109 protein-coding genes and 1 tRNA gene (1 of these 110 running past the window's edge) are annotated in these 113,681 nt (G+C 64.9%); 77 read left to right on the plus strand and 33 right to left on the minus strand.

Annotated features, from left to right (window positions below; all coding sequences use genetic code 11):
* The coding region (locus ACOOGG_RS02800; RefSeq protein ID WP_420432064.1) for an SDR family oxidoreductase at window positions 1-198 on the plus strand (198 nt) is incomplete at its 5' end.
* Between the two features lie 45 nt (window positions 199-243).
* Here ACOOGG_RS02800 and ACOOGG_RS02805 read toward each other — a convergent pair.
* Genes ACOOGG_RS02805 through ACOOGG_RS02815 form a run of 3 tightly spaced genes read right to left on the minus strand, consistent with a single transcriptional unit; the run spans window position 244 to window position 2,203 of the window.
* Entirely contained in the window at window positions 244-990 is a 747-nt protein-coding gene (locus ACOOGG_RS02805; protein ID WP_420432066.1) for an SDR family NAD(P)-dependent oxidoreductase, read from the minus strand.
* Entirely contained in the window at window positions 987-1,910 is a 924-nt protein-coding gene (locus tag ACOOGG_RS02810) for an acyltransferase domain-containing protein (RefSeq protein ID WP_420432068.1), read from the minus strand. Before ACOOGG_RS02810 ends, ACOOGG_RS02805 begins: the two co-directional genes overlap by 4 nt.
* Window positions 1,907-2,203: a DUF1330 domain-containing protein gene (locus tag ACOOGG_RS02815; protein WP_420432070.1), complete on the minus strand. Its 297-nt coding sequence runs from the start codon at window positions 2,201-2,203 to the stop codon at window positions 1,907-1,909. Before ACOOGG_RS02815 ends, ACOOGG_RS02810 begins: the two co-directional genes overlap by 4 nt.
* 137 nt (window positions 2,204-2,340) lie before the next feature.
* Here ACOOGG_RS02815 and ACOOGG_RS02820 point away from each other — a divergent pair, with 137 nt between their 5' ends.
* From ACOOGG_RS02820 to ACOOGG_RS02830, 3 genes are all read left to right on the plus strand, one after another.
* A complete protein-coding gene (locus ACOOGG_RS02820; RefSeq protein ID WP_420432072.1) occupies window positions 2,341-3,240 on the plus strand; it encodes an alpha/beta fold hydrolase in 900 nt (299 codons plus the stop codon).
* A 108-nt stretch (window positions 3,241-3,348) separates the two neighbouring features.
* On the plus strand, window positions 3,349-4,131 hold the full coding sequence (locus ACOOGG_RS02825; RefSeq protein ID WP_420432074.1) for an enoyl-CoA hydratase/isomerase family protein: 783 nt from the start codon (window positions 3,349-3,351) through the stop codon (window positions 4,129-4,131).
* 164 nt (window positions 4,132-4,295) lie between these two features.
* A complete protein-coding gene (locus ACOOGG_RS02830; protein WP_420432076.1) occupies window positions 4,296-4,766 on the plus strand; it encodes a DoxX family protein in 471 nt (156 codons plus the stop codon).
* A gap of 26 nt (window positions 4,767-4,792) precedes the next feature.
* Here ACOOGG_RS02830 and ACOOGG_RS02835 read toward each other — a convergent pair whose 3' ends face one another.
* From ACOOGG_RS02835 to ACOOGG_RS02845, 3 genes are all read right to left on the minus strand, one after another.
* On the minus strand, window positions 4,793-6,091 hold the full coding sequence (locus ACOOGG_RS02835; protein WP_420432078.1) for an 8-oxoguanine deaminase: 1,299 nt from the start codon (window positions 6,089-6,091) through the stop codon (window positions 4,793-4,795).
* Window positions 6,088-7,128, minus strand: coding sequence for a PLP-dependent lyase/thiolase (locus tag ACOOGG_RS02840; RefSeq protein ID WP_420432080.1), 1,041 nt, complete (start codon window positions 7,126-7,128; stop codon window positions 6,088-6,090). Before ACOOGG_RS02840 ends, ACOOGG_RS02835 begins: the two co-directional genes overlap by 4 nt.
* Before the next feature lie 158 nt (window positions 7,129-7,286).
* Window positions 7,287-8,783: a pyridoxal-phosphate dependent enzyme gene (locus ACOOGG_RS02845; protein ID WP_420432082.1), complete on the minus strand. Its 1,497-nt coding sequence runs from the start codon at window positions 8,781-8,783 to the stop codon at window positions 7,287-7,289.
* A gap of 118 nt (window positions 8,784-8,901) precedes the next feature.
* On the opposite strand from ACOOGG_RS02845, the gene ACOOGG_RS02850 reads away from it, so the two are divergent.
* The 5 genes from ACOOGG_RS02850 to ACOOGG_RS02870 are packed head-to-tail and all read left to right on the plus strand — an operon-like array spanning window position 8,902 to window position 14,991.
* A complete protein-coding gene (locus ACOOGG_RS02850) occupies window positions 8,902-10,095 on the plus strand; it encodes a BMP family ABC transporter substrate-binding protein (protein ID WP_420432084.1) in 1,194 nt (397 codons plus the stop codon).
* Window positions 10,096-10,124: 29 nt separating this feature from the next.
* Window positions 10,125-11,642, plus strand: a complete 1,518-nt coding sequence (locus ACOOGG_RS02855; protein ID WP_420432086.1) for an ABC transporter ATP-binding protein — start codon at window positions 10,125-10,127, stop codon at window positions 11,640-11,642.
* 46 nt (window positions 11,643-11,688) lie between these two features.
* The gene (locus tag ACOOGG_RS02860; protein ID WP_420432088.1) at window positions 11,689-12,801 is read left to right on the plus strand and encodes an ABC transporter permease; all 1,113 of its coding nucleotides are present in this window, start codon (window positions 11,689-11,691) and stop codon (window positions 12,799-12,801) included.
* Window positions 12,801-13,757: an ABC transporter permease gene (locus ACOOGG_RS02865; protein ID WP_420432090.1), complete on the plus strand. Its 957-nt coding sequence runs from the start codon at window positions 12,801-12,803 to the stop codon at window positions 13,755-13,757. Before ACOOGG_RS02860 ends, ACOOGG_RS02865 begins: the two co-directional genes overlap by 1 nt.
* Window positions 13,758-13,791: 34 nt before the next feature.
* A complete protein-coding gene (locus tag ACOOGG_RS02870; RefSeq protein WP_420432092.1) occupies window positions 13,792-14,991 on the plus strand; it encodes an MFS transporter in 1,200 nt (399 codons plus the stop codon).
* Here ACOOGG_RS02870 and ACOOGG_RS02875 read toward each other — a convergent pair.
* Genes ACOOGG_RS02875 through ACOOGG_RS02895 form a run of 5 tightly spaced genes read right to left on the minus strand, consistent with a single transcriptional unit; the run spans window position 14,988 to window position 21,219 of the window.
* Complete coding sequence (locus tag ACOOGG_RS02875; RefSeq protein ID WP_420432094.1) at window positions 14,988-16,007, minus strand: acyl-CoA dehydrogenase family protein; 1,020 nt, start codon at window positions 16,005-16,007, stop codon at window positions 14,988-14,990. The genes ACOOGG_RS02870 and ACOOGG_RS02875 overlap by 4 nt on opposite strands.
* A 7-nt stretch (window positions 16,008-16,014) precedes the next feature.
* Complete coding sequence (locus ACOOGG_RS02880) at window positions 16,015-18,024, minus strand: molybdopterin-containing oxidoreductase family protein (protein ID WP_420432096.1); 2,010 nt, start codon at window positions 18,022-18,024, stop codon at window positions 16,015-16,017.
* Window positions 18,005-18,841: an SDR family NAD(P)-dependent oxidoreductase gene (locus tag ACOOGG_RS02885; RefSeq protein ID WP_420432098.1), complete on the minus strand. Its 837-nt coding sequence runs from the start codon at window positions 18,839-18,841 to the stop codon at window positions 18,005-18,007. The genes ACOOGG_RS02880 and ACOOGG_RS02885 overlap by 20 nt, the downstream gene beginning before the upstream one ends.
* Window positions 18,838-19,983 carry a hypothetical protein gene (locus ACOOGG_RS02890; RefSeq protein ID WP_420432100.1) on the minus strand — a complete coding sequence of 382 codons (1,146 nt, stop codon included), beginning with the start codon at window positions 19,981-19,983 and terminating at the stop codon, window positions 18,838-18,840. The genes ACOOGG_RS02885 and ACOOGG_RS02890 overlap by 4 nt, the downstream gene beginning before the upstream one ends.
* A 33-nt stretch (window positions 19,984-20,016) precedes the next feature.
* Complete coding sequence (locus tag ACOOGG_RS02895; RefSeq protein WP_420432102.1) at window positions 20,017-21,219, minus strand: CaiB/BaiF CoA transferase family protein; 1,203 nt, start codon at window positions 21,217-21,219, stop codon at window positions 20,017-20,019.
* A gap of 57 nt (window positions 21,220-21,276) precedes the next feature.
* Between ACOOGG_RS02895 and ACOOGG_RS02900 the strand changes: the two genes are divergently transcribed.
* The 4 genes from ACOOGG_RS02900 to ACOOGG_RS02915 all read left to right on the plus strand — a co-directional run bounded on the left by ACOOGG_RS02900 (window position 21,277) and on the right by ACOOGG_RS02915 (window position 25,871).
* Window positions 21,277-21,804: a hypothetical protein gene (locus tag ACOOGG_RS02900; RefSeq protein WP_420432602.1), complete on the plus strand. Its 528-nt coding sequence runs from the start codon at window positions 21,277-21,279 to the stop codon at window positions 21,802-21,804.
* 105 nt (window positions 21,805-21,909) lie between these two features.
* The gene (locus ACOOGG_RS02905) at window positions 21,910-23,745 is read left to right on the plus strand and encodes an ABC transporter substrate-binding protein (RefSeq protein WP_420432104.1); all 1,836 of its coding nucleotides are present in this window, start codon (window positions 21,910-21,912) and stop codon (window positions 23,743-23,745) included.
* A 112-nt stretch (window positions 23,746-23,857) separates the two neighbouring features.
* Window positions 23,858-24,811: an ABC transporter permease gene (locus ACOOGG_RS02910; RefSeq protein ID WP_420432106.1), complete on the plus strand. Its 954-nt coding sequence runs from the start codon at window positions 23,858-23,860 to the stop codon at window positions 24,809-24,811.
* Window positions 24,804-25,871 (plus strand): ABC transporter permease, encoded by a 1,068-nt coding sequence (locus ACOOGG_RS02915; protein ID WP_420432108.1) that lies wholly within the window; start codon window positions 24,804-24,806, stop codon window positions 25,869-25,871. Before ACOOGG_RS02910 ends, ACOOGG_RS02915 begins: the two co-directional genes overlap by 8 nt.
* Here ACOOGG_RS02915 and ACOOGG_RS02920 read toward each other — a convergent pair.
* Window positions 25,868-26,260, minus strand: coding sequence for a type II toxin-antitoxin system VapC family toxin (locus ACOOGG_RS02920; RefSeq protein WP_420432110.1), 393 nt, complete (start codon window positions 26,258-26,260; stop codon window positions 25,868-25,870). The two genes, ACOOGG_RS02915 and ACOOGG_RS02920, sit on opposite strands and share 4 nt — an antisense overlap.
* The gene (locus ACOOGG_RS02925) at window positions 26,257-26,499 is read right to left on the minus strand and encodes a FitA-like ribbon-helix-helix domain-containing protein (protein WP_420432112.1); all 243 of its coding nucleotides are present in this window, start codon (window positions 26,497-26,499) and stop codon (window positions 26,257-26,259) included. Before ACOOGG_RS02925 ends, ACOOGG_RS02920 begins: the two co-directional genes overlap by 4 nt.
* 146 nt (window positions 26,500-26,645) lie before the next feature.
* On the opposite strand from ACOOGG_RS02925, the gene ACOOGG_RS02930 reads away from it, so the two are divergent.
* From ACOOGG_RS02930 to ACOOGG_RS02955, 6 genes are all read left to right on the plus strand, one after another.
* Window positions 26,646-28,418 carry a uracil-xanthine permease family protein gene (locus tag ACOOGG_RS02930; RefSeq protein WP_420432114.1) on the plus strand — a complete coding sequence of 591 codons (1,773 nt, stop codon included), beginning with the start codon at window positions 26,646-26,648 and terminating at the stop codon, window positions 28,416-28,418.
* A gap of 12 nt (window positions 28,419-28,430) precedes the next feature.
* A complete protein-coding gene (locus tag ACOOGG_RS02935) occupies window positions 28,431-30,158 on the plus strand; it encodes a solute carrier family 23 protein (RefSeq protein ID WP_420432116.1) in 1,728 nt (575 codons plus the stop codon).
* Between the two features lie 19 nt (window positions 30,159-30,177).
* Window positions 30,178-30,897: a 4'-phosphopantetheinyl transferase family protein gene (locus ACOOGG_RS02940; RefSeq protein WP_420432118.1), complete on the plus strand. Its 720-nt coding sequence runs from the start codon at window positions 30,178-30,180 to the stop codon at window positions 30,895-30,897.
* 95 nt (window positions 30,898-30,992) lie between these two features.
* Window positions 30,993-32,849 (plus strand): ABC transporter substrate-binding protein, encoded by a 1,857-nt coding sequence (locus tag ACOOGG_RS02945; RefSeq protein ID WP_420432120.1) that lies wholly within the window; start codon window positions 30,993-30,995, stop codon window positions 32,847-32,849.
* A 53-nt stretch (window positions 32,850-32,902) separates the two neighbouring features.
* Window positions 32,903-34,030 carry an ABC transporter permease gene (locus ACOOGG_RS02950; protein ID WP_420432122.1) on the plus strand — a complete coding sequence of 376 codons (1,128 nt, stop codon included), beginning with the start codon at window positions 32,903-32,905 and terminating at the stop codon, window positions 34,028-34,030.
* A complete protein-coding gene (locus ACOOGG_RS02955) occupies window positions 34,023-35,090 on the plus strand; it encodes an ABC transporter permease (RefSeq protein WP_420432124.1) in 1,068 nt (355 codons plus the stop codon). Before ACOOGG_RS02950 ends, ACOOGG_RS02955 begins: the two co-directional genes overlap by 8 nt.
* A 13-nt stretch (window positions 35,091-35,103) precedes the next feature.
* Here the strand turns inward: ACOOGG_RS02955 and ACOOGG_RS02960 are convergent, their stop codons facing one another.
* Entirely contained in the window at window positions 35,104-38,619 is a 3,516-nt protein-coding gene (locus ACOOGG_RS02960) for an indolepyruvate ferredoxin oxidoreductase family protein (protein WP_420432126.1), read from the minus strand.
* Window positions 38,620-38,683: 64 nt separating this feature from the next.
* Window positions 38,684-41,119 (minus strand): CaiB/BaiF CoA transferase family protein, encoded by a 2,436-nt coding sequence (locus ACOOGG_RS02965; protein ID WP_420432128.1) that lies wholly within the window; start codon window positions 41,117-41,119, stop codon window positions 38,684-38,686.
* Window positions 41,120-41,154: 35 nt separating this feature from the next.
* Between ACOOGG_RS02965 and folE the strand changes: the two genes are divergently transcribed.
* The 9 genes from folE to lysS are packed head-to-tail and all read left to right on the plus strand — an operon-like array spanning window position 41,155 to window position 47,944.
* On the plus strand, window positions 41,155-41,739 hold the full coding sequence (gene folE / locus ACOOGG_RS02970) for a GTP cyclohydrolase I FolE (RefSeq protein WP_420432130.1): 585 nt from the start codon (window positions 41,155-41,157) through the stop codon (window positions 41,737-41,739).
* 60 nt (window positions 41,740-41,799) lie between these two features.
* Window positions 41,800-42,597 carry a dihydropteroate synthase gene (gene folP, locus ACOOGG_RS02975; protein WP_420432132.1) on the plus strand — a complete coding sequence of 266 codons (798 nt, stop codon included), beginning with the start codon at window positions 41,800-41,802 and terminating at the stop codon, window positions 42,595-42,597.
* Complete coding sequence (locus ACOOGG_RS02980) at window positions 42,594-43,148, plus strand: hypothetical protein (RefSeq protein WP_420432134.1); 555 nt, start codon at window positions 42,594-42,596, stop codon at window positions 43,146-43,148. Before folP ends, ACOOGG_RS02980 begins: the two co-directional genes overlap by 4 nt.
* Window positions 43,141-43,509 (plus strand): dihydroneopterin aldolase, encoded by a 369-nt coding sequence (folB, locus tag ACOOGG_RS02985; protein WP_420432136.1) that lies wholly within the window; start codon window positions 43,141-43,143, stop codon window positions 43,507-43,509. Before ACOOGG_RS02980 ends, folB begins: the two co-directional genes overlap by 8 nt.
* Entirely contained in the window at window positions 43,506-43,976 is a 471-nt protein-coding gene (gene folK, locus ACOOGG_RS02990; protein ID WP_420432138.1) for a 2-amino-4-hydroxy-6-hydroxymethyldihydropteridine diphosphokinase, read from the plus strand. The genes folB and folK overlap by 4 nt, the downstream gene beginning before the upstream one ends.
* Window positions 43,976-44,848, plus strand: coding sequence for a pantoate--beta-alanine ligase (gene panC / locus ACOOGG_RS02995; protein ID WP_420432140.1), 873 nt, complete (start codon window positions 43,976-43,978; stop codon window positions 44,846-44,848). Before folK ends, panC begins: the two co-directional genes overlap by 1 nt.
* Window positions 44,835-45,710 (plus strand): carboxylating nicotinate-nucleotide diphosphorylase, encoded by an 876-nt coding sequence (gene nadC / locus ACOOGG_RS03000; RefSeq protein ID WP_420432142.1) that lies wholly within the window; start codon window positions 44,835-44,837, stop codon window positions 45,708-45,710. The genes panC and nadC overlap by 14 nt, the downstream gene beginning before the upstream one ends.
* 12 nt (window positions 45,711-45,722) lie before the next feature.
* Window positions 45,723-46,517: a type III pantothenate kinase gene (locus ACOOGG_RS03005; protein WP_420432144.1), complete on the plus strand. Its 795-nt coding sequence runs from the start codon at window positions 45,723-45,725 to the stop codon at window positions 46,515-46,517.
* The gene (lysS, locus tag ACOOGG_RS03010; protein ID WP_420432146.1) at window positions 46,490-47,944 is read left to right on the plus strand and encodes a lysine--tRNA ligase; all 1,455 of its coding nucleotides are present in this window, start codon (window positions 46,490-46,492) and stop codon (window positions 47,942-47,944) included. Before ACOOGG_RS03005 ends, lysS begins: the two co-directional genes overlap by 28 nt.
* A 61-nt stretch (window positions 47,945-48,005) precedes the next feature.
* Here the strand turns inward: lysS and ACOOGG_RS03015 are convergent, their stop codons facing one another.
* Window positions 48,006-49,001 carry a polyprenyl synthetase family protein gene (locus ACOOGG_RS03015; RefSeq protein ID WP_420432148.1) on the minus strand — a complete coding sequence of 332 codons (996 nt, stop codon included), beginning with the start codon at window positions 48,999-49,001 and terminating at the stop codon, window positions 48,006-48,008.
* Between the two features lie 157 nt (window positions 49,002-49,158).
* Between ACOOGG_RS03015 and ACOOGG_RS03020 the strand changes: the two genes are divergently transcribed.
* Together ACOOGG_RS03020 and ACOOGG_RS03025 are read left to right on the plus strand one after the other, a co-directional pair.
* Complete coding sequence (locus tag ACOOGG_RS03020) at window positions 49,159-51,675, plus strand: ATP-dependent Clp protease ATP-binding subunit (RefSeq protein ID WP_420432150.1); 2,517 nt, start codon at window positions 49,159-49,161, stop codon at window positions 51,673-51,675.
* A 34-nt stretch (window positions 51,676-51,709) separates the two neighbouring features.
* Window positions 51,710-53,152: a hypothetical protein gene (locus ACOOGG_RS03025; RefSeq protein WP_420432152.1), complete on the plus strand. Its 1,443-nt coding sequence runs from the start codon at window positions 51,710-51,712 to the stop codon at window positions 53,150-53,152.
* Here ACOOGG_RS03025 and hemB read toward each other — a convergent pair.
* Complete coding sequence (gene hemB, locus ACOOGG_RS03030) at window positions 53,149-54,135, minus strand: porphobilinogen synthase (protein ID WP_420432154.1); 987 nt, start codon at window positions 54,133-54,135, stop codon at window positions 53,149-53,151. The two genes, ACOOGG_RS03025 and hemB, sit on opposite strands and share 4 nt — an antisense overlap.
* A 58-nt stretch (window positions 54,136-54,193) precedes the next feature.
* Here hemB and ACOOGG_RS03035 point away from each other — a divergent pair, with 58 nt between their 5' ends.
* The 4 genes from ACOOGG_RS03035 to rlmB all read left to right on the plus strand — a co-directional run bounded on the left by ACOOGG_RS03035 (window position 54,194) and on the right by rlmB (window position 56,820).
* Window positions 54,194-54,844: a dienelactone hydrolase family protein gene (locus ACOOGG_RS03035; RefSeq protein ID WP_420432156.1), complete on the plus strand. Its 651-nt coding sequence runs from the start codon at window positions 54,194-54,196 to the stop codon at window positions 54,842-54,844.
* Between the two features lie 13 nt (window positions 54,845-54,857).
* Entirely contained in the window at window positions 54,858-55,496 is a 639-nt protein-coding gene (gene ispD / locus ACOOGG_RS03040; RefSeq protein ID WP_420432158.1) for a 2-C-methyl-D-erythritol 4-phosphate cytidylyltransferase, read from the plus strand.
* Window positions 55,493-55,975 carry a 2-C-methyl-D-erythritol 2,4-cyclodiphosphate synthase gene (gene ispF / locus ACOOGG_RS03045; protein WP_420432160.1) on the plus strand — a complete coding sequence of 161 codons (483 nt, stop codon included), beginning with the start codon at window positions 55,493-55,495 and terminating at the stop codon, window positions 55,973-55,975. The genes ispD and ispF overlap by 4 nt, the downstream gene beginning before the upstream one ends.
* A 101-nt stretch (window positions 55,976-56,076) precedes the next feature.
* Window positions 56,077-56,820 (plus strand): 23S rRNA (guanosine(2251)-2'-O)-methyltransferase RlmB, encoded by a 744-nt coding sequence (gene rlmB / locus ACOOGG_RS03050; RefSeq protein ID WP_420432162.1) that lies wholly within the window; start codon window positions 56,077-56,079, stop codon window positions 56,818-56,820.
* On the opposite strand, the gene ACOOGG_RS03055 is transcribed toward rlmB, so the two are convergent.
* Together ACOOGG_RS03055 and ACOOGG_RS03060 are read right to left on the minus strand one after the other, a co-directional pair.
* On the minus strand, window positions 56,817-57,956 hold the full coding sequence (locus ACOOGG_RS03055; protein ID WP_420432164.1) for a carboxylate-amine ligase: 1,140 nt from the start codon (window positions 57,954-57,956) through the stop codon (window positions 56,817-56,819). The genes rlmB and ACOOGG_RS03055 overlap by 4 nt on opposite strands.
* A 43-nt stretch (window positions 57,957-57,999) precedes the next feature.
* Window positions 58,000-58,072, minus strand: a tRNA-Thr gene (locus tag ACOOGG_RS03060).
* Window positions 58,073-58,181: 109 nt separating this feature from the next.
* Here ACOOGG_RS03060 and ACOOGG_RS03065 point away from each other — a divergent pair.
* From ACOOGG_RS03065 to ACOOGG_RS03075, 3 genes are all read left to right on the plus strand, one after another.
* On the plus strand, window positions 58,182-58,442 hold the full coding sequence (locus tag ACOOGG_RS03065; RefSeq protein WP_419845370.1) for a DUF3263 domain-containing protein: 261 nt from the start codon (window positions 58,182-58,184) through the stop codon (window positions 58,440-58,442).
* 51 nt (window positions 58,443-58,493) lie between these two features.
* Complete coding sequence (locus ACOOGG_RS03070) at window positions 58,494-59,090, plus strand: LytR C-terminal domain-containing protein (RefSeq protein WP_420432166.1); 597 nt, start codon at window positions 58,494-58,496, stop codon at window positions 59,088-59,090.
* A gap of 69 nt (window positions 59,091-59,159) precedes the next feature.
* Window positions 59,160-60,146, plus strand: coding sequence for a glycerate kinase (locus tag ACOOGG_RS03075; protein WP_420432168.1), 987 nt, complete (start codon window positions 59,160-59,162; stop codon window positions 60,144-60,146).
* A 13-nt stretch (window positions 60,147-60,159) separates the two neighbouring features.
* Here ACOOGG_RS03075 and ACOOGG_RS03080 read toward each other — a convergent pair whose 3' ends face one another.
* A complete protein-coding gene (locus tag ACOOGG_RS03080) occupies window positions 60,160-61,056 on the minus strand; it encodes a glucosyl-3-phosphoglycerate synthase (protein ID WP_420432170.1) in 897 nt (298 codons plus the stop codon).
* A gap of 57 nt (window positions 61,057-61,113) precedes the next feature.
* On the opposite strand from ACOOGG_RS03080, the gene ACOOGG_RS03085 reads away from it, so the two are divergent.
* The 10 genes from ACOOGG_RS03085 to ACOOGG_RS03130 all read left to right on the plus strand — a co-directional run bounded on the left by ACOOGG_RS03085 (window position 61,114) and on the right by ACOOGG_RS03130 (window position 71,059).
* Complete coding sequence (locus tag ACOOGG_RS03085; protein ID WP_420432172.1) at window positions 61,114-61,389, plus strand: MoaD/ThiS family protein; 276 nt, start codon at window positions 61,114-61,116, stop codon at window positions 61,387-61,389.
* A 137-nt stretch (window positions 61,390-61,526) separates the two neighbouring features.
* Window positions 61,527-63,152, plus strand: a complete 1,626-nt coding sequence (groL, locus tag ACOOGG_RS03090) for a chaperonin GroEL (protein ID WP_420432174.1) — start codon at window positions 61,527-61,529, stop codon at window positions 63,150-63,152.
* 104 nt (window positions 63,153-63,256) lie between these two features.
* Window positions 63,257-63,727: an FABP family protein gene (locus ACOOGG_RS03095; RefSeq protein WP_420432176.1), complete on the plus strand. Its 471-nt coding sequence runs from the start codon at window positions 63,257-63,259 to the stop codon at window positions 63,725-63,727.
* Window positions 63,724-64,518 (plus strand): formate dehydrogenase accessory sulfurtransferase FdhD, encoded by a 795-nt coding sequence (gene fdhD, locus ACOOGG_RS03100; protein WP_420432178.1) that lies wholly within the window; start codon window positions 63,724-63,726, stop codon window positions 64,516-64,518. The genes ACOOGG_RS03095 and fdhD overlap by 4 nt, the downstream gene beginning before the upstream one ends.
* An 11-nt stretch (window positions 64,519-64,529) precedes the next feature.
* Window positions 64,530-66,167, plus strand: a complete 1,638-nt coding sequence (locus tag ACOOGG_RS03105) for a thiolase C-terminal domain-containing protein (RefSeq protein ID WP_420432180.1) — start codon at window positions 64,530-64,532, stop codon at window positions 66,165-66,167.
* A gap of 46 nt (window positions 66,168-66,213) precedes the next feature.
* Window positions 66,214-66,513, plus strand: coding sequence for a DUF1330 domain-containing protein (locus ACOOGG_RS03110; RefSeq protein WP_420432182.1), 300 nt, complete (start codon window positions 66,214-66,216; stop codon window positions 66,511-66,513).
* 139 nt (window positions 66,514-66,652) lie between these two features.
* Window positions 66,653-67,798: an ABC transporter substrate-binding protein gene (locus ACOOGG_RS03115; RefSeq protein WP_420432184.1), complete on the plus strand. Its 1,146-nt coding sequence runs from the start codon at window positions 66,653-66,655 to the stop codon at window positions 67,796-67,798.
* A gap of 15 nt (window positions 67,799-67,813) precedes the next feature.
* Complete coding sequence (locus ACOOGG_RS03120; protein ID WP_420432186.1) at window positions 67,814-68,518, plus strand: chlorite dismutase family protein; 705 nt, start codon at window positions 67,814-67,816, stop codon at window positions 68,516-68,518.
* Between the two features lie 23 nt (window positions 68,519-68,541).
* Window positions 68,542-69,756, plus strand: coding sequence for an ABC transporter substrate-binding protein (locus ACOOGG_RS03125; protein ID WP_420432188.1), 1,215 nt, complete (start codon window positions 68,542-68,544; stop codon window positions 69,754-69,756).
* Between the two features lie 37 nt (window positions 69,757-69,793).
* Window positions 69,794-71,059: an ABC transporter substrate-binding protein gene (locus ACOOGG_RS03130; protein ID WP_420432190.1), complete on the plus strand. Its 1,266-nt coding sequence runs from the start codon at window positions 69,794-69,796 to the stop codon at window positions 71,057-71,059.
* Here the strand turns inward: ACOOGG_RS03130 and ACOOGG_RS03135 are convergent.
* From ACOOGG_RS03135 to larE, 3 genes are all read right to left on the minus strand, one after another.
* Window positions 71,056-72,252 (minus strand): ammonium transporter, encoded by a 1,197-nt coding sequence (locus tag ACOOGG_RS03135; protein ID WP_420432192.1) that lies wholly within the window; start codon window positions 72,250-72,252, stop codon window positions 71,056-71,058. The two genes, ACOOGG_RS03130 and ACOOGG_RS03135, sit on opposite strands and share 4 nt — an antisense overlap.
* Window positions 72,253-72,345: 93 nt before the next feature.
* Window positions 72,346-72,807: a hypothetical protein gene (locus ACOOGG_RS03140; protein ID WP_420432194.1), complete on the minus strand. Its 462-nt coding sequence runs from the start codon at window positions 72,805-72,807 to the stop codon at window positions 72,346-72,348.
* Window positions 72,804-73,616, minus strand: coding sequence for an ATP-dependent sacrificial sulfur transferase LarE (gene larE, locus ACOOGG_RS03145; protein ID WP_420432196.1), 813 nt, complete (start codon window positions 73,614-73,616; stop codon window positions 72,804-72,806). The genes ACOOGG_RS03140 and larE overlap by 4 nt, the downstream gene beginning before the upstream one ends.
* Window positions 73,617-73,653: 37 nt before the next feature.
* On the opposite strand from larE, the gene ACOOGG_RS03150 reads away from it, so the two are divergent.
* The 6 genes from ACOOGG_RS03150 to ACOOGG_RS03175 are packed head-to-tail and all read left to right on the plus strand — an operon-like array spanning window position 73,654 to window position 80,701.
* Window positions 73,654-74,937 (plus strand): branched-chain amino acid ABC transporter permease, encoded by a 1,284-nt coding sequence (locus tag ACOOGG_RS03150; RefSeq protein WP_420432198.1) that lies wholly within the window; start codon window positions 73,654-73,656, stop codon window positions 74,935-74,937.
* A gap of 36 nt (window positions 74,938-74,973) precedes the next feature.
* The gene (locus ACOOGG_RS03155) at window positions 74,974-75,981 is read left to right on the plus strand and encodes a branched-chain amino acid ABC transporter permease (protein WP_420432200.1); all 1,008 of its coding nucleotides are present in this window, start codon (window positions 74,974-74,976) and stop codon (window positions 75,979-75,981) included.
* Window positions 75,971-76,864 carry an ABC transporter ATP-binding protein gene (locus ACOOGG_RS03160; RefSeq protein WP_420432202.1) on the plus strand — a complete coding sequence of 298 codons (894 nt, stop codon included), beginning with the start codon at window positions 75,971-75,973 and terminating at the stop codon, window positions 76,862-76,864. The genes ACOOGG_RS03155 and ACOOGG_RS03160 overlap by 11 nt, the downstream gene beginning before the upstream one ends.
* Window positions 76,861-77,592: an ABC transporter ATP-binding protein gene (locus ACOOGG_RS03165; protein ID WP_420432204.1), complete on the plus strand. Its 732-nt coding sequence runs from the start codon at window positions 76,861-76,863 to the stop codon at window positions 77,590-77,592. Before ACOOGG_RS03160 ends, ACOOGG_RS03165 begins: the two co-directional genes overlap by 4 nt.
* A 45-nt stretch (window positions 77,593-77,637) precedes the next feature.
* The gene (locus ACOOGG_RS03170) at window positions 77,638-79,980 is read left to right on the plus strand and encodes a [protein-PII] uridylyltransferase (protein WP_420432206.1); all 2,343 of its coding nucleotides are present in this window, start codon (window positions 77,638-77,640) and stop codon (window positions 79,978-79,980) included.
* A gap of 25 nt (window positions 79,981-80,005) precedes the next feature.
* Window positions 80,006-80,701, plus strand: a complete 696-nt coding sequence (locus ACOOGG_RS03175; protein WP_420432208.1) for an NUDIX hydrolase N-terminal domain-containing protein — start codon at window positions 80,006-80,008, stop codon at window positions 80,699-80,701.
* A gap of 36 nt (window positions 80,702-80,737) precedes the next feature.
* Here ACOOGG_RS03175 and ACOOGG_RS03180 read toward each other — a convergent pair whose 3' ends face one another.
* A complete protein-coding gene (locus ACOOGG_RS03180) occupies window positions 80,738-81,622 on the minus strand; it encodes a PAC2 family protein (protein ID WP_420432604.1) in 885 nt (294 codons plus the stop codon).
* A 64-nt stretch (window positions 81,623-81,686) separates the two neighbouring features.
* On the opposite strand from ACOOGG_RS03180, the gene ACOOGG_RS03185 reads away from it, so the two are divergent.
* A complete protein-coding gene (locus ACOOGG_RS03185) occupies window positions 81,687-82,118 on the plus strand; it encodes a GNAT family N-acetyltransferase (RefSeq protein WP_420432210.1) in 432 nt (143 codons plus the stop codon).
* Between the two features lie 15 nt (window positions 82,119-82,133).
* On the opposite strand, the gene ACOOGG_RS03190 is transcribed toward ACOOGG_RS03185, so the two are convergent.
* The 4 genes from ACOOGG_RS03190 to ACOOGG_RS03205 form a co-directional block, all read right to left on the minus strand.
* Window positions 82,134-83,144, minus strand: coding sequence for an ABC transporter ATP-binding protein (locus ACOOGG_RS03190; RefSeq protein WP_420432212.1), 1,011 nt, complete (start codon window positions 83,142-83,144; stop codon window positions 82,134-82,136).
* A gap of 34 nt (window positions 83,145-83,178) precedes the next feature.
* Window positions 83,179-84,249 (minus strand): ABC transporter ATP-binding protein, encoded by a 1,071-nt coding sequence (locus ACOOGG_RS03195; RefSeq protein WP_420432214.1) that lies wholly within the window; start codon window positions 84,247-84,249, stop codon window positions 83,179-83,181.
* Between the two features lie 58 nt (window positions 84,250-84,307).
* Window positions 84,308-85,015 (minus strand): RDD family protein, encoded by a 708-nt coding sequence (locus tag ACOOGG_RS03200; protein ID WP_420432216.1) that lies wholly within the window; start codon window positions 85,013-85,015, stop codon window positions 84,308-84,310.
* A gap of 83 nt (window positions 85,016-85,098) precedes the next feature.
* Window positions 85,099-85,335 carry an arsenate reductase family protein gene (locus ACOOGG_RS03205; RefSeq protein ID WP_420432218.1) on the minus strand — a complete coding sequence of 79 codons (237 nt, stop codon included), beginning with the start codon at window positions 85,333-85,335 and terminating at the stop codon, window positions 85,099-85,101.
* Between the two features lie 212 nt (window positions 85,336-85,547).
* Here ACOOGG_RS03205 and ACOOGG_RS03210 point away from each other — a divergent pair, with 212 nt between their 5' ends.
* The 18 genes from ACOOGG_RS03210 (at window position 85,548) to ACOOGG_RS03295 (ending at window position 106,568) form a co-directional block, all read left to right on the plus strand.
* Window positions 85,548-87,281: an N-acyl-D-amino-acid deacylase family protein gene (locus tag ACOOGG_RS03210; protein WP_420432220.1), complete on the plus strand. Its 1,734-nt coding sequence runs from the start codon at window positions 85,548-85,550 to the stop codon at window positions 87,279-87,281.
* Window positions 87,282-87,315: 34 nt separating this feature from the next.
* Window positions 87,316-89,061 (plus strand): N-acyl-D-amino-acid deacylase family protein, encoded by a 1,746-nt coding sequence (locus ACOOGG_RS03215; protein ID WP_420432222.1) that lies wholly within the window; start codon window positions 87,316-87,318, stop codon window positions 89,059-89,061.
* A gap of 13 nt (window positions 89,062-89,074) precedes the next feature.
* Window positions 89,075-90,364 carry an aromatic ring-hydroxylating oxygenase subunit alpha gene (locus ACOOGG_RS03220; protein WP_420432224.1) on the plus strand — a complete coding sequence of 430 codons (1,290 nt, stop codon included), beginning with the start codon at window positions 89,075-89,077 and terminating at the stop codon, window positions 90,362-90,364.
* A 144-nt stretch (window positions 90,365-90,508) separates the two neighbouring features.
* Window positions 90,509-91,351 carry a nitrilase-related carbon-nitrogen hydrolase gene (locus tag ACOOGG_RS03225; protein WP_420432226.1) on the plus strand — a complete coding sequence of 281 codons (843 nt, stop codon included), beginning with the start codon at window positions 90,509-90,511 and terminating at the stop codon, window positions 91,349-91,351.
* A gap of 10 nt (window positions 91,352-91,361) precedes the next feature.
* The gene (locus tag ACOOGG_RS03230; protein WP_420432228.1) at window positions 91,362-92,660 is read left to right on the plus strand and encodes an aspartate aminotransferase family protein; all 1,299 of its coding nucleotides are present in this window, start codon (window positions 91,362-91,364) and stop codon (window positions 92,658-92,660) included.
* Window positions 92,661-92,664: 4 nt separating this feature from the next.
* Window positions 92,665-94,074, plus strand: coding sequence for a dihydropyrimidinase (gene hydA / locus ACOOGG_RS03235; protein ID WP_420432230.1), 1,410 nt, complete (start codon window positions 92,665-92,667; stop codon window positions 94,072-94,074).
* Between the two features lie 22 nt (window positions 94,075-94,096).
* Window positions 94,097-95,584, plus strand: coding sequence for a CoA-acylating methylmalonate-semialdehyde dehydrogenase (locus ACOOGG_RS03240; protein ID WP_420432232.1), 1,488 nt, complete (start codon window positions 94,097-94,099; stop codon window positions 95,582-95,584).
* Window positions 95,585-95,629: 45 nt separating this feature from the next.
* The gene (locus ACOOGG_RS03245) at window positions 95,630-96,631 is read left to right on the plus strand and encodes a TIGR03842 family LLM class F420-dependent oxidoreductase (protein WP_420432234.1); all 1,002 of its coding nucleotides are present in this window, start codon (window positions 95,630-95,632) and stop codon (window positions 96,629-96,631) included.
* A gap of 162 nt (window positions 96,632-96,793) precedes the next feature.
* Window positions 96,794-97,708 (plus strand): LLM class F420-dependent oxidoreductase, encoded by a 915-nt coding sequence (locus tag ACOOGG_RS03250; RefSeq protein WP_420432236.1) that lies wholly within the window; start codon window positions 96,794-96,796, stop codon window positions 97,706-97,708.
* A 4-nt stretch (window positions 97,709-97,712) separates the two neighbouring features.
* Complete coding sequence (locus ACOOGG_RS03255; RefSeq protein ID WP_420432238.1) at window positions 97,713-98,369, plus strand: GOLPH3/VPS74 family protein; 657 nt, start codon at window positions 97,713-97,715, stop codon at window positions 98,367-98,369.
* A gap of 9 nt (window positions 98,370-98,378) precedes the next feature.
* On the plus strand, window positions 98,379-99,200 hold the full coding sequence (locus ACOOGG_RS03260; RefSeq protein ID WP_420432240.1) for a TauD/TfdA dioxygenase family protein: 822 nt from the start codon (window positions 98,379-98,381) through the stop codon (window positions 99,198-99,200).
* A gap of 43 nt (window positions 99,201-99,243) precedes the next feature.
* On the plus strand, window positions 99,244-100,284 hold the full coding sequence (locus ACOOGG_RS03265) for a cyclase family protein (RefSeq protein ID WP_420432242.1): 1,041 nt from the start codon (window positions 99,244-99,246) through the stop codon (window positions 100,282-100,284).
* Window positions 100,281-101,135, plus strand: a complete 855-nt coding sequence (locus tag ACOOGG_RS03270; RefSeq protein WP_420432244.1) for an SDR family NAD(P)-dependent oxidoreductase — start codon at window positions 100,281-100,283, stop codon at window positions 101,133-101,135. The genes ACOOGG_RS03265 and ACOOGG_RS03270 overlap by 4 nt, the downstream gene beginning before the upstream one ends.
* Window positions 101,136-101,141: 6 nt before the next feature.
* Window positions 101,142-102,269 (plus strand): epoxide hydrolase family protein, encoded by a 1,128-nt coding sequence (locus tag ACOOGG_RS03275; RefSeq protein WP_420432246.1) that lies wholly within the window; start codon window positions 101,142-101,144, stop codon window positions 102,267-102,269.
* A 78-nt stretch (window positions 102,270-102,347) separates the two neighbouring features.
* Window positions 102,348-103,343: a Zn-ribbon domain-containing OB-fold protein gene (locus tag ACOOGG_RS03280; protein ID WP_420432248.1), complete on the plus strand. Its 996-nt coding sequence runs from the start codon at window positions 102,348-102,350 to the stop codon at window positions 103,341-103,343.
* 55 nt (window positions 103,344-103,398) lie between these two features.
* Window positions 103,399-104,463, plus strand: coding sequence for a lipid-transfer protein (locus ACOOGG_RS03285; RefSeq protein ID WP_420432250.1), 1,065 nt, complete (start codon window positions 103,399-103,401; stop codon window positions 104,461-104,463).
* Window positions 104,464-104,509: 46 nt separating this feature from the next.
* Complete coding sequence (locus ACOOGG_RS03290; protein WP_420432252.1) at window positions 104,510-105,667, plus strand: thiolase domain-containing protein; 1,158 nt, start codon at window positions 104,510-104,512, stop codon at window positions 105,665-105,667.
* A gap of 1 nt (window position 105,668) precedes the next feature.
* On the plus strand, window positions 105,669-106,568 hold the full coding sequence (locus ACOOGG_RS03295) for an SDR family oxidoreductase (protein WP_420432254.1): 900 nt from the start codon (window positions 105,669-105,671) through the stop codon (window positions 106,566-106,568).
* A gap of 3 nt (window positions 106,569-106,571) precedes the next feature.
* Here ACOOGG_RS03295 and ACOOGG_RS03300 read toward each other — a convergent pair whose 3' ends face one another.
* Window positions 106,572-107,795, minus strand: a complete 1,224-nt coding sequence (locus tag ACOOGG_RS03300) for an acyl-CoA dehydrogenase family protein (protein WP_420432256.1) — start codon at window positions 107,793-107,795, stop codon at window positions 106,572-106,574.
* A gap of 111 nt (window positions 107,796-107,906) precedes the next feature.
* Between ACOOGG_RS03300 and ACOOGG_RS03305 the strand changes: the two genes are divergently transcribed.
* The 4 genes from ACOOGG_RS03305 (at window position 107,907) to ACOOGG_RS03320 (ending at window position 110,318) form a co-directional block, all read left to right on the plus strand.
* Entirely contained in the window at window positions 107,907-109,046 is a 1,140-nt protein-coding gene (locus tag ACOOGG_RS03305; RefSeq protein ID WP_420432258.1) for an LLM class flavin-dependent oxidoreductase, read from the plus strand.
* A 62-nt stretch (window positions 109,047-109,108) separates the two neighbouring features.
* Window positions 109,109-109,642 carry a hypothetical protein gene (locus ACOOGG_RS03310; RefSeq protein WP_420432260.1) on the plus strand — a complete coding sequence of 178 codons (534 nt, stop codon included), beginning with the start codon at window positions 109,109-109,111 and terminating at the stop codon, window positions 109,640-109,642.
* A gap of 49 nt (window positions 109,643-109,691) precedes the next feature.
* Window positions 109,692-109,898, plus strand: a complete 207-nt coding sequence (locus ACOOGG_RS03315) for a type II toxin-antitoxin system VapB family antitoxin (protein WP_420432262.1) — start codon at window positions 109,692-109,694, stop codon at window positions 109,896-109,898.
* 15 nt (window positions 109,899-109,913) lie between these two features.
* Window positions 109,914-110,318 carry a PIN domain-containing protein gene (locus ACOOGG_RS03320; RefSeq protein WP_420432606.1) on the plus strand — a complete coding sequence of 135 codons (405 nt, stop codon included), beginning with the start codon at window positions 109,914-109,916 and terminating at the stop codon, window positions 110,316-110,318.
* A 108-nt stretch (window positions 110,319-110,426) separates the two neighbouring features.
* On the opposite strand, the gene ACOOGG_RS03325 is transcribed toward ACOOGG_RS03320, so the two are convergent.
* On the minus strand, window positions 110,427-110,762 hold the full coding sequence (locus tag ACOOGG_RS03325; protein WP_420432264.1) for a helix-turn-helix domain-containing protein: 336 nt from the start codon (window positions 110,760-110,762) through the stop codon (window positions 110,427-110,429).
* A gap of 141 nt (window positions 110,763-110,903) precedes the next feature.
* Window positions 110,904-111,170 carry a type II toxin-antitoxin system RelE/ParE family toxin gene (locus tag ACOOGG_RS03330; RefSeq protein ID WP_420432266.1) on the minus strand — a complete coding sequence of 89 codons (267 nt, stop codon included), beginning with the start codon at window positions 111,168-111,170 and terminating at the stop codon, window positions 110,904-110,906.
* Between the two features lie 539 nt (window positions 111,171-111,709).
* Between ACOOGG_RS03330 and ACOOGG_RS03335 the strand changes: the two genes are divergently transcribed.
* Window positions 111,710-112,933, plus strand: coding sequence for a DUF222 domain-containing protein (locus ACOOGG_RS03335; RefSeq protein ID WP_420432268.1), 1,224 nt, complete (start codon window positions 111,710-111,712; stop codon window positions 112,931-112,933).
* 21 nt (window positions 112,934-112,954) lie between these two features.
* Here ACOOGG_RS03335 and ACOOGG_RS03340 read toward each other — a convergent pair whose 3' ends face one another.
* Both ACOOGG_RS03340 and ACOOGG_RS03345 read right to left on the minus strand, forming a co-directional pair.
* Window positions 112,955-113,362, minus strand: a complete 408-nt coding sequence (locus tag ACOOGG_RS03340; RefSeq protein WP_420432270.1) for a PPOX class F420-dependent oxidoreductase — start codon at window positions 113,360-113,362, stop codon at window positions 112,955-112,957.
* Between the two features lie 31 nt (window positions 113,363-113,393).
* Window positions 113,394-113,681: the 3' portion of a nitroreductase family protein gene (locus ACOOGG_RS03345; RefSeq protein WP_420432272.1), read on the minus strand. Its footprint extends 369 nt past the window's final position; only the last 288 of its 657 coding nucleotides appear in the window; the start codon falls outside the window, past its right edge; it ends in the stop codon at window positions 113,394-113,396.

Below are 113,681 nucleotides of genomic sequence, written 5' to 3' on the forward strand. Positions count from 1 at the left end.
CCCATGACCGATGTACTGGCCCTGAGTTGGCAGGAATCCCTGAAAGAACGCAATCCCCTGGGTCGCATGGCCGACGCTGAGGAGGTGGCCGCGGTCATATGCTGGCTAGCAGGACCCGAAAGCTCATATGTGACCGGCACCATTGTGAACGTGGACTGCGGAGAATCGGCCGCAGTGCTCAAAGAACCGGTCGCATAGAGAGCCGGTCGCCCAAAATGCCGGTCGCATAGAGAGCCGGTTCGCTCAGGCGGTAAGGCCGCCGTCCACCCGCAGAACGTTGCCTGTCATGGCGCTGGGGCCGGGACCGCACAAGAATCGAACCGCCTCGGCCACCTCTGTTGCCTGGCCCACTCGGCGCAGCGCGATGCTGGCTGCGACCTTCTTGCTCCGCACCTCGGGGGTGAGGCCGTCGCGGTCTTCTTCGATGTATCCCGGGGCCACCGCGTTCACCAGAACATCGAAAGGGGCCAACTTCACGGCCAGAGACCTTGTCAACCCCTCCAGACCGGCGCTGGCGGCGCAGAACGCAGCCTGTTCGGGTCGGCCCACCAATGACGCCGCCGAGCCGACCAATACCACACGTCCGTATTCCCGCGACTGCATTTCGGGGGTGAACTGCTGAACCAGCCGGAAGGCCGCCGAGAGGCTGGCGTCCACCACCCGGTTCCAATCCGGCTCGCCGCCGTCATGGGCCGAGATGCCCGCGGGCGAGTTGGCCACAACACAAAGAGGCGGCCCGAAACGGCCCGTGCTCAGGTCTTTGAACCGGCCCATCGAACTCGAATCCAAAACGTTCAGCTCGAACGCCGCTACAAGGTGTCCGGCATCAGCCAACTCCTGTTCCATCTCGGCGCCGTCTCGGGTCTCCGGGTCGCATCCGAAAGAAACCGGGTGGCCCGCTTCGGCCAGAGATCGCACGATGGCGCTTCCCAGTGGGCTCGATCCGCTGGCCACGACCGCCGGCGCCTGTGCCGCCGGGAGGCTTCTCATGCGGCCTTGATGATTCTCCGGCGCGAAATCCCGGAGTAGCGGATCATGTTGAAGATTCCCGCATTGGGCAGCGACTCCACGAACAGCGCATCGTCGTCGAAGGATTGAACGGTGGCCATCAAGTCGAAGGGCTTCTCGATGTTCAGCGCCAACCGGTCCCTCAGGTCGTCAAGGCTCACCGGGCCGGGATCGCTTGTGAAGCAGTCGTAGAACTCGACTGCGCCCGTGTCGGCGCCGTCGATGATCTCGAGATCGCCCATGGCCTTTTTGAGCTCGTCGGCCACCCCGTCCATCAAAGGGCAATGGCTGGCGAAATCTATGGGCAGTCGCACGACGTTGGCATTCAGCTCGGCGGACAGAGCGCTCTCCACGTCTTCGCGGACCTCCAAGCGGCATCCCAGCGTCACCGAACTCCGTGTCATTACTCCCGATACCCAGCAGCCGTCTATCCCCTCCACAATTGCCGCGGTCTCGTCTGGGGACGGGCCCACCACCGACAGCATTCGCCCCTCGCCGTGGCGGGCGCTCGCCTCGGCAATCAGATCCCCGCGGATCATCAGCAAGTTGCAGGCATCTTCGATCCAGATGGCACCCATCAGCGCCGCGGCGGCCCAAACCCCGCTCGACTGGCCGATCACCGCCATTGGCCGGGCGCCGCCGTAGCGCTGGCGGGTGCAGGCGTAGGTCAAAGCCGCCACGCTGGCTTGGTATGGGCCGGGGTCCGATCCCACCTCGCCGTTGGCCAGTTTGGAGACGAAGTCGATGCCCAAATGGCCGCTCATGCGCCTCATGTAGCTGGTGTCGAGCAGGGGGGTCTCTCGCATGTTGTTCATGTCGATCCCGCCGCCGGGGAACATCACGACCTCTCGCGAGCTGGTTCGGTCCGATGCCGCCCCCTCGGGACGGGTGTCGGCGCTCATGTTCCCTCGACGATCATGGATCGCACCTGGCAGCATGTGCTTGCGAGGTCGGTGAACTGGGCGTATTCCGCCGATCGCATCCACGACCGGGCTTGGCTCACATGCTCGAACTCCAGAACCAGAATCCGGTCCGGCGGAGGCTCGCTCTGTGTCGCTTCGATGGTTCCGCCCTTGGCCAAGTACCGGCCTCCATGCTCGACTGCGCTGTCGGCCAATTCCATCAGGCGGTCGAGGCTGTTGGAGAACGCGTCTACATCGGTTGCCGTGAGGCTTACGTTGCCGATTATCGACATGGGCTGCTCCTCGCCGTAAACGTAATCCGAGAATATTAGTCGATTGCCTGAGTCGTACTCCCAGGGGGCTTTGCCTGTTCGAGTTCGCAGCGCGATTAGGCGATGGATCGGCAGGGGTATGGGTGTACAATGAAGCGGTGTCTAGCTGGAGGGTGCCGGAGCCGTCTGGAACCATAGATGCGGTCATGGCCGATGGTTCCGCCATCTCCGTGCGGAGGCACGGCAACCCCGACGGGCCAAGGCTGGTGCTGAGTCACGGATGCGGATTGGCCGCCGACCTCTACTACCCGTACTGGTCGCTACTGGCCGACCGTTTCGACATCTGCATCTTCGACCTGCGGAGCCACGGTTGGAATTCCGCCACCCCCATCGGCAGCTACAACATCCCGACCCTGGTGGGTGACAACCAGACCGTCATCGACGCCATCTCATCTTCTTGGGGGCCGAAGCCGTGTGTGGGCCTCTTCCATTCGGTGTCCACCGTCATTGCGGTGGCGCATCAGTACCAAAGGCCGGACTTCGCCGCCTTGGTGATGTTCGACCCGGTTTTCGAACTGCCCGGAGACAGCAGCAGGCACCTAGAAGAGGTGTGCCAGCGCCAAGCGAGGCGGGCCCGGCGCCGACAGAGCCATTTTGAGTCGTGCCAAGAACTTGCCGAGATGTTCGGTCAGGCACCGGCCTACTCCCTCATGTCGCCGGAAACCCGGGCGCTATTTTCTGAGACCACGCTCCAGCCCGCGGAAGGCGGCGGATACCAGCTTCGCTGCCCGCCCGAGCACGAGGCCCGGCTCTACGAGTGGTATTTCGGCTTTGCCATGCAGGTGGCCCGCTTTCTGGACAGCATCGACATCCCACTGAAAGCCATAGGCGCCGACCCCACGGTTCAGTACTCGTTCTTGCCCAGTTTGGATCTGAGTATTTTGGCTAAGCTCGACTACGACTTCTTGCCCGACAAAACGCATTTTCTCCAGCTTGAGGCCCCTGAGGATTGCGCCGACTTGACGGTGTGCTTCCTCGAGCGCCATGGCCTGGCCTGAGGCCCCGTCCCAGTCAAGAGCACCTTTCCCGATCGTTTGAACCATGACTGAGCAGGTTGGGCGTTCACTGAATACGGTGGCCTCCCAGCAGAAGGGAGCACTGCAAACATGGGTGAATTTGTCAGAGTTGAAACTGGCGAGGTCAAAGGAGTGGCAACTTTGCGACTGGACCGTCCCAAGGCCAATGCGCTGAACGCGCAGGTCTTGGCCGAGTTGCATCAAGCGGTCAACGAGCTGTCGGCCATGACTGATGTGCGAGCGGTGGTGATCTGGGGCGGGCCGCGGGTGTTCGCCGCCGGCGCCGACATCAGCGAGTTCACCGGAATGGGAGTAGAGGACGGCCGGGACCTGGCCCGAAGGTTCAATGCCGCGTTTCGGGCGGTGGAGATGCTTCCGCAGATAACAATTTGCGCGGTCAACGGCTATGCGCTGGGCGGGGGGTGTGAGCTGGCCATGGCAGCCGAGTTCCGACTGATCGGCGAGGGGGCGGTTCTGGGCCAGCCCGAGATCAACCTGGGGATAATCCCCGGCGGAGGCGGCACCCAGAGGCTCAGCCGCCTGGTGGGCATCACGAAGGCCAAAGAGCTGATCTACAGCGGGCGCAACGTTTGGGCCGACGAGGCGGTGTCCATCGGACTGGCCTCAGCCGCCTACCCCGATGATGAGGTTTACGACGAGGCGGTCAAGCTTGCCGCCCGGTACTGCTCCGCGCCGGCGGCGTTCACCATGGCCAAAAGAGCGATCCTCGAGGGATTCGCCCTGCCCCTGGATGAGGCTCTGAACGTGGAAATCGAGGAATTCGCCGCTTGTTTCGGCACCGACGACGCCCGCATCGGCGTGGCCAGTTTCCTGGAGAGCGGCCCTGGAAAGGCCACGTTCACCGGCAGATAGCGCTACTGGCTAGAATCCATTCGGGCAGCCACGCCTATCAGTACGGGAGAGAATTCCTTTCGTGTCAACACAAAGGGTCGCAACTAGGCATGTCTCGCACACAAAAGCAAGGGGAAAGCACCTCCGAAGGCTCACCTCGGGTAGGGCCGCGCATCGCTCGAAGCGTGTTCAGGTTCGGCAAAGGCTCTCCCCAAGACGGGTACCTGGGCCAGTTTTTCGGCGCTCACTTTGGGGAGTTGTATCTGTTCTTCCGCGTGGGCTTCGCTGTCATGACCGCGATGCACGGCATCCAGAAGACCTTCTTGTTGTGGAACTTTCCCGCCGAACAGGATCTGGACCCCTTGGTGGACATCGCCGGTTATGTCGAGTTGATCGCCGCCGTCATGATCGGTTTAGGCGTGATTACCCGGCTGGCTGCTGGGGCCATGATGGTTGTGACCGCGCTGTCTTTCTTCATGATTCACCTGGAGCGTGGGCTTTGGCCTCATTACTGGGATCCGGATCATGGATTCGACGCTCTCCACCACGGTGGAGAGGTGGCGATAATGCACTTCTTGGCGGCGTGGGCCATTGGGATCCTAGGCAGTGGCAAGTGGGGGTTGGAGCGTCTCAAGACCGGCAAGGAACTCTTCTAGCGCGCTTGCATAGAACGCTCACACCGCTAGGCCCAGAGGCGTCGGGCTCGTTTGGCTAGTTCGGCGTGGGCGGCGGCGAGGTCGCAGCCCAGGAGGCGGCCGTCTTGGGCGACAGGGTTGCCGGCGACGTAGAGGTGGCGCACTCGGCGGTCGGGGCCGAGCACCAGTCCGGCCAAAGGATCGACCACATCGGCAATGTCGTCGCCGGGCCACACGGCCAGGTCGGCGGCCATGCCGGGTTCGATGCTCCCGAGCCGGTCGGCTACTCCCAGACAGCTTGCTCCGCCGGTGGTGCCCAAACGCACGGCGTCGGCGGGCATGAAGGCGCTGGGGTCCATGGCCCGCAGCCGGGCGGCATAAAGCGATTGGCGCAGTTCGGGGAACAGGCCACCCACCTCGTTGGATGCCACCCCGTCCACCCCCAGCCCCACCGGCACACCGGCGGCCTCCAGATCGGTCACCCGGCAGGTGCCGGCGGCCAAGCGGGCGTTGGACGACGGGCAGTGGGCCACCCCCACGCCGGCTGAGCCCAGTCGGGTGATCTCCTCGTCGTTGATCCAGATGCCGTGGGCCAGCCACACGTCGTTTCCCACCCAGCCCCAATCGTCGAGCTGCTCCACCGGCCGACGGCCGAAACGCTCCAGGCAGTGCTCCTGCTCGTCGATGGTCTCGCACAGGTGAGTATGGAGCCGCAGGCCGTGCTGACGGGCCAGCGCAGCCGAAGCCTCCATCAGCTCAGAGCTGACCGAGAACGGGCTGCACGGCGCCACCACCACGTGGACCATGTCGCCGTCGTGGTGTTGGGCGATGATCCGCTCGGTGGAGGCCATGATGGAGTCCAGATCTTCCACCACATGGTCGGGGGGCAGCCCGCCCTGCGATTCGCCCAGGTCCATGGAGCCCCGGCTGAGATGCAGGCGGATGCCCACTGCCGCGGCTGCCTCGACGATGGCGTCGAACACAGCGTCGTCCCCGTGGGGCACCAGGTAGTGGTGGTCGGAGGCGGAGGTACACCCGGTGGCGGCCAGCTCTCCCAGCCCCACCAGGGCTGCGGCGGCCACGTCTTCCACCGTGAGGCGCCCCCACACCGGGTACAGCTCCACCAGCCAGCCGAACAGGTCGCAGCCCACCGCCCTTCCTCGGGTCATCCATTGATAAAGGTGATGGTGGGTGTTGGCCAGCCCGGCGGTGATGATGTCGCCGTTCACGTTGACCACCGCGTCGCCGGGCTGGGGCTCGACGGTACCCGCCTCGACGATGACGCCATCGGCGATGGCGATGTCGCCGGGCCAGCGGGCGCCTCGCAGCACGGTGCGGGAGCTCATCGCTGGGCTCCGGTGAACAGCACCGCCTGTTTGGCCTCAGCGGGCGGGTCGTCGCACAGCAGACCGGCCAAGCCGGCTGAGCCCGTGGGGCTGACGTTGATGCCGGTGGCCGATCGGCCCGCCTCACAGGCGTCGGTTACCACCGGCTCGGGCACAACTACGGGATGGCCTCCGGTGTCGAACATGGCCTCGGTGATCGCAGCCCAGTCGTATGTCTCGTCGTCGAGGATGCCTGTGGCTGCCGAGAACGGGGTCGGCGTCCACGGCCACATAACGGATGCCCGCCGCCGCCGGGCCTCGCCCAGCCCACCCAACTCGGCAATTCGCTCCCAGGCCCGAGCCAGCGGAGCGCACCCCTCGGTCTGCACTGCCATAAGCGCGGCCGGCAATCCACCGACAGCCAACCCCTGGGCCACCGACGCGGCCAGCGCCCCCCCGCCCACTTGGATGTAAACCCGGTCAATGTCCGGCGCCTGTTCCGCCAACTCATAGCCAAGGGTTCGGCCCCCGTCGATGGTGTAGCCGTTGTCTGGCCCCTGGCAACCGAAGGGAACCGCGCCGGCGCTCACCGCCTCTCGAAAACGGTGATAGGAGGGGTCCCCATCCTCCCCGTCGATCCGAGGGCAGAACTCCACGATGGCGTCGAGCTCGCGCAACCGGGCCACCACGGCCGCTTCAGCAACCTCGGGCACGTACACGGTGAGCGGCCAACGCTCAGCGGCCGCCACCACCGCGGCGGCCACCGCGGCGTTGCCGCACGAGGCGATAGCCAGCGAAGGTCGCCCAGCGCCAGAACCCGCCCGGCGCTCCCGCACCAGCAAATGCAGCATCAGCCCGAACGTGTGCCGAGCCTTGTGCGACCCCGACACATTGTCGGTCTCGTCCTTGACGGTGATGCTCCGTCCGCCGATTAGGGCTCTTGAACAGGGAGTCACCTCGAACCCGTGGCCGTCTACTCTTGCCACCGCGGCATTGAGTTGCCCCGCCCGGTCCACAAACCAAGCGTCATCGTCGGCCTCGACCCACGACCGCAGCATCTTTCGGTAGCGAACAAACGGTTGGTTGCTCGAGGGGTCCACCGACCAATTCGGCATCGGCAGTCTCAGAACATGATCCTGGTCATCACTATCCCTGTTCGCACACGCCCACGCGTCGCCTGCCGCGACCGCACCGCAAGTACAAGTCAGGCCTTGGGTCATTGGTGGGCGACGCGGGCGTTGAAGTCGGCGATCAGCTCATCCCACACCGGCACCAGATCCCGAAGCGCGAACCAGAACGACTGGTCGCGCCGGGCGTCGAAGTGGGAGAGGCCCACTCCCTGCTGTTCCACCCAGGTGAAGTAGCCCAGATTGAACACCCGATCCCGGTCGCGATCGCTGAGCTTCAGCAAGTGGTCGGTGTCCACACCGTTGAGCCACCGGCCGGCCACTGCGGCGGCCTCAGAGTCCCCGAAGTCGCCGCCAAACACAGTGGCAATGGTCTTGGCCCGCTCTGAGCCATACAGGGCAGCCCCGTCGGTGGCCACGGTCACGATCACGTCGTCGGGCCCGCAGTCCAGCGCGGCGGCCATCTTGGCGGAGGCAAGCATGTTGCAGATGGACGACAGCCCCAGATTGTCGAGGTGGGCGATCACGTCGTCGCCCACTCCCCGTTGGGCCAGCAGTGCCCGTCCCTCTGGAGAAGCGAACAGGACCCCCAGCTCGTCGGTGGCGTCATCCGACACCGCCACCACCACATCGGTGTTGGTCACGTTGTGGATCAGCGGGACGTGCTTGTCGCCGATGCCCTGGATGTTGTGCTCGCCGTAGCCGTTGTAAAGCAGCGTGGGGCACTCCAGGGCCTCCACCACCGCGGTGGCCGACCCGTGGCGCTCTTTGAGGGGATCGCCCGCCCCCAGCGTCCCGGCTGAGCCCGAGGCGGCCACGAATCCGGCCAGCCGGGCCGACGGGTGCCCCGCGGTGTAGTGCTCCAGCACCCGCTCCACCGCGGCGGCGGTGGCGGTCACATGGCCCAGGTGGTTGCCGTACTCGCAGAATTGGTTGAGGATCACGTTGGCCTCGTCTTCGGCCAGCGCGGCGCAGGCGTCGTAGATCTCCTTGACGTTGCTCTCTGAGCCGGGAGTGCGGATCACGTCGGAGGGGTCCGAGGTCCACCGGTCGAGCCATTCGAAGCGCTCGGCCGACATCCCCTCGGGCAGAACAGCCACCCCGCGACAACCCATGATCTTGGAGATGGCGATGCCTCCTCGGGCGTAGTTGCCGGTGGACGGCCACACTGCCCGGTTCTCGGTGGGGTCGAACTGCCCGGTCACCAGGCGGGGGGCCAGACACGAGTAGGCCGCCAGCACCTTGTGGGCCCCGATCATGGGGAACCGGTTGCCCAGCAGCAAGATGATGGGCGACTCCACCCCCGACAGAGCCGGGGGAATCACCACATGCTCGGGCACCGCGGCCCGACCGGCCCGGGATGCGTCGTTGAACCAGTGGACCCGCCAAAGATTGGCGGGGTCGGCTGCGTCGGGGTCGACCCCGCCAAGGCGGGCATCGGCCCTCGGCGGGTCGGCTAGCTCGGCGAAGGTGGGGAGTCGAATCCCCACCTGGCGGCACCGCTCCACCGCTCTGTCGCGGGCAGTGGTGTTGACCACGTCGGTTTCAAGGCCGAAGCCCTCGGGGATGCTGGAAAGAGCAGTCACGGGAAAACCTGTCGAAAAGAAGTTGTAACGAAGCGGCAACCAAGTGTGTGGCACCTGTGCCAGCGCTACAGGCTACTCTCTAACGGTTGGCTTGTAGAGCCGTTCCAAGGAGGGAATCATGGCCAAGAAGATCTCGCTGAAGCTGTTGGCGGTTTTGGCTGCGCTGACGTTGGTCGCAGTGGGTTGCGGCAACGACGACGATGACGCAGCGACAGTGCCGGCAGCCACACTGGCGCCCGCACCGACCGAGGCGCCCGCACCGACCGAAGCCCCGGCGCCGGAGCCCACTGAGGCGCCCATGGACGACGAGGTGGTCGCCGCGTTCGTCTACGTGGGTCCCGTGGGAGACGCGGGCTGGACGTGGGCCCACGATCAGGGTCGCCGTTACGCCGAGGGTCAGACCGGGGCCACCACGCTGTACGTGGAGAACATCCCCGAGGTCGCCGAGGACTTCCGCTCGGTGGTGGTGGACTTCATCGAGAACGAGGGTGCCGACGTCATCTTCGCCACCTCCTTCGGCTACATGGATCCGATGGAAGAACTGGCCGGCGAGTACCCGGATGTGGTGTTCGAGCACGCCAGCGGGTTCAAGATGAACGACACCAACTTCGGCAATTTCTTCGGCCGCATGTACCAGCCCCGCTATCTGTCGGGAATGGCCGCCGGAGCGATGACCGAGACCGATCAGATCGGTTATGTGGCGGCCTTCCCGATTCCCGAGGTGCTGCGAGGGATCAACGCCTTCACCCTGGGGGCGCAGCGCACCAATCCGGATGTGGAAGTCCACGTCAACTGGACCTTCACCTGGTTCGACCCGGCCATCGAGGGCGACGCTGCCTCAGCTCTGTTGGAAGCCGGCGCCGATGTGATTGCCATGCACCAGGACTCCACCGCTCCTGGTCTGGCGGCTCAAGAGGCCGGGGCCCGCTGGGTCTCCTACAACTCCGATATGAGCGCGTTCGCCCCGGATGCATTCATAACTGCGCCGGTGTGGAACTGGGGGCCGTACTACGCCCGGATCATCGAAGCCGTTGCCGACGACAGCTACACCCCAGGGGCCTACTGGGGTGGCATGGATGACGGGATAGTGACCCTGGCCGAACCGGCCAGCGACGTGCCCGTCGATGTCATAGACCAAGTCATCGAGGTATGGGAGCAAATCGAGACAGGTGCTTGGGACGTGTTCACCGGCGAGATCCGGGACCAGGACGGCAACGTGGTAGTAGCCGAGGGCGAGACCATGGACGACGGCGCCATGCTGGGCATGAGCTTCTTCGTCGAAGGTGTCGTCGGCGACGCCGATCCTTCCTGATCTAGGCCGGGGCCTACCCGGATTTGGAAGTGGCGTCTGCTGATGCCGACCACGCGGTCTGGCTCCGGGGGATTGAGAAGCAGTTCCCCGGAGTGATCGCCTGTGCCGGGGCTGACCTGCGGGTTCGCCCCGGCACCATCCACGCGCTCTTGGGGGAGAACGGCGCGGGCAAGACCACAATGGTCAACGTGCTGGCCGGGGTGTATCGACCCGAAGGCGGCGAGGTGTGGGTGAACGGCCAGCGGCGCGCTTTCCGATCCCCTGCCGATGCCATCGCCGCCGGCGTGGGCATGGTGTACCAGGAATTCCGTCTTGTGCCCTCCTTGACAGTGGCCGAGAACATCGTGTTGGGTTCCGCCCCCCCGCTGTTGAGGGAAGCCGAGATCGAGCAGCGGGTGGCCGAGTTGTCAGCCACCTATGGCATGGCCGCCGACCCCGGTCGACCGGTATGGCAGCTCTCGATGGGGGAGCGCCAGCGGGTGGAGATACTCAAGGCTTTGTGGCGCAACGCGTCGGTTCTGGTCATGGACGAGCCCACCGCGGTGCTGACCCCCGGCGAGGCCGCCGAGTTGGGCGCCACCCTGCGGGCCATGGCCCAGGAGGGCCGCTCGGTCATCTACATCAGCCACAAGCTCGACCAGGTGGTGGCTTTCTGCGACGAGGCCACCGTGCTGCGCCATGGCAAGACAGTGGCCACCGTGGACGACTTGGAAGACGTGGACTTGTCGGTACTGGCCGAGATGATGGTGGGAACCTCCGAGGGCGGATATGTGGATCGCCCGCCGACGGGGCAAACCGGTCCCGAAGCGCTGTGCCTGCGGGGAATCAGCGCCCTGGGCGATCGTGGATTGCCGGCTCTGTCCGACATCGACATGACCGTTCATTCCGGTGAGATCGTGGGCATCGTCGGGGTATCGGGCAACGGCCAGAAGGAACTGGCCGAGGTCATCACCGGACTGCGGATGCCAACCGAGGGCCAGGTGGTGGTCAAAGGGCATGACGTAACAGCGGCATCGCCGGGAGACCGATATCGGATGGGCCTGGCCTATGTGCCCGAAGACCGCCTCGGGGTGGGATTGGCCCCCAAGATGTCGGTCGTCGACAACTCCGTGGTGCGCTCGTACCGATCGCAGCGTCGGGGCATGTTCCTCTCGGCCTCCAAGTGCGTCGAGTTCTGCCGTGGCCTGGTAGAGAGGTTCGCGGTGCGGGTGGGCCGGCTCAATGACCCGATAGCCGGCCTGTCGGGGGGCAACCTCCAGCGGCTCTTGCTGGGTCGGGAGCTGGCCGAGCAGCCCACGGTGCTGGTGGCCGCTCAGCCCTCCCGCGGCTTGGATGTGCAGGGGGTGGCCGCCATACAGGGCCATCTGGTGGATCAGCGGGCTCAAGGGGTGGGGGTTTTGCTGATCTCCGAGGACCTCGACGAATTGCTCGCCCTGTCCGACAGGCTCTTGGTGATGTTCGAGGGCTGCATCGTCGGCGAATACGGCCCTGACGTCACTCCGCGGACGATCTTGGGCGCGGCTATGGCGGGGAGGCCGCCGAAATGATTCGACCAGCGATCTTGGGCGCGGCTATGGCGGGGAGGCCGCCGAAATGATTCGACCAGTCCTCGTCCGGCGCGACCGGGTGGTGCCTGCTACCCAGGCGGCGGGCTTTTTCGTCGGCATCGTGGTGGCGCTGATCTTGGGGGCGGTATTGCTCCTGGCGTCAGACCACAACCCCGCCGAGGTGTACGAGCGGATGTTCGACTCCGCGTTCAGGGGCACCGATTCGCTGTCTCGCACGCTGGAACGGGCTACGCCGCTGGCTCTGACCGGGCTGTCGGTGGCGGTAGCGGGATCGATGGGGCTGTGGAACATCGGGGCTGAGGGCCAGATGATGGCGGGCGCAACCGTCGCCACCGGCATGGCCATGATGGCCGATGGTCTCTCCGGCCCGCCCCTGATCGCTCTCATGGTGGTTGCTGGCATCGCCGGGGGCATGGTGCTGATGATCGGCCCCGCGCTGGCCCGCTCCCATCTAGGGGTGAGCGAGATCATCACCACCCTGATGTTGGTGTATGTGGCTATTCGGGTGGTGGAGTGGCTGGAGACCGGCCCGTGGAAGGATCCCGAATCATTCGGATTCGCGGTGATAGAGCCGGTACCCGACCAAGCAGCCTTGCCGGGCCTCTTCGGCCGGGCCAACATCGGGGTGCTGATTGCCCTAGGACTGCTCATAGTGTTCTCGCTGGCCGTCTCCCGCACTCCCTGGGGCTATGAGCTGCGACTGGCCGGGTCGTCGCCCGACACCGCCCGCTACGCCGGCATCTCATTGCGGCGCAAGGTGCTGACGGCGCTGCTGTTGTCAGGCGGCATAGCCGGGCTGGCCGGGGCGGTACAGCTCACCGGCTCGGCTACCCGCCTCGAATCTGGCCTGTCCAACGGGTACGGGTTTGCCGGGATCATCGTGGCTGCGCTGGCCCTTATGCGTCCCTCGGGGGTGGCGGTGGTGGCCTTTGTGTTCGGCGCGGTGCAGGTGGGCGGCCAGAGCATCCAGACTCTAGGGGTCAGCTCGGCCATCTCAGACATCTTGCAGGCCATGATCCTGTTCGGGGCCCTGGTGGCAGTGGTGTTCTTCAACTATCGGATCCGCTGGACTGGCGCTGTCGACGAGTCACCAGTCGATGAGCACAAGGAACCTGATCCCTCTTTGGAAGCCGGCTGATGTCTGAAGCTGCGCTGATCGGGCTGTTCGTGGCCACGGTGCAGTTCGGCACCCTGGTGTTTCTGGCCGCGTTGGGCGAGTTGATCGCGGAGCGGGCCGGCGTGCTCAACCTCGGCGTTGAGGGGATGATGGCCATGGGGGCGGTGAGCGGGTTCATGGTCGGGCTGGAGACCGGGAGCCCGTGGGCCGCGTTCTTTGCCGCAGCCGCGGTGGGAGCGCTGGTCGGCGGCTTCCATGCCCTGGTGAGCGTGGTCTTGGGGGCCGATCAGGTGGTGTCGGGCTTGGCCCTCACCATCGGCGGTTTGGGGCTGGCTGCCTATGTGGGTCGCAACGTGGTGGGGGAGCGGCCCGAGACCCAGTTCACCGACTTGGGGATAGCCGGGCTGGCCGATATCCCCTGGCTGGGCGAGATTTTCTTCGATCAACCCCCGGTGGTTTACCTGACGGTGCTGCTGGGGCTGGCCGTGTGGTTCGTGATGACCCGCACCCGCCTTGGATTGGCGCTGCGGGCAGTGGGCGAATCAGCGCCCACCACCGACGCCGCCGGCCATTCGGTGATGGCGCTGCGGTCGGCAGCGGTCATGGTCGGCGGGGCCTTTGCCGGCGCGGCCGGGGCATTCCTCTCGCTCTACATGGCCCCGGGCTGGACCGAGGGGATGGTTGCCGGTCGGGGGTGGATTGCAGTGGCCCTGGTGATCTTCGGGGCGTGGCGGCCGGGGCGGCTGGCTCTCGGCGCGCTGCTTTTCGGATTCACGCTGGCTCTGCAACCCCGTTTGCAGACCTTCGACATCGAGATCGTGGGAGTGGATGTCAGCAGCATTTCGCCGGCGCTGCTGGGCATATTGCCCTTCGTGCTCACCGTGGTGGTTTTGATCATCATAAGCTGGCGTGCCCGCCACCGACCCTCGGTGGCGCCCGCCGCCTTGGGCATCGCCTACCGCCGAGAAGAGCGCTGAGCCGTTCGGCGCCAGCGGGGAGTAGGGTTCCCCGATGGCTGTGAACACCCCGCCTAGCATGGCGCGCTCGTTCTGGCCTTACTTCGTGGTCACCGGCTCATTGTCCATGGGCTATGGCTCGCTGTTTACCCTGCTGGCCGAATTCAGGGACAAGCTGGGCTTCAGCGAGACCGAGTTGGGCTTCATCGTTGCAGTGGGATTTCTGGCGGGGTTTGTGGCCCAAGTTGGCTTGGCTCGATTTGCCGATCGGGGCTATGTCTCTTGGCTGGTCCATGGTGGGGTGTTCGTGGCCATCCTCTCGATGCTCAGCATGGCCATTACCGATGAGGTTTGGCAGTTCACCGCCGCTCGGTTTTTCCTCGGTGCTGGTACGGGAGCCACTGGCCCCGCGATCCGCCGAATACTCATTACCCGAGATCCCGCCAACATGGGCCAGAACCTCGGCAAGATGGGGGCATTCGATATCAGCGGTTTTGTGTTGGGGCCGGTGGTGGCTGGACTCTTGGCCGAGTTCATCAACTTGCGAGCTCCGTTCCTGTTCATGGCCGGGCTCTACTTGCTGATCTACGTTTGGATCTTTCGGCTGGACCTGTCGGCGGGAGAGGTTGTCACCACCAGAGTGCCGGTCAGACGGCTGTTTCGCATCCGACCTCTCAACTCCGGCATGCTGGCCGGGGCCGCGTTTTTCACCACGATTGGGGTGTTTGAAACCTCATGGGCGGTGCTGCTCGATGACCTCGGAGCCAGCACGCTGATCATCGCCCTTTCCATTTCCCTCTTCGCCTTGCCGATGATTCCACTCGCCCCGTATGGGGGCAAGAAGGCCCAACAGCGAGGTCCCATGCGGGTGATGCCGTTTTCAATCATGGGGGCGGTGGCCTGCATGTTCGTCTACGGCTACGTGGAATTCGTGTGGGTGCTCATCGCCGTGTCGGCTGCTCATGCTGTATTTGATGCTTTCACCATGCCCGCCGGGCAGCTGGCGATAGCTCTATCGGCCCCGACTGAACAAGCGGCCGCTGCTCAAGGCCTCTACGGGGCATTGGGATTGATTATCGCTGGGATTGCCGCCCTTGCCACCGGGGCGATCTACGAAAACTGGGGTGCCGAGGCCTTGTTCACAGGTTCGTCGATTGTCATGGTGGTGGCCCTGGCCGGAGCCATCGCACTGGGTGAGGAGCTCATGGGTCCGGATGGCCGGTCGGCCAAGGAGCCAGCCCCCGCCAGTTCCTAATCGGGAGCTTCACCCAGCAGGGCGGTGCCGACCACCTCGTACATTTCGTCGATCACATGTACGTGCTGGGTGGCGGCGTGGGCGTCTCGGAAGCACTGGTTCAGGGGGTGGTCTTGGTAGAGGACCGACCCGCCGCCCCGGCGGTAGGCCATCGACGCCACCTCTACGGCGATGTCGGCGGCGTGGGTGGCGGCTGCTCGGGCTCGTTGCACCAGGAAGTCTGTGACTGGCTCGCCCGCGACCGCAGTGGCCCAGAATTCGTCCAGCACCTCCAGCACCAGCGCCCTGGCGGCCCGCAGCTTGGTGTCGGCCTGCCCAAGGTCGCGATGGAAGGCCGGCCGCTCATCGAGGGGGGCCGTGCTGTGCAGGCGGTCCTTGCCGGCGGCGGCGATGGCGATCTCATCCAAAGCCCGTCGGGCGATACCTAGGCTCACCCCGCAGTGGTCGGGGGTGATCAGTGCATACATGGGCAGTCCGTGGAGGATCCCGCCCCTGGGCGCAGGCGTCGACAGGTCGAACAGCCGAATGCGGGGCACGTAGACCTCTTCGATGCTGTAGTCGTGGCTCAGGGTCTCCTCCAGGCCGCTGACTTGCCATGTGTCGTGAACGGTCACCTGCTCTATCGGGATCACCGCCCACCGCGGTCCTGATTCGGTGGTACAGCCGCCCACCACCCAGGCGGCGTCGGCGATGCCGGAGGCGAACCCCCATCTCCCGGTCAACACCACGCCATTAGGGGCAGTTGCAGTCCTACCCGACAGAGGAAACGTGCCCGCGAACGGTGGCCAGGCTGCCCCTCCTGCGGCGCTGGCCGCTACCTCGTCCAGTCCATCTTGCGGCAGGCGGGCGGCCGCGATCGCCGCTGATGTGGTGGTGAAGGTCTCGTTCCAGCCGGCTGATCCGTCTCTCCGGCTGGCCGCCTCAGTGGCCAGAAACTGGCTTCGCAGGTCGGCCTCGAGTCCGCCCAACTCCCTGGGCAGCTTCATGGTCAGCAGGCTTGGATTCTCAGCGCTCATGCTGGACTCAAGCTGATTCTGCCGGGCTGAGCTGCACCGGCAGGCCCGACTGCCAGACCATGCCGGTGAGGGGATCGATGTCGAATTCGGCGGTGGTGAGGGTGCAGACGTTGGGATTGGCCCAGCCGTGGGGGATGGACACCGCACCGGTGGCGATCTCGTCGCTGGTGCGGGCCGTGCCCACCAGATCCCCGTGGGCGCTAGTCACCTGTACAAGCTGGCCGTCGGCGATGCCGTGGTCAGGGTGGATCAGCACCTCGGGGCCAACGTTGCCCAAGTCGCGGAGTTGGCCGTTCATGGTCCGCATCTGGCGGCGGGGCAGCAGCACCAGCGGCTCGGGGTGGTCGAGGTCGGCCAGTTGCTCTACCAGCGGCTTGGGGGCTAGCCGCCAGCGATGGTCGGGCAACACCCGGTCGAGCACCCAGCCGTGAACCGGTCTGGCCTCGCCAACCAGGCCTCGTCGCGCGGCCAGCACGGTGGCGGCGTCGCTGCGGCCCCGCTCGGCGATCAGGGCCAACAGATCCTCGTCGGTGGCGGTTTCGGGGTCGATACCTCTCGGCAGCACCCCGACTCCCAGCCGATGCCCCAGTTCGGCGAACGCCTGCCACATGAGCCGGCGGTCGGCGCCGGGCGGGACCACCGCTGGGGTGAACTGAGTAGCGATGGCCGGCTGGTAGGCGTCCAGCATCCACGGAACGTCGGCTCGCTCCAATTGGCCGGCAACCGGCAGGAGATGCGTGGCCAGTTCCGTGGTGTCGGTTTCGACCACGTCGGCCACGGCCAGCACGTCGAGCGAGGCCAAGGCGGCTTGGGTGCGATCCCGGTCGGGGAAGGCGATCAGGGGGTTGCCGCCCACCACCACCAGCGCCCGCACATTGCCGGCCTCGATCTCGTCCACCAGTGCGGCGCAGGGGTACTCCCCGAACCGGCGGGGCAGCTCGGGCCGGCTGGCCGGCCCCGGCTCGGGGTGGCCGTCAGAGGGCTGCCAGTCCCGGGTGTCGAGCTGCATCAGATAGCCGGGGTTGAACCACATCCCGCCTGGTTGGTCATAGGAGCCGGTGACCACCGCGAGTGCCCACAGCAGCCACTCGGTCACGTTGGCGTGGCGGCTCATGGACACCCCTGTGCCCGACAGCACCGACAAGCGGCCCGCGGTTCGGACTGCCGCCAAGAGGTCGAGTAGCTCGGCGGCCTCCAGACCAGTGCCATCAGCCGTCCGGTCAAGGGTGAACGGAGCCACCGCGGCAGTCAGATCGTCGATGCCGACCGCATGCTCCCGTAGGTAGGCCCAATCGGCTCCGTCGATGAGCAGCTCTCGCACCAGCCAGCCCAGAATCAGATAGTCGGTGCTGGGCCGGGGGTCCAGATGGCGGTCGGCCAGTCGGGCGGTCTCGGTGCGGCGGGGATCGATCACCCATACCGGGCCCCGCTCCTGTTGGTTCCGCAGCCGCCGGATGGGGTCGGCAATGCCGTTGCCGTGGCCGTGGGAAACCACCGGGTTTGTCCCTACCAAAAGGAGCAGTCGGGCGGCCTCCTGATCCCACATGGGGGTGAGCCCCGACCAACCGCCCATGAGCTCGGCCACCAGCGGGCGCATGGGGGTGTCGATGGTGGTGGCGGTGTACTTCTGGCGGGAGCCGATGGCGCCGAGGAACCGCTCGGCTGCCCGGCGCCCGTTGGCGTCATAGGCCGAGCCGCTGGCCAGATACATGGCCACCGCGTCGGGTCCGCTCTCGTCGATGATGGCGGCCAGGCGGCTGGCCAAGTCGTCGAGGCAGCGGTCCCAATCGACGGCCTGACCATCCATTTGGGGTCGGTCTAGGCGGTGGGGATGGTGGTGCCAGTCGGGCAGCGCCCGGCCCTTTGGGCAGGTGTAGCCCTGGGAGAGGGGGTGGGCGTCATCGCCCCGTACCTTTAGCACCCGGTCGCCTTCCACGGTGACGGTGATGCCGCACATGGCGGTGCAGATGCGACAAAAGGAGTGGATCTCCTGGGCCTCAGGCAAGGCCGCGCCCACGGTCGATGCTCCATTGGCTGGTGGATGGAGAGTTGGAGCTGGTCTTGTCGGCGATCTCGGCCATAATGCCCTCCCGCTGGGCCATACCTACCATGCTCTCCAGCCTTCCGGTATAGGAGGTGGGCTGCTGGAGCATCCACACCATGCCATCGGCCGCCACCGAGGTGTCGGCCCAGGTGGAGTGATCGGCATCGGGGGCGTTCATCACGAACCCCTCGCTGGCCACCGCGGTGTCTATGCGGAAGCAGTTCACCGCGATGCCGTCTTCCGCCAAGATCGCCGCGCTGCTCACGGTCAGGTGCTCCAAAGCGGCCTTGGACATGCCGTAAGACATCATCGGGGAAAAGAATGCCAAACCAGCAGCCGACGAGACGTTGATGATGCGACCCTTGGTTTCGGCCAAATAGGGGCGGCAAAGCCGGGTGGCTAGCAGTGGGGCGGTGGTATTGATGGCGAAGGTCAGCTCGTAGCGCTTGAGCTCGATGTCCATATCGCCGTCAAATGACACCGCGGCGTTGTTCACCAGAGCGTCGATTCGGCCGAAGTGGTTCACAACCGCGTTCACCATGGTCTCGATTTGTTCGGGACGGGACAGGTCGCACGGCACGGCAAGTCCATCGCCGCCAGCCTCGGTGACGGCTGTGGCGGTCTCATCCACGGTTCCGGGCAGCTTGAACCGGGCCTCGTCGGTGGCCCGGGCCACGCACGCCACGCCGGCGCCCAACTCACCGAGCCGGATGGCCAGAGCCCGGCCCACTCCCCGGCTGGCTCCGGTGACGATTACCGCTTGGTCGGCAAAGGGTTGTTCTTGGCTCACCACGGCCTCACGTCGTCGTCCAAGCCCAAGAAGGGCACACGTCCCGAGGCGATCACGATCTGGTGGCCGGCCAGCGGCTGTCCATTCACGGTGCCAACCGCCGGTGCCTCCCTGTGGCCGGGGACTCGAACCTCGCCAGAGGGGAGCCCCACGTTCTCGGGATGGGACAGATCGTAGGTGTCGGTCTCGGAGTAGAACTGTCCCCGGTACACGCCGAGGCCGCCACCGTCGTCCCAGCCCCAGTCGTATCCGGTGCCTATCATGGCCCAGTCCCGGTGGATCTGGTTGGTCTCGATCTCGTAGACCTCTCCGGCTGAGTCGGTGAATTGCGACCGAACCTGGCGCCAGCGGCGGGTGCCCTCCCAGAAGTCCACGTCGAACTCGGCGGCAACTACTTCGGTCTCGGTGCCGTCGGGCCGTCCGATCACCCCGTCCATGTAGTGCTGGCGGCCGTCGCCGGTGCAGTGGACCTGCACATGGCCGCCGTAGTCGGCGCATGAGAACGGCAGCCAGTAGAACACCGAGCCGTGCTGGGCCCGCACGTCGATGCCGTCTTCCCCGGTCACCGGCTCAGGGCCGGCGGTCTGGGGCCGCACTCCCCACGAGTGGTCTCGGCCACCCCACCAGCCGGCCACGGTGTAGGCGGTGCCGTCCAATGTGATCGCACCGTCCATACGGCCCACCTGGGTGTAGCGGCGGTAGTCCTGGGCGACTCGGCCCCGGACCCGGCTGAAGTGGTGATCCTCCTCTTTGGGAGGCAAGAAGCTTGTCCACGTCAGGTCCATGTCGATGGGGGAGTCGTCGCCCGATGCCGTGAGGCGGACCTTCTCAAACGGTTCGATTATCTCGATGTCAAGCGGACCCACCCCCACCCGGTCGATTTCGGGGCGCAGGGCCCGGCTGAAGCGGAAGTTCCGCTGGCTGCTCCCCCCGCCCTCGCGAGGCACCTGGCAGGCCACAAAGCCGTCGAACACATTCATGTTCATGTACAGCCCCACCCCGATGATCATGGTCAGCGACCCGGCTGGGTCGTAGCACGAGAACCAGTAGCGGTCGAAGAACCGGGGGTCGCTGGTCCCCACATGGTCGAAGGTAGTGGGGATCTGATGGCGCAGCGTCTCGTCTAGTCTGGTCAAAGGCACGGCGACATCCTATGGCCGGGCTAGCAGGGAAGCTCAGGCTACGGTTCCGCTGGCTCGCAACTCGGCGATCTGTTCAGAGCTGTGCCCCAAGTCGGCCAGCACCTCGTCGGTGTGCTCGCCCAAGCCAGGGGCCAGGGTGCGGGGAGCCCACGGAGTGCCGTGGAAGTCCACCGGGGTGGCCAGCATGGTGGTGCCTGAGGCGCCATCGGGGACATCTACCAGCGCGCCCGACGGTCCCGTTTGGGGGTCGGCCAGCAGGTCGTCGAGGGTGTTCACCGGGGCCCAGAACATGTCGGGCTCGGTAGCGAATATCTCGGCCCACTCCTCCAGGGGCCGGGCGGCGAAAGCCTCGTCGAGGGCGGCGATGAGCTCCACGGCGTTGACCGCCCGGTCTCGGGCGGTGGCGAATCGCTCGTCGTCGATCCATTCAGGGTGGCCCACCGCTCGGGCCAGTGGTGGCCAGTGGCGGTCGCCCTCGAGGCCCACCACCCAGAAGCGGCGGCCGTCACCTGCGGTGTAGTTGTTGATGGCTGGGTTGCCCATGGCCTCCCGAGTGCCCACCGCCATGTTGAGGCCCCACATCAGCAGAATGTTGAGGTCGAAGCCGATGGTGTACATGCCCTCCCTAAACAGCGACGTGGACACCATCTGGCCCTCACCGGTGCGCTCCCGGTTGAACAGGGCCGCGCTGATGGCCGCGGCGCCGGCCAGACCCACGTTGTGGTCGCCCATCCCGCCCCGCTGGAACGGCAAAGCGCCGCCCGGAGGGGTGAGCTGAGCGGCGATGCCCGAGCGGGCCCAGAAGGCGGCGATGTCATAGGCCGGGCGGTCGGCGTCGGGCCCTTCGAGGCCGTAGCCGGTGATGGCGCAGTAAACCAGCCCCGGATTACGGGCGGCCAGCAACTCGTAGTCCAGCCCCAGCCGGTCGAGCGCGCTCAGCCGCAGGTTGGTGAGGAACACATCGGCGTCGTCGATGATCTCGGCGGCGATGGTTTGACCCTCGGGGCGGGCCAGATCGACCACCACCGAGCGCTTGGAGCGGTTGTCCAGCTCGAACACGGGGTTGGTGGGCATGTCCCCGCCCAGCATCCGCTGGAACGTGCGGGACGGGTCGCCGGCGGGGGGCTCGATCTTGACCACGTCGGCCCCCCAGTCGCTCAAAATCCCACCGGCCGCGGGGCCGGCCACCCACACCCCTAGCTCGACCACCTTCACACCATCCATCGGACCTGCCATGTCCCTGAGCATAGAAAGCCCGCAGGGCGGCCCATACACTCCAACGGCATCAAGGTTCTGTTTGTCTGCACGGGGAACATCTGCCGATCCCCGATGGCCGAGGTGCTCTTCGCCCACATGGCCCCTGAAGCTGAGGTCAGCTCGGCAGGCACCATGGACTGGAGCGGACAGCCCGCCCACGACTACGCCATCGCGGCCATGGCTGAGCAAGGGCTCGACCTGTCGGCCCATCGCAGCCGCCGCCTCTCGGACTACCTAGTGGACGAGTCCGACCTCATCGTGGCCATGACCCGCAACCACGGCTGGTCGGTGGCTGCCCGCAGCGAAGCCAAAGCGGCGGCCACCTTCCTGCCCGCAGAGCTCTCACGGTTGGCGGCTGATGTTGGAAATCGCAACGGTGCTGTTGGGGCCGACTGGGTAGCCCAACTGCATTCTCAGCGCGATTCGAAAGCCAGCGCCCGATTCATTGGCCGGGCCGCCGACGAGATACCCGATCCCATCGGCGAGTCTTTGCCCTACTTTCGGGACATTGCCGACCGTTTGGAACGGGAGCTCGCCCCCGCAGCCGCCCGGCTGCGGGCCTAGACACGGCGACGCTTTGCGCGAACTCGGAATAAGTCCCTAAGGTCTGGCAACTTGCAGTCGGTTTAGACTCGGCTGTCCATAGCCAAACCCGAGGGGGTCATGCTCATGAAATCGCGTTGGTTGAGGCTTCTTGCCGTCTTATTGGCGTTCACCGTCTTTGCCGTGTCTTGCGGTAACGATGACGATGGTGACGGGGTAGTGGCGGGAACGCCGCCACCCGCGGCGCCGGAGGAAGAGGCGCCTGCTGAGGAAGCTCCCGCTGAGGAGGCTCCCGCTGAGGAGGCCCCTGCCGAGCAGGCTCCCGCAGAAGAGCCTGAAGAACCAGTGGTGGTCATCGAGGGCTCCGAAGAGGTGGAAGAAGAAGTAACGGGGGGAGTGCCTACCGGCAACACCGGGTATATCTCTGGGGAAATCCTCACGACCGACTGCTCCGACGGGCGGCCTACAGGCGGAGACCTCACCATCGGCATGTTCGGCGAAATCGTCGGCTGGGATCCGACGTTGATTCAGGGCGGGGCCTCGCTGGGCGGCACGCAGATGATTGCCATCTACGGCGCGCTTTTCTATGAGGACTTCGGAACTGGCCAGCTGATTCCCGGCCTGGCCGAGAGCATCTCCACTGAAGACAATGAAGTGTTCACGCTGAAGCTGCGCGAGGGCGTCAACTTCACCGACGGCACCCCGTTGGATGTCGACGCGTTGATCTGGAACATCGAGCACCACCAGAATCCCGATATCGGGTCGCAGTCCCGGGCTCAGGCCGATCTGATCGCTTCGTGGGAGAAGATCGACGATTACACCATCGAGCTCACTGCTACCAGCAAGAACGCTGTGTTCGCGCAGATCTTCGCTTCCCGTATGGCGTGGATGATGTCGCCCACCACCTATCAGGCTGGCCAGGATCCGGAAACCGGTTTGAACTCCGAAGTCAACATCAACCCGGTCGGGGTGGGCGCAGGCCCGTTCATGCTCGATTCTTGGGTCCAAGACGATCAGGCCGTTGTGGTGCGCAATCCGGATTACTTCCGCGAGGGTTGCCCCTATCTGGACAGTGTGATCTTCAAGCCCATCATCGAACCGCCGCAGCGGTATAACGCCTTCAACGCCGGTGACCTCGACATCGCCTACGATCGCCATCCTCAGAATTTGCAGGACGCAATTACCAAGGGCGTCAACACCACATCCCGGACCGACAACCACGGCGGCTATTGGATGCTCAACAACGTGAAAGAGCCGTTCAACATCCGGGAGTGCCGGGTGGCCGCGGCCCATGCCATCGACTACGAGACCGTCAATGAGATCGTGTACGAGGGGCTCAACAACATGATCCGCAGCTTGATGAGGCCTGGTTCTCCGTGGACCGATCCCGAAGCAGTGCTGCCGGGCTTTGACCAAGATGCGTCTGCTGCCGCGCTCGAAGAGTGCGAGGCCCAACTAGGCGGTCCGCTGGAGTTCCAGACCTACTGCACCACCTCACCGGAGAATGTGCTCCTTGCTGAGACCCTCATCGCCATGTGGAGCGAGGTGGGCATCTCCGCTACCGCCAATTGCGTGGAGGTGGGGGAGATGGTCGGTGCCGTATTCGGCGGCGAATCAGTGGCCAACCCGTGGGCCATCCCCGTGGGCGATCCCGACTACATGTACGACGTGTACTTCGGCGATTCCACCGAGGACGGCGTTTGCGGTGAAAACGTCTCATCCCGTAACTGGGCCAAGGCGTGCTATCCGGAATTCGACGCCTCGCTCAAGCAGGGTCGTGAAGGCGTCACTTTCGAGGAGCGCTACGAGGGCTACAGCCGCTTCCAGCGGGAGTTCGCCTACCAGGTCCCGGTCATCGTGACCAGCAAGGGCGAGGTCGGCTACTACTGGACCGATGAGGTGTCCGGTGTATTCCAGACCGATGCCGGCATCATCCTCTTGGAATTCACCGCCAAGGGCTAACCGAGAAATTCATTTGAGAACTAGGGGGTGGGCACGGTCCCGTGCCCACCCCCTGTTCTATCGGGCATTATCTATGGGGCCGTGCTGAAGTACAGGGGGAGGTGACAGCAAGTTGAAGACCATCGGGCGCACCATCATCCGGATCATTCCGGTGCTGCTCCTTGTGAGCTTCTTTTCCTCCTTCTATGTGGAACTGCTGCCCGGTGATCCCACCATTCGCCTACTGGGACAAGAGCGGGCCCAGGAGCCCGCCGCCCGGGAGTTGGTCAATCGGGAGCTTCGGCTCGACGAAAACGTCATCGTGCGCTACGGAAAGTGGCTGGGCGATGCGGTTACCGGCGATCTGGGTGAGTCGGTAAGGACCCACGGTCTGAAAGTGTCAGACACCATTAGACAGCGGCTACCCATCACCCTGGAATTGACAGTGGTAGCCCAGGCTCTGGCACTGATTCTGGCTATTCCGTTGGGGGTGTATGCCGCCTATAGGGCGGGACGCAGAATCGACCGAGCGTTGAACTCGGCATCATTTGCCGCTATCTCCTTGCCTCAGTTTCTGGTCGGCATCCTTTTGATCTTCATTTTGTTCAACCAACTCGACGTGTTGCCGCCCCAGGGGTGGACCCGGCTTACTGAGTGGGACTGGTGGGACCATTCCCGTCGCCTGCTCATGCCGGTGATCGCGTTGTCTCTGACCGAGATTGCTGTGTTCCAGCGGTTGTTGCGGGCCGACATGATGGCCACCCTTCAAAACGATTTCGTGCTGACGGCCCGAGCCAAGGGAATGCCTCCCGCCCACGTGTTGTTCCGCCACGCCCTGCGGCCGTCGTCATTCTCACTCATCACTTTGGCGGGGGTGAGCACCGGTCGGCTTATCGGCGGCACCGTCATCATCGAAGTGCTGTTCCAACTCCCGGGAATGGGGCTCAAGATGGTCGACTCTATTACCGGCAATGATTTGGTGGTTCTGCAAGGACTAGTGCTGGTGGTGGCGGTGGCCTACATCATGTTGAACATGCTGGTGGAGATCACATACGCGCTTCTAGATCCGAGGATTAGACGTGGCTGACATCGGTGGTGTCATCACCGAGCCTGCGGCCCAGGAAGTGGTCGATCCCGAGCGAGGTCGCCGCACTCGCCTCGCTAGGGAAGGAAGCGCCCGACTGGTCATCGGGCTGGCCCTGCTGCTTATACAGCTCTTGGTTACCTACGACAGCGTTGCCTGGCTCCAGGTGATCCTCGCCCTCGGAGGGATATACGGGCTCCTTACCGGGGTAGGGCAGCTGATACGAGCGGTGTTTGGGTCCCGGGTCGACCCAACTGTATGGATCTCGATGGCTTGGCTGTTCATCCTGGTGCTTTTTGTGTTCTTGCAAGTGGGCGGGCTGTTCGACAGCTTGGATGCCGACTTCCAAGACCGGGAGCGACCACCGTCGTTCACGACCGACGAGCCCCTGGGCACCGATCGGCTGGGCAAGAGCGTTATGAACCAGAGCATTCGGGGGGCGCGAATCTCCCTGATCGTGGGCTTGGGTGCAGTGGGAATTGGCTTGGCGGTGGGGTCGGTTATTGGGTTGGCCGCGGGATACTTCCGGGGGCCGATCGAAGGAACATTCAACATCATTACCGATGCCGTGCTGGCTTTTCCTGCCCTCATATTGCTGTTCTCTATCGTGGCCATATTTGGGGGCAGCGTGCTCGTCATTACGCTTGCGCTATCGGTATTGAGCATTCCCACGATAGGCCGGCTGTCGCGCGCCAACACCTTGACCTTTGCCGCTCGGGAGTTCGTCACCGCGGCCAAGTCAATGGGTGCGTCCAACGGCCGCATCCTGTTTCGGGAGATCATGCCCAATGTGGCACTGCCGTTGGCCTCCTACGCCTTCATCATCGTGGCGGTGCTGATCGTGGCCGAGACCTCGTTGGCTTTCTTGGGGGTGGGCATCGATCCCATCAGCACTCCCACGTGGGGCAACATGATCCAGGAGGGCCGCGATCCGAATCTGCTGGAGAAGGCTCCCCACATTGTGTTTGTTCCCGGAGTAATGATGTTCCTGACCGTGTTGTCACTAAACCGCGTCGGAGAATCCCTCCGAAGCCTCTGGGACCCCCGTGAGGCCAAGCTCTAGCTAAACAGCTCCACGTCGCAACGGATGCCGGGGGAGCGGGCTAGGCGCTGGTCTGAGGTCAGCAGCGTTGCCCCCATGATTTCGGCAAGGGCGACGTAGGTGGCGTCGTAGATGCTCAGGTTGTCGCGGAGTTCCCAGCAGCGCTGAACCAGCGGGCTGTGAGGCATGCGGGCGATCGGGAGGTTCGTGAGTCGCCGGAGGGCGCGCTGAGCGACAGCCTCGGCGATCTCACTCCGGCGCAGCATCGACCTCAGCGCTGATACAACTTCAATGTCGAGCAGATGAGGGGCACAAAGCGGACCACGGACGAGTCTGCGTGCAGCTTCGATATTGCGTTCATCAAGTCCGCTTATGGCCTCTGTGATCACACTCGCGTCAACAACGATCAATGAGACTCCCGATCAGCCCGAATGATCTCAACGATCAAATCTCGGTCGACGCTCCTCTCACCAAACTCGATTGCCTCCGCGCGCATGCGGGCGATCATCTCCTCAATGGTGACGATGTCAGCCTGTTTGCAGACCACATCGAGCATGTATTGCTGTAATGATCTCCCGGAGTTTACTGCTCGGGTTCTGAGCTTGCGGTGGACATCATCGGGGACGTGTTTGATTTGAATGGTTGCCACAGATGAAGAGTAACGCCAAAATGACGCCGATGGCGCTATTTTAGCGCCATATCGTCTTATGAGTTGCTGAACTCGTTCTTCCCTACGTTTCCGACATCACCTCTACCGTCTCGCACTAAGTTACGGGACGGCCTCCAAGGCCAATCATGAGCGACAACATTCGATACGAGCCCGACCAGCATTGTCCTCCGGCTGTTGCCGCCATTGCCGGTTTGCAGGGGGTGGTGCTGGCATTGGCGCCGATCGTGTCGGTCGTGGTCATCACGGCCCGGGCTGGCAACCAGGATGCGGGGTATTTCTCCTGGGCTCTGTTTTCGGCGCTGATCATCGCCGGGGTGCTCACCGCCTTGCAGGCCAGCCGGTTCCGGCGGTTCGGCGCCGGGCACATCCTGATCATGGGGCCGACCCCGAACTTTGTGGCCATCTCGGTGCTGGCGTTGGCCGCGGGGGGCCCGGAGCTGCTGGCCAGCCTCACGATTGTGGCCTCGCTGTTCTATGTATTTCTGGCCTTATGGCTGCCGTTCTTGCGTCGGGTTATCACCCCGGTGGTCACTGGCACGGTGCTGATGCTGATCGCGGCCACTGTTTTGCCTGTGGCGCTCGACCGGATCGAAGACCTCCCCCCCGACGCTCCCGAGGCCACCGGGCCGACTGTCGCCTTTGTGACGCTTGCCGCCTTCACCCTGCTGTCGTTGCGGGCGTCAGGAGCATGGCGATTGTGGTCACCGCTCATTGGGATTGCCTCAGGGAGCGTGGTGGCCGGGCTGTTCGGCGCCTATGAGATCAGTTCGGTTGGCGACGCGGCCTGGCTGGGCATTCCCGACTCTGGCGGGTTCCCCGGATTCGACTTGACCCCAGGGGCGAGCTTCTGGTCGCTTCTGCCCGCCTTTGTGGTAGTAACGCTGGCGGGCGGGGTCAAGAACGTCAGCGACAGCGTGGCCATCCAGCAGGCTTCCTGGCGTCGTCCCCGAGTTCCCGACTTCAGGCTGGTGCAGGGCTCCCTCAACACCAACGGACTGGGCATCTTGTCGGCCGGCGTCTTTGGCATTCCCCCAACCTCTGTGTACTCGGGGACCAGCGTGTCTCTAATCAGCTTCACCGGGGTGGCGGCTCGTCGCATTGGCTTCGCCATCGGCGGCACTCTGCTAGCTCTGGCCTTCTTGCCCAAGCTGACTGCGTTCTTGCTCACCCTTCCCACCCCAGTGGTGGCCGCCTACTTGCTGCTGACTATCGCGCTGCTGTTTGTGAGCGGCATCCGCACGGTTGTGCAGGACGGGCTCGACTCCCAGAAGGCGCTGGTGGTGGGCGTGGCATTCTCGCTGGGCATGGGTCTCGACAATCAGACGATCTTCACCGACCTGCTGGGCCACAAGTGGGGTCTGCTGCTTGACAACGGCATGCTGGTGGGCGCGCTGACGGCGGTGCTTATGACCGTGTTCTTGGACCTGACCAGCCCGCAGCGGCGCAAGCGATTGGAGGTCTCGCTCAGCATGTCGTCTCTGCCCGAGATCGACCGCTTCCTCCAAGAACAGGCTGCGCAGAACGGCTGGAACGAGGTTTCAACCCGGCGGCTGCGCTCCGCAGGGGAGGAGGCGCTCTTGAGCTTGGTACAGCCCGACCAGGAAGGCGAGGAGATGATCGAGAGCCTGGTGCCGCCCGACGAGCCTCCCGATCCCGACGTCGAGCCGCGGTTGATCATCCGAACCCGGCCCGACCCCAAGGTAGTGGAGATGGAGTTCTTGGCGGTGTTCGACGACGAGAACCTAGAAGACCGCCTGGCCTGCCTCAGCGAGGAGTCTGAGGGGCTCCAAGAGGGAGAGCTGTCGCTTCGCCTGTTGCGGCATTACGCCTCTTCGGTCCACCATCAGAAGTACCACGGATTGGACGTCGTCACCGTTCAGGTCAAGGGCACGTCCTAGAAGCCAAGACCCATGAACGAAGCCATCCGCTACGAGCCGAACGATCCCTGCCCTCCGCTGGTGGCCATCGCCGTCGGCGCCCAGGGGGTGATGGCCAACCTGCTGTCGATTGTGCTGGTGGTGGCCATCACCGCTCGCGCCGGCGGCCAGGACGATTCCTACCTCTCGTGGGCACTGTTCGCCGCGCTGATCATCTCCGGGGCCCTGACCGTGTTGCAGGGCACTCGAATTGGGAGGTTCGGCGCCGGCCACGTACTGCTCATGGGCGTCACCGCCAACTTCGTGGCCATCTCGGTGCTGGCCTTGAACGAGGGCGGGCCGAGCCTTCTGGCCAGCCTTGTGGTCGTCTCGTCGTTCTTCTACCTCTTGTTGTCGCTTTGGCTGCCCCTTTTGCGCCGGATCATCACGCCGGTGGTCTCCGGCACCGTGATGATGCTGATCGCCGCCACCGTGCTGCCCATCGCCCTCGACCGTGTGCCCGAGGTTCCCGAAAGCTCCCCCGAAGCCGCCGGCCCGGTGATCGCCCTGGTCACCTTGGTGGCAACCGTTGTTTTGGCCTTGAAGGTCACCGGCGCCTGGCGGCTCTGGTCGCCCCTCATTGGGCTGGGAGCAGGCTGCATCGCCGCGGCGTTCTTCGGGGCGTTCGACTTTGACCGCGTTGTCCAGGAGCCCTGGTTCGGCGTCCCCGACGGTGGCCTTCCTGGATTCGACCTCACCCCCGGCGCCGGATTCTGGGCGCTGCTCCCGGTGTTCGCGGTGGTGACGATTGTGGGTGGCATCAAAAACATAAGCGACAGCGTCGCCATTCAGCAGGCGTCGTGGCGTCGGCCCCGGGTCACCGACTTCCGCTTGGTGCAGGGCTCGCTCAACACCAACGGGTTGGGCATTTTCTTCTCCGGTTTGGCCGGAACACCCCCCAGCACCGTGTATTCCACCAAGAGCGTGCAGCTGACCACCCTGACCGGGGTGGCGGCCCGCAGCGTGGGCTTTGCCGCGGGCGCCCTGTTTGCCCTGCTGGCGTTCTTTCCGAAGCTGGCGGCCGCCCTGGCGGTAATCCCCAGCCCCGTCATGGGTGCCTACATACTGTCGGCCATCGGAATGCTGTTCGTGGGGGGAATTCAAACGGTGACGAGCGACGGCCTCGATGCCCGAAAGGCGCTGGTGGTGGGGGTTGCGTTCTCGCTGGGGGTGGGATTGGAGAATCAGACCATTTTCGCCGGCCTGCTGGGCGAGACCTGGGGCGTGCTGTTTGACAACGGGGTGCTGGTGGGGGCTGTGGTGGCCGTGGTCTTGACCGTGTTCTTGGATCTGACCAGCCCGCACCGTCCCACCCGATTGACCGCAGACCTCGATCTCTCCTCCCTTGGGGAGATCGACGAGTTCCTCCGGCGCCTGGCATCCAAGATCGTCTGGGACGAGGTGTCCGCCCGGCGCCTGCGTTCGGCAGGCGAAGAGACTCTGATGAGCCTGTTGGAGTCCGAAGAGCTCGAGAGCCGGGAAGACACCCCCCGTCTGATCATCCAGGCCCGCCCCGACGCCCAGATGGTGGAGTTGGAGTTCTTGGCGGTATTCGACGACGAGAACCTCGAAGACCGGCTGGCCTACCTGAGCGAGGAGGCCGAGGGTGCTGAGGAAGGGGAGGTATCGCTCCGACTTCTTCGCCACTACTCCTCTTCGGTCCACCATCAGAAGTACCACGGTTTGGATATCGTGACGGTGCAGGTTCGAGGCTCGGGTTAGCCCTGCCGAAGGAAGATGGATGGCTTTCAGGGAGTCGGAGTTGATCGCCGACAACGATCATTGGTGGCGACCGTTCAAGCGCGTCGGCGACATCGAGGTATTCCACGTTGACCTGACCCCCCACCCGGGTCACGAGGAGATGGCTCTGGCTTGGCTGGATGGCCCTGAGCGCTTGCGTTGGGAGCGCTTTGGATCGCAGTCGGCGCGAAGGCGCTTTGTGCTGTGCCGCGCTGCGCTTCGCGCGGTGCTGTGCGACCGAGTGGGTTGTCCCAATGGGTCTTTGAGCCTGGCGCCGGCGAAGCACGGCAAGCCATTGGCCCGAGTAGAGGGGAAATCTGTGGGCCCAGCCTGCAACGTAAGCCACAGCGGCAGCCACGGCTTGATTGCGGTCGCTCCCCGTGGTCGAGTCGGGGTGGATGTCGAGGCGCGCGCCCCTCGCAAGAACCTTGAGGGTCTGATCGAGAGAGCCTTCAGCCCGGCCGAGAGGGCCGAATCGAACCTGGTCGACGAGAGCCATAGGCAGTACTTGTTTCTCCGCTATTGGACTGTCAAAGAGGCACTGGCAAAGGCGTATGGAGAGGGCCTCTCCGTAGGGTTCGCCGACCTGGAGGTTCCCGATGGCATGCGACATGGGGCTAGGAGCGGCAGGTGCCAATTCCCCCAGCTCTCGGACATCACATGGAATCTGGAGGATTTGAGCACCGAAGAGTTTGCCGCCGCTGTGGTCTGCGGAGAATGAGATTGTCGCCCCGGCACGGGCGATGGGATCGGTTGCCCGCCAAACCAAGATTCCCTAGAGTGTCGGCACTGAGTTACCCGAGGGGGAGAATGCCCATGCGTTCATGGCAATTGAAGCTGCTGGTGTTGTTGATGGTCTTTGGCCTGGTGGCCGCGGCCTGCGGCAACGACGACGACGGGGGGGTGGCCACTGGCCCGGATGAGACAGCACCTGCCTCCGCTGACGACGATGGGGATGAGACAGCACCTGCCCCCGCTGACGACGATGGGGATGCTCCGGCCCCGGCCGCCGCAGACGACGATGGGGATGCTCCGGCCCCGGCCGCCGCAGACGACGGCGAAGAGCCTCCCGCAGAAGAGGAGATGATGGCCGGCTGCGAGGCCACTGTGCCGGGCACCAAGGTGGACTACGCGGTGTACTCGCCCAATGCCAACATGGACCCAACGGGAAGCAGCGGTGCCCTAGTGGGCGGTACCCAGATAGTGAACGTGTGGGATCTCTTGACGACGTTCGACCCGGAGTCCGGTGTATCCAATGGCCGGGCCGCAGAGTCGCTGACCCCCAATGATGATTTCACCGAGTGGACGTTGAAGATCCGCTCGGGCATCACCTACGGCAACGGCGATGCATTCGTGGCTCAAGACGTGGTCGACTCGATGCTTCGGTTCTTCGACGGCCGAGGTGACGGCATGAACAACCGTGCCGCCGGCTCGGTAGCCATCATCGACTTCGACAACACCGAGGTTCCCGATGACAGCACCGTGATATTCCGGCTGCATCGGGCGTGGAGCACCTTCCATACCTTGTTGGGTGACGAACCCGGCATGATCGTGAACCCGCGGGTCATCGCCCAGTTGCTTGAAGAGGAAGAGGCCAACGCTACCGAGGAAACCAGCGCGGCCCGACTGGTTCGCAACCGAATGGCGGTATCCCCAGATCTGGTCAATGCCGCCAGCTTCGGTCCCTACGAGGTGGTCGAGGTGGAGCCCAACGTGCGAACGGTGCTGCGGGCCCGGGACAACTACTGGGGTGGCCCGGTGTGTATAGAGGAGATCGAGTTCACCTTCCCGGGCAGTTCGTTGGCCAACTGGGAGGCTTTCCAGGCTGGTGACTTCAATGCCGCCTTCCTGCGTGATCCCCGAGTGTTCGCTGAAGCCCGAGAGGCCGGCGCCACTTTGAGCACCGAAGACCAGAACATGGGTGGCCTGTTCCTCATCAACCAGGGAGTTCGGGATGCCGACGTTATCGGAATCGATCTGAGGATCCGACAAGCAATTCACCACGCCATCGACCGGGAGGTCATCAACGAGCGGGCTTATGAGGGCAAGCTCAAAACCACCAACAGTGTGGCCGCTGAAGGCACCTTGCTATGGTCGCCTGAGCTGCAAGAATGCGCTGATCAAGAGCCTGCTTATGACCCCGATGCCGCTCGGGCACTGGTTGAGGAGGTGATGGCCGACACTGGCTGGGACGGCTCGCTGTTTATGGTGCAATCGGACTCCGCCCCCGGTCCCGAGGTAGCCCAAGCCGTCGAGGGAATGCTGGAGGCTGCCGGGTTCGAAGTAGAGGTCGCTCTCGGGCCTGTCACCACGGTGCTGATTCCCCGGGTCATAGTCCAGGCCGACTATGAGATTGCCGGGTGGGGCTTCAATGCTGACGGCGCCACTTGGGTAGCCGCTCTCAACGACAACCTCCACTCAGAAAGCGGTTCTAACCGTATGTGGTTCCGCTCTTCGGACATGGACGCGGCGTTGGAGCAGATGTACGGGGCAGCCACAGTGGATGATCAGCGGGCCGCACTGACCACCGTGCAGTGCGTCTGGGCTGAGCACTTGCCAGCCATGATCTATGGGGTTACCGAGGAAGGCCTAGTCCTCGCCGACAACCTTAAGGGTGTCCAGCGTGCGGGGGCGACCATTTTCCTGCTCGGTGATGCCTACTTCGAGAACTGAGCTCAATAGCGGCAATCTCTAGACCAATAACGCAATAAGGGAGGAAGAGCACCGTGCTGAGAGTGATCGGCTTGAAGCTGGTCCGTCTCGTGCCGGTGCTCTTCCTCGTTTCTTTAGCCACCTTTTTCCTGGTCGACCTGATTCCCGGCGATCCGGCCGCGGCCGTGTTGGGAACCGACGCCACGATTGAGGATTTGGAGGCAATCAGAAAATCGCTGGGCTTGGACAAGCCCATAACCGACCGCTACGTGGACTGGCTGAGTGGGGCGCTGAGCGGCGACTTGGGCCTGTCGTTGCGTTCCCCCAATGAGCCGGTCACAGACTTGCTCCAGCGCAGCGTCGGTCCCACGCTGCGTTTGTCAGCCATGGCGCTGGGCCTGTCATTCACTATTTCCATCTTCTTGGGGGTGTGGTCGGCCCAAGCAGCTGGAACTCGGGTAGACCGGCTGGTGAGCGGCACCATGTTCGGCTTCATTTCGGTCCCGACATTCCTGGCCGGCCTGTTGTTCATCTTCTTTTTTGTGTTCCGCGAGTCCATCCCCCGATATTTGTGGGTAATCGGCGTAGGGCTGATCGTTTTGCGGTTGGCTTATGTGGCCATAGACCGATTGCGGGAAGACCGCTCCGATGTCACAGGATGGGTGGGGTATTTCGTGGCCACATTGGTGGTTACCGGTCTTCTGCTTTGGGTTTTCGTCCAGTGGCCCGAATTCCCCCGGACAGCGTCTCATCGCTACGACGACAATTGGCGAGAGCAGCTTCGCTCCCTGTTCCTGCCTGCGCTGGCTCTGGCCTTGAGCGAGATCGCGGTGTTCACCCGGCTGCTGCGGGCCGACATGCTGTCGACTCTGCAAGAGCAATTCGTATTGTCGTCTCGGGCCAAGGGCATGCCCATGTGGCGGATCTTGTTCCGCGACGCGCTCCGGCCGTCCTCGTTCTCCCTCATCACTGTGGCCGGCATCACCTTGGGCCGGCTCATCGGCGGCACGGTCATCATTGAAACCATTTTCGGCTTGGAGGGCTTGGGCAAGCTGATCGTGGGCACCGGCGTGATTCCCAAGAACTACACCATTGTGCAAGGCGGTGTGCTGGTGCTGGCCGTGGGCTATGTGCTGTTGAACGCCATCATCGACATCTCCTATCAATATCTCGATCCCAGAATCAGGCGGGGCCGTGTCTGACACGGGTGTGACTTCGGGTCCTCCGGTGGAGGCCGAGCCGGAGATCCGTGCTCGCAGCGCCGAGCCTCGGCCGTTCTGGCTCTGGCCGCTGCTTCCCATCGGCATCGCTTTGATCTTTGTGGGCACCATGGTGCTCAACGATGTGACCGCGGAGATCAGGGTCTTTTTGGTGCTCGCGGGCATTGTGGGCGGATATTTCGGCTTGGATGCACTCTGCCAGAGACGCTGGGGGTCGAGCTTCGACACTTCGGCGTGGATTTCGGGGTTCTGGCTGTTGCTGATTGGGCTGTCGGCGATCACGGTGGCGTGGCTTCCGCTGAATGAGTCCAAGTTGGTGAAGAATACGATTGGCGGATCAGTGCGGCTCCGACCCGATCTGTTCTCCGAGCATCCTCTAGGAACCAATTCCCAAGCACTCGACATCTTGGGCGGGGTGATGTGGGGGGCCCGGACGTCACTGATCATCAGTTTGGGGGCGGTGGCCATCGGCCTGTTGATCGGTGGGGTTATTGGAATCTCCGCGGGGTACTTCCGAGGGACGCTGGACAGCGGGGTGGGCATACTGGCCGACTCCTTGCTGGCCTTTCCTCCGCTGATCCTGCTGGTGGCCATGGCCACGGTGTTCGAGCAGAACCAGTGGACCATGGCGCTGGAGCTGTCCCTTTTGGGTATCCCCACCTACATCCGATTAGCCCGGGCCAACACGCTGACCTTCGCCCAGCGAGAATTCGTGTTGGCGGCCAAGGCCATGGGCTCGGGGGACCGGCGCGTCATTTTCCGGGAGCTGATGCCCAACGTGGCGCTGCCGATGGTGTCGTACGCCTTCTTGGTAACAGCGGTGCTGATCGTGGCCGAGGCCTCGCTCAGCTTCCTGGGCGTGGGCATCCAGCCTCCCGAACCGACATGGGGCAACATGATTGAGGCGGGCCAGGAGACCTACAAAGACCATCCCCACCTGGTTTTCGTCCCCGGCATCGTGATGTTCATGACCGTGTTCGCCCTCAACCGGGTAGGCGACAAGGCCCGTGAGCGCTGGGATCCCCGCGACGCTCAGATCTGAGCTGGCTCGGCAGCTATCGGTTGATGGCGGCTCGGAAGCGCTCGATGTTGGCCAGCTTGATGCCTTCGTAGCCGCGGACGAGGTCGGCGGCCTCGGCGATGGCTTGGGCGGAATGCAGGTCTTCGGGGGTGGTGGCACCGTCGACTGCTTGGCGCAGGGCCACTAGGTACTCGGCGGGCAGGCGGCGTTCCTCTTGGCGGACATTGGCCCGGCCGAAGGGGTCGAAAGGGGTGCCCCGGAGGCGCTTGCCCTTGGCCAGAAGCCCCATCAGCGGCCGCCAGCGTCTCACCGACAGGGCGATCTTGTTCTTGCGGCCCAATGCCCGCAGGGTCGGCGGATGCAGACGCCAGGCCAGCCGGTCGCCGGGCTCGGCGACGGCGATAGCCGGGGCGTGGCCGTCGGGGTCGAGCATCAGTCGGGCCACTTCGTATTCGTCTTTGTAGGCCATGAGCTTGAACAGGCCGGCGGCTACTGCGGCGGTCAGCGCGGCCGAGCCTGGATTCACCCGGCGCTCTACGGCGGCGAATTCGGCTACCCCGTCCAGATAGCGGCTGGCCAAGGCCCGGTTCTGGAAGCGCACCAGCTCGGCGGCGAATAATTCCAACGCGGCGGCCAACACGGTGTCCTGATGGGCCAACTCGGCAATGCGCTCGCCCAGTTTCTGTCCTAGCACGGCGTGGTTGTCGCCTTCGGCGGACAGTATTGAATGCAGGGCATCGTCGGGGGCAGTCGCAGGATGGCGGGCTGCGGTCTCCTCCACCATGGAACGGTCGGCCACCCACCAGCGGCCCCAGCGGAACGCGGCTGTGTTCAACTCCACAGCTACGCCGTTGAGCCCGATGGCGGTCTCCAAAGCCTCGGGCGACACCGGCAGCAGGCCAGACTGCACCGCCATGCCCACAACGAACACGTTGGCGCCCACGGCGTCACCCACCAGTGCTTGGGCTAAGTCGGAGGCGCTGGCCCAGAATTGGGCATCGGATCGAGTTTCAGCCTGCACTCGCTCCAACAGCTCAGCGGCGGTGGGCATATCGATCTCGGGATGGGCGGTCTTGGCCCCCGGAGGCACAAGATCTAGCGATCCGACCACCGAGGTGCGGGAGGAGTCGGCCGCATCCAGGCCGGTGGGCGATGCCGCCACCAGTAGGTCGAAGGCCAGCAGCAAATCGGCCTGGCGATCGCCGAGCCGGTTGCTGCCCGAGCGGCCATTCTGGGTTATGCGAAGATCGCTGACCACCGGGCCGGCCTTCTGTGAAAGGCCAATTTGGTCGAGACCGTGAGTCCCGGACCCGTCCAACATGGCCGCGGTGCCGATGAGCTGGCCGGTGGTCACCACCCCGGTGCCTCCGATTCCTGTGATATGGATGTTCACGTCGTCGAGTGAGGGCTCCAGCGGGGTGGGGATAGGGGCTGGCGGCACCGGCGGGCTGGTCGCCTCTGACGCGGGGGACTTGCGACGGCGGGGTCGTTTGGGCCGGGTAATGGTGACGAACGCCGGGCAGTCTCCCTCCAAGCACGACAAGTCCACGTTGCAGCTGTCCTGGTCGATGGTGGTCTTGCGGCCGAACGGGGTGTCGAAGGGCTGGACTGACAGGCAGTTGGAGACTTCGGCGCAGTGACCGCACCCCTCGCATACGCGGTGGTTGATGGCCACTCGGGTCCGAGGCTGGCTGATTCGGCCCCGCTTGCGGTCTCGGCGCAACTCGGCGGCGCACCGCTGGTCGTGGATGAGCAGGGTCACCCCCTTCTCGGCAGCCAGCTCCCGTTGGGCCTCGGCCAGCTCGGTGCGGTTCTTCACCACTACCTCTGATGGCAGCCCGAGGCGGCGGGTGCGAGCGGGATCGTCGGAGGTGATGATGATGCGGGCCACGCCTTGGGCCAACAGCGAACTGCACACTTGGTTCAGAGGGATGCCACCGGTGGGATCTTGTCCACCGGTCATGGCCACCGCGCCGTTCCACAGCAGCTTGTAGGTGATGTTCACCCCGGCGGCGATGGCCGCGGTCATGGCCAGTTGTCCAGAGTGGAAGAACGTTCCGTCACCCATGTTCTGAATCAGATGGGGGGTTTCCACGAACGGGGCCATGCCGATCCACTGGGTGCCCTCGCTTCCCATGCAGGTGAGACCGGCGATGTCTCCGTACCGCTGCTCGCCCCCCAGCAGGATCATGGTGTGGCAGCCGATGCCCGCGCCCACCACCGTGCCGGGATCGGTAACCGTGCTGCGGTTGTGGGGGCACCCTGAACAGAAGTAGGGAGTGCGGTCCACCGACAGGGGGATGTGCTCTCGCTTCGGGGGTTCTGGCGCCAAGCGGTCGACCAGGCGGGACAGGCGGCTGCGCAGCGGCCCGACCAGATCATCGGCATGGAGGGCGCCGTAACTCTTCACCAGGCGGCGGTCGTGCTCATCGAACTCGCCCACGATCCGAGGGTGATGGGAGGTGTTGTAGAGAGCGTCTTTGACTCTCGACTCCACATTGGGGGTCTTCTCCTCTATGACGAAAATCTCCTCCAGCCCGGTGGCGAACTGCCGGATGGTTGAGGCGTTGAATGGGATGGGCAAGCCCATGCGGAGTAGGCGGATCCCCGAATTGGCGATCTTGGCGTCTTCATCCAGTCCGATTGCCGCCAGCGCCTCGCGCACCTCCCAGTAGGTGACCCCCGAGGAGATGATCCCGATCCAAGCGTCGGGGGAGTCCACCACCACCCGGTTGAGGTGGTTCAGCTCGGCATATTCGAGGGCCAGCTTGGTGCGTACCTCCACGATCTCCCGCTCGATGTCCAGCGTGTAGGGGGTGAGCAGCCGGGGGTCGGGACGGTGCTGGTAGGGCGTGCCCTCGTGCTGGGGAATGACCGGGCTGACCAGGTTGGGGTCGAGGTTCACGTCGGCCGACCCGTCGGCCACGTTGGCCACTATCTTCATGCCCACCCACAGGCCGGTGGCCCGGCTCATAGCGATGGCGTGGCGGCCCAGCTCAAGCACATCGCCGGGGTCACCGGGGTAGAGGACGGGAATGTGCAGGTCGGCCAGCACCCCAGCCGATGTGGACGGCAGCGTGGAGGACTTCGCGTTGGGGTCGTCGCCGGCCAGCAGGATCACGCCGCCGGTGGGATGGGCACCGGCGAACACCGCGTGGCGGATAGCGTCGGAGGCCCGGTCGACACCAGGGGCCTTGCCATACCAGATGCCGACTACTCCGTCGTAGCGGGCATCAGGCCTTGATCCGGCGAGCTGGCTGCCCATCACCGCGGTGGCCGCGTACTCCTCGTTCACCGATGGCCGCAAGACGACGTCGTTCTCCCCGGATTCTCGGACGGCCCGGGTCAGCGCGGAGTCGAGTCCGCCCAACGGGGAGCCGGGATAGCCGGCGGCGAACGCGGCGGTGTTCAGCCCGGCAGCCCGGTCGGCTCGGAGTTGATCCAGCGGGAGACGGGCCATGGCCTGGATGCCGGTGAGGAACACCGTTCCGTAATCGTTGGTAAAGCGATCGGAGAGCCGGTAGCTGCGATTCGATTCGGTGGCCGTCATGTGGGGTCAGTCTAGGAGCAAGAGCGGGCAACGGTGTTGGGCAGTTCCACCATCAAGTCGATTATCAAACAGCAGGGCTGACAGGAGCGAATACGGGGCGGTTGCCGATGACCTGGGCGGCCTCGAGGCGGGCCAGCTCGTCGTCGTCCACCCCGAGCAGCCTGCCCAGCACCTCGCCGTTGTGCTCGCCCAGAGTGGGGGCGGGGCGAGTGAACCAGCGATCGGGCTGACGGCCGAACCGCACCGGCATGGCCGGAAAGCGGTGGGTGCCGGCCAGCCTATGCTCCACCGCCTCGTAGAAGCCGCGGGCGTTCACCTGGGGGTTGCGATCGCCTCCTCGGCTCATTTCCAACTCCGCGGCGGGCACGCCGAACGAGATGAGCCGTTCCACCACGTCGGAGGCTGCGAGGTTGGCACACCAACGGCTGAGGAGCTTGTCGAAGGTGTGGCGGACGGCGAACCGGTCGGCCAATGCTGCTGAGTTGGGCACGCGGTGCAGCTCCAGCTCGGGCACGGCGGCCAGCAGTTGCTCCCAGTGGTGTTCTGTCTCCACCGATAGGGCGATCTGCTGACCATCCGAGCACTCGTACACCCCTTGTGGACAGGCGTAGGGGTGGTGGTTGGCCTCCCGGGCCATGAGATGGCCGGTAGCCGAATGCTCCACAACCTGCTCGGCCGCGGCGTTCAGGGCGGTCTCCACCATGGTGGCCTCCACAAAGCTGCCCTTACCGGTGCGCTCTCGGGCGTGCAGGCCGCAGATCACCGCGTAGGCGGCATGCAGCCCGGCCAGCGGATCGGACGGGCCCCGGGCCAGTTGGGGCGAGGTGTCGGGATATCCGCTCAGCCAACACATGCCGCTGATTTGTTCCATGGTCTGGGCGAAGCCCACCCGGTCGCGCCACGGTCCGTCCAAACCGAAGGCTGGCATCCGCACCATCACCATTCGAGGGTTCAAGGTGCTGACTGTGTGCCAGTCCAGTCCGAACTGGTCGATGACTCGGGGGGAGAAGTTCTCCACCAACGCATCGGAGACCGCGATGAGCCGGTGCAGCAATTCCATGCCCTCTGGCTGGGTCAAGTCCAGGGTCACCGACCGCTTGCCAACGTTGGCGTGGTGGAAGGTGGGGCCGAACTCCCACCAGGAGTCGTCGGTGGGGGTGTGGGCCGAGCCGAACCTCATTCCGTCAGGCCGCTGCATTGATTCGATGTGGATGACGTCAGCCCCCAGGCTGGCCAGCACCAGCGTGGCGTAGGGTCCGGCCCAAAACGCAGTCATGTCCACCACTCGCACGCCGTCGAGGGGCAGAGCATCAGGTGATGCATCGAGATCAGTTCCCACCCTGCGACCGGAGTTGTCTGGGTCGCCGTCCGCATCCAATTCGCCCAGAACTTGTTCGGTGTGCTGGCCGAGGCGTGGAGCGGGCCGAAAGGCGACCGACGGATGAGCGTGGTTGCGGTAGGGAACCCGGGGCTGGAGGAATCCGCCGCCGGGGTTGGGCACGTACACCTCCCGCTGGGCGAACTGGTCGAACTCGGGGAGGTTGGCGCCGTTGCCGATAGGGGCCACCGGTATGCGCAGCAAGATGGCCTCTTGTACCACCTCTTCGGTGGTGCGAGCGGAGGTCCATTCCCGGATGGTCCCGGCGATTGAATCTCCGGCGGCGATGCGCCCGCCCATGGTGGCCAGTTGGGGATCGTCGGCCCATTCCGGTTGGCCGACCAGCACGGTGAAGTCCTGCCACTGCTGGCCGGTGAACACGCAGAACCCCACGTAGCCGTCCCGGGTGGGTTCTACTGAAGGCACCTCCAGCAGGGCCTTGGTGTCGTAGTCGCCGGTGAACGATCCCCACAGCGTCTGCACGTTGGTGCAGGTGGGCGTAATGGTCTCCAAAAGGGAGAGGTCCACGTGGTCGCCCATGCCGGTGCGCTGTGCCCGGCGCAGTGCGGCGGTGGCCGCCACCGCGGCGGTCACTCCACCCATCCATTCGCCGATGCGCCCCCCGGCGTTGAACTGCGTGCGCCCCGGTTGGCCCCGAGTTGCGGTCGATCCGGCGATGGCCATGAGCGTGAACTCGTTGGCCGGACGTTGGCTCCAGGGGCCTCCCCGCCCGAAGTTGGACACCGACACCATGGTGGCGTCGGACCGCCGTTCGGCCAGTGCCTCCCAGCCCACGTCCAGGGCCTCGAGCTCGCCGGGCTCGGACCGCTCCATCACCAGTTCGGCGGTGGCGTACAGGTCCAGTAGCTGGCTGCACCCCTCTGCCGTCCGGTAGTCCAACGCCACGGATCGCTTGGTGGTGTTCAAGAATCCGAACAGCGGACCGTGGCCGTCGATAGGGGAAAAGGAGGCCGAGTAGCCCCGGAGCGGATCGCCGTCGGGCAGCTCTACTTTCACCACATCGGCCCCCGCGTCGGCCAGCAGTTTGGTGGCGTAGCCCCCGGCGATGCCCCAGCCCAGATCGACTACTCGAACCCCGTCCAACGCTGGCCGTCCAATCATGAGTTTTTGACACTAGCGAACTACCGTCGTTGGCGATGGCCGACAAGAAAACAGGCTCAGTAGACCAGCCTCGGATCGAGGCCGCAGTGCGGGAGATCCTGGCCGCCATCGGCGAGGACCCGACCCGTGACGGCCTGTTGGACACGCCGGGGCGGGTGGCTCGCATGTACGCCAAGATCTGCGAGGGGCTGCACGAAGACCCCGCCTCCCACTTGACTCGTCAGTTCGAGGCCGACCACGACGAGATGATCCTGGTGCGCGACATCCCCCTGTATTCGCTGTGCGAGCACCACCTCATCCCGTTTCTGGGCAAGGCCCATGTGGGCTACATCCCCAGCAAGGACGGGTGCATCACCGGCCTGTCCAAGCTGGCCCGGGTGGTGGAGGGGTATGCCCGGATGCCCCAAGTGCAGGAGCGGCTCACCACCCAGATCGCCGATGCCATCGAAATCGCCCTCGACCCGCGGGGCGTGTTGGTGGTGGTGGAGGCCGAGCATCTGTGCATGTCGATGCGGGGCATCCGCAAGCCGGGGGCCAACACGGTCACCTCCGCGGTGAGAGGCCTGTTCCGGACCGATATCGCCACCCGAGCCGAAGCGATGCGGTTTATAGACCGCTAATCGCCGCTTCAAGGCCACTTGGCATAGGGGCGCCCTGAAATTCGGCGGTACTCTGAGGCCATGGAGACGCCGAAAACGGAGCCAATGGTCATGGGCATCGTCAACGCGACTCCTGACTCGTTTTCCGACGGGGCCCGGTATCCGACGCCCGAAGCGGCGGTGGCCCATGGTCTACAGCAGTTCGACCAAGGGGCCTCCGTGGTGGACGTGGGCGGCGAGTCCACCCGGCCGGGAGCTGATCCGGTGCCGGTGGGCGAAGAACTGGCCCGGGTGGTGGACGTGGTGGCCGGTCTGGCCCCTCATGGGCGGGTCTCTATCGACACAACCAAGCCCGAGGTGGCCCGCGCCGCGGTGGCCGCGGGGGCCGATATCCTCAATGACGTCTCCGCGTCGATGCACGAAGTGGCCGCTGAGTTGAATGTGACCTGGATTGCCGTCCACCGCCAGGGAACCCCCACCACCATGCAGATCGCCCCCCAGTACACCGATGTGGTTGCCGAGGTAGGCCGCTTTCTGTCTGAGGCTGCCGAGCGGGCACTGGTTGCCGGAGTTCCCGAAGTGTGGATCGATCCGGGAATCGGCTTTGGAAAGACCACCGACCACAATCTGGAGCTGCTGGCCAACCTGCGGCAGCTCACTGCTGAGGGAACACCCGTCGTGGTGGGGGCTAGCCGCAAGCGGTTCATCGGGGAGCTTCACTCCCGAAGCGACGGATGCAGCCAGGAAGACGTGTCGACCGACGACCGGCTCGAAGGGTCGCTGGCCGCCGCCGCCTGGGCATTCTCCCAGGGGGCGGCCATTGTTCGGGCTCATGACGTCGCAGCCACTGTGGGGGCAATGAAAGTGGTGGCGGCGTGAAGGGCAAGTGGGCGGCGGGCATTCGTCCCCGAAACTTCTATTGGATCATGAAGGACCGCCTCGCCATTTGCGAGCGCCCAGGAGGTCGGGGGGATAGCCACCGCCGGGTTCGGCGCACTGAGGAGATCAACTGGATTCGCCAGCAGGGTTTCACTCGGGTTGTGTCGTTGATCCCGTCTACTCACAACCTTCACAACTACAGCGAACAGAACATCGCTTGGAGCCACTGGCCCATCGCCGACAACGAGGACTATAGGACGAGGCTCGAACCGCTCTTCGCGGAGCTGCACTCTCTGCTGGCCAGCGGGGAGAAGCTGCTGGTCCACCGGCGCGCTCTGGGCGACGTGGTGTGCGGGTTCGTGGCCGGATACCTGCTGTGGACCGGGATGGTTCCCAGCGAATCTCAGGCGGTGGTGGTGGTGGAGAAGATGACTGAACGCCCCGTCGGCTCGGTGGGTCGCCGTATCGTCAACGCCGCCGCCCTCCCCGAGCCGGAGGTGCCCCTTTCGGCCGTCATTGAGGACGAACAGGAGTCCAGCGGAGATGACTGAGGATTGCCTGCGCTTGCAGGGATTGCGAGTGATGGCCATTTGCGGAGCGCTTCCCGAGGAGAGGGTCCGGGCTCAACCGTTCGAGTTGGATGTGGACATCGGTGCGGATCTGGCGCCGTCAGGTCGAACTGACGAATTGGGCGACACTATCGATTATGGCGAGGTCTGTGCGGTGGTGTGCGCGGCGGCCGAGAGCGGGCAGTTCACTCTCATGGAGGCCATGGCTCAGAGAGTGGCCGAAGCTTGCCTGGACGCCGACCGACGGGCGCAGTGGGTCACCGTCGAGGTCCGTAAGCTGCGGCCACCGGTGCCCCAGCACTTGTCCACCAGCGGGGTCCGCATCACCCGCGCTCGCCAATGACCAGGGCTTTTCTAGGCCTTGGATCCAACCTGGGGGATCGATTGGGCTATCTCAGGGCCGCGGTGGCCTCCATTGGCGACTGCGTCGCCGTCTCCGGGGTATACGAGACCGATCCGGTGGGCGGTCCCGACCAGGGCCAATATCTAAATGCCGTGGCCGAGTTGGACACCAGCCGTTCGGCTCGGGACCTCCTGGAGCTGTGCCGGGCATTGGAGGCTTCGGCCGAACGAGTGCGGAAAGAGCGCTGGGGTCCCCGGACATTGGATGTCGATGTTCTGTGGGTGGACGGGGAGACAGTGGACGAGTCCGATCTGGTCGTGCCCCATCCCCGCATGTTGGAACGTGCCTTTGTGATGATGCCTCTCGGGGAGCTGGCCCCCGAACTGGCTGAGGGCTGGGCTGATCCCAACACCGGCGGTTGCCGCCGCCGAGGTGGTTGGGACGAGCTCACCGGCGAGGCCTGCTGATGAGCACCGTCACCGATGTCCCGGTGGTCACGCGAGTACCTGAGTTGCGGGCTGTCGTGGACGCAGCAAGACGGCAAGGCGGCTCAGTCGGCTTGGTGCCCACCATGGGCTATCTCCACCAAGGGCACCAGTCGCTGGTGACCCGCTCGGTGGCCGACAATGACCTGACCGTGGTGAGCATCTTTGTGAACCCGCTTCAGTTTGCTGAGGGTGAGGATTATGGGACCTACCCTCGAGACTTGGGCCGGGACAAAGAGATGTGCGCTGCCGCGGGGGCAGGGCTGGTGTTCGCCCCTTTGACCGATGAGATTTACCCGCAGACTCCGATTACCTCGGTGACGGTCAAGGGTCTCAATGCGGTGCTGGAAGGACGCGTCCGCCCCACCCACTTCGACGGAGTCGCCACCGTGGTGGCCAAGCTGTTCTCGATGCTGGGGCCGGGCCGGGCCTACTTCGGAGAGAAGGACTACCAGCAGCTTGTGGTCATCCGGCGAATGGCCGCCGACCTGTCCTTGCCGGTGGAGGTAGTGGGTTGTCCCACCTTCCGGGAATCCGACGGCCTGGCCATGTCGAGCCGAAACGTATACCTGACTGCCGACGAGCGACCCGCGGCCACCGTGCTGTGGCGGTCATTGCAGGCCGGGCGGGATGCGATTGCCGAGGGCAGCCGGGACCCCGACGAAGTGGAAGCGGTCATGGCCGCGGTGCTGGACGCCGAGCCCAAGGCATCGCCCGACTATGCCGCGGCGGTCGACGCGGCCACGCTGGTTCGCCCCGATGTGCTGGGCGGCGAGCTGCGTCTGCTGGTGGCCGCTCGAGTGGGCCAAGCCCGCCTGATAGACAATCTGGGTTTGGACTGTGACCGGCTTTGATCCTCCCCCCGAGGAGGTGCGGGCCGCGGTGGAATTGGCCTTGGCGGAAGACTTGGGCTCGCTGGGCGACCTTACGTCGTCGCTTCTTCCCCCGTCTGAGGTCACCGCGGAGATTGTCGCTCGAGCCGCTGGCCGACTGGCCGGGCGGGCCTGCGCCGTTGAGGTGTTCCGCCAGGTCGATCCCTCAGTGAAGGTGGAGTGGCGCACCGCCGACGGCGATTCGGTGAGCGGTGCCCAAACGCTGGCGGTGGTGGCCGGGCCCCGGGCTTCGGTGTTGACGGCGGAGCGCACTGCGCTGAACTTCTTGAGCCATCTGTCGGGCATCGCTACCGAGGTTTCCCGGTACGCGGCCGCGGCATCGTCGGCAGGCCCGGGCAGCGCCCGCATCCGGGATACCCGCAAGACCACTCCCGGCCTGCGAGTGCTGGAAAAGGCGGCTGTGCGGGCCGGAGGCGGCCACAACCACCGGATGGGGCTGTCCGACTGGGTTATGTTCAAGGACAACCACCTGGATGGCATCGGCATTGCCCAAGGAGTGGCGTCCGCCCGCCAGAACTTGCCGGGCCGCATCGTTTACGTGGAGTGCGACCGCCTCCAACAGGTGGAAGAGGCCCTGGCCGCGGGCGCCGATGCCCTGCTGCTGGACAACATGACCCCCGAGGAGGTGCGGGCCAGCGTGGACCGGGCCACCGGCCACGGCTCCCTGCTGGAGGTGAGCGGTGGCATCACCCTGGAGACGGTGGCCGAGTACGCAGCCACTGGGGTGGACTTCATCTCGGTAGGCCGCCTCACCAACTCGGCCCCGGCGCTGGACATCGCCCTCGATGTCGTCAATGATCCGGTCAGTTCTGAAAGGGAGTAAAAGAGAGTTTCCATGTTGCTGGCCCTTGATATCGGCAATACCCAGACCGTGGTTGGCTTGTACCAGGCCGAGCGCGCCGAAGACAGCCAGGCCGACGATGGGCTGATTGAGCACTGGCGGCTGTCCACCGTCCACGAGCGCACGCCCGACGAGGTGGCCGTTCTGTTGCGGAGCCTGCTGGACAGCATTGATGTGGGCATGGAGGAGGAGCTGACCGGAGTCGCGGTGTGCTCGGGGGTGCCCCGCATCCGCGAGAGCGTGCGGATGATGGTGCAGCGCTACTTCGATTTCGAACCGGTGGTGATCGAGCCCGGCACTCGCAGCGGCATCCCCATCCTGTACGACAACCCCCGCGAGGTTGGGGCTGACCGCATTGCCAACGCGGTGGCTGCTCACCAGCTCTACGGCGGACCGGCGGTGATCGTCGACTTCGGCACTACCAACAACTTCGACGTGGTCTCCGCGGCCGGCGAGTTCTTGGGCGGGGCCATAGGCCCGGGTATCGAGGTCAGTCTTGACGCCATGGTGGGCCGGGCGGCCGCCTTGGGGCCGGTGGCGCTCACCGAGCCCCGCAGCGTGATTGGCAAGACCACGATGGAGTCCATCCAGTCGGGTGTCATTTACGGGTTCGTGGCCCAGATCGACGGCATGGTGGCCCGATTCACCGCCGTGTTGGACGAAGAGATGGTGGTGATCGCCACCGGTGGCCTGGCCCACCTGATCGCCCCGCTGTCGGAGAGCATCCAGTACGTCGAGCCCCATCTGACCCTTCACGGTCTGTGGCTGGTCCACGGGCGCAACCAGTAGGGCATTCGGTGAATCCCCCCTACCGGTTCGAGACCACCGCCACTGCCGCCGAATGTCACGACCGCCATGGCGGTATCGAGCCGGGCACCGAGACTGGGAAGCAGGTATCGGTGGCGGGCCGGGTCATGCTCCGGCGGGTGCAGGGGCGGCTGGCGTTCGCCACGCTTCAAGACGCCACCGGGCGCGTCCAGCTATTTGCCCCGGCCAAGGTCACCCCCGACTACGACGGGTTCTGTTCCCTGTCTCTTGGGGATTGGGTTGGAGTAAGCGGGGAGGTGATGAAGACCCGGACCGGAGAGCTCTCTGTAAAGGTGGAGCAGTGGGAGCTGCTGGCCGCAGCCCAGCGGAGCTTTCCCGACAAATGGCACGGGCTGTCCGATCCCGACATCCGGTTCCGCCAGCGCTATGTCGATCTGTGGGTGACCGAGGAGGCCCGCCACACCTTCCGACTGCGGTCGGAGATGATGTCGCTCACCCGCCGGTGGCTGGAAGACCGGAGGTTCATCGAGGTGGAGACGCCGGTGTTCCATCCGGTGCCCGGCGGCGCGCTGGCCAGGCCGTTCAGCACCCACCACAACGCGTTGGACATGGATCTCTTCTTGAGGATCGCGCCGGAGCTGTACTTGAAGCGGCTGGTGGTGGGGGGTCTAGAACGGGTGTATGAGATTGCCCGAGTCTTCCGAAACGAGGGCATATCCACCCGGCACAACCCCGAATTCACGATGCTGGAGCTGTACTGGGCTTATGCCGACTACGGCGACATCATGGAGCTGGTTGAGGAGCTGGTTGCCCATCTGGCCCTGGAACTGAAGGGCACCACCCACATCAGCTACGGCGGGCGCGATCTAGACTTGACTCCGCCCTGGCCCAGAGCCCGGTTTGTCGATCTGCTGGCTACCCACAGCGGTCTGGATGTCGACCTCGACACCCCGCTGGCCAAATTGCGATCGCACTGTGCCGACCGGGAGATACCGGTAGAAGACCGCTGGGGGCCGGGAAAGCTTCTCTTGGAGCTCTATGAGAAGACCACCGAGGCCGAGCTATGGGGCCCGGTATTCGTGTGCGATTACCCCAAGGAAGTATCGCCGCTGGCCCGGGAGCACCGGGACCATCCCGGCTGGGTAGAGCGCTTCGAGGCCATCGTGGCCGGCCGGGAGCTGGCCAACGCCTTCAGCGAGCTCACTGATCCCGACGAGCAACGGGCCCGCTTCGAAGACCAGGCGGCCGACCGAGATGCAGGCGACGCCGAAGCCATGGCCGTGGACCGGGACTATCTGCGGGCGCTGGAGTTCGGCCTGCCCCCCACCGGTGGATTGGGGGTGGGCATGGATCGCCTGGCCATGCTGCTGGCCGACGCGCCCAGCATCCGCGACGTGATCCTGTTTCCCACGCTGCGCCCCGAACCCCCGGAGCGCCCCGAACGCTAGCCGTACCCGTGGGTCGCCGACTCAGAACCGGCAGTCCAATTGGTTGACGGCTGCCAGTGGCCTAGGCGTCCCCTAGGGGGATGCGGGCCCGGTCGATCAGGTGAGCGGTGGCCACGCCGAGGGCCGCGGTCGCCGTGGTGGGGGGAAGCACCTCCAGGCTGGCCGAGGCCTGCTGGGCGTAGTTCCGGGCCACGTCGAGGGCTTCCTGCACCCCGCCGCTGGCCTGCACCAGTTGCAGAGCCGAGCGGACGGTTGCGTCGGACACTGTCCCCCCCAGCAGATGCCTGAGCTGGGGACCGTAGGAAGTGCCCAGCGCCCGGATCACCGGAAGCGTGTAGATCCCCTCGTGCAGATCGTTGCCCGACGGCTTCCCCAGGTGCTCGTCGGTGGCCACGATGTCCAAGATGTCGTCCACCACTTGGAAGGCCAGCCCGTAGTAGCGGCCAAACTCGGTGAGGGTGTCCACAGTGGGCCGGTCCAGCCCGGCCACCAAGCCGCCGATGCGACAGGAAGTGGCCAGCAAGGAGGCAGTCTTTCCCTCGATGGAGTCGGTGTAGGAGGTTTCGGTGCGGTCGGGATTGCCCGTGTCTTGCAGCTCCCGCACCTGGCCTTCGCACAGCCGCCCAATGGTGGCGGCCAGCAGCCCGGCCACCTCGGTGCCCAGTGAGGCAGCCAGCTCCGAGGCTCGGGCCAGCAGGAAATCCCCGGCCAGGATGGCCCGCAGGTTGCCCCACTTGGCGTTCACGCTGGCCACGTTGCGCCGCACTTGGGCTTCGTCCATCACATCGTCGTGGTACAGCGAGCCCAGGTGAACTAGCTCCACGGCCACTCCGCCAGTGAGAACATCGTCTTCGACGGGTGAAGGCCGGGTCTGGGCAATGGACGCCGATGCGATCACAAACCCCGGCCGAACCCGCTTTCCCCCGGCCCGAATGAGATGACCGGCTACTTCGGTGAGAAACGGGGGCTCGGTATGGATCGACTCTTCCAGCCGCAGCTCCAGCCGCTCCAGGTCGCGCCCCATGGTGGGAATCGGATCGAGGGGGCTGCGAATCACGCATTCAGCGTAGTGGTCCAATCCTCAAATTCTCCCATTCAGCCCGATTGGCGGCGTCTTCGGCAGTATTGGGTTGAGGAGAGGTTGAGGCTTCGGGAACGAAATGGGGGGGTGAGGGGGTTACACTTCGGGACAAGCCCCCTATTGGGAGACTGCCGTGTTCGAGAGATTCACAGATCGGGCCCGCCGGGTCGTTGTCCTGGCCCAGGAAGAGGCGCGCCTGCTCCACCACAACTACATCGGCACCGAGCACATCCTGCTCGGCCTGATACACGAGGGCGAAGGGGTGGCCGCCAAGTCATTGGAGTCGCTGGGCATCTCCCTGGAAGCAGTGCGCAACCAGGTTGAGGAGATCATCGGCCAGGGCGGGTCGTCCCCGTCGGGCCACATCCCGTTCACCCCCCGGGCCAAGAAGGTGCTTGAGCTGTCTTTGCGGGAGGCTCTCCAGCTAGGCCACAACTACATCGGCACCGAGCACATCCTGCTCGGCCTGATCCGAGAGGGCGAGGGGGTGGCTGCCCAAGTGCTGGTGAAGCTGGGGGCCGATTTGTCAAGGGTCCGACAGCAAGTCATCCAGCTTCTGTCTGGCTATGGCGGCCCACAGGGGTCGGGCGCCTCGGAGAAGGCCACCACCTCTCCCGGTGGCAGCGGTGACGGCGGGGCATCGGGCTCCCTGGTGCTTGACCAGTTCGGCCGCAACCTCACCAAGCTGGCCCGAGACAGCGGGCTCGACCCGGTGATCGGCCGGCAGCGGGAGACCGAGCGGGTCATGCAGGTGCTCTCCCGTCGCACCAAGAACAACCCGGTTCTGGTGGGCGAGCCCGGAGTGGGCAAGACCGCCATCGTGGAGGGCCTGGCCCAGAAGATCGCGGCCGACGACGTTCCCGAGACAATTCGCAACAAGCAGCTCTACACCCTGGATTTGGGGGCGCTGGTGGCTGGGTCCCGCTATCGCGGGGATTTCGAGGAGCGCCTCAAAAAGGTGCTCAAGGAGATCAAGACTCGGGGCGACATCATCTTGTTCATCGACGAGCTGCACACCCTGGTGGGCGCGGGCGCGGCCGAGGGTGCCATCGACGCCGCCTCCATCCTCAAGCCCATGCTGGCCCGAGGCGAGCTCCAGACCATCGGGGCCACCACCCTTGACGAGTACCGCAAGCACTTGGAAAAGGACTCCGCTTTGGAGCGCCGGTTCCAGCCGGTCAAGGTGGATGAGCCCACTATCGCCCACACCATCGAGATCCTCAAAGGGCTGAGAGACCGCTACGAGGCCCACCACCGAGTCACTATTACCGACCAGGCTCTAGTGGCGTCGGCGAACTTGGCCGACCGCTACATCTCCGACCGCCACCTGCCCGACAAGGCCATAGACCTCATTGACGAGGCCGGCTCCCGTCTGCGCATCAAGCGGATGGACACCCCGACCGACTACAAGGACTTCGAGAGCCAGCTCTCCCAGGTCGTGGCCCAGAAGAAAAATGCGGTGGAGCAGCAGGATTTCGAAGAGGCCGGACGGCTGCGGGACCAGGAGAAGGAACTGCTGGCCGGCAAGGAGCAGATGGAAGAGGAGATCCGGGCCAAGGGCGTGGACCTGTTCGATGAGGTAGACGAGGAGGCGGTGGCCGAGGTGCTGTCCATCTGGACCGGCATTCCCGTCTACAAGCTCACCGAGGAGGAGACGGCCAAGCTCCTGCGGATGGAAGACGAGCTGCACCAGCGGGTCGTCGGCCAGGAGGACTCCATCAAGGCGGTATCGCAGGCCATTCGCCGCACCCGGGCTGGCCTCAAAGATCCCAAGCGGCCCAGCGGATCGTTCATCTTTCTGGGCCCGTCGGGCGTGGGCAAAACCGAGCTGGCCAAGACGTTGGCCGAGTTCCTGTTCGGCGACGAGCAGGCCCTCATCGCCCTGGACATGTCGGAGTACATGGAGAAGCACACGGTGAGCCGGCTGGTGGGCTCACCGCCCGGCTACGTCGGCTACGAAGAGGGCGGGCAGCTCACCGAAGCGGTGAGGCGCAAGCCATTTTCAGTGGTTCTGTTCGACGAGATTGAGAAGGCCCATCCCGACGTGTTCAACACGCTCCTGCAAATTCTGGAGGAGGGCCGCCTGACCGACAGCCAGGGCCGGTCGGTGGACTTCCGCAACACCGTGTTGATAATGACCTCGAACCTGGGCACCCAGAATCTGCGCAAGGCCAACCTGGGTTTCGCCAAGGCCGATGAGGCCATCACTTATGAGCGCATGAAGGAAAAGGTCACCGAGGCCCTCAAAGACCACTTCCGCCCCGAGTTCCTGAACCGTATCGACGAGGTCATCGTGTTCCACGAGCTGACCCGGGCAGAGGTGACCCGGATCGTGGACTTGATGATCAAGCGGCTCCAGAACCAGCTTGAGGCCCAGGGCATCGGCTTGGAGCTCACCCAGGAGGCCAAGGTGCTGCTGGCCCAGCGGGGCTATGACCCGACGCTGGGGGCCCGTCCGCTACGCCGGGCCATCCAGCGCCTAGTGGAGGATCCCCTGTCGGAGCGGCTTCTATGGAAGGAGTTCCGAGCGGGCGAGACAATTCTGGTGGATGCCGAGGAAGATCCCGACGAGCCCGGCTCGGACCGGATCGGTTTCCGGGCCGTCGAGGGTTTCGAACCGCCCCCGGTGGAAGAGTTGGCTGGCGCTTAGTCGAATGCCCGCAGTGGTTCGCAGGGGGGCCGCGATGCGACGGGTTGGCGTGTCCGCGGCAGCCCGGAGGGTGGCACTCCTTCTTGTATTGGTATTGGGACTGGCCGCCTGCCAGGTCAACATCGAGGTCGGTATCGGCTTCAACGAGGACGGCTCTGGGCTGGTTACGGTGGACGTGGCGCTAGACCAGGAGGCAGTTACGCTGGCCCCCGACATCACTTCCCTGCTGTTGATCGAAGACATCGAGGATCCTGCCTCGGGCTGGTCGTACAACGACCCCCGGATCGACGACCAGGGCCGCACCAGTTTCTCGGCATCCAAGCCATTCGGGTCGCCCGAGCAGCTCGAGTCGGTATTGGCTGAGATCTTCGGCTCAGACGATGTGTTCAGGGATATCACGTTCGAGCGCACCACCTCCTTTGCTCAAACCGACTATCGGGTGACCGGGGTGGTCGATTTGTCGGACGGTCTGGATCTGTTCATCGATCCCCGGCTCACCGAGCGCCTCGGAGGTGAGCCCCTTGGCCAGCCGATCCCCGACCTGGAGAACGCGCTGGCCGGAGTATCAGTGCGGCTGGTCTTGGATCTTCCGGTGGGTGCCGAGCAAGAAGAGACTCTGGAACTGGGGCAGGGGGCGGTGAGCATCGAGATGACCGCCCAAGAGGAGAGCGCCACTGCGGTGACTCTTCGCTGGGTGGCCTGGGCAGCGTTCGCGCTGTTGGGCCTGTCGGTGCTGGTTGCCATAGCCGGCTATTTCCTGGAGCGTCGGAACCGGAGACGCAGCACCGATCCGACCGTGTCACAAGAGCCGCTGGTTCGATCCACCACCTCCGCCGCGCCTCAGCCCCCGGCTCGCCGGTTGCGACTGGTGGTCTTGAATCCGCTCGGGGTGCTGTTCGAGCCGTCGGACGAACCGTCCCAGCTCCTGGCCGCCTTCGCCGCCGAGCGCGGCTCAGAGATGGACGCCGAGAGCGTGGAACAGCTCCATCACCAAGCAGTTCTCGGTCGCATCACCCCCGCTGAGCTGTGGACCGGGCTCGGATTGGACGACAACCCCGATGAGCTCACCGAGCAGTACTTGGACCAGTACACCATGCGGTCTGGGGCCCGGGACTTCATGACCGAGATGGCCCGACGGGAGCTGCCGGTGGCCTGTCTCACCAACGACATCGCCTCATGGTCGTCCGCATTACGGGATCGGCTCCAGATCACCGGCGTGGATACCTGGATTGTGAGCAGCGAGGTGGGAGTATGCATGCCCGCTCCCGGCATCTACGAAGCCCTGCGCCGAACGACGGCGGTTCCCTACGAGAACGCGCTGCTGGTGGATGTGAGGGCTGGGCATCTCGACGCCGCCCATGCGCTGGGGATGTCCACTGCGATGCTGGCCGAATCCCGTCCGCAGGACGGGGAGGCCCCTGGCCACGCGGTGGTGACCAGCTTCTCCGACTTCTTCCGGCGCCGTCCTCGCTCCTAGCCCAGCTGCTGGGCGGCCTGCGTCGCGAAGTAGGTGAGGATGACGTCGGCGCCTGCTCGGCGAATACCGGTGAGCGTTTCGGCGACGATGGCCTGCTCGTCCAGCCAGCCCGACGCCGCAGCCGCCTTGATCATCAGGTACTCGCCGCTCACCTGGTATGCGGCCACCGGCACAACTGAAGCCTCAGCGAAGCGCCTCACCACGTCGAGGTAGGGCCCGGCGGGCTTGACCATTACCATGTCGGCACCCTCGGCGATGTCCAGCTCCATCTCCCTCAGGGCCTCGCGGCTGTTGGCCGGGTCCATCTGGTAGGTCTTCTTGTCGCCGGAGCGGGGGGCGGAGTCCAGCGCCCCCCGGAAGGGACCGAAAAACGCCGAGGCGTACTTGGCGGTATAGGCGCAAATGCCCACTTCGGTGTGCCTGTGGTGATCGAGCGTTTCCCGAATGGCCCCCACCCGGCCGTCCATCATGTCGCTGGGGGCCACGATGTCGGCCCCGGCATCGGCGTGGGTCAGGGCTTGGCGGCACAGCACATCCACCGTTTCGTCGTTGGCGATGGTGCCGTCGGGGGCCACTATGCCGTCGTGGCCGTCGCTGTTGTAGGGGTCGAGGGCCACATCGGTCATCACCACCGTGTCGGGATGGGCCGCCTTGATAGCCCTGATGGTCTGGGGGATGAGCCCGTCGGGGTTCCAGGCCTCATCCCCGGTCGGTGTCTTCAATTCGTCGGGGGCGGCCTCGAACAGGACCACGGCCCGAACCCCGATATCGGCGGCCCGGCCGACCTCGTCCACGAGTCCGCTAACGCTCCAGCGGTTCACGCCGGGCATCGAGTCGATGGGCTCGTCTCGACCTCGATGTACGAACAGGGGCAACACGAGATGGGCGGGGCTGAGCTCGGTCTCTCGCACCATGTCGCGAATGGCTGGGGTGCGCCGGTTGCGCCGGGGCCTGGCGGCCAGCACCAAGTGAGGATGGGCCATGCCCTAATGCTCCCACCTGTGCTCCCGGTGTGCACCCTCGGTGGGCTAAACAAGGGCCATGCGCATCGAGTTGTCGACGGGAACGCCGGCGGAGCTGGCCCGGGTCAAAGGCGCTGACCGGGGACTGGTGCTGATCCCGGATCTTATGGGCCTGCGGCCCCTGTTCGACGATCATGTGGCCCGACTGGCTGCCGAGCAGGGATGGACGGTGTGCGCTCCGCAAGTATTCCCTGGTCAAGAAGACCTGGCGGCTGAGGAGAGGATGGCCGCAGTCTGCGAGTTGAGCGACGAGCAAGTGCTGGCCGATGTCTTGGCCGCGGCCGATGCCACCGATTGCGAAACGGTGGCGATCACCGGTTTCTGCATGGGCGGCATGTACACCATCAAGGCCGCGGCCACCGGGCGCTTTCACCGGGCGGCCGCCTTCTATGGAATGATCCGGCTGCCTGAGCACTGGAGAGGCCCCGGCCAGGGCGAGCCGCTGGAGCTGCTGGACGCGGGCGATCCGTGTCCGCTGTTGGCCGTCATCGGCACCGAAGACCCGTTCACCCCGGCTGACGATGTGGCCGCGCTGGAGGCGGCCGGTGCGGTGATTGCCTCCTACGAGGGCGCCGATCACGGTTTCGTCCACGATCCCGTCCGTCCCGCCCACCGCCCGGATGACGCGGCCGACGCTTGGGCTCGGGTCATCGACTTCCTGAGCGCGTAGAGACCAGGCGGAGATGGCGACCCGACCCTCGGTGTGGACGGTGATCGTGGCCGCCGGCTCGGGCACCCGCTTCGGGGGGGCCAAACAGTATCTGGAATTGGCTGGCAGCCGGGTAGTGGACCGCAGCGTGACGGTGGCAGCCCAGGTCAGCGACGGAGTGGTGGTTGTGGTTCCAGGCGGGGATGTAGAAGCCGAATCGCCCCGGTTGGCCGCCAGCGCAGTAGTGGCCGGCGGGTCGAGCCGGGCCGACTCGGTCCGCAATGGTCTGGCTGCCGTGCCCCGCGACGCAGACATCATCTGCGTCCACGACGCGGCCCGCCCCTTGGCCGGCCCCGATGTCTACGAGAGGGTCATCAGCGAAGTGCGATCAGGTGCCGCCGGGGCCGTGCCGGTGGTGCCGGTGACCGATACCATCCGCAGGGTGGACGGGGGAGTGGTGGATCGCAACACGCTGCAAGCAGTGCAGACCCCGCAGGCTTTTCGAGGCGATCTGCTGCGAGCGGCCCACGCCGGTGCTGACGACGCCACCGATGACGCCGGTTTGGTAGAGGAGGCTGGCCATGTCGTGGTGGCGGTGGAGGGCCATCCCCGCAATATCAAGATCACCCACCCCGACGATCTGGCCGCGGCCGAAGCATGGTTGGCGCCATGAACGGGGAGATTCGAATAGGCCACGGGTTCGACACCCACCGGTTTAGCGACGACCCCGACCGGCCCTTGATCCTGGGCGGGGTCTGCTTCGAGGGCTCGCCGGGTTTGGTGGGCCACAGCGATGGCGACGCGGTGGCCCACGCCGTTGCCGATGCCTTGTTGAGCGCGGCGGGATTGGGCGACATCGGCGTGCTGTTCCCTGACACCGACGACGCATGGGCGGGTGCCGACAGCCTCGTGTTGTTGGCCGACGCGGTGGCTCATCTGGCAGAGGCGGGTTGGAGGGTGGTTAACGCCGACTGCACGGTGGTGGCCGAGGCTCCTCGTATCGCCCCCAAACGAGGTGAAATGGAAGCCCGGCTCAGCGGCGTGGTCGGCTCTCCGGTCACGGTTAAGGGAAAGCGGGCCGAAGCTCTGGGCGCATTGGGCCGAGGCGAGGGCCTGGCCTGCTGGTCGGTGGCGCTGATCGAACGCCCATGAGCTCTCGGGGTCCAAGGAGAGGGCAACCACAGAATCGAGGCAGGGGCGGCAAACCGGGTGGCCAGCAACAGCAACAGCATCGTCGCCGACAGCCGTCCGGCTTGGGCGGCGACCGGGTGGAGGGCCGCCAAGCGGTGCGGGAGCTGCTGCTGGCCGGCGCTCGCCCTACTCATGAGGTGGTGGTCGCCGCCGGTCAGAACCAATCCGGATTGCTGGCCCAGATTGTTGAGCTGGCCGCCGAGCTTCGGGTGCCGCTGAAGGAGGTGGCCAAAGCCAAGTTCGAGTCGATGACCGTCACCGAAGCTCCCCAGGGCGTCATGGCTAGGGCCGCGCCCCTGCATGAGCATGATCTTGAAGAACTGGCCCGCCCCTCCGACGGACGCCCCCCGTTCTTGCTGGTGCTCGACGGCATCACGGATCCTGGCAACGTCGGCGCCGCCCTGCGAACCGCCGAGTGCGCCGGGGTCACCGGGGCAGTGCTGGGGAAACACCGCGCCGCCCACATCACCCCGGCCGCGGCCAAAGCCGCTGCCGGCGCAGTGGAACACGTGCCCATGGCCCTGGTTCCGGGCATCCCCAACGCGCTGGCCCGACTGGCCGAGCTGGGGGTGTGGTCGGTAGGGCTCGACGTGGCCGCGCCGACCTCGGTGTACGACATGAGCGTGGCCGCCGACGCGGTGGCGCTGGTGGTGGGAAGCGAGGGCCGGGGCCTATCCCGTCTGGCCCGCCAACGCTGCGACGTGGTGGCCACCATCCCCCTGGCAGGCAGCCTCAGCTCGCTCAACGCGGCGGCGGCCACCGCCATCGGCTGCTTCGAAGTGGCCCGCCAGCGCCAGGCCCACTAGGTCTGGGGCGGGGCGAGGGTGTCGGTGATTAGGGTCTGGACTACGGCGTGGAGGGCTTCTTCGTCGGTGGCGCCTTCGGCTAGTGCCTCCTGGTACACGGCCAGTTGGTGGTCGGCGGAGGTGCCGCGCTGGCAGATGGTGCGGGCGTGTTCAACCTCGGTCACGCAGTCCAAGGCCTCGGCGTCGGGCCGGACCAATTCGATCATCTCTTCCACCAAGTCGGGCACCGGCACCAACTCGCCCTTGCCGAAGTCGATGAGGCGGTCGCCGATCCCGTAGCGCTGAGCCCGCCACAGGTTCTCCGACACCAAGAAGTTGGCATAGCTGCGCCAGCGGCGGTTCTCTAACTTGAGCCTCCACAGCATTCGCAGCAAGCACACGTACAGGGCCGCCACGGTGATGGTGTCCTCCATCCTGGTGGGCAGGTCGGTTACCCGCATCTCCAAGGTGGGGTAGCGCTCCGACGGGCGGATGTCCCACCACACCTTGGTGGAGTCCTCGATGACCCCGGCCTGTACCAGCACGTCCACATGGCGTCGGAACTCCGACCACGAGTCGAACTTCTCCGGCAATCCAGTGCGGGGCAGCGCCCGGAACATCGCCATGCGGTAACTCTTGAGGCCGGTGTCGCGTCCTTCCCAGAACGGCGACGAGGTGGAAAGAGCAAGCAGGTGGGGAAGGAAGTAGGAGACCTGGTTCATCAGGTCAACCCGCAAGTCGGGGTCTTCGATGCCGACGTGGACGTGAAGGCCGGAGATGACCAGCCCGCGGGACACGCCGGCAAGGGTATCGGCCAGAGCCTGGTAGCGCTCCCCTTCGGTCACCCTCTGCTGGTGCAGGCGAGCGAAAGGGTGGGATGAGGCCGCGATCGGCGCCAGCCCGTAGTCGTAAGCGGCCTCGGTGACCGCGAGGCGCAGCAGTCCGATGTCGGCCCTCAGATGCTTGAAGTCGGTGCATATGCCGGTGCCGATCTCGAGCTGCGAGCTGAACAGCTCTCTGGCGACGAGACCATGGTGCAGGTCGGCTACCTTCTCCAGAATCCCAGACGGCTGCTTGGTGATGAGGGCACCGCTCTCGCGCTCCACAAGGAGGTACTCCTCCTCAATTCCCATGGACCAGGCTGGTTCGTCGGCCACGGCGACTCCTTTCCCAGTGGTGGCTGCATAAACGCGAAATCAGAGCCCGAGACAGGAATCGAACCTGCGACCTGCTGTTTACAAGACAGCTGCTCTGCCGACTGAGCTACTCGGGCGTCGAATTTGTTGATTGTGAGGCTGTTGGAGCCTCCGTTCAAGAGCATAAGGCGTGCCGATTGGGGAGGGTGCTTGAATAGCGCCTAGTGGTGGGCAACGCTTGTTGGAATGGCCCTCACGAAACGAGATCGGGCGATCTTGGACTTTGAGCGCACCTGGTGGCAGGAGACCGGGTCGAAGGAGGCCGCTATTCGGGCGCGCTTCGAGCTTTCCACTACCCGGTATTATCAGCTGCTGAACGAACTATTGGAAGAGACGGATGCAATGGAGTACGACCCAATGGTTGTACGGCGTCTGCGGCGGATTCGCGATCGCCGCAGAAGGTCCAAATTCGGTCAGACTTCGGTCGGCCGGCAGCCGTCTCGATAACAGTCCGGAGCCACAAGCACTATGGAGTCGAACCAAGCACCCAACAATCAGATGGTCATCAGAGGGGTGGTGCTGGTTCTAGCCCTGATCGCAGCCGGAGCTTTCGTGCTGGCCCGCGGCCTCGACGACAACGGAGATTCCACGCCGGCTGCCACCGAGCCCACGACGGCACCAGAGGAGACCCCCGACCCGGTCGATTCTCCCTCAAACGGCGGCGACGAAGCCGCGACTCCTGCCCCCACACCCGACGAGGCTCAGTCGACCACCCCTGCACCCGAGGTAACCCAGGCTCCCGCCCCCGACCCGGAGGAAAAGCTTGAGTGCCGTGATCCGTCCACTATCGGCGTGCTGGTGGCCAACACCACCGATATCAGCGGGGCAGCCGGTCGGCTCTCGGGCGAGTTGAATGCCGCCAACTACGTAACGCTTCAGCCGGAGAACGCCAATCCCCAGACGGGTTCGGCCTTCTACTTCCGGGCAGGCTACGAAGTTGACGCCCGGTGCATCGCCAACCTGTTGGGCGTGGGTGCCGGACCGTTCTTCCCGATGTCCGATCCTCCTCCCGCCGGTATCTCGCTGGAGACACTGGGTAACGCCTACGTCCTGATTCTGATCGGACCCGACAGCCTGGCCCAGCGTCCTGGCTGACAGCCCGATGGCACCGGCCAGTTTGCCAACCGCAGTTTCGGCGGCCCACTGCTAGATGGCGGAGGCCGCATGCATATCGTCGCCGCCCCCGACAAGTTCCGGGGCACGGCCACAGCCGTTCAAATCGCCGACGCCGTAGTCCTCGCCGCCGAACAGGCCGGGGCCTCAGCCGACGCCGTTCCCTTGGCCGACGGGGGGGAGGGCACGCTGGAGGTGCTGGGAGGGGCCAATCGGACCACCACCGTGACCGGTCCCCTGGGCGACCCGGTGGAGGCACCGTGGCGGCTTCAACGCCACATCGCGGTGGTTGAGATGGCCCGAGCCTCGGGCTTGGCCTTGGTGGGCGGGGCCGAGGCCAACGATCCTCTGGGGGCCACCACCTACGGAACCGGGGAGCTAATCGAGGCTGCTGTGGAACGGGGCGCCCGGCGGGTGCTGGTGGGGGTGGGGGGCTCGGCCACCACCGACGGTGGGCTGGGCGCTCTGCGAGCGCTGTACCCCACACAGCGCCTCAAAGGGGTAGAGCTGGCTGTGGCCTGCGACGTGAGGACCCGGTTCACCGACGCCGCCACGGTGTTCGGGCCCCAGAAGGGGGCCGGTCCAGCTCAGGTGGAGTTGCTGCGCCGCCGCCTGGAACGGCTCAGCCAGGTATACGCCGAAACCTATGGCGTGGCGGTGGATGACATCGAAGGCTCGGGGGCGGCCGGCGGCCTGGCCGGCGGCCTGGCGTGCGTGGGTGCCGAGCTGGGCAACGGCTTCGAGCTGTTGGCCGAGGAAGTGGACCTGTACGGACGTATAGAGGGGGCCGATCTAGTGGTGACCGGGGAAGGCGCCCTCGACGCCACATCGTTTCAGGGGAAGGTGGTGGGCGGTGTGGGCGAGATGGCAGCGGCTGCCGGGGTGCCGGTGCTGACCGTGGTGGGGCGGGTGGACGGCGCAACTACCTCTGCCTGCGGCGAGCTGATCAGCCTGAGCGACCGCTTCGGTGCCGAGCTGGCCATGGCGGACACCGCCCGACTGGTCGGCCAAGCGGTCCTGGACCATCTGGCCTCGTAGCCGAGCCGTACGGTCACCGAGCCTGGCGGAAGTACCCGGGCACCTCGATCAGGGGCGGGCGCTCCTGCATGGTGATCTCAGTATCGCCGAAACCGGGGCGGTGCAGCGTGATGGCGGTATTCACCAGGGTGCGGTCGGCCCGGTGCAGGGCCACCTGCATGACCTCGGTTGCTTGGGACGACAACTCGTGCAGAGGGCGATTGCGGTGAACCCGCACGCCCAGGTCCACTTGGGCTATGGCGTCGTAGCCCGCTAGCCGGCACACGTCGATGAGCAGTCCCATCTCCACTCCGTATCCCTGGACGAACGGCACCCGCTCCAGCACTTCCCGACGTCCGGCGTACTCCCCGGCCAGGGGCTGGATGATCTCGCCCAGTTCAGGGAACAAGAGGGCGATGAGCGGCCGGGCCACCAGCTCGGTTGTGCGCCCCCCGCCCCGCTGGTCGGCCCCCACCGGGCGGTGGTAGTAGCCCTTGCAGTAGCCGATGGAGTCGTCGACCAATAGCGGGCCCAGCAGGCCGAAAATGAAGTGGGGGCTGAAGTTGGCCACATCGCTGTCGCACCACACAATGAGATCGCCGGTGGAGGCGAACAGCGACTTCCACAGGGTTTCTCCCTTGCCGGGCTGGTTGCCCAGATGGGCCAGAACATCGGAACAAGGCACCACCGTGGCCCCGGCGGCCTCGGCCACCTCGGCGGTGCCATCGGTGGAGTGGTCGTCCATCACGATCAGCTCGTCCACCAGCCCCAGCTTGTCCATGAGCTCGGCGCGGACCACCTTTGCGATGGTCCCGACGGTGGCCTCCTCGTTGCGAGCGGGCAGGCATACCGACACACTCGTCGATCCCTTGCGCTCGACGAGGTCAGCGGCTGCGAATTCACCGGCTGCGAACCTCCGCCGTCCGGTCATCGCCGCCTCCGGCCCACGAGTCGTCTTTGTCGTGTCATCCGAATAGCATCATGGCCCATGAGCGTGACCGTTCGGATACCGACCACCCTCCGCCCTCTGGCCGGAGGAGCCAGCGAGGTCGTCGTCGACGGCGGGAACGTCCGCGACGTGATCGTCTCGCTGGATGCCGCCCACCCCGGCTTCATCGACCGACTCATCGACGAGTCGGGCGGCTTGCACCGATACGTGAACGTCTTTGTGGACGACGACGACGTGCGGTTCGCCGACGGGTTGGCCACCTCGGTTCCCGACGGCCAGACGGTGGCCATTGTGCCCGCCGTAGCCGGCGGTTGATTCCTCACTTCCGCACCACTTGAGTTTGGCGTTTCTCGGACTCCTCGGTAATCTTTAGCAGTCTCATACTGAGAGTGCTAAAAATCGAGTCCTAATCGTCGGCAGCAAGCCGATAGTGCAAAAGGGAGAGTTCGAGGATGCCCAAAATCATCTCATTCGATGAGAAGGCCCGGCGCGCGCTGGAGTCAGGGATGAACCAGTTGGCCGACGCTGTGAGGGTCACGCTTGGCCCCAAGGGTCGCAATGTCGTTCTGGAGAAGAAGTGGGGCGCTCCCACGATCACCAACGACGGCGTGTCCATTGCCAAGGAGATTGAGCTGGAGGACCCCTACGAGAAGATCGGCGCTGAGCTGGTCAAAGAGGTGGCCAAGAAAACCGACGATGTGGCTGGCGACGGCACCACCACCGCCACCGTGCTGGCCTGGTCGATGGTGCGCGAGGGGCTGCGTAACGTGGCTGCCGGGGCCAATCCCATGTCCATCAAGAAGGGCATCGAGGTCGGGGTGGAAGCGGCGGTGGAGGCTATTCACTCCCAGTCGGTGGACGTCTCCTCCGACAAGGCCCAGATCGCCAACGTTGCTGCTATCTCGGCGGCCGACGCCGAGATCGGCGAGCTGATCTCCGAGGCCATCGACAAGGTGGGCAAGGACGGCGTAGTCACCGTAGAGGAGTCGCAGACCTTCGGCCTGGAACTCGACTTCACCGAGGGCATGCGCTTCGACAAGGGGTACATCTCCCCCTACTTCGTGACCGACGCCGAGCGCATGGAAGCAGTGCTGGACGAGCCCTACATCCTGTTTGTGGGCTCCAAGATCACCGCGGTACGCGACATTGTCCCGGTGCTGGAGAAGGTGATGCAGGCGGGCAAGCCGCTGCTGATCGTCGCCGAGGATGTAGAAGGCGAAGCGCTGGCCACCCTGGTGGTGAACAAGATTCGGGGAACCTTCAACTCCACCTCGGTGAAGGCTCCCGGTTTCGGCGACCGCCGCAAGGCCATGCTCCAAGACATGGCGATCTTGACCGCCGGCCAGGTCATCAGCGAAGAGGTTGGTCTAAAGCTGGAGAACACTACACTCGACCTGTTGGGCCGGGCCCGTAAGGTGGTCATCACCAAAGACGAGACCACGATCGTGGAAGGTGCCGGCGACCGCAGCGATGTGGATGGCCGCATCTCCCAGATCAAGGGCGAGATCGACAACACTGACTCCGACTACGACCGGGAGAAGCTGCAAGAGCGCCTGGCCAAGCTGTCGGGCGGCGTTGCCGTGCTCAAGGTGGGCGCGGCCACCGAGGTGGAGCTCAAAGAGAAGAAGCACCGCATCGAAGACGCCGTCAGCACCACCAAGGCGGCCATCGAAGAGGGTGTTGTGGCTGGCGGGGGCGTCACCCTGCTGCGGGCCCAAGCGGCGGTGAATGACGCCGCGTCAGGCCTGGCCGTGGACGACGAGGCCACCGGCGCCCGCATCGTATCCAAGGCGCTGGAGGGTCCGCTGACCCAGATCGCGGTCAACGCTGGCCTCGAGGGCGGCGTGATCGTGGAGCGGGTCCGCAACCTGGAGGGCAACTCTGGTCTGAATGCGGCCACCGGCGAGTACGAGGATCTGCTGACCGCGGGCATCATCGATGCGGCCAAGGTCACCCGTTCGGCGCTCCAGAATGCCGGCTCCATCGCCGGGTTGTTTTTGACAACCGAAGCGGTGGTGGCCGACAAGCCCGAGGAGAACGGCGGGATGCCCGGCGGCATGCCCGACATGGACTTCTAAGGGCCTCATCCCCCTCAGACAACTGGTGACGGGTCTTTACCGTTTATCTCGGAAACTCCTCTAGGCGCGTCCAGTTTTGCCGTCAGCGGCGGTAGCGTCGCGGTATGGCCGAGCTTCATCCGGCCTGTGCCCCGCTGGCATTCCTGTTGGGAACGTGGCAGGGCACGGGCACCGGGGTGTATCCCACCATTGAGGACTTCTCCTTTGCCGAGGAGGTCACTTTCGCCCATGTAGGCAAGCCGTTCTTGGCCTACTCACAAAAGACAAAGGACACCGGCACCGGCCTGCCCCTTCACACCGAGACCGGGTTTCTGCGCCCCCAGGGCGATGGGCGGCTCGAGTTGGTGCTGGTGCAGCCCTCGGGCATTGCAGAGGTATTGGTCGGCAACGTAGAAGGCCGCGACATCCAACTGGTCTCCACCGCGGTGCTGGTCACCGACTCGGCCAAGCCGGTCACCGCCACCCAGCGGCGCTTTTGGATGGACGGCGAGGTACTGCACTCCTCGGTGGCCATGGCGGCAATGGGGCTGGAACTCCAGCACCATGTGGTCTCGGAGATGTATTGCCTGTCATGACCCGAGGGCGTTCCGAGCGGGTGCTGGTGCGCCATTGGGACGGTTTCCACGAGCAAAGACGCCCCGACGACCTGGTTGTGGAGGAGCCCCTCACCATCGAGCTAGACGCCGTTACCGTGACCACCACCATGCGCACGCCGGGGCATGACTTCGAGCTGGCCGCCGGATTCTGCTTCGCCGAAGGGCTTCTGGGCGATGCTTCGGTGACCTCCATCCGCTATTGCGCCAACGAGCCAGCCGCCGACACCGAGTTCAACCTGGTCACAGTGGAGACCGACGGCGCTCCGCCGCCCACCCCCCGTTTGGGACTGACCACCTCGGCGTGCGGGCTGTGCGGGGCTGAGAGCATCGAGGCGCTGCTGGAGCGGCTGAACCCGCTGTCTGCCGGCAGTACGTCTATGTCAGCTGACGTCTTGGCCGCGGTGCCCGAGAGGGTGCGGGACTTTCAAGACCTGTTCGGCACCACCGGCGGAGTCCACGCCGCGGCCGCCTTCGGTCCCGGGGGCGAGCCCACCGTGGTGCGAGAGGACATCGGCCGCCACAACGCGGTGGACAAGGTGGTGGGCCGGATGCTGCTCGACGGCGACCTGCCTGCCCGAGGCCAAGGCCTGTTCGTGAGCGGCCGGGCGTCGTTCGAGATGGTCCAGAAGGCATGGGCGGCGGGGTTCGATGTGCTGGTGGCAGTGAGCGCCCCCTCCGCGCTGGCGGTGGAGACCGCCGCGGCCGCGGGCTTGTGCTTGGCCGGGTTTGTCCGCGACGGCCAACTCAACTTCTACTCCCCGTCTGCATAAGAATCCTGGCCATGCGCCCGCTGCCCAAGCTCACCCCCGAGAACGAGTTCTTCTGGACGGCCGGGGCCGACGGGACGCTGCGATTCCAGTACTGCGGGTCCTGCGACCGCTATCTCCACCCACCCGGCGTGGTGTGCTCCGGCTGCGGAGGTACGCCCGAGGTGAGGGAGGTGTCGGGGCGGGCCACTGTGGTGGGGGTCACCGTCAACTACCAGCCCTGGCTGCCCGACATGGAAGTTCCCTACGTAATCGGGCTGGTGGCCATCGAGGAGGACCCCTTGGTGCGGCTCACCACCCTCATCATGGACGCCGAACCCGATGATGTAGTCATCGGTCTGCCGGTGTCGGTGCGCTTCGAGCAGCACAAGGACGTGTGGCTGCCCGTGTTCGCCCCCACCGGTGAGCCGGTCATTGAGGCAGCCGAATACCCCGAGTCCGCCCCAGCGCCGGTGCGGTCCATGCCCACGGTAGAGAAGTTCGAGTCGAAGGTGGCCATCACTGGGGTCGGCCTCTCGGAGGTGGGCCGCCGGCTGGGCCGCGACCCCATGGGGCTGGCCGTCGACGCCTGCCGGGCCGCGGTGGCCGATGCCGGGTTGGCCATGGACGACATCGACGGCCTGTCCACCTATCCCGGCGGCGCCGCCAAAGACGGCGGACACTCCGAGGGCGGCATCTACCCGTTGGCCGATGCGTTGGGGATTGCTCCCACTTGGTTCTGCGGGACCGGGGAAACCCCTGGCCAAAGCGGGGCGGTGGTAAACGCCATGCTGGCGGTGGCCTCGGGGCTATGCCGCCATGTTCTGTGCTTTCGCACGGTGTGGGAGACCACGTCGATCGCCTGGGGCAATCGCCAGAACACCGGCGTGGGTGGCGGTTCTCGGATTTCAGGGGAGATGGAGTGGCGGCTCCCCTACGGGGCAATGTCGGCGGGCAACTGGATCGCGCTCATGGCCAGCCACTACTTCCACCGATACGGCGCCACCCGAGAGCAGCTGGGGTGGATCCCGGTGACTGAGCGGGCCGGGGCGGCGCACAATCCAGTGGCCATCTACCAAGAGCCAATGACCATCGACGACTACTTGGACGCCCGGATGATCACTACTCCGTTCGGTCTTTTCGACTGCGACGTGCCCTGCGACGGCTCGACTGCCCTGGTGGTGTCGGCGGTGGATTGCGCCTATGACGGCCCCCACCGCCCGGTGCTGGTGGAGGCGGTAGGCACCCAGATGCGGGAGCGGATGTCGTGGGACCAGGGAACGCTGCTTCACGAGCCCATGGTGGACGGCCCCTCGGCTCACTTGTGGAGCCGTACAGACCTCAAGCCGTCCGACGTGGACGTGGCTCTGCTCTACGACGGGTTCAGCTTCAACGCCCTGTCGTGGCTGGAAGGCCTGGGCTTTTGCGGCAAAGGAGAGGGCGCTTCGTTCGTGGAGGGGGGCAGCCGCATTGCCCGCGACGGCGAGATCCCGCTCAACCCCCATGGGGGCCAGCTATCGGCTGGACGGCTCCACGGCTATGGATTCCTGCACGAGGCGGTGACCCAGCTCCGAGGCCACGGCGGTGGACGACAGGTGGACGGGGCCGAAGTGGTGGTGGTCAGCACCGGCGGCGGCCATCCCGGCGGCGCGTTTCTTTTTGTTCGGGGATGACTTGGCCTCTTCGTCCGGGGTTGATCCCGTCTGCTAGAAGTGAGTTATGGCTGCATACATCATCGTCAACTATCAGGTGGACAACCCCGAGCTTTACGGGGAGTACATGCAGGGTGCCGCGGGCGCCTTGGGCATCGGCGACGGCGCCGAACTGGTCGCATTCGACACTGAGTCAGAGGTGATCGAGGGTGACACCGCTGGCCACCAGACCGTGGTGATCAAGTTCGACTCCAAGGAGAAGGCCCGCGAGGTGTGGGAATCCGACGCCTACACAGCAGTGGTGGGCAAGCGCCACGACGCCACCAGCCGCCATTTTGCGGTGCTGGTGAACGGCTTCGGCGACTGACCGTGCATAGGTGAGGGTGGTGGGACGTCGAGGCCAAAGGCCTGTCGCCCTCGCACTTGTCCTTGCACTGTTGGTCGCCGCCTGCGGCAGCGCCGCCGACAGTTCGAGACAACAGAGCGTCGCGGTCGAGCAGAATGAGGTGTCGCAGCCCGAAGGCGCGGCCGACTTCTTGACTGAAGCCCCCGAACTGGTAATCGGCGTCGTACTGCCGGAGACTGGTTCACTCAGCTTTCTGTACCCGCCTGAGAATGCTGGCGTGCACCTCGGAGTAGAGGATGTGCGGGCTGGCGGCGGCCGAGTAGAGATTGTGGCCGGCGACTCGGGCACCGACCCCGATCTCGCCGTAGAGACCGTCAACCGGCTGCTGGGCGAGGGTGCCCACGCAATTATCGGGGCGGCGGCCTCAGGGGTGTCCCAGGGAATAATCCAGACTCTGTATGAGTCGCAGATCGCCCAGTGTGCGGCGTCGAACACGTCGGCGGCCTTCAGCACTCAGGAGAACGCCGAGTTCTTCTTCCGCACGGTCACGACCACCCGAGCCGACGCTCCGGTCATGGCTGACAACATCGCACGCAGCGGCGGAACAAAAGTGGCTATCTTGGCTCGGGGTGATGACTGGGGAAAGTCCCTCTCAGAACAGTTGACCAAGAGCCTGGAAGAGCTGAACGTGGCCTCTGAAGTGGTGGTGTTCTCCCAGGATGCGGTCAATTTCCAGGACACGGCGGAGTCTGTGGGCACCATGGGCGCCGATACTGTCGTTATTCTCGCGTTCGCGGAGGGCGCGCAGATTGTGCGGAGTCTGCTGGAGGCGGGAGTTCCGCCCATCGCGATGCACGGTGGTGCGGGAATGTTCGATGTGGAGCTCCCGTCGATTGTGAGTCCGGGCAGCCCGGAGCTGCTAGACGGGTTCACGGTTTATGCTGCCTCGGGCAGCGTTGCGTTCAACGAGAGGCTGTCGGAGGTTGTCGGCGGGAACGTCGTCTTTGGCGGCCAGGCATATGACTGCGTGATTGTGCTGGCTCTGGCCTCGCTGGCCGCAGGTTCGACAGACGGCCCGGACATTCTCGCCGAGGTTCAAAACGTTACCCGTGATGGCACGAAGTGCTTCGGCTACGGCGAGTGCGCTGCCCTTCTAGCGCAGGGTGTGGACATTGACTATGACGGAGTGTCGGGCCCGCTCGACCTAGACGAGGTTGGCGACATCTCGGTGGGCCGGTTCGGTATCGCCCAGGTGCGCAACGGCGTCCTCGAAGTGCTCAGAGTCCAAGATATAGATGTCGACTAGGAGGCTCAGATACCGATGAGCGACCATTTGCCTTATAACTCCCCACCAGTAGAGCCGTCGATCGGGATCGGCGTTCTCCACCTCTTTGGCAAGCTCGGCCCCACGGCGGATCCCCAGGCTATTGCCGCGGCCGCCAATGAGGCTGAAGCCGAGGGTGTTCAAGTGGTCGCAGTGGCCGTGCTGGGCCACAAAGCCGATTTGGCCTTCATGGTCCTGCACGCCGACCTGTGGCGGCTGCGGGATTTCCAGACCGCGGTACGCAGGGGCGGGCTCGACATCGTGGACTCCTATGTGTCCCTCACCGAGATGTCGGAATACGCCGCCGGCCTCCCTGAAGAGACCAAGCAGGCCCGGCTGTATCCCCAGCTCCCCCCCGAGGGCAAACCGGCGTGGTGCTTCTACCCCATGTCTAAGCGCCGCAATCCGGAGCAGAACTGGTATGAGCTGTCTTTCGAGCGCCGCCGAGAGCTGATGTACGAGCACGGCGCCAGCGGCCGGAAATTTGCCGGCCGGGTGGTGCAGCTCATCACCGGCTCCACCGGCATCGACGACTACGAATGGGGAGTGACGCTGTTCTGCGAGCACCCCGACGACCTCAAGGAGGTGGTGTACACCATGCGCTACGACGAGGCCTCGGCCCGCTACGCCGAGTTCGGCCCCTTCTATGTCGGGATGGTGGCCCCTGTCGAGAGAGTTGCAAACCGGCTGATGGGGCAATAGGTGAAATACTTATGACCATGCAGATGCGCAGACTGCTCTGGGCCGCAGCTCTGGCAGCGCTGATAGCCGCGGGGTGCGGCAATGACGACGCCGACTCGGATTCGGCCCGACCATCTGGAGGAGGAGCGGAGCTGGTGATCGGTCGGATACTGCCGGAGACAGGGATGTTGGCCAACACGTCCTCTGCGATGGTGGTTTCCGTCGCTCTCGCTGTAGAAGACATTCAGGCCGCAGGCGGAAACGTGCGGTTGCTGACCGCTGATTCCGCCACCGATCCCGATATCGCCCCAGAGGCGGTCAACCGTCTTCTGGGCGAGGGTGCCCATGTGATTGTGGGGGCCTCGGCTTCGGGGGTTTCGCAGTCGTTCATCCAGACTCTCTACGACGCCCAAATCCCCCAGTGTTCGCCATCCAACACTTCCCCCTCGTTCTCGACCCAGGAAAACGCGACCTTCTACTTCCGAACCGTGCCGCCCGATCAGGCGGTGTCGCTGATTCTGGCCCAGATCGTGGCCGCTGATGGCGCCACCAATGTGGCCATTCCTGCTCGGGCCGATGACTGGGGCAACGCTCTTTCGCGTTTGATGGAGGAGAATTTCGCCGAACTCGGGGTGAACGCCCAGGTATTCGCCTATGACGAAGATGCCACCAGCTTTGACCCCACGGTGGAGGCCGTCGAGGCCATGGCCCCCGACGCAGTCGTTCTGGTCACGTTCACCGAGGGGGCTCAGATAATCCGAGGCCTGCTTGAAGCAGGTGTGCCTCCGCGGGCTCTGTACGGCACCGACGGCATCTACGATGTGAACCTTGCCGTCATGGTCGATTCTGGCAATCCCCACATCCTCGACGGCATGGTGGCAGCCGCCGCAGGGGGCAGCGGAGAGTTCAGCGACCGGCTTGTAGGGCTCGCCGACGGCAACGTTCTCTACGGAGGTCAGGCCTACGACTGCGTGGTGGTGCTGGCTCTGGCTGCCCTTGCCGCAGGCAGCACCAGCGGCCCGGAGGTAATCCAGCAGGTGCAGGCGGTGACCAGCGGCGGCCAGAAGTGCTTCGACTATGGCGAGTGCGCTGGCCTAATCGCCCAGGGGGTCGACATCGACTACGACGGCGTATCCGGACCGCTGGAGTTGAACGAGGTGGGCGATCCCACCTTCGGCCGGTACCTCATAGCCCAGTTCATCGACGGCGTTCTTACTGTGATCGACAGCCACGATGTGGACTTGGCCAATCTGAGTTGAGCGGTCTTTGTGAAAGAAGCGCAATAGGATCGCGGTCGTGGGTGAGAACCTGTTGAGGATTGCCGCGGCGGGCGTGATTTGGATTCTGGTTATGGCCGGGTGCGGCAGTGACGAGGGCGGCCAACCGGCGGCACCGGCGGAACCCGCAGAATCACGGGAGGCGGAATCGCAGGAAGCAGGGCAAGGAAACGTCGAGCTAGTCATCGGCTCGGTGATGCCCGAGACCGGCTCGCTGGCATTCTTCGGTCCGGCGATGATCGTCAGTATCGATTTGGCGGTGCAGGATATTCAGGCTGCGGGTGGGAGGGTGAGGCTTCTGACCGGTGATTCGGCCACCGATCCCGATGTCGCCCCCGAGACCGTCAACCGGCTCCTCGGTGAAGGTGCCCGGGTGATTGTAGGGGCGTCGGCGTCGGGGGTTTCGCAGTCGTTCATCCAGACCCTCTACGAGGCCCAGATTCCCCAATGCGCGCCGTCGAACACATCGACATCGTTCTCAACGCAGGCCAATGCTGCCTACTACTTCCGGACCGTGCCGCCTACCCAAGCGGTTGCTTTGATCTTGGCCGAAATGGTGGCGAGCGAGGGCGCCACGAACGTGGCGCTGCCTACCCGAGCAGATGACTGGGGCAATTCCCTGGCCAGGCTTATGGTCGAGAACTTCGATGAGCTGGGGGTGGGGAGCCAGATCCTCGCCTATGACGAGGATGCCGTCAGCTTCGATTCGATCGTGGCGGCCGTTGAGGATATGAGGGCAGATGCGGTGGTGCTCATCTCCTTTGCCGAGGGAGCCCAGATCATCAGGGGTCTGCTGGAGGCTGGTTTGCCCCCAGCCGCAATTTACGGCAGCGACGGGGTGTATGCCCCGAACTTGAACGAGTTGGTGGACCCGACCGACCCCAATGTCATCGACGGGCTCAAAGCCATAACCGTGGGCGGTGGAGAAGAGTATGGGCTGCGCCTGGGCGCATTGACCGGCGGCAACGTTCTTTATGGCGCCCAGGCCTACGACTGCGTGGTGGTGTTGGCGCTAGCGTCGCTGGCCGCAGGCTCTGTTGCCGGTCCAGCAATCATCGAGCAGGTGCAGGCGGTGACCAGCGGAGGCCAGAAGTGCTTCGACTATGGCGAATGCGCCGACCTCATCGCCCAGGGGATCGACATCGATTACGACGGCGTCTCCGGCCCGCTGGAACTCGACGAGGTGGGCGATCCCCGCTACGGGCAGTACCTGGTCGCCGAGTTCATCGACGGGGTTATGACCGTGATCGGCAGCCGAGAGGCCGACCTGGCGGTGTACAACTAGTTGTTGTAAGCCGTTTCGGCGTGGAGCGACTGGTCGAGGCCGACGCTCTCGTCCTCTGCTGAGGCCCTGATGCCCATGGTGCTATGGAGCACCCAGGTGATGATGTAGGTGGCAACGAAGCTGTAGGCCATGACCGCCAGAATCGAGATGATCTGGTTGCCCAGCAGCTCGCCGCCGCCGAAGAATACGCCGTCGATGAAGTCGGCCCCTTCGATGGCCCCGGCATCGGCGAAGAAGCCGATCAATACCCCGCCGATGATCCCGCCGATCATATGTATGCCCACCACGTCGAGGCTGTCGTCGTAGCGGTAGCGCAGCTTGAGCCCGATGGCCAAAAAGCACAGCACGCCGGCTGCGGCGCCGATCACGATGGACGACATCGCCCCCACGAAACCGGCCGCCGGGGTTATGGCCACCAAACCGGCCACGATGCCCGAGGCCATGCCCAGTGCGGTGGGCTTGCCGTCTTTGACGGTCTCGGCCAGCATCCACGAACACAGCCCGGCCGCCGCGGCCAAAAACGTGGTCAAAAAGGCGTGTGAGGCCGTGATGTCAGAGGCCAGGGCCGAGCCAGCGTTGAACCCGAACCAGCCGAACCACAAGATGCCCGCTCCCAGCAACACCAGGGGAAGGCTGTGGGGAAAGTCCACATCTCGGGGCCAGCCCTTGCGGGGGCCGAGCACTGCCACTACGGCGAGGGCGGCTGCCCCGGCGTTGATGTGGATGGCGGTGCCGCCGGCGAAGTCGTGGGCGGGCAGTTCGGCAATCCAGCCCTCGCCGCCGTAGATCCAATAGACAACCGGCGAGTACACCAAGAACGACCAAATCGGCACGAAAACGGCCCACGCCGAGAACTTCATCCGCCCGGCCACCGCACCGGAGATGAGGGCGGGAGTGATGGCCGCAAAAGTCATTCCGAACACGAATTCCCGCTTGGCCACCATGTCGTCCACGCCGTTGAGCCAGAAAGCGTCGAAGTCCCCGAATAGCGGGAAGCTCCAGTCGCCGGATGCGAACCCGAAGCCGGCCACCGCCCACAGCAAGGGCACGATGCCCAGGCAGTACAAGTTCATGTTCATCATGTTGAGCACGTTCTTCGTCCCGACCATGCCCCCGTAGAACAAAGCCAGGCCCGGCACCATGAACATGACCAGTGCCGCGGATACGAGTACCCACGCTGTGTCGGCGTCCATCGCTGCTCCCCTTGAATTGACGACTATTCCGCCTGTTGGCACCGCCAGTATGTCAGGTTTGGCGCCGTTGTCTCCGAACTGGCTTCATCCTGGTCAGCGATGGCGCCGACGGTGTACGAATGCCTTGGCTGCCCCCCATGTCAGGCCAGGCGATTGCAGGTCGGGGTGGATGTCGGCGAAGGACACAGGAGTCAGGTCGTAGACGTCGTCGGGGAACTGCTCGACGGCGAAATCGTCCCGCTCAACTGGGACCGCGCCGGCGTCGATCAGCACTTCAGTGGGGTAGAGCACCGCCCGGCGCAAGACAGCCAGAGGATTCTCCTGCTGGTCGTCGATATCGGCGGCTAGCAGCCGGGCCAGGTCACCGCCTATATCCGCTGCTGCGGCGGTGCCAGCAGCCTCTGCTGCCTGTCTGGTCTCGGCGTCCATGTCGTGGCTCCGGCTTGCCACAGCGGCCACTACCCAGCCGGGCAGTGCCTGCACGATGCCCTCGGCCAGCACTCGGGCGATCTCGGCAAGCTGTTGCTCAGCGGCGTGCAAGTCGGAATCGGTCAAGGGCGCGGCGCCGGCGGATCGAGCCTCAGGGCGGAGTTCAGATTCCCGGAGCGGAGGCCCTCCAAGTCGAGCGTGGCATACCGGTAGCCGGCTCGGCGCACTGCTGCGACCACCGCGGCCCGCTGGGCCACCACATCGGCCAAGCGCTCGTCGGGCACCTCGATGCGGGCCATATCCCCGTAGTGGCGCACGCGAAGCTCGGCGAAGCCCAACTCCCGCAGCGCGGACTCAGCGTCTCCCACCGAGGCCAGCGCCCCGAGCGTCACGGGCGTGCCGTAGGGGATCCGGGAGGCCAGGCACGGGGCGGCCGGTTTGTCCCAGGTTCGCAGCCCCAGCCGCCGCGACCACTCCCGTACGTCGGCCTTGGAGAACCCGGAATCCACCAGGGGGAACACCGCGCCCCGCTCGGCGGCGGCCCGCTGGCCTGGACGATGGTCGCCCAAGTCGTCGATGTTCACGCCCAGCGCCACCGTTGATGCGGTGGCTTGGGCCAGCGGGGCCACCGCATCCATCAACGCGTCCTTGCACCAGTAGCAGCGGTCGCCGTCGTTGGATACGTAGGCGGCCTGCTCCATCTCCGCGGTGTGAACTTCGCTCCATCGCAACCCCCACTCGGCGGCCAGCGACGCGCAGTCGTCGCGTTCTGCGGCGGCCAGCGACGGAGACACCGCGGTGACCGCGTGGGCTCGGTCGCCCAGCACGTCGTGGGCCACCCAGGCTAGGAACGAGGAATCGGCACCGCCGCTGAAGGCCACCAAGACCCGCTCCCGTTCGGCTAGGCCGAGTCGAAGCCGTTCTAGGTCGCCCACGCCCTCATTGTGGTCGGTGGGCGCTAAGTTTGCATCAGTGCGAAAGGCTTTGGTGCTTGTTGGCTTGGCGATTCTGGCCATCTTGGCCGGGTTGATGCCCGCCTCCGCGCAGCCAGACGGCGGAGACCAGGACTCCACCACAACCCGGCTCGAGGGGACCCTGCGGCTGGGCTTCGACCAGTATTTTGCCGGAGTCGAGATGACCGCGGCTGACCAGTCGGGCGGCGAGGTGGGCCGGGCTGTCACTGACCAGAGCGGCCGCTGGTCAATCCAAGTGCCCGGTGCCGGAACCTATGTGGTCAGCCTGAATGAGGCCACGCTGCCCGAGGGCATGGGCCTGCGAGAGGGCTACGAGGCCATCGTCGAGGCGACGGTGGCTGAGGGGGCGTCTCGGGCGGTGGTGTTTGCGGTGGGGGAGGCGCCGAAGGGCACCCCGTTCGGGGAGCGGGCTGCCCAAACGGTGTTCAACGGCCTGAAGTTCGGCTTGATCATTGCCATGAGCGCCATCGGTCTGTCGCTCATCTACGGAACCACCGGCCTGGTCAACTTCGCCCACGGCGAGCTGGTGACCTTCGGCGCGGTGATCGCCTGGTATTTCAACAGCTCGTGGGGTGGGTTGAATCTGGCATTGGCCGCGGTGGTAACCGTGATCGTGTGCGGAATGCTGGGAGCGGGGTTGGAGACGGGGATGTTCCGGCCAATGCGTCGACGGCGGCTGGGGATCTTCCAGTTGGTGGTGGTGACCATCGGCCTGTCTCTTTTGGGACGCCAGGTGATTCAGCTCTTCTTCGGGGCTGAGCCACGTCCCTACACCGACTTCCAGGTCCAAGAGCGGTGGGAGTTCGGACCTTGGGCGGTGACCCCTAGAGAGCTGGTGACCGTGGTAGTGATCACCGCCATTTTGCTGGCAGTGGGGCTGATGCTTCAGCTCACCCGCTTTGGCAAGGCCACTCGGGCCGTCTCAGACAACGCCAGCCTGGCCGATGCGTCGGGCATCAACGTGAACCGGGTGGTGCTGATGGTGTGGGCTATGGGGGCCGCTCTAGCCGGACTCGGCGGGGTCTTCCAGGGCCTCGACACCGACATCGACCCGTTCCTGGGATTCCAGCTCTTGTTGCTCATCTTCGCCGGGGTCGAGCTCGGTGGGCTGGGAACGGCATTCGGCGCGCTGGCCGGCTCGCTCATCATCGGAATGTCCACCGAGGTGAGCACGCTGTGGATCTCCCCCGAGCTGAAGTTCGTGGTGCCGCTGGCCGCGCTCATCGGTGTGCTGCTGTTTCGGCCCCAAGGTCTATTCGGGATCAAGGCTCGGGTGGGCTAGATGGACTTTGGCTTCAAGATGAGACGGGCGCGTTAAGTGGACTTTGACATCATCTTCGGCAACGCGGCCCGAGCGGCATTCGGCCCCGAAGCGGTGATTCTGGCCTTGGCCGCCATCGGCCTAAACGTCCATTTCGGCTTCACCGGCCTGTTGAACATGGGCCAAGTGGGTTTCTTGCTGCTGGGGGCCTACGGCACCAGCGTCTCGGTGGCCACCTTCGGCTGGTCGCTGTGGGTGGGCATCCTGGTGGGTCTTGTCCTGTCGGTGGCCCTAGCAGTGGCCCTGGGCTTTCCCACCCTGCGCCTGCATGCGGTGATGTTCGCCATCGTCACTGTTGCCGCGGCCGAGATCATCCGCATCCTCATCGGCTCCACCGATGCCATCGGCCTCACCGGAGGGCCGCTCAGCGTGAGCTTCGACGCTGGGGCGTTCTACGACCTGAATCCCTATCCTGACGGGCCCAACGACCGCTACGGCATCGGCACCTTCGAGTTCACCGGCCAGCAGTTGTGGGTCATCACTGTGGGCTGGGTGCTGGTGGCGCTGGTGTGTCTCGCGGTGTTCTTGCTGGTGCGCAGCCCGTGGGGCCGGGTGCTGAAGTCCATCCGGGAAGACCAGGATGCGGCCCGCAGCCTGGGCAAGAACGTGTTCTCCTACAAGATGCAGGCCCTGATCATCGGCGGTGTTATCGGCGGCATGGGCGGGGTGATCGATGCCATCAAGACTTCGGGTGCCGATCCCAACGGGTTCCGCCCGCAGGTCACCTTCTTCGCCTACACCGCGCTGCTGCTGGGTGGTGCGGCCACCTACGTGGGGCCGGTGCTCGGCGCCGTTTTGTTCTGGTTTCTGCGGGAGTGGATCGAGTCGTTCTTGCGCCAGCTCTCCGCCGAGGCTTGGCTGCCGAGCGCCGTGGCGGAATTCTTAGATGGTGCCGAAGGGGTCATCAGCGTGGCCATGGTGGGTTTGTCCCTGGTTCTGCTCATGTTGTTCCGCCCCCAGGGAATAACCGGCAATCGCACAGAAATGCAATTAGATGCCCGATGAGCTGACACCGCGATCCGAGGGGGCGCGCTCCGGGGCCGATTCAGAGCACGTAGGGACCGAGATCGAGCCGATCCTGACCGTGCCCCCAGTGGTAGGCGTTTCCAAACCCAACCCGATTCTGGTGGTGGACGACCTGACCAGGAGCTTCGGCGGGTTGCGGGCGGTAGACGTAGACCACTTGGAGGTGGAGCGAGGGGCGGTCACCGCCCTCATCGGGCCCAACGGGGCGGGCAAGACCACCCTGTTCAATCTGCTGACCGGATTCGACCGGCCCGACACCGGGCGCTGGTCGTTCGACGGAAAGCCGGTTTCCTCGCCGTCGCCCGACCAGCTGGCCCGCCGGGGCATGATCCGCACTTTCCAGCTCACCAAGTCGCTGGCCAAGCTGTCCGTGCTCGACAACGTGCTCCTGGGCGCTCCCGGCCAAATCGGGGAGCGATTGTTGTCGGCGCCGTTCCGGTCCCGGTGGCAAGACCAAGAGGAGGCCAACATCGAGCGGGCTGGGGAGTTGCTGGACCGCTTCAATCTGGCCCACATGCGCGATGAGCTGGCCGGCACGCTGTCGGGAGGCCAGCGCAAGCTGTTGGAGGTGGCCCGGGCGCTTATGGCCGAACCGATGATGATCATGCTCGACGAGCCCATGGCCGGCGTGAACCCTGCTCTGGCCCAGTCGCTGATGCGCCACATCGCCCAGCTGGCCTTCGAGGGTCTGACAGTGGTGTTCATTGAGCACGCCATGGATGTGGTGACCGGCAACAGCGACTGGGTGGTGGTGCTGGCCCAGGGCAGCATCATCGCCGAAGGCCCTCCTTGGAAGGTGATCCACGATGACGAGGTGATCGATGCCTATCTGGGCCGACGCCGAGCAGGGGCCGGATCGTGAGCGAGCCACGCCCCTTGATCCAGGTCGATGATGTGGTGGCCGGCTATCTGCCCGGAGTCGACATCTTGAACGGCTGTTCGCTGGAGTTGCATCCCGGTGAGGTCATCGGCATCGTCGGTCCCAACGGGGCCGGCAAGTCGACCCTGCTGAAAGCGGTGTTCGGTTTGGTGGGCATCCGCTCTGGGTCTGTTCGCCTGGCAGACGAGGACATCACCGGCCTGCGTCCCCACGAGCTGGTGGCCCGGGGCATCGGCTTTGTACCCCAGACCGACAACGTGTTCCCCCGCCTGACCATCCAGGAGAATCTGGAGATGGGGGTGTTTCAGAAGCCCAGCACGTTCCGCCGGCGGTTCGAGGCGGTGGCAGAGCTGTTCCCCCTCTTGGCGGAGCGCCGAGATCAGCGGGCCGACGGGCTGTCCGGCGGGCAGCGCCAGATGGTGGCCATCGGCAGGGCGCTCATGATGGAGCCCCAAGTGGTGCTGCTGGACGAGCCCTCGGCCGGGCTTTCTCCCGCCTACCAAGACCAGGTGTTTGAACAGGTCAGCCGCATCGCCCGGCACGGGGTGTCGCTGATAATGGTGGAGCAGAACGCCCGGCGATGCCTCGAGATCTGCGACCGGGGCTATGTGCTGGACCAGGGCACCAACGCCTACACCGGCACGGGCCAAGAGCTTCTCGACGACCCCAAGGTTGTGAGCCTGTATCTGGGCACGCTGATGGGGTCGTAGCCGCACATCGCTATTGCAGCATTGGACCACTAGCCTCGGCGGGCAGTGGCGATAGGCGAGGCGAGAACGAGCGCACTGCGCCGCGATGAGCTGCTGGCTGATCGCAGCATGGTGGGGACCGTTTGGTGCCGCGCGCTGGCCCGGCGCATGGACGAATGGCTCCTGGGGATCTTTGAAGCAGAGGTGGCCGACCCTGAGGGCATCGCTCTGGTTGCGGTGGGGGGGTATGGAAGGGCCGAGCTGTGTCCCTATAGCGACATCGACGTGCTGCTGTTGCACCGCGACCGCCCCGACATAGGTGACAGCGCCACCCGGCTGTGGTACCCGATCTGGGATGAGGGGCTCAAGCTGGGCCACTCGGTGCGGACGCCCCGGGAGACCCGAGACCTGGCCAAGACCGACCTGGATACGGCCACGTCGCTGCTGGACGGCCGTCACATTGCCGGTGACTCCGAGTTGACCGCCGACCTGACGGCCGACAATGCCACCCAATGGCGCCGCAGCGCCCGGCGGTGGCTGCCCTTGCTGGCCCAGCGGGTGGCCGAGCGCCACCGGCGCAGCGGCGAGGTGGCCTACAAGCTGGAGCCCGATCTCAAACAGGGCCGAGGAGGGCTGCGAGACGTCCACGCTCTGAGGTGGGCAGAAGCAGCAGTGTTCGATATGGACGAGGCCGACAGCAGCAAGCTGTGGGCTGACTACGAGGTGATCCTGGCGGCCCGGGTGGAGTTGCACCGAACCACCGATCGCCCTGGGGATCAGCTTCTGCTCCAAGAGCAAGACGGTGTGGCCGCCGCCCTCGACTACGCCGACGCCGATGAGATGATGGGTGCCATCGCCAGTGCGGCTCGGTCCATCGCCTGGCGCAGCGATGAGATCTGGGCGTGGCTGCGGGATTCCGAGCTGCCCCCCGAATGGCGCCGGAGGCTGCGCCGTCGCACCAGCCGCAGTAACACTGCGCTGGATGCCGGCGTGATGAACCACGATGGCCGAGCGGTGCTGGCTGCCGATGCCGATGCCGCTGATCCCTGCACTGCGCTGCGCCTGGCCCGAGCCGCCGCCTCCCACGGACTGCGCATGGACCGCCCCAGCCTGGAGCGACTACAAGCCCAGATGGCCCCCATGCCCAACCATTGGCCCGACGAGGGCCGCAAGATGTTCGTGGATCTGCTTATGACCGGCACCGCAGCCCCGCCGGTGATCGAGGCGTTGGATCAGATGGACCTGTTTGTGCGTCTTCTGCCCGAGTGGGCGCCCAACCGCAGTCGCCCCCAGCGCAACGCCTACCACCAGTTCACGGTGGACCGGCATCTGTGCGAGGCCGCGGCGTTGGCCGCCGATCTGGTCGACCGGGTGGACCGCCCCGACCTGCTCGTAGTGGGAGCCCTGCTCCACGACATCGGCAAGGGCTATCCAGGAGACCATACAGAAGTGGGCATGGAACTGGTGGCCGACATCGCCCACCGGATGGGATTCCCGCCCACCGACGTGGACGTACTGGTGGCGATGGTGGAGCACCATCTGCTGCTGCCCGACGTGGCCACCCGACGAGACTTGGAAGATCCCGACACCATCGCCGAGGTGGCCCGCCAAGCTGGCAGGGTGGAGACCCTGCGGCTGTTGGGGGCGCTGACCGAGGCCGACTCGGTGGCCACCGGGCCCTCGGCGTGGAGCAAGTGGAAGGCTAGCCTGGTGCGCGAGCTGGTGGCCCGCTGCGCTCACGTCTTGGAGGGCGGCGACATCGACGAGATCACGTCGAGGTTCCCCACCCCAGAGCAGCGGGACATGATGGAAGCCGGCGAGCGCCTGGTGCTGGGCGAAGGCGACACCTTGTTGGTGATCGCCCCCGACCAACACGGCATGTTCTCCCGGGTAGCCGGGGCATTGGCCCTGAGTGGACTCCGGGTGCTGTTGGCCGCGGCTCATTCCGAGTACGGGATGGCACTGGAGCGGTTCCAAGTGGAGAGCACCCTGGGCTTGGAGATCGATTGGCCTCAGGTCACGGCCTATGTGGAACAGGCCCTGGCCGGGCGCCTGGCCATCGAAGCCCGTCTTGCCGAGCGAATCAGCACCTACGAAGTCGAGCCCGACTTCACCCCCCGGCCGGTGATCGCCCCCAAGGTGAGCGTGGACAACGACTCCTCTTCTACCGCCACCATCATCGAGTTGGCCGCTCAAGCCCGGATCGGCCTGCTGAGCCGAGTCACCAGAGCACTTTCGCAGCTTGGACTCGACATTCTCAGCGCCAAGGTGCAAGACCTCGGTGGGGATGTGGTCCACGCCTATTACGTGCGCGACGGCGGGGGCAACAAAGTGACCGATCAAGACCACATTCAGGAGATCAATCTGGCGCTCCAGCACGCCATCGACACTTGCTCCACCCGGGTATGACGGCGATTGGGACCACCTAGCGGCTATGAATGACGAAGGCCGGCCAGTTGTAGGCGAGGACGACCTGCGGAGGTGGTCTGAGGCATTGGCCGGGATCGCACGAACCGGGCTGGCCTTCACTGACAACCAATACGAACAAGAGCGATTCGAGGAGGTGCTGCACGTGGCCGCCGATATGGCCGCCACGCTGAGCACGGGATGGACGCCCGACAACTTCGTGGCCGAGTGGATGAAGTCGGTGGGCGACGGGGTTCCCGGCTATGTGACCCCCAAGGTGGCAGTGGGGGCGGTGGTGGGAAACGACGATGGGGAGATCCTGTTGGTGCAGCGGGCCGACTCCGGGGTGTGGCTGTACCCCACCGGCTGGGCCGACGTGGGCTATTCCCCCTCAGAGGTGGTGGTCAAAGAAGTGCTGGAGGAGACCGGCATCCAATGCGAGGTTGAACGGCCCATCGCCATCCACGACGGCCTGCGCCGAGGCTTCACCACCGTGCCGATGTACTCGATGGTGTTTTTGTGCCGGGCGGTGGGCGGCCAACTCGATCCCCATCCCCTGGAGTGCCGCAACGTCGGCTTCTTCGGCCCCGACAACCTTCCCGACGGCGTCCAAGGCAGCGACTGGTGGCTCTCCCACTCCTTCGCCGCCATCCGCGGCGAACCCATAGATTTCCTCTTCGACCACCCCCGCACCCCACCCTGGCGCGACAGCCACCCCGGCTGAAACCGTGCGCCAGGTCCCTTGACCCGGCGTGAATAATCAGCTGCGCTGGTCGCGGAGGAACTGCTCGATCTGGTCGACGAACTCAGTGGGGTCGGTGGAGCGCATCTCCTCGATTTCGCCGTTCTCGGCCTCTTCTAGGTCGTAGGCGCTCTCCAACTGTGTGATGTACTCGGAGGTCTCGTCGGCCTGTTCGGCCAGCTCGGACACGTGGCGCTCGTAGCCTTCGGCCATCTCCTCGAGCTCTGAGGTATCGGGGGAGATGTCCAGCAGGGTTCCCAGCCTCCTCACCAGGGCGAGGGAGGCCTTGGGTGACGGGATTTCCGAGGCATATCCCGGCACCGCGGCCCACAGCGAGGCAGTTTGCAGCCCGGCATTGGCGCAGGCGTTGTGGAGCACCCCCACGATGCCGGTGGGGCCCTCGTAGCTGGAGGGAGTCAGTCCCAACTGGGAGGCCATCTCCGCATCATCGCTGCTGCCGTAAATCGGCGTTGGTCGGGTATGGGGAATGTCGGCCAAAAGCGCGCCCAGGGTGACCACCAGCGGGCTATCAAGCCGTTGGGCCATGTCCACTATTTGTTGGGCGAAAGTCTTCCACATGAGCTGGGGCTCGGTGCCCACCAGCAGGGCCAATTCGGTATCGGCGCCGTCGGGCGTCTCCTCTCCGGTGATGGTGGCCGCGATGAGATCGTTGCTGGGCCAGATCAGTGAGCGGGAGCCGTCGTCCGCGAGGCGAAGCCGGGGGCGGGTGTCGGCGAAGTCGTAGAACGGCTCGGGATCTAGCGTGGCCACCTCGGTTGTCTCCCAGCGGCTGGCCAGCCAGGCCAGCGCCCCGGAAGCGGCATCGCCGGCGTCATTCCACCCGGTGAAGGCGGCTACCAAGGCTGGCTGCTTGCGGGGGGACTCGTCCACCCAGGTGATCATCGTCACCTGCCCAACCTATCGCCCCGCTCCAATCAACCCCATCTCGCGCCAGTAGTCTCGCACCATGGCGGTAGAGGTAACCGAGGCCACTAAGGCCACCGCAGATCTGGTGGAAGCCTTCGAGCGCCTCACCCCTCAGCTCTCTTCGTCCAACCCGCCCCCGTCGGCCGAGGCTCTAGGGGCTATCGCCGCCTCCGAAGCCACCCGGCTGCTGGTGGCCCGCTCCAACGGCACCATTGTCGGCAGCCTCACCCTGGTTCTGGTGCGAATCCCCACTGGTATTCGGGCCATCATCGAAGACGTGGTGGTGGACGAGCAATGCCGAGGCCAGGGCGTTGGCCAGTTGCTGAACGAGGCTGCTTTGGAGTTGGCCCGCGACGCCGGAGCGGTGACCGTGGACTTGACCTCCCGCCCGTCGCGAGAAGCGGCCAACCGCCTCTACCTTCGCCTCGGCTTCGTGATCCGCGACACCAACGTCTACCGCTACACGCTTTGAGTTTGCGACGGCGGGCTAGCTGCCGTTGACGCTGACCGGGACCTCGTTGGGGAAGTGGCAGGCCACGTAGTGGTCGGGAGCGATCTCTCGCAACTCGGGTTCCTCAGTTGAGCACCGATCTTGCACCTTCTCGCACCGGGTGCGGAAACGGCAGCCCGACGGGGGATTGATGGGCGACGGCAGCTCTCCCTCGATCTGACGGTCGGATACCGGGTGGTCGGGATCAGGCTCGGGGATGGAGGCCAGAAGCACGTCGGTATAGGGGTGAGCGGGGTGGGCGTAGAGGGTGTCAGGTCCGGCTACCTCGCAAACCTTGCCCAGATACATCACCACAACCCGGTCGGAAACGTTCTTGACCACGGCCAGGTCGTGGGCGATGAATACCAGGGTCAGCCCGTAGCGTTCCTTCATCTCCTCCAGCAGATTCAGGATCTGGGCCTGCACCGACACGTCCAGCGCCGATACCGGCTCGTCGCAGATGATCACCTTGGGGTCGAGCACCAGGGCCCGAGCGATGCAGATGCGCTGGCACTGTCCACCGGAGAACTGATGGGGCCGACGGTCGGACACCACTTCGGGGTCGAGCCCCACCGCGTCGAGCACCTCGTTCACCTTCTGGGCGGACTGTTCCCCGGTGTCGTTGTGCCAGATAGAGAGGCCTTCGGCCACGATGTCTTTCACCTTGCGCCGGGGGTTCAGCGACGAGATGGGGTCCTGGAAAATCATCTGCATCCGGGTGCGGGTGCGGCGCAGGTCTTCCTTGGGCAGCTGGGTCATCTCCACGCCGTCGAAGCGCACTGATCCCGAAGTGGGCGAGGGCAACTGCATCATCGCCCGGCCGGTGGTGGACTTGCCGCAGCCCGACTCGCCCACCAAGCCCAGGGTCTCTCCTTCTAGGATGTCGAAGCTGATGCCCGACACGGCATGGACCACCGCTCTTCGACCGGCGGGAAACTCCATCACCAAGTCCTCGACGGAAATGAGGGCCTCTTCGCCTCTCATATGGGCTTTGCCTGTACCTGCCATTAGTTGAGTCCTCCTCGGATTTGCGATTGCCGGACTAGGAGACCGCAGCGGCGGTCAGGTCGAGTCCGGCGGCCGTGATTCCGGTTGCCTGGTTGGAGGCCAATGCCTCGGCGTTCTCCGGCGATCCCACCGGGTAGAAGCAAGCTTGGCGGTGCCCGGCCTGGCCAGTGTCAAACAGAACAGGCTCCTCGGTGATGCACTGCTCTTGGGCGTAGCGGCACCTTGGGGCGAATCGGCATCCCACCAGATCGAGCACCATGTCGGGCGGCCGGCCGCTGATGGCGTCCAGCCGGGTGTGGCTGGCGTGTTCCACCCGGGGAATCGATTTGAACAGCGCCTCGGTGTACGGGTGGTTCATATGGTGGAACAGAGTGGTGGTATCGGCGGTCTCCACCATCTTGCCGGCGTACATCACCCCGATGCGGCGGGCTCGGCCGGCCACCACGCCTAGGTCATGGGTGATGAGGATCATGGCCATGCCCAACTCCTCTTGGAGCGATGCCAAGAGGTCGAGGATCTGCTTTTGCACGGTCACATCCAAAGCAGTGGTGGGCTCATCGGCGATCAGCAGCTTGGGGTTGCAGGCCAAGGCGATGGCGATGGTGACCCGTTGGCGCATACCGCCGGAGAGCTGGTGGGGGTACTCTTTGAGCCGCTTGCGGGGCTCGGGAATGCCCACCTGCACCATGAGCTCGAGGGCTCTTTGCATAGCCTCCTGCTTGGACGCTCCGAGGTGGTAGCGGATGGACTCGGTGATCTGGACACCCACCTTCTTGACCGGGTTCAGCGACGTCATCGGATCTTGGAAGATCATGGCCATCTGGGTGCCCCAGAAGTGCTTGGCCTCGCTCCGGCTCAGGTTGCGGGTGTCCTTGCCGTCGAAAATTACGTCGGAGCCGTCGGGAATGATGGCGTTGCTGGTCAAGATGTTCATGATCGAGCGCACCAGCACCGACTTGCCCGAACCCGACTCGCCCACGATCCCGATGGTCTCGCCCTTGTCAAGCGTGAAGCTCACCCCGTCGACCGCCTTCAGGATCCCGCGCGGTGTGTCGAAATAGGTGCGGAGGTTCTCCACCTCCAAAAGTGGACGCTCAGTTGCCACGGCGTTCCCCCCGTTGTCTATGGGCTGTTATCGATGTGGCCGACATGGTACGCGAATCTCAATGCCTCTGGGAATCCCGCGGTGATCTGCGGTCATCCCGATTCCGGTCGCCGAGCCGCCTTCCCAAACCGGGCAGGCCGCCGAAGAGACCGTACTTGCGCCGGATCTGCTCGCGAACCGTCATCGGCCGGCCAAACTCATCCAGCACTTCCTCGAGTTGCCCGTCGGGGTCTTCCTGGTCGCGGTTGTAGGCGATGACGGTGGTTCCCGCCAGCCAGTCCGACACCGTGCGCCGACGGCGATCGAAGGGGACTGTGAGGTAGGTGGCGGCGTTCACGATGAGCCCGCCGAGCACCACAGGGGGCACTATCCACGACACGCCGCCCACCAGCCATCGGGCGCCGCAGCGACCCAAGCCGAGGTGACTGCCGTCATCAGTGCGCACGGCCCGCAGCTTCAATAGGTCCATTGCTGGAGTCTGGCCCTGGTTCCAGCGCAGGAACACCATCGTGTATACGAAGTGGAAGAACACATACGCCAGCATGGCTGAAGTGGCCCTACCCCAGGGCTCCGGTTGCCACCGGGTGGATACGTCGTCCATGAACCACAGCAGCTGGATCACAGTGAGCATCCACTGGATGAAGAACACCGTGATCGCATCGATCAGCCGGGCCAGCGCCCGCCGCCACACCGCGGCCACCGGAAACTGCTTGCCGTCAGGGCCGGCCACGATCGTCTGATGTTCGGGAAACTCCTCATTGGCCATCGGGGTGTTGCGCGGTTTTGAGCGTCTCGACGAGGAATGCCGGCGCGCTCTGGCCTCAGCTTGAGACATGCCGCTCTCAACCCTCACAACAGCTCTTCCACCAACTCTGAGGGGCGGGCGATCACGGCCCGGTCGCCGCGGACCACAACCGGGCGCTGCATCAGCTTGGGGTGCTCCATCAACAGGTCGATCACCGCGTCAGGGTCTTGGTAGTCGCCGATGTCGAGCCCGAGCTGCTTGAAGTGGTTGTCCTCTCGAATCAGCTCAGCAGGCTCGTTGGGCAGCATTTCCAAGAACCGCTCCAAGTCGGATCGCTCCAACGGATTCTTGAGGTATTGGACAACGTCGAACTCGACGCCACGCGACTCGAGGATTTCGAGCGCGCCCCGGGACTTGCCTCAACCAGGGTTGTGATAAACCACAATCTCAGCCATCCCCCGACGTTACCCCAGCGCTGAGATTTGTTTCCCATAAGTCGCCTTGCTTTCCGGGCGGATCGCCGGGGAAACTCGTCAGCCTCTACCATGGCGTTATGCACGACCTGGTGATCAAGGGCGGTTTGATTGTGGACGGCACGGGTGGTGAGACGTTCACGGGGGATGTGGCTGTCGACGGGGGCCGGATTGCTGGGGTCTATCCGGGTGGCAACCCTGATCTGGAGGGCGACGAGGAGATCGATGCCACCGGCCTGGTGGTGACTCCCGGCTTTGTGGATTGCCACACCCACTACGACGGGCAGGTCACTTGGGATCCGATCCTGGAGCCGTCGGCCCACCACGGGGTGACGACGGTGATGATGGGCAACTGCGGGGTGGGATTCGCCCCGGTGCGCCCGGGCAAAGAGGAATGGCTCATCCAGCTCATGGAGGGAGTGGAGGACATTCCCGGAGCCGCCCTTTCGGAGGGGATCACCTGGGAGTGGGAGACCTTCCCCGAGTACCTCGACGCCCTGGAGCGCAAGCCCCTGTCGCTCGATATCGGCTGCCAGGTGCCCCACGGTGCGGTTCGGGCCTACGTGATGGGGGAGCGGGGGGCCAAGAACGAGCCGGCCACCCCCGAAGACATCGCCCAGATGCGCGACATCGTGGCCGATGCCCTGCGGGCTGGTGCCTTCGGTTTCTCCACTTCGCGCACCATTGCCCACATGGCCATCGACGGAGAGCCCGTGCCCGGCACTTTCGCCGCGGAGGACGAGCTGTTCGGCATCGGCGAGGCTCTGGTTGAGGTGGGCCACGGACTCTACGAGCTGGCACCCACCGGCGTGATCGGCGAGGACTTGGCCGCTCCGGCCAAGGAGGTCGACTGGATGCGCCGCCTATCGGCCACCATCGGCCGACCGGTCACCTTCGCCCTTGTGCAGATCGACGCCGCTCCCGAGATGTGGCGCGAGATCATGGATCTGTCGGCTGATGCTGTGGCAGAGGGGGCCCAGCTCCATCCCCAGGTGGCCCCCCGGTGCAACGGCATCCTGATCGGGCTTCAGACCAACCACGCATTCAGCAGCCGGTCCAGCTTCGCCGAGATCGCCGAGCTGCCCCTCGAGGAATTGGTGGCCGAGCTGCGCCGCCCCGAGCGCAAGGCGGCGATTCTGTCGGAGGAGAGCTCGTTCACCAACCAGTTCGCCGAGTACATGGGCACCCAGCTCCACCGGATCTACGTGCTGGGCGACCCGCCCGACTACGAGCCCGGCCCCGAGCGTTCGGTAGCCGCCATTGCCGAGGCACAAGGCCGGGATACCGAGGACTTGCTTTATGACCTGCTGTTGGAAGACGACGGCCGGGCGCTGCTGCTGTTCCCGTTCCTCAACTACAGCGACGGAAACGCCGACGCGGTGAGGGAGATGTTCCTCCACCCGTCCGGGGTGTCGGGGCTTTCGGACGGAGGCGCCCACTGCGGTGCCATCTGCGACGCCTCCATGCCCACCTGGCTGCTCACGTTCTGGGCCCGAGACCGCCAGCGGGGCGAGAAGCTCCCGCTGGAGTACGTGGTGCGAAAGCAGGCCCGCGACACCGCCCGCTTGTACGGCCTCACCGACCGGGGCACGCTGGAGCCGGGCATGAAGGCCGACATCAACGTGATCGACCATGAGAGGCTCACGCTGCACCCCCCGAAGCTGGTGGCTGATCTCCCCGCCGGAGGCCGGCGATTCGACCAAAAGGCCACCGGGTACGTGGCCACGCTGGTCAGCGGAGTGGTGACCCGCCGAAACGGTGAAGACACCGGGGCCCGCCCCGGAAAGCTGCTTCGAGCCGGAGCAGCCAGCTAGCAACAGAACACTGAGCAAAGCAGGAGGCAGAGCTGTGCTTGACCTGGTTATTTCCAATGGCACCATCGTGGACGGCACCGGTAGCGACCGGTTCACGGGCCACATCGGCGTAAAGGACGGCAAGGTGGCGGTGGTGGACCGCAGCGGCGGTCCTGCCCCCGAGGCGGCCAAGACCATCGACGCCACCGGGCTGCTGGTGACTCCCGGCTTCGTGGACTGCCACACCCACTACGACGGGCAGGTCACCTGGGACGACAAGCTCCAACCGTCGTCCAACCACGGGGTGACCACCGTGGTAATGGGGAACTGCGGGGTGGGGTTCGCCCCAGTGCGGCCCGGCCAAGAGGACTGGCTCATCCAGCTCATGGAAGGCGTGGAGGACATCCCCGGGGCAGCCCTGTCCGAGGGCATCTCATGGGGGTGGGAGAGCTTCCCCGAGTACCTCGATGTGGTGGGCCAGCGCGAGCTGTCGATCGACGTGGCAGCCCAGGTGGCCCACGGCGCAGTGCGGGGCTATGTCATGGGTGACCGCGGCGCCCGCAACGAGCCGGCCACTCCCGAAGACATCGAGGCCATGTACGCCATAGTGCGAGAAGCCATCGAGGCCGGTGCCCTGGGGGTGTCCACCTCTCGCACGCTGGGCCACCGGGCCATCGACGGCGAGCCGGTGCCGGGCACCTTTGCCGCCGAGGACGAGCTGTTCGGCTTGGGCCGGGCGCTGGCCGATGCCGGTTCCGGAGTGTTCGAGCTGGCCCCCGCGGGAGCCGCCGGGCTCGACCTGGTGGCGCCGCCCAAGGAGATGGACTGGATGCGCCGGCTTTCGGCCCACTTCGACGTGCCGGTGAGCTTCGCCCTTTTGCAGGTGGAGGCCGCTCCCGATCTGTGGCGGGAGATGATGGACGAGTCGCTGAGAGCGACCGACGACGGTGCCCGGGTGTACCCCCAGATCGCTGGTCGCCCGTTCGGGATGCTCATCGGGTTGCAGACCAACCACGCGTTCGCCAAGCGGCCCACCTTTGCGTCGCTGGCCAATCTGCCCTTCGAGCAATTGGTGGCCGAGCTCAAAAGGCCGTCGGTCCGAGATGCCATCTTGGCCGAGGACGACCTTCCCCCTGACCCGGCCGTGCTGTTCGACCAGATGCCCAACATGGTGCAGTCGATGATCCACAAGCTGTACGTGATCGGCGACCCGCCCGACTACGAGCCCACCGGTGACCGCACGGTCACAGCCATGGCTGAGGCCCGGGGAGTGACCCCGCTGGAGATGCTGTACGACCTCAGTTTGGAAGAAGATGGCCACGCGCTGATGATGATGCCCATCTTCAACTACGCAGACGAGAACCACGACGTCATCCGAGAGCAGCTTCTGCACCCCGCCGGGGTGTCGGGGCTGTCCGACGGCGGGGCCCACTGCGGAATGATCTGCGACGCCTCCATCCCCACTTTCATGATCACCCATTGGACCAGGGACCGCACCCGAGGCGAGCAGCTTCCCCTGGAGTGGGTGGTGAAGAAGCAGACCAACGACACTGCCTCTCTGTATGGGCTGGGCGACCGGGGAACTCTGGAAGCAGGCAAGCGGGCCGACATAAACGTGATTGACCATCAGGCGCTCACCCTGCGCTCCCCCCGAGTGGTCCACGATCTGCCCGCCGGAGGCCGCCGCCTCGACCAGCAGGCTGACGGCTATGTGGCCACCGTCGTGGCCGGCGAGGTAACCCGCAGCCACGGCACCGACACCGGGGCCCGCCCCGGCCGGTTGGTGCGCGGCACCCGATAATCCCAACCAGGCCATGGCCCTTGACCTCGACCATTATCGGCTTCGCCCGGGGAATGGTGACGGCACGCCAGTCCGCTTGCCCAAAGGCCGATACCTGGAAGAGGAGTATGCCGAACTAGAGCGAGAGCAGCTGTGGCCGTCCACCTGGCAGCTGGCCTGTTTGACCAGCGACGTGGCCGAGCCCGGCGACTGGTTCGAGTATCGCATCGGCGACCAGAGCTATCTGGTGGTACGGGGCCACGATGGCATGCTGCGGGCATTCCACAATGCCTGTCGCCATCGGGGGTTCCAGTTGTGCGAGGGCAAGGGCAATGCCGAAGAGCTGCGTTGCGGTTTCCACGACTGGTGCTACGGCTTGGACGGCTCATTGAAGGAGATCGTGTATCGCAAGCACTTCGGTGTGGTGGCCAACGAGAACCTGTCGCTGGCCCCGGTGCGGCTGGGCACCTGGCATCAGATGGTGTTCATCAACCCATCGTTTGATGGTCCCGACCTCGACGAGTTCCTGAAACCGGTGACCGACACGCTGGCCCCGTTCAATTTGGGGGAGCGAACCCTGACGGCGTGCTGGACCATTCCTTTGGCCGGCAACTGGAAGACCACGGTGGATGCCTTCAACGAGGCCTACCACTTGGAGGGTCTGCATCCCGGCTTGCGGGGTTTCATGGATGCCCTCAACACCACCTATGAGCTGTGGGACCGGGGCCACTCCATGATGAAGATCCCCTTGGGGATTGGTTCACCCCGGTTCCCGGAGGCCGATCAAAACGAGGTGGCCCGAGCCTTCGTGGATAACTACGGCACCATGCTGGGACTCCAGCCCGGCGACTCGGTCGACTTGGCCGGTCTAAGCGCCCGGGACTGGGCAGTGGGACTGGTAAGGGACAGGGCTGCGGCCGAGGGTGTGGACTTCAGTCACTACACCGACGAGCAGATCCTCGACGACTACCACTATCTGGTGTTCCCCAATGTGGTGCTGAACGTGCACAGCGACATGTTCACCATCTTCAGGGCCCGTCCCGGCGACCATGCGGGACACTCGCACTTCGACTTCTGGCTGTTCCATCGGCTGGGCGATCGAGCAGGATCGGGTCCGCCCCCTGAGATGATCCACTTCCCCGAGGGGACGGTCATTGCCGAAGTGGTGAACCAAGATCTCGACGGTATCGGCCGGGTTCAGGCCGGGATGGCCTCCAACGGCATCGACGAGTTGGTGTTGGGTGACTTCGATTGTCGCCTCGTGAACATGCACTCGGAGCTTGACCGGGTTTTGACCCTGTCAAGTGAGGCTTCTTCCCAATAGAAATCCCAGGTCAACCCCAATATGGGGCAAGAGGCTCTGGCGGAAAGGGGTCTGCATAGGCAATAATCGGAGGTTTATTCCTTAAGTCAGCGCCATCGGGCATTTGACCCTCGATAGCGCCACAAAAAGCTTGGGAGGCGCCCCATGTCGGATGTTGTCAGGGCCGCAATCGTGCAAGCCGCGTGGACGGGTGATCAGGAGTCCATGGTCGAGCAGCACGAGAAATATGTGGCCGAGGCGGCCGCGGCTGGGACCCAGGTGATGTGCTTCCAGGAGCTCTTCAATGGCCCCTATTTCTGCCAGGTGCAAGAGCCCGAGTACTACAGCTACGCCGAGGCCATCCCCGATGGCCCCACCACCAAGCGATTCCAGGAAATCGCCGCCAAGCACGGCATGGTGCTGGTGCTGCCGATGTATGAGGAGGAGCAGCCGGGATTCCTCTACAACACCGCGGCGGTCATCGACGCCGACGGTTCCTATTTGGGCAAGTACCGCAAGACCCACATTCCCCAAGTGAAGGGCTTTTGGGAGAAGTTCTACTTCCGTCCCGGCAATCTGGGCTATCCGGTGTTCGACACCGCGGTGGGCCGGGTCGGAGTCTATATCTGCTACGACCGGCACTTCCCCGAAGGTTGGCGTGCCCTTGGTCTCAACGGCGCCCAGATGGTGTTCAACCCCTCGGCCACCAGCCGGGGCCTGTCGGCATATCTGTGGAAGCTGGAGCAGACGGCGTCGGCTGCCGCCAACATGTACTTCGTTGGGGCCATCAATCGGGTGGGCATCGAGCCGCTTGGCGAAAACGACTTCTATGGCACTTCTTATTTCGCCAACCCGCGGGGCCAGTTCGTCGAGGATCCGGCGTCAGACCAACAAGAAGAGCTGGTGATCCGTGACCTCGATCTGGCCATGGTGGACGAGGTGCGAGCCCAGTGGGCCTTCTACCGCGACCGCCGCCCCGACATGTACGGACCGCTCACAGAGGCGTGAGCCAAGAGTTGTGACCACCAACGCCGAGCTCCACCAGCGCTACCAGGCGGTTCTCCCCTCGTACGTCAAGCCGCTGTATGCCGAGCCCATCAGCATCGAGCGCGGCCAGGGGAGCTACGTGTGGGACGTTGAGGGCAACCGGTACCTCGACTTCTTCGGCGGCGTGCTCACCACCATGGTGGGGCACAACAACCCCGCGGTCACCGCAGCCATCCAGGAGCAGGCCACCAAGGTGCTGCACACCTCCACGCTGTACCTCTGCGAGCCCATGATCGAGCTGGCCGAAGAGATCGCGGTAATCAGCGGCATCCCCGACGCCCGGGTGTTCTTCACCACCTCCGGTAGTGAGGCCAACGACACCGCCATCTTGTTGGCCACCAGCTACCGCAAGTCGAATGAGGTGCTGGCCATGCGCAACAGCTACCACGGTCGATCGTTCACGGCTCAGGCCATCACCTCGCACTCGTCGTGGTCGTCCACCGCGCTGTCAGGGCTGTCGGTTAACTTCGTTCATGGGGCCTACCAGCTGCGCAGCCCATTCCGGCACTTGGATGACGACGAGTTCACCGAGGTCTGCACCGATGACCTCCGTCAGGTCATCGACATGATGACGACCGGAGAAGCGGCTTGCCTTATAGCCGAGCCCATTCAGGGGGTCGGCGGGTTTGCCACGCCCCCTGACGGCTTTTTCGGGTCGATGCACAAAGTGCTAGCCAACCGGGGGATCCTATTCGTTACCGACGAGGTGCAAACCGGTTGGGGGCGTACCGGCGAGCACTTCTGGGGCTACCAGGCCCACGACATCGTGCCCGACATGCTCACCTTCGCCAAGGGCGTGGGAAACGGGATCACTTTGGCGGGCATCGTGGCCCGAGCCGAGATCATGGACACCATAACTGCCCTGAGTTTCTCGACGTTTGGAGGAAACCCGCTGTCGACTGCCGCCGGACTGGCCACGCTGAATTATGTGCGGGACAACGATCTCCAGGGCAACGCCATGCGCATGGGCAAGAAGCTGGCCGACGCGTTGCAGCCGGTGGTTGATCGCACACCGTGGATCGTCGAACTGCGGGGCAAGGGTCTGATGCAGGCGATCGAGATTGTGGAGCCAGGCACCATTCAGCCCGACGCGGGCCGGGCCGGCGAACTGCTCGAGGGATGCAAGCGGCGGGGGCTGCTGGTGGGCAAGGGGGGTCTATACGGCAACGCCCTTCGGATCACCCCGATGCTGGATGTGACCGAGGCTGAGATCGACGTAGGGATCGCCGCCATTCTCGAGACCATTGAGGAAATAGACAGGGAGACTTAGCGCTGTGACAACGCTCATCAAGAACGGAACGGTGGTGAGCTCGACGGGGGCTGATCCGGCCGAGGTCCTGATCGACGGCGAGGTCATCGTCGCGGTGATGCAACCGGGATCCGACCTCGCCACCTCAGCGGAGAACGGGGCTGACCGGGTGATCGACGCCAGCGGCAAGCTCGTTGTGCCCGGCGGGGTTGATGTGCACACCCACATGGAACTGCCCTTCGGGGGCACCATTGCGTCCGACGACTTCGAGACCGGCACCCGCGCCGCGGCTTGGGGTGGCACCACCACCATCGTGGACTTCGCCACCCAAAGCTACGGGCTCGACGTCCGTGAGTGCTTCGACGCCCGTATGGAGCAGGCCGAGGGCCGGTGCGCCATCGACTACGGCTTCCACATGATCATCGGCGACGTCACCGACGCCGCCCTCAAGGAGATGGACCTGCTGGTCAACGAGGGCGTGACCAGCTTCAAGCTCTTCATGGCCTACCCCGGCGTGTTCTACAGCGACGACGGCAAGATTCTTCGGGCCATGCAGCAGTGCGCCGGCAACGGCGGACTGCTGATGATGCACGCCGAGAACGGGATCGCCATCGACGTGCTGGCCGAGCAGGCATTCGAGCGGGGCGACACCGACCCCGTCAACCACGGGTACGTGCGGCGGGCCGAGTTCGAGTCGGAGGCCACCCATCGGGCCATCCAGCTGGCCAAGGTGGGCGCGGCTCCCCTCTACATCGTTCACTTGTCCGCCAAGCAGGCGCTGGAGCAGGTGGCCATCGCCCGCGACAACGGGGCCAACGTGTTCGCCGAGACCTGTCCCCAATACCTGTACTTCAGCCTCGAAGAGCACCTCGACCAAGGCTGGGACGGCGCCGCCTACGTGTGCTCGACGCCGATCCGCCCCCGCCACGACCACCATCAAGACGAGCTGTGGAAGGGGCTGCGCACCAACGACCTAGCGGTGGTGTCCACCGACCACTGCCCGTTCTGCATGAAGGAGCAAAAGGAGTTGGGCGTCGGCGATTTCCGGGCCATTCCCAACGGTATTGGCACCGTCGAGCACCGGATGGACCTGATCTATCAGGGTGTGGTGGCCGGGGAGATCACCCTTCCCCGATGGGTGGAGCTGTGCTCCACCACTCCGGCCCGCATGATGGGCCTATACCCCCGCAAAGGCGTGATCCAGCCCGGCGCCGACGCCGACGTGGTGATCTATGACCCCCGGGCAACCTGGACCATCAGCGTCGACAACCACCACATGAACATCGACCACTCGGCATACGAGGGGATCGAGGTGGGGGGCCATGTGGACATCGTGCTGTCGAGGGGCCGGATCATCATCGACGACAACCAGTACCTGGGCTCTATGGGCGACGGGAAATACCTGCGCCGCGGTCTCAGCTCCTATCTGATCTAGAACCTGGACTTCCGGAGGGCGAATGCGTGAAATCCATCATCTGATCGACGGCCAGCAATTTGTTGGCACTTCGGGCCGGACATCACCGGTGTTCAACCCGGCCACCGGTGAGCAGACTGGACAGCTATCGCTGGCCTCGGCCGAGGAGGTCGATGCCGCGGTGGCCTCGGCCAAGGCCGCGTTCGAGGAGTGGCGCCACGTTTCCATCGCCCGGCGCACCGCCTTGATGTTCGCCTTCCGGAACTTGGTGGTTGAGAACGCTGAGGAGATCGCCAATCGCCTCACTGCCGAGCACGGAAAGGTTCACGGCGATGCTCGGGGCGAGGTGGCCCGGGCCATTGACAACATCGAGTTCTCCTGCGGCCTGGCCGAGCATCTCAAGGGAAGCCACAATGAAGCGGCGTCCACCGGGATCGACGTCTACACCGTGCGCCGCCCCCTCGGGGTGGTGGCCGGAATCACCCCCTTCAACTTCCCGGCCATGGTTCCGATGTGGATGGCGCCCAACGCCATCGCCTGCGGGAACACGTTCGTTCTCAAGCCTTCCGAGCGTGACCCGTCGGCCCCCATGCTCATCGCCGAGCTGTTCCAGCAGGCGGGCTTCCCACCGGGTGTGCTGAACCTGGTGAACGGTGACAAGGTGGCCGTGGACCGGCTGCTGGAACACCCCGACGTGAAGGTGGCCAGCTTCGTGGGTTCCACACCCATCGCCCGCTACGTCTACGCAACCGGCACCTCGCATGGCAAGCGGGTACAGGCCCTGGGCGGGGCCAAGAACCACATGGTGGTCCTGCCCGACGCCGACATCGAGCTGGCCGCCGACTCGGCAGTGTCGGCGGCCTACGGCTCAGCCGGAGAACGTTGCATGGCGATCTCGGTGGTGGCCGCGGTGGGCGAGGTGGCCGACGCCCTGGTGGAGGCCATCAAGCTCCGCATGGAGAAGCTGGTCATCGGCGAAGGCACCGATCCGGCATCGGACATGGGGCCGCTGATCTCTCGGGAGCACCGGGATCGGGTTGCCGGCTACGTCGGCTCCGCCGCTGAGCAGGGGGCAACCGTGGTGGTCGACGGCCGTGAAACCCGATTCGACTGTGACGGCTTCTTTCTCGGCGTGTCGTTGCTCGACAACGTCACCACCGACATGGATGCCTATAAGGACGAGATCTTCGGTCCCGTCCTCAGCGTGGTGCGGTGCGACACCTATGGCGAGGCGGTACAGCTCATTGCCGACAATCCATGGGGCAACGGTGCCGCCATTTTCACCCGAGACGGCGGCGCAGCCCGTCAGTTCCAAACCGACGTCGACGCGGGAATGGTGGGCATCAACGTCCCCATACCCGTACCGGTCGGCTACCACTCGTTTGGGGGATGGAAGGATTCCCTGTTCGGAGACACCACCATGTACGGCCCCGAGGGAATCCGCTTCTACACCCGCCCCAAAGTCGTGACCTCCCGCTGGCCCGACCCCGCCACCAGCTCAGTCGACCTGGGCTTCCCAACCAATGAGTGAGGCAGTCCTGCGTTAGCAGGCGGTTGTTCGGATGAGGGGGTAGACATGGAATTCGGCGTCGTTCTTCAGACCGATCCTCCGGCATGGAGGGTGGTCGAGTTGGCCAAGCGGGCTGAGTCGCTTGGCTTCGCTTACGGCTGGACCTTTGACAGCCATGTGCTGTGGCAAGAGCCCTTTGTGATCTACAGCCAAATGCTCTCGGCCACCGAACGCATGGTGGTCGGGCCCATGGTCACCAACCCCGGGACGAGGGACTGGACGGTCACTGCGTCGATGTTCGCCACCTTGAACGAGATGTTCGGAAACCGCACTGTCTGCGGCATCGGCCGAGGCGATTCCGCCATGCGGGTGATCGGCCACAAGCCCCGCAGCCTGGCCACATTGAGCGAGTCGATGCGGGTGATCAAGGATCTCGCCGAGGGCCGGGAGACCACCTACAACGACACCCAGCAGCACTTCCCGTGGGTTGGTGAGTCCGAGCTCAAGGTGCTCATGGCGGCCTATGGTCCCAAGGCGCTGCACCTGTGTGGAAGCGAGACGGACGGGTTCATCCTTCAGCTGGCCGATCCGGCGATCGCCGAATGGACCATTACCGCTGTCCGACAGGCCGCTGAGGAGGCTGGCCGCGATCCCGACAGCCTGTATATCTGCGTGGCTGCGCCCGCCTATGTAGGAGGCAACATCAACCACCAGCGAGAGCAGTGCCGTTGGTTCGGCGGGATGGTGGGAAACCATGTAGCCGACCTGGTGGCCCGCTACGGCGACCGGGGTGCGGGCGTGCCCCAAGCGCTCACCGACTACATCGCGGGACGCGAGGGATACGACTACAGCGGACACGGCAAAGCGGGCCACGACCACACCGATTTCGTCCCCGATGAGATCATCGACCGCTTCTGCCTCCTCGGGGACCAAGAGTCTCATATAGCTAGGCTGCGCGAGCTCGAGTCCCTGGGTGTCGATCAGTTCGCCATCTATCTCATGCACGACCAGAAAGAGGAGACCCTCAGCGCCTACGGACAGCAGATCATTCCGGCGATGAGCGGCTAGAGAGCGCAATGCCGGCGACCGACACTACGGATCCCTGGGGACCTTCATCGCCAGCGTGTGGGGCGTGCTGCTGTCACTGATCTTTGTGTAGGGGCCGATGCCCATGAGGCAGATATGAGTTTCGGCTGACGAATTGACCGGGCCATCGAGAAGACTGGAGGAGTGAAATTCAGTTTCGGCTTTCCCCTGATGGCCCATCCGCAGAACCCCGAATTCCTCACCGCCTTGGCCGTTTCCGAGTTCTCTCGGGCGGCCGAGGCGGCCGGGTTCGACTCCTGTTCGCTGACCGAGCATCCGCTCCCCAGCGACCCCTGGCTGGCCAGCGGGGGCCATGATGCACTAGATCCCTTTGTGGCACTGGCGGTGGCCGCGGGGGCCACGACACGGCTGCGGCTGCTCACCAACCTGACTCCGCTGCCCTACCGCAACCCGGCCATCTTGGCCAAAACAGTGGCCACCCTGGATCGACTCAGCGGCGGCCGGGTGATCCTTGGAGCAGGAGTTGGCTACCTTCTGTCGGAGTTCGAGGCGGTGGGCGTGGATTTCGAGCAGCGCAATGCCCTGTTCGACGAGTGCCTTGAGGTCATGCGGTTGATCTGGACCGGAGAGACGGTCAACTACCAAGGGCTCAACTTCACCATCGCCGACAGCACCGGCCTTCCCGCCCCGGTGCAATCGCCAGTGCCGGTTTGGATCGGAGGCAACTCCAAGCTGTCTCGCCGCCGTGTGGCCGAGAAAGCCCAGGGTTGGATGCCCATGCCCAACCCTGCCGCTTTGGCCTCCCGCCGCCGCTCGGCTCATCTGGAGACCCTCGAAGACCTGGCCGAGATGATCGCCTACCTGCACGACCACGCCGTATCGGTCAGCCGCACCGAGCCCATCGACATCAAGTACATGGACCTAGAGGTTGGGGCGGTGGGAACACCGAGCTGGAACGCCGACCGCCACCGGGAGAACATCGCCGCGCTGGCCGCCATCGGGGTGACCGCGATGGCCGCCCCCATCGCCGGCGACACCCGTTCGCAGGTTGTCGAGGCTCTGCACCAATACGGCGACGAGATCATCGCCTATCGTTAGCACCATGTTGAGATTTGTCGAGGAGATCATCCTCTTGTTGTTGCGCGATGATGATGGGAAGTTTGTCAACGTTCCCCAGTCATCCATAGACCGAGCCATTGCTGGCGCGGTGCTGATGGAACTGGCCATGGAGAATCGGATCGACACCGACCTGGAGAACTTGATACTGGTTGATTCCACCCCGGTGGGCGACAGCCTGCTTGATCCGACGCTGGCCCTGATCGCTGAGGGCGAGGAGAGCGACTCCCGCCACTGGGTGGAGCAGGTCTCCCGTCAGGCGCCGGATATCCGGGAGCAGGCGCTGGATCGCCTGGAGGAGCGGGGCATACTCGAGCGCGAGGACGACCGCTTTTTGTGGGTGTTCCGGTCGCGCCGGTATCCGATGGTGGATGGGCACGCCGAGCGGGAGGTCAAGCTGCGGATAATGGGGGTGCTGTTCAGCGACGAGATCCCCAGCCCCCGCGACGTGGTCATCATCTGTTTGGCCCATGCCTGCGGCATTTTCACCGAGTTGCTCTCGAAGCGGGAGTTGGAGCAGGCGAGTGCCCGCATCGAACAGGTGCGCAAGCTAGACCTCATCGGCCAGGCCATGACTCAGTCGATCCAAGACTTCGAGATGTGGCTGGCAAACGCCGCCGTCCAAGGCCGCGGGTTCTTCTAGGCGACAGTCATGGCTGAATGGAAGGTGGAGCCGGTCGGCGGGGTGTTCGGCGCCCGGGTGCAAGAGATCGACCTTCGGGGGCCGTTGGGAGACGGGGAGCGGAAGGATCTCTACGAGCTGCTGTTGGAGCACCTGGTGCTGGTGTTTCCTGGGCAGCGGATCGACGACGGCCATCAGATGGACCTGCTGTCGTCGTGGGGTCGGCCCTACATCCACCCCATCGGCCGGACCGCCGGCGCTGTGGAGGCCAAGGTGGAGCGAATCGTTGACGACGAGGATCGGCCGCCCTATCAGGACAAATGGCACACCGATGTCACTTGGGACCCCGACGCTCCCATTGTGGGCAGCCTGCGGGCTATCGAGATGCCAGCCCGGGGCGGCGACACCATCTTCGCCAGCATGTACGCCGCCTACGACGGGCTGTCGGAGGTCTTGCGGGATCGGCTGGAAGGCATGACCGCATGGCACGACATGGGGCCGGGCCAGTCGTTCATCTCCAAAGCCGGGGCCGAGTTGGTGGACCGCACCCGGGAGCAGTTTCCTGGCACCGGGCGACCGGTGATTGCCGTCCACCCCGACACTGGCCGCCCTTACCTCAACGTCAACAAGAACTTCACCAGCCACCTGCTGGGGTTCGACCGGGTTGAGAGCGACGCCGTGCTCGACTACCTCTACGAGCACGCCACTCAGCCCAACTACACCATCCGCTACGAGTGGGCTGAGGGCGACGTGATCGTGTGGGACGAGCGCTGCACCCAGCATTTCGCGGTGGCCGACCACTACCCTCAGCGTCGCGAGATGGCCCGGCTCACCGTCTCGGCCCCCGTCTGATCCACTGCCCAGTCGTTTCGTGGTGGCTGACTAGGCTGCGCCAGTGAAGCTTGATGACGAGATGTTCGACGATTCGAAGTTCGACGTAGAGGCGGTGGCCGCCGGGGCATGGGCGCCCAGCCAATATGGGCCCGATGATGTGCTGGGCACCTACAACGAGGTTGCCGACCAGAAACGGGCCGACGCCCTGGGGATGCTCGACCTGTCCAAGCCCATACGCACCTACTCGATGGGTGACGGCATCTGGCCCGGCTATCCCGCCTACAGCACTCGGGAGTTCGTCCAAAAGCTGGTCATCGCGGGGTACGAGCCTGGCGAAGGCTTCGAGGGCGAGATCATCAGCGGTACTCAAGGGCTGGGACCGTCGAAGTTGGGATACTCCGAGGAGCGCGTGTCGTACACCTTCAACATGAGCACCAAGATCAATGGCTTCACCCACGCGGCGGTGGACGGCACCTTCTACAACGGCCACCAGGGCGCTGACTTGGCCCGCACCGGTGGCGTGACCGCAATGGACGTTCCCTCGTGGGGGGCGCCTCTGCTCACTCGGGGCTTGATGATTGACGTGGCCGCCCAGGTGGCGGCCACCACCGGTGATGCGGAGGTAAACCAGGCCGGGTTGCCCCGGCTCATGGACCGCCATCGCATCACCGTCGAGCAGATTGAGGGGGCCTGCGAGCGCCAGGGGCTGCCTGATCCCGAGCCGGGCGACGCCATATGTCTGCGCACCGGGTGGATCAGCCTCACCCGGGAGGATCCCGAGCGGTTCCTGGCCGGGTCGCCTGGTCCTTGGATCGCCGAGAACAAGTGGCTGGCTTCTAACCGCCCCGCACTGGTATCCACCGACAGCTGGATGTGGGGCTTCTACGATTTTGAAGCCACCGGGGGTTGGATGTCGGTCGGCCACCAGCTCATGCTGGTGAAGGAGGGCATCCGCCTGGGTGAGTCGCTGAGCTGCGAGGAAATCGCCGCCGCCGGAGTGGACCGATTCGTGTTCTGCCATTCACCATTCCGGGCCAATGGGTCAACGTCGTGCTCGTCGCCCCCCATGGCCATTGCCAACCCGCCTGAGGAGGCACTATGAGTTTGTTCGAAGGAGCACCCCTAACCGGCAAAGTGGCCTTAGTCACCGGAGCCAGTCGGGGAATCGGCAAGGGCTGTGCCCTGGAGTTGGCCGCTGCGGGGGCCACGGTCTACGTCACCGGTCGCACCACTGGTGCCGGCCAGCACCCGCTGCCCGGCACGGTGGGGGCCACCGCGGAGGAGATTGCCGCCGTGGGCGGTACTGCGGTCGCGGTGGCCTGCGACCACCGCGACGATGACGCCGTGCAGGCGGTGTTCGACCAGATCGCCGCGGAACACGGCCGCTTGGACGTGCTGGTGAACAACGCCTTTGCCATTCCCGACGAGCTGACTGCCATGCTGCCCTTCTGGGAGGTGCCCGTCTCCAACTGGGACGACATGATGGACGTGGGCACCCGTTCGGCCTATGTGGCGTCGGTGCTGGCCGCCCCGGTGATGATCGGCCAAGGCGACGGTCTGATCGCCAACATCAGCTCCTCGGGGGCGGTCGAATACGCGTGGCACGTGGCCTATGGGGTGGGCAAGTGCGCCCTCGACCGCATGACCGCCGACTGCGCCCGCGAGCTCCGGGACACCGGGGTGTCGATGGTTTCGGTGTGGCCTGGGTTCGTGCGCACCGAGCGCATCGACGTGGCCATTGACTCCGGGGTTGAACTGCCGCCCAGCCTGGACCTATCGGCAGCCGAATCGCCTCGATTCACTGGTCGGGCGGTGACTGCCCTGGCCGTTGACGCTGACCGGTCCCGCCACTCCGGCCAAGCCGTCTCGGCCCGGGACATGGCCGATTCCTATGGCTTCACCGACATCGACGGCCGCTTGCCCGCCGGCCCTCTCCACGACCGCACAGGCTAGCCGGCCATGACTGCCGTGGAACCGTTCGCGATCGAGGTGCCCGATGAGGTGCTCGACGACCTGTACCGCCGTTTGGACGCCACCCGGTGGTTCGACCCTTTGCCCGGCGCCGGGTGGGACGAGGGCACAGATCTGGATTATCTCAAGGGGCTGTGCCGCTATTGGCGCCAGGACTACGACTGGAGAGCCATCGAGGCTCAACTCAACCTAATCCCCCAGTACACCACCACCATCGACAACCAGAGGCTGCACTTCATCCACGCCCGCAGCCGCAATCCCGGTGCCATGGCTCTTGTCATCCACCACGGCTGGCCCGGCTCGATCACCGAGTTCGCCAAGGTGATCGAGCCGCTGCGGGAGCACTTCCACGTGGTGTGCCCGTCTCTCCCCGGCTACGGCTTCTCCGGTCCCACGTCTGAGCCGGGTTGGACGCCCCGGCGCATGGCCGCTGTCTCGCTGGAGCTGATGAGCCGCCTCGGCTACGAGCGGTTCGGCGCTCAGGGCGGAGACTGGGGGGCGATGGTCACCGCCCAGATGGCCCTCCAAGCTCCAGAGCGGCTGTTGGGCATCCACCTGAACTTGGCCATCGCCCCTGAGCCCCCGCCGGGGGCGGTACGCGACCTCACTGACGAGGAGAAGGCCGACCGGGCCGAAGGACAGGCCAGCAACCGGGTGGAGCGGGGCTACCGGGAGCAGCAGGCCACCCGTCCGCAGTCTCTGTCGGTGGGGCTGAACGACTCCCCGGCCGGCCTGGCCGCCTGGATCGTGGAGAAGTTCCTGGTGTGGAGCGACATCGGCCCCGACAACGACATCGAGGCCAGCTTCACCAAAGACGAGCTGCTCGCCAACGTGATGGTCTACTGGACCACCGGCACCATCGCCTCAGCCAACCGGCTCTACTACGAGACCCGCATCGGCGGACGGGGATCCTCGGCGCCAGACCGCCGAGTGGAGGTGCCCACCGCCTATGCCCGCTTCCCCGGCGACGGAATCCGCCCGGCCCGACCGTGGGTGGAGTATTGGTACAACATCGTCCGCTGGACCGAGATGCCCCGAGGCGGCCACTTCGCCTCCCTGGAAGCTCCTGACCTGTACATCGATGACGTGGTGGACTATTTCGGCTCTCTAGCCTGATCCTTTCTGGGTTGATCCTTTCTGGGTTGAGCCGGTTTGCTTTGGGAGAGGCATCGGGGGTGTGGTGAACTTGCCGCCGTGCCCCAGTTGCATGACGTTGATTACACCCTTGAGTACCCCTATACCCGCACCACCGGGCCGGTCATCGGCCCGTTTCTGACCGGTTTGCGCGACGGGCGCATCCTTGGGCAGCGGTGCGGCGACCGGGTGCTGTGCCCGCCCATGGAGTTCGACCCGGACACCTTTGCCACCCTGGCGCCCGACCTCGTGGAGGTTGGCCCCGGCGGGGAGGTGATGAACTGGACATGGGTGGCCGAGCCTTCGGCCAAGCACCCCTTCGACCAGCCCTTCGGCTTCGCCTTCATCAAACTGGACGGGGCCGACACCGCCCTCGTGCATGTGGTGGACACCGGGGGCGACCCCAAGGCCATGAGCACCGGCATGAGAGTGCAGGCGCAGTTCCGCACCGAACGCCACGGCTCCATCGCCGACGTGTACTTCGTCCCTGAGGCCGATGCCGCCGAGCAGGCTATCGAGCCGGGCGACGAGCCGGTGGCCATCACCGAGCACCTCATCGGCCTTCGCATCAACGAGCCGCTCTATCCCCATCGGGCCCGGTTCGCCCAGGGGCTGCTGGACGGCAGGATCATCGGCCAGCGCAGCCCGGTCACCGGCAAGGTGTACGTCCCCGGCCGGGGCTACGACAACATGTCCCGGGTGCTGATGAGCGAGGCCGACGAGGTGGAGGTGTCCGACGTGGGCACAGTGGTGGCGTTTACCGAGCTGAACCCGGTGCAGTACTACGGCCAGACCGAGACCGAGCCCTACGTGCGGTGTTCCATCTTGTTCGACGGGACCGACCAGCCGGTGATCGGCATCGACATCCGCGACATGACGGTGGACGAGATGCGGGTGGGGATGAGGATGCGCTGCATCTGGCGTGATCCCGAAGAGCGGTCGGTGGAGGACATCGACAACCGCTACGGCAACATTCCCGAAACGGTGTACGCCCGGTTCGAGCCCACCGGCGAGCCCGACGTACCGGCCGACGAGCTGAAGGAGCACTCATGGTAAGCCTGGCCGATTTCTCTGGCATCCGCTTCGATAACCACGCAGAGGAGCGCCCATGATGCAGCTTGCTGAGGACGTGGCCATCGTCGCGTTCGAACAAACCCCGTCCCACGCCCACTTCAACGACAGCGAGCCGGCCATGATCATGCCGTGCGTGAACTCGGTGATCGAGCAGGTGGGCATGGACCGCCACGACATCGACTTCACCATCGCTGGTAGCTGCGACTACCTGTCGGGGATGCCGTTCGCCTTCGTCATGAACATCGACGCGGTGGGGGCGTGGCCGCCGGTATATGAGAGCCACGTGGAGATGGACGGCGCCTGGGCACTGTTCGAGGGGTTCGTGCGGCTCCAGTCGGGCGACATCGACACGGTGCTGGTGTCGGGCTCGGGCAAGTGCTCGCCGGGCAGTTACCGGGAGGGGTTCTCCCTCCAGACCGACCCCTACGTCCATGCCCCTATCGGCTTGGACCCCCGGACCCAGGCCGGGTTCCAGGCCCAGGCTTTGATCGCCGCGGGCAAGGCCACCGAGCGGGATTTCGCCGAGGTGGTGTTCCGCAGCCACGCCAACGCCAAGGACAACCCCAATGCCCAGCTCAGCGGAGACCTGTCGGTGGACGAGCTGTTGGCCGAGCCCTACGTGCAGCAGCCGCTGCGCCGCCTGGACTGCCCGCCGACCAGCGACGGGGCCGCGGCCATGATCATCGCCCGTGCCGACAAGGCCCGGGAGCTGTGCGACAACCCGGTGTGGATCCGGGGCATCGACCACCGCATTGAGTCCCACCACCCAACGCTGCGGGATCTCACCGACTCGCAATCGGTTCGCATAGCCGCCGAGCGGGTAGGCGTTGGCGAGGGGCCGGTGGACATCGCCGAGCTGACCGTGACTTATAGCCCCGAGGAGATCATCCTGCGCAGCGCCCTCGGGCTCAACGGCGGCACCAAGGTGAACCCATCGGGCGGGCCGCTCACCGGCAGCCCGTTCATGGCAGTGGGCCTCACCCGGGTGATCGAGTTGGCCCGGGCCATCCGCAACGGCGATGGACGCCGAGGGGTGGCCCACGCATCCAGCGGGCCAGCCCTACAACAGAACCTGCTCTGCGTCTTGGAAGGAGACAGCTGATGGTCTCGACGATCATGCCTGGCCCCCGTTTCGGAAGGACGATCTGATGGCACCCCGACCATGTGCAGTGCTGGGAATCGGCCAGACCAAGTACAAGCGGCGCCGCGACGACGTGACCCTCGACGGCCTGGTTCGGGAGGCCACCTTGCGGGCCTTGGAGGACGCCGGGGCCACCTTCGACGACATCGACGCCATCGTGATCGGCAAGGCCCCCGACGCTCTCGAAGGCGTGATGATGCCGCTGCTCAGCCTGTGCGACGCGCTGGGGGCCATCAACAAGCCGATCCACCGGGTGCATACCGCCGGGTCGGTGGGGGCGTCCACCTCCATTTCGGCGGTGAACCTGGTGGAGTCGGGGATGTACGACACCGTTTTGACCGTCGCCTATGAGAAGCAGTCGGAGGGCAACGCCACCTGGGCGCTGTCGGGCGGCAAGAGCGGCGGGCAGGGCGCGGGCGGCACGTTCGCCCCGTGGATCCGCAACTACATCGCCCGCTCCAAGGCCCCCGAGCACATCGGTTGGATGGTGGCGGTGAAAGACCGGCTCAACGCCCTCAATAACGAGTACGCCCACCTGCACCTCCCGGACATCTCCATTGAGAAGGTGCGGGAGTCGCCCATGCTGTGGGATCCGCTCCACTTCTTGGAGTCGTGCCCGTCGTCGGATGGGGCTGCGGCCATGGTGCTGGGCAACGACGACATCGCCAAGAAGTCCGCCCGCCCGCCGGCGTGGGTCATCTCCCACGCCAAGCGCACCGAGTTCGGCCAGTTCCCCGGACGCGACACCGTGCGCCCCCAAGCCGGGGTGGAGTGTTCGGAGGCCCTTTACCGCAAGGCGGGCATCACCAACCCCCGGGAGCAGATCGACTGCGCCGAGCTGTACGTGCCGTTCTCGTGGTACGAGCCCATGTGGCTGGAGGGCCACCTCATCGCCGAGGAAGGCGAGGGGTGGAAGATGACCGACGCCGGCGACACCGAGTTGGGCGGGTCGTTCCCGGTGAACATGTCGGGCGGCGTCTTGTCGTCCAACCCCATCGGGGCGTCGGGCATGATCCGCTGCCTGGAGGCGGCCAACCAGGTGCGGGGCACCGCCGGCGATTACCAGGTGCCGGGGGCCAAGATTGCCATCGGCCACGCCTACGGCGGCGCCGCCCAGTACTACGCCATGTGGATGGTGTCATCTGAGCTCAACCCCGTTCTCTGACATGGCCGGCATCGCTGAGGGCAGGGTGGTGGTGATCACCGGGGCGGCCCGCGGGCTGGGCCGGGCCCACGCTTTGGAGTTCGCTGCCGAGGGGGCCAGGGTGCTGGTCAACGACCTGGGGGTGGAGCGCGACGGCTCCGGTGGCGCGTCGGAGCCGGCCCAAGAAGTGGTGGCCGAGATCCGGGCCATGGGCGGGGCGGCCGAGGCCAACGCCGCCGATGTGGCCGACTGGGACCAGGCCGAGGCCATGGTCGCCCAGGCCGTGGCGACGTGGGGCCGCCTCGATACGCTGGTGTGCAACGCTGGCTTTTTGCGCGACCGGATGCTGGCCAACATGAGCGAGCCGGAGTGGGACGCCATCATGCGGGTCCACCTCAAGGGGCACTTCGCCCCCGCCCGCCACGCGGTGGCCCACTGGCGGGACCGGTCCAAAGCCAGCGAGATGGTGCAGGGGCGGGTGATCAACACCAGCTCCGGGGCCGGGCTGTTGGGGTCGATAGGCCAGGGCAACTACGCCGCGGCCAAGGCCGGAGTGGCCGCGCTGACCATCCAGCAGGCCGCCGAGTGGGGCCGTTACGGGGTGATGGTGAACGCCATAGCCCCCGACGCCCGTACCCGCATGACCACCGGGGTCATGTACACCGAGGAGGCGCCCGACGGCTGGGACGACAAAGACCCGGCCAATGCCTCACCGCTGGTGGTGTGGCTGGGGTCGGACGCCTGCGATGTGACCGGGCGGGTGTTCGAGATAGCCGGCGGGGCGCTCAACGTGTGCGACGGCTGGCAGCACGGCCATGTGGTCGACGTGGGCCGCAAGTACGCCGCTGCTGAGATCGGCGAGGCAGCGCACGCTTCTATTGCGAGGTCGCCGGAGCCCGCCCCGGTGTACGGCGCGAGCTGAGCTCTAGCTGGGGATCTCCCTGAACGGGACCCCTTTGTCCACTCGGATGTCGGGGGGCAGGCCCAGAACTTTGTCGCCGATGGTGTTGCGCTGGATGTTGTCGGTGCCGCCGCCGATGCGCGACGCCCATTGGCCCAAGAACTCGTACTGCCATCTGCCGGCGTCTCGGGCGCTGTCGCCGTGGAGCATTCCGGCGGCGCCGTTCATGGCCATCACCAAGTCGCCTATCTCCCCGAAGTGCAGGGATATGGCCAGCTTCATGGTGGAGCTCTCCGGGCCGGGCAACTCGCCCCTGCTGGCCGCAGTGCGCACCCGATACCCCTGATACTTCAGGACCTCCATGCGGGTGTAGGTCTTGGCCAGCTCCTGGCGGATGACCGGGTCGCGGTCAGTGCCGGTCTGCTGGGCCAGCTTTACCAACTCGTTGAAGCGGGTCCGGGCGTTGGAACCGCCGATCAGGGCCCGCTCGTTGGAAAGCGTGGTCATGATCGGCCCCCAGCCGGCGTTGACCCCGCCCAGGATGTTCTCGTGAGGCACCCGCACATCCGACAGGAACACCTCGTTGAAGTGGGCCGCGCCGGTGATCTGCACCAGCGGGCGAACCTCGATGCCGGGGGTGTTCATGTCTACTAGGAAGTAGGTGATGCCCCGGTGCTTGGGCTGGTCGGGGTCGGTGCGGGTCAGCAGAATGCCCCAATCGCTGTACTGGGCCCCCGAGGTCCACACCTTCTGGCCGTTGACCACCCATTCGTCGCCGTCTCGCACCGCGGTGGTCCGCAACCCGCCCAAGTCTGAGCCGGCCTCCGGCTCGGAGAAAAGCTGGCACCACACCTCTTCGCCCTTCAACATGGCGGGCAGGTATCGCTGCTTTTGAGCGTCGGTGCCGTGGGCGATGATGGTGGGGCCGGCCATGCCGATGCCCACCGCGAACACTCCGGTGGCCGCCACCCGCTTGGCCTCCTCCTCTTTGAAGATGCCGTCTTGGATTCCGCCTAGGCCCTTGCCGCCGTACTCGGTGGGCCAGGTTATGGATCCCCAGTCGCCGTCGTACTTGGTGCGCTGCCAAGACTTGCACCGGTTCACGTAGGCCGTCTCGACTTCGGGGTCCGAGATGGTTATAGCCGTCTGGTCGCGGGGGCCTCCGCCGTCGGCGGGGAGGTTGGCCTCCAGCCACTCGATGCACTCCGCCCGAAAGGCGGCTTCCTGGGGGGTCTCGTCGAAATCCATGACGCATCGATGGTAGCCAGGGGGCTCGCGGCAGGCCCCACCGGACGGCAGAGCTGAGGCGGTGCCGTCTTGCATTCGGGCTCTGCCAGGCGGGGATGGTTCAATGGCGGCGTGAAATTCTCCATGATCTTCGAGGCCCAGATGGCCGATACGTCTCGTGAGAACGAGCAGCAGGTGATCCGCGACTGCGTGGAGCAGGCGGTGCTCGCCGAGGAGGTGGGCTTCGACCGGATCTGGGCGGTGGAGCACCACTGCCTGAAGTGGTACGCCCACATGAGCGCCCCGGAGATCTTTCTGACCTGGGTGGCGGCCCGGACGTCGCGCATCCGCATCGGCCACGGGGTGGTTTGCATGCCGTTCGGCTACAACCACCCGCTGCGGGCCGCAGAGCGCATCGCCATGCTCGACGTGCTGTCGGGCGGGAGGCTGGATGTGGGCGCGGGCCGGGGGGCCACCCTTCAGGAGATGTCGGCGTTCGGGGTCAAGCCCGAGGACACCTACGCCCAGGTGGAGGAGTCGCTGCGGATCATCTCCAACTGCTGGCGGGACGAGGAGTTCGAGTGGGAGGGACTGCTCGACATCTCGCCCCATCCCATCCTGCCGAGGCCGGTGCAGGATCCCCACCCGCCGCTGTATCTCGCCTGCACCAAGGTGGACACCGTGCGGCTGGCCGCCGAGTTGGGAATCGGGGCCTTGGTGCTGGGGTTCGCCGGGGCCGACGAGATCAGGCTGATGAAGGAGACCTACGACGAGGCCATCGCCACCCGCACCGGGGAGCGGTTTGTGAGCGACCATCCCAACGACTGGTTCTCGGCGCTGTGCCCCACCACGATCCTCGACGACCGGGAAGAGGCGTTCCGCATCGGCGCCCGGGGCCAGCGGTTCTTTGCCGAGGCCATCATGCACTGGAACCTGGGCACCCCCCCGCCCAGGGCCGGATCAGCCGACGAGGACACCGCCGCGGCCATCGACGAGGCGGTGGGCAACGTCCACGCCAAGATCAGCGAGATGAACATCCCGCTGAGTGCCAACGCCACCAGTACGTTCAACATCGAACATGCCTATGGCAACTACGAAGACGCCATCCGCTATGTGAGCGAGCTCGAGGCGATCGGCTGCGACGAGATCATGTGCATGATCCAAATGGGCACCATCCCCCAGGAGGTCATGCTCGAGACCATCCGCCAGTTCGGTCACCACGTCATCCCCCACTTCCGCGCCAGGGTGCCGCAGCCAGAGCCAGCAGGATGAAATCAATGGAAAATAACTAGAACAATTCTAGAGTAAAGGGATGTTGTTGGTATTCTCATCCCATGACGACCCTGGTTGTAGACAAAGCCCCGGCTACATCTGTACTGCGAGACGATTGGGGCCTTGCTCTCGAAGACCTTGAAGGGGCCCACCGCAAGAACTTGGAGCTGGTCCGAATCCTCAAGTCCGTCCCCAGCGAGATGGCCTCAGGCGAGTGGTTGCCTGGTGACTGTGAAAACACCTATGAGTCTGCGCTGGAGTCCGCCCACAGGAGCATCGAGAAGTGCCTGACCGCGCTGGGCCGGCTCCACCTTCGCCGGCACCTCGACATCCATCAAGGCGTCGATGCCATGGCCGGCAAGCTCCGCTCAACCCCGTCGGGCTCGTTGGTGGATGCCACCCTCGACACGCTCCGCACCCCCGAGAACACCGCCGCTCACATACGCGCCGCCGCCAACCTCCTAGAGCACACTCTTGCCGTCACCGTCGCATCCGTCCTGCGCCCCATCCCGATCCCCGTTGACGCCGCCGCCACCCTCAACCGCTACACCGACCCCATCGACTACCTCCGCCACCACGCCACCCCCGACTGCTAGCAGGGCGGTGCTCCTGACTTGATCCTGATCAGGCGATATCCTATTTGGCGTGTCTAAGACATCCATTTATATTGACCGGGATATCGCCAATCAGGCCGCAGAGATTCTAGGCACGACCACGCTGCGGGAGACGGTCAATGCCTCGCTATTGGAGACCGTTCTCGCCAGGCGGCGCTTAGAGGCGTTGGAACTCTTCAGTGAGGAGGGCAGGTTCGACATCGATGCGGCCGAGTGTGCCTGGGGCGGCGACGCATAGTGGTTCAGGCCACCCATCTGGCCGACACAAGCGTTTTCTCACTCATGTCAAAGCCCTTGGGTCGCCGCTGCTGTCAGCCCGCTCGCCGCCGCAGGCAGGATCGCCCTTTGCGCCCCCGTGGTATTCGAACTCGGGTTCAGCGCCCGGAGTGCAAGCGACCACCAAGCGATCATGAGCCGGCTGGGCGCATTCGAGTCAGTGCCGGTCACAGCCGCCGACCACGCCCGGGCCATCAGTATCCAAGGGCTGCTCGCCGACCGCGGCTGGCACCGGGCACTCTCACTGGTCGACGCCCTAGTCGCCGCCGTAGCCGAAGCCCACGGCCTAGTCATCCTGCACTACGAGGCAGACTTCGAACTCATAGCCGAGCTGACCGGCCAACCCCACCAGTGGGCAGCAGAGCGAGGCACAGCCGACTAGCTGGATGAGATAGCCGACAAGCGCATGCCCGAGCTTCGAGGTTGATGATCGGGCAAGTCGCCACATGTCCGTCGATCAGCAGCGCGCCGAGCCGCTGGTGTTGTCTGCTTAGCGTGTCTTGGAACCGATCTGGATTGGGATAACAGTTTCAACCTCGTCGCCTTCAAAAACGGCGGCAATCCGCAGCGTGGCCCCAAGCCCCTGCACATAGTTGTCGAGGGTGGAGATCAAGATGTCGTCCCCGTGCTCAAACTGGGAAACGGCAGATTGCGTGATTCCCATGGCCTCGGCCAGATCAGTCTGAGACAGCTTGAGGACTCCTCGGATTTCTTGGAGTTCGATCTCGGCCAAGGTCTCCTTGCGGAGTTCCGCGAGTCGTTCGACGGCACCGGGCCGAGTAATGACCTGCTTATGCAGCTGGTGATAGTTCTTGGTCGAAGGCATGGGGATGGTTCCTTTGAGTAGTGGTTGCTGTAGCTATTCGGAGTGTGGCTCGTCCAAGAGTCCTTCCTCGCCTAGTTCATTGAGGTAGGTGTCGTACAGGTCATCGGCCTGGGAGACCGCCCATTGGTACCACTCGTCCCATTAGCCGGACTTGTTCCCGCCAAGTAGCAAGATCGCATGTCGCCGCGGGTCGAAAGCGAACAACACGCGAAGGGCACCTCTCTTCGAGGCCCGGAGTTCTTTCATGTTGGAATGGCGAGAACTTCCGATCTCGCCAACTACAGGTCGCTTGAGGCTTGGGCCTTGTTCTGCCAGCAGCATCACTCGGTCGTCGAGCGCTTCTTGCTGAGCGTGGGTGAGGCCGTCCCACCATCGCCCGAATTCGTTGGTGTACTCGACCTCCCACACCAGGCTACTATAAGTCTTGACTAATAGAAGTTCAACCTAATAATCATGGTGGGACCTGTCCTGATTTGTCAACGACATGGCTTCCTTCCAAGAAAGATGACCGGCCGCGGTGGTCTCCCTGCCGCGGTGGTGGGTCATGTCGAGGATTTGCAATACGCCGGAAACGAGGGCCGGGGCTTGTGCCCCGGCAACCGCCGGTAAAAGGGTGCGGTGCCCCGAGGCGTTGCCGGGGGTAACCCCCCGGCCTTCATTTAACGAAGCCGGGATGGCCGACGTCAACCTTGACAAGGCTGCCGTTGCCGGAAGCAATGTTTCAACCCTCATGAGGTGAACCATTCTTTGGAATTACGAGCAACGCTTATACACTTGCTTTCGATCAATTGTCTGTAACTTTTGAATGGTCCATATGCCTCACAAATAGTACGTACAAAAGAGTAACTAGAGCCTGCATTTACTTCTCGGATAGCTTGCATAACTGGCTCTTACAGCAAGCTTGAATCTAGGGATAACTGTCACAGGTGGGTTGTATTATTGGGGGTATGGAGTTCACTGGTATAGCGGGTTTTGAAACCGTAGCCGCAAACGGTATGTCTGGCGTGGAGTCGGACGTTGCGGTGTGCGTATACCGCGAGGATGTTGGTGAACTGTCTATTGAAGGATTGGACAATCGCATTGAAGCGCTCGGGCGGGCTCGTTCTCAGGTTGAGGGGTTGCTGGCTGAGGCCCTGGCAGAGCGTGCTCGACAGAGCACTGCTCGGGCTGCGGCGGCGGTGTTGCGGGAGCGGGTCATGGAGTCGGGGGGTAAGGCCGGCTCGGATGTGAAGTTGGCGGTGTCGTTGGCGGAGAACTTTCCAACGACCCTTGAGGCGCTGGCGTCGGGGGAGATCAATGCCAGCCAGGCCAGGGTTATTGAGCGTGTCGCCGGGAAGCCCGATTACCGCAGCGAGGAGGCCATACTGGCTTGCACCAACGAGGCCCCTGCTGACTTGCTTTCTCGCTACGCGCTGCGCTGGGAGCCGATCGAAGAACGGAGCTACTCGAAGTATCAGCAGCAGCGTCAGGATCGCCGGGCGTCCATCACCCAAGAGCCCGATGGCTCCTGGAAGCTGTTCGCCCACCTTGACTACATGTCAGGCAGGTGCGTCAGTTTGGCTTGGGCCAAAATGGCCGAGGCGTTTCGACGCGAGGAGGGCGAGAACAGCAATATCACTTACTTGCAGCGCAACGCCGACGCCCTGGTGCAGCTGATAACACGGGACGGGCCGCAGCGAGCTACTCCGGCAACTCTGCTCATGATTACCGAGTACGACGCTGATACCGGCGAACTCAGCAACCCCCGCCTCGACGATGGGCAACCGGTGCCCCCCGAAGTTCTGGAGCGGCTTCTCGACAACGCTGACGTCTACACCGCTTTCGCTGACGCCGACGGCCAGCCCTTGTGGCTGGGCAGATCGCAGCGGTCGGCCTCGCTGGCCCAGCGCATCATGCTCGCCGCCCGCGATGGAGGGTGTATCGGCTGCGCCTCCCCGTCTGAGCGCTGCGAGGCCCACCACATCCAGCATTGGCGAGACGACGGGCCCACCGACATTCCCAACCTGGCCCAGCTCTGCCCCGGTTGCCACCACCTCGTCCATGACTGCAACTGGCAGGTATGCCACGACCCCGGCTGCCGACATCGAATCAAGGCTCCGCCCGACCCGTTTCCTGATACCGGCACCTCCACCTACAAACTGGCCCAGCACAGCCCGGTACTCAGAATCTGAGTTTTCTGCTCCTGTCAGGCCTTACCCCGAGCGGTCGGGGCCGGCGCGTTGGATGTGGAACCTCACCAGGCAGCGCTGGTCGGTGATCATTGCTTGGCGGTATTCGTTCCAGTCGGGGTGCTCGCCCCTCAGGGTGCGGTAGTACTCCACCAGCGGCTCCAGCGCGTCCGGGCCGAAGATGATCTCGGCGCGGCACTCGACTTGCACCCAGTCGCCGAGGAAGTTGCGGGGGAACACGCACAGCCAGCTTTGGGGGTCGCGGCGCAGGTTCTTGGTCTTGTAGGCGGTCTGCCGGGTGCTCATCACCACGGCGTCGTCCACCACTGCGAGGGTGACGGGCGACATCTGGGGGGTGCCATCCCTACGCTTGGTGGCCAGCACCGCATTGGTGTTCTCCCGGATGTAGTCCAAAGCCTGTGCAGGGTCCATCGGGGCATCCTACGGGAGCGCTCGGCCGGTCCTACCAGCGGTTCCAGCGGGTGACCTGCTCTAGGGGCTGGCGGTGGGCAGGGCGGAAGTCGGTGCCGATGGTGTGCGCGAAGGGGATTAGCGCCAACTGCATAACCTCGTCGTAAGGGATGCCCAGCAGATCGGCTGCCTCTTGCTCGTAGCACAGGTGGATGGTGGTCCACACTGAGCCGATGCCCCTCTCCCGGGCGGCCAGCATGAACGACCACGCTGCTTGGATCACCGACCCCACGTGGGAGGCCACCGTCACCGGGGGGTGGTCCCAAACCCTTCCGGCCAG

This window comes from Candidatus Poriferisocius sp. (assembly GCF_965214065.1).
GTDB lineage: Bacteria > Actinomycetota > Acidimicrobiia > Acidimicrobiales > Bin134 > Poriferisocius.

Excerpts from the sequence above, each read along its gene's own strand:
- ACOOGG_RS02805 (WP_420432066.1), bottom strand. The coding sequence starts at position 990 with ATGAGAAGCCTCCCGGCGGCACAGGCGCCGGCGGTCGTGGCCAGCGGA.
- ACOOGG_RS02810 (WP_420432068.1), bottom strand. The coding sequence starts at position 1,910 with ATGAGCGCCGACACCCGTCCCGAGGGGGCGGCATCGGACCGAACCAGC.
- ACOOGG_RS02815 (WP_420432070.1), bottom strand. The coding sequence starts at position 2,203 with ATGTCGATAATCGGCAACGTAAGCCTCACGGCAACCGATGTAGACGCG.
- ACOOGG_RS02825 (WP_420432074.1), top strand. The coding sequence starts at position 3,349 with ATGGGTGAATTTGTCAGAGTTGAAACTGGCGAGGTCAAAGGAGTGGCA.
- ACOOGG_RS02835 (WP_420432078.1), bottom strand. The coding sequence starts at position 6,091 with ATGAGCTCCCGCACCGTGCTGCGAGGCGCCCGCTGGCCCGGCGACATC.
- ACOOGG_RS02840 (WP_420432080.1), bottom strand. The coding sequence starts at position 7,128 with ATGCTGCGGTCGTGGGTCGAGGCCGACGATGACGCTTGGTTTGTGGAC.
- ACOOGG_RS02850 (WP_420432084.1), top strand. The coding sequence starts at position 8,902 with ATGGCCAAGAAGATCTCGCTGAAGCTGTTGGCGGTTTTGGCTGCGCTG.
- ACOOGG_RS02860 (WP_420432088.1), top strand. The coding sequence starts at position 11,689 with ATGATTCGACCAGTCCTCGTCCGGCGCGACCGGGTGGTGCCTGCTACC.
- ACOOGG_RS02865 (WP_420432090.1), top strand. The coding sequence starts at position 12,801 with ATGTCTGAAGCTGCGCTGATCGGGCTGTTCGTGGCCACGGTGCAGTTC.
- ACOOGG_RS02870 (WP_420432092.1), top strand. The coding sequence starts at position 13,792 with ATGGCTGTGAACACCCCGCCTAGCATGGCGCGCTCGTTCTGGCCTTAC.
- ACOOGG_RS02875 (WP_420432094.1), bottom strand. The coding sequence starts at position 16,007 with ATGAGCGCTGAGAATCCAAGCCTGCTGACCATGAAGCTGCCCAGGGAG.
- ACOOGG_RS02895 (WP_420432102.1), bottom strand. The coding sequence starts at position 21,219 with ATGGCAGGTCCGATGGATGGTGTGAAGGTGGTCGAGCTAGGGGTGTGG.
- ACOOGG_RS02905 (WP_420432104.1), top strand. The coding sequence starts at position 21,910 with ATGAAATCGCGTTGGTTGAGGCTTCTTGCCGTCTTATTGGCGTTCACC.
- ACOOGG_RS02930 (WP_420432114.1), top strand. The coding sequence starts at position 26,646 with ATGAGCGACAACATTCGATACGAGCCCGACCAGCATTGTCCTCCGGCT.
- ACOOGG_RS02935 (WP_420432116.1), top strand. The coding sequence starts at position 28,431 with ATGAACGAAGCCATCCGCTACGAGCCGAACGATCCCTGCCCTCCGCTG.
- ACOOGG_RS02940 (WP_420432118.1), top strand. The coding sequence starts at position 30,178 with ATGGCTTTCAGGGAGTCGGAGTTGATCGCCGACAACGATCATTGGTGG.
- ACOOGG_RS02945 (WP_420432120.1), top strand. The coding sequence starts at position 30,993 with ATGCGTTCATGGCAATTGAAGCTGCTGGTGTTGTTGATGGTCTTTGGC.
- ACOOGG_RS02960 (WP_420432126.1), bottom strand. The coding sequence starts at position 38,619 with ATGACGGCCACCGAATCGAATCGCAGCTACCGGCTCTCCGATCGCTTT.
- ACOOGG_RS02965 (WP_420432128.1), bottom strand. The coding sequence starts at position 41,119 with ATGATTGGACGGCCAGCGTTGGACGGGGTTCGAGTAGTCGATCTGGGC.
- folE (WP_420432130.1), top strand. The coding sequence starts at position 41,155 with ATGGCCGACAAGAAAACAGGCTCAGTAGACCAGCCTCGGATCGAGGCC.
- folP (WP_420432132.1), top strand. The coding sequence starts at position 41,800 with ATGGAGACGCCGAAAACGGAGCCAATGGTCATGGGCATCGTCAACGCG.
- folB (WP_420432136.1), top strand. The coding sequence starts at position 43,141 with ATGACTGAGGATTGCCTGCGCTTGCAGGGATTGCGAGTGATGGCCATT.
- folK (WP_420432138.1), top strand. The coding sequence starts at position 43,506 with ATGACCAGGGCTTTTCTAGGCCTTGGATCCAACCTGGGGGATCGATTG.
- panC (WP_420432140.1), top strand. The coding sequence starts at position 43,976 with ATGAGCACCGTCACCGATGTCCCGGTGGTCACGCGAGTACCTGAGTTG.
- ACOOGG_RS03005 (WP_420432144.1), top strand. The coding sequence starts at position 45,723 with ATGTTGCTGGCCCTTGATATCGGCAATACCCAGACCGTGGTTGGCTTG.
- ACOOGG_RS03025 (WP_420432152.1), top strand. The coding sequence starts at position 51,710 with ATGCGACGGGTTGGCGTGTCCGCGGCAGCCCGGAGGGTGGCACTCCTT.
- hemB (WP_420432154.1), bottom strand. The coding sequence starts at position 54,135 with ATGGCCCATCCTCACTTGGTGCTGGCCGCCAGGCCCCGGCGCAACCGG.
- ACOOGG_RS03035 (WP_420432156.1), top strand. The coding sequence starts at position 54,194 with ATGCGCATCGAGTTGTCGACGGGAACGCCGGCGGAGCTGGCCCGGGTC.
- ispD (WP_420432158.1), top strand. The coding sequence starts at position 54,858 with ATGGCGACCCGACCCTCGGTGTGGACGGTGATCGTGGCCGCCGGCTCG.
- ispF (WP_420432160.1), top strand. The coding sequence starts at position 55,493 with ATGAACGGGGAGATTCGAATAGGCCACGGGTTCGACACCCACCGGTTT.
- ACOOGG_RS03065 (WP_419845370.1), top strand. The coding sequence starts at position 58,182 with ATGGCCCTCACGAAACGAGATCGGGCGATCTTGGACTTTGAGCGCACC.
- ACOOGG_RS03070 (WP_420432166.1), top strand. The coding sequence starts at position 58,494 with ATGGTCATCAGAGGGGTGGTGCTGGTTCTAGCCCTGATCGCAGCCGGA.
- ACOOGG_RS03075 (WP_420432168.1), top strand. The coding sequence starts at position 59,160 with ATGCATATCGTCGCCGCCCCCGACAAGTTCCGGGGCACGGCCACAGCC.
- ACOOGG_RS03080 (WP_420432170.1), bottom strand. The coding sequence starts at position 61,056 with ATGACCGGACGGCGGAGGTTCGCAGCCGGTGAATTCGCAGCCGCTGAC.
- ACOOGG_RS03085 (WP_420432172.1), top strand. The coding sequence starts at position 61,114 with ATGAGCGTGACCGTTCGGATACCGACCACCCTCCGCCCTCTGGCCGGA.
- groL (WP_420432174.1), top strand. The coding sequence starts at position 61,527 with ATGCCCAAAATCATCTCATTCGATGAGAAGGCCCGGCGCGCGCTGGAG.
- ACOOGG_RS03095 (WP_420432176.1), top strand. The coding sequence starts at position 63,257 with ATGGCCGAGCTTCATCCGGCCTGTGCCCCGCTGGCATTCCTGTTGGGA.
- fdhD (WP_420432178.1), top strand. The coding sequence starts at position 63,724 with ATGACCCGAGGGCGTTCCGAGCGGGTGCTGGTGCGCCATTGGGACGGT.
- ACOOGG_RS03105 (WP_420432180.1), top strand. The coding sequence starts at position 64,530 with ATGCGCCCGCTGCCCAAGCTCACCCCCGAGAACGAGTTCTTCTGGACG.
- ACOOGG_RS03110 (WP_420432182.1), top strand. The coding sequence starts at position 66,214 with ATGGCTGCATACATCATCGTCAACTATCAGGTGGACAACCCCGAGCTT.
- ACOOGG_RS03120 (WP_420432186.1), top strand. The coding sequence starts at position 67,814 with ATGAGCGACCATTTGCCTTATAACTCCCCACCAGTAGAGCCGTCGATC.
- ACOOGG_RS03125 (WP_420432188.1), top strand. The coding sequence starts at position 68,542 with ATGCGCAGACTGCTCTGGGCCGCAGCTCTGGCAGCGCTGATAGCCGCG.
- ACOOGG_RS03135 (WP_420432192.1), bottom strand. The coding sequence starts at position 72,252 with ATGGACGCCGACACAGCGTGGGTACTCGTATCCGCGGCACTGGTCATG.
- ACOOGG_RS03160 (WP_420432202.1), top strand. The coding sequence starts at position 75,971 with ATGCCCGATGAGCTGACACCGCGATCCGAGGGGGCGCGCTCCGGGGCC.
- ACOOGG_RS03175 (WP_420432208.1), top strand. The coding sequence starts at position 80,006 with ATGAATGACGAAGGCCGGCCAGTTGTAGGCGAGGACGACCTGCGGAGG.
- ACOOGG_RS03180 (WP_420432604.1), bottom strand. The coding sequence starts at position 81,622 with ATGATCACCTGGGTGGACGAGTCCCCCCGCAAGCAGCCAGCCTTGGTA.
- ACOOGG_RS03185 (WP_420432210.1), top strand. The coding sequence starts at position 81,687 with ATGGCGGTAGAGGTAACCGAGGCCACTAAGGCCACCGCAGATCTGGTG.
- ACOOGG_RS03190 (WP_420432212.1), bottom strand. The coding sequence starts at position 83,144 with ATGGCAGGTACAGGCAAAGCCCATATGAGAGGCGAAGAGGCCCTCATT.
- ACOOGG_RS03200 (WP_420432216.1), bottom strand. The coding sequence starts at position 85,015 with ATGGCCAATGAGGAGTTTCCCGAACATCAGACGATCGTGGCCGGCCCT.
- ACOOGG_RS03210 (WP_420432220.1), top strand. The coding sequence starts at position 85,548 with ATGCACGACCTGGTGATCAAGGGCGGTTTGATTGTGGACGGCACGGGT.
- ACOOGG_RS03220 (WP_420432224.1), top strand. The coding sequence starts at position 89,075 with ATGGCCCTTGACCTCGACCATTATCGGCTTCGCCCGGGGAATGGTGAC.
- ACOOGG_RS03225 (WP_420432226.1), top strand. The coding sequence starts at position 90,509 with ATGTCGGATGTTGTCAGGGCCGCAATCGTGCAAGCCGCGTGGACGGGT.
- ACOOGG_RS03240 (WP_420432232.1), top strand. The coding sequence starts at position 94,097 with ATGCGTGAAATCCATCATCTGATCGACGGCCAGCAATTTGTTGGCACT.
- ACOOGG_RS03245 (WP_420432234.1), top strand. The coding sequence starts at position 95,630 with ATGGAATTCGGCGTCGTTCTTCAGACCGATCCTCCGGCATGGAGGGTG.
- ACOOGG_RS03255 (WP_420432238.1), top strand. The coding sequence starts at position 97,713 with ATGTTGAGATTTGTCGAGGAGATCATCCTCTTGTTGTTGCGCGATGAT.
- ACOOGG_RS03260 (WP_420432240.1), top strand. The coding sequence starts at position 98,379 with ATGGCTGAATGGAAGGTGGAGCCGGTCGGCGGGGTGTTCGGCGCCCGG.
- ACOOGG_RS03270 (WP_420432244.1), top strand. The coding sequence starts at position 100,281 with ATGAGTTTGTTCGAAGGAGCACCCCTAACCGGCAAAGTGGCCTTAGTC.
- ACOOGG_RS03275 (WP_420432246.1), top strand. The coding sequence starts at position 101,142 with ATGACTGCCGTGGAACCGTTCGCGATCGAGGTGCCCGATGAGGTGCTC.
- ACOOGG_RS03285 (WP_420432250.1), top strand. The coding sequence starts at position 103,399 with ATGCAGCTTGCTGAGGACGTGGCCATCGTCGCGTTCGAACAAACCCCG.
- ACOOGG_RS03290 (WP_420432252.1), top strand. The coding sequence starts at position 104,510 with ATGGCACCCCGACCATGTGCAGTGCTGGGAATCGGCCAGACCAAGTAC.
- ACOOGG_RS03295 (WP_420432254.1), top strand. The coding sequence starts at position 105,669 with ATGGCCGGCATCGCTGAGGGCAGGGTGGTGGTGATCACCGGGGCGGCC.
- ACOOGG_RS03300 (WP_420432256.1), bottom strand. The coding sequence starts at position 107,795 with ATGGATTTCGACGAGACCCCCCAGGAAGCCGCCTTTCGGGCGGAGTGC.
- ACOOGG_RS03310 (WP_420432260.1), top strand. The coding sequence starts at position 109,109 with ATGACGACCCTGGTTGTAGACAAAGCCCCGGCTACATCTGTACTGCGA.
- ACOOGG_RS03325 (WP_420432264.1), bottom strand. The coding sequence starts at position 110,762 with ATGCCTTCGACCAAGAACTATCACCAGCTGCATAAGCAGGTCATTACT.
- ACOOGG_RS03335 (WP_420432268.1), top strand. The coding sequence starts at position 111,710 with ATGGAGTTCACTGGTATAGCGGGTTTTGAAACCGTAGCCGCAAACGGT.
- ACOOGG_RS03340 (WP_420432270.1), bottom strand. The coding sequence starts at position 113,362 with ATGGACCCTGCACAGGCTTTGGACTACATCCGGGAGAACACCAATGCG.